Source organism: Cetobacterium sp. 2A, from assembly GCF_014250685.1.
Lineage (GTDB): Bacteria > Fusobacteriota > Fusobacteriia > Fusobacteriales > Fusobacteriaceae > Cetobacterium.
In genome coordinates this window covers 1,161,542-1,276,884 of sequence record NZ_JACFAJ010000006.1, presented here as the reverse complement: position 1 = coordinate 1,276,884, position 115,343 = coordinate 1,161,542, and the positions used below count along the sequence as shown (strand labels likewise).

Genomic DNA, 115,343 nt, shown 5'->3' with positions numbered 1-115,343 from the left:
AACCGTGGTTTAATACGACGTATATACTTAAAATTATGGACTTAAGTTTCAAAATTCCAGTAAGTCGTAATAATATGAAAGATTTAAAAGAATTACTACTAATTAAGTAATAAAATAAATAATACTTTTGTTGAAAAAATGTTGAAAATAGGGTACAATACCACTTGTGTGTTCAAAAAAATAATACAAATACCAGGGGGTATCATGATTTACAAAACATTTTTTAAAGAGTTTCTAATTATTAATTTTGGTTTTTTTATTTGTGCATTTGGAATAGTTAATTTTATGGTTCCTGCTAAACTTGCAGCTGGCGGAATAACTGGTCTTTCTACGATACTTCATTATGTAATTAATTATCCTGTAGGTACAATTATGTTGGTATTTAATATACCAATCTTTATTATTGGTGCATTAACAATAGGAAAAGAATATGCAATAAAATGTTTATATGGAATTTTTTTATTTCCATTCTATACAAGAATGATTGAAAAGTTCTTAGTTTTTCCAAGTATAACTTCATATTCAGAGTCTAATATACTGATAGGAGCAATCTTTTCTGGAGTCCTTATAGGGGCTGGAGTAGGTTTTGCAGTCGCTGCTGGAAGTAATACAGGTGGAAGCGTTATAATCGCTCAGGTAATGAATAAATACACGCTAGTTCCTGTGGGAACTTGTATGTTCATAATAGATTCTCTTGTAGTTGGAAGTTCTGCATTAGTTTTTGGAATTAATGCCGCTTTAACAGCAATTATATGTCCATTTATAATGGGGAAAATGGTAAATGTAATTACTAAAAGAGTAGTAATATCAAGATAAAAAAAGGCAACTAAGAAATTTCTTAGTTGCCTAAATTTTTAATCCAATTATCCAATTTTTCATTAATTTCATCCATCATAAACATTTCGTCAAGTGCTAGTCCAATGAATTTATTATTAATAACAGATTTACTTTTTTCAAAAGAATACCCTTCTAAAGATGTAGAACCTATAACCTCTCCATTATTTTCAATAATAATATCATAAAGATCTCTGATAGCATCTATAAAAGTGGCTGCAAAAAATCCTTGATTACCTCTTCCGATTAATCCAACTTTTTTATTAGAAAAATCGGTATTCTTCAAATCGTCCATTACTCTCATCCAATCTTCCTGTAACTGACCAGCTCCATATGTAGGAGCAAGAAAAATTAAAATATCAAAATCCTTAATTTTTTCAATTCCGTTAGATACATCAAAAATTTCTGGATTGTCTTTTAATTTATTCTTTAAAATAGCAGCTATATACTCTGTTTTTCCTCTTGTACTTCCATAAAAAATACCTATTTTTTTAATCATAAAATTTATCTCTCCTCTCAATGTATACAATTTAACTATACATATAATAAAGGAAAGTTATTTCAAAATCAAGAAATAAATATTATTTATTATCTAAAAGTTTCAAGGTTCCAATAGTAGTAGCCACACAAGTTAATAGAGGAGCGATAAAAATACCTATAATTGGTATTAAAAATAAAAATAAAAAAATAATCCCATTGATTAAAGAAAATGTAAAATGTTTCTTTGAGAAATTTGAAGAATCTTTGTGAGACATTCCCTTTCTTTCTAAAGTATAATCGGCAAAAGACGCTCCTGAGAAATATCCTTGTAAAAGTAAAAGTAGTAGTGGAGCAAATAGATTTACTACCGGAATAAATCCTAATAATAAGATAAAAATAGTTCCAAGTATTTCGATAGCGAAATATCTACTCGAAAGCAAAATTCCTCTAAAGACAAATTTAATATTCTCCTTTAAAGAAAATTTAAAACTAACTCCAGTTAATGTAGATTCAGTTCTTTCAGAGATATAACTTAAAAATGGGGATAATATTATAAGTAAAAGGCTCTTATAAATTAAAAAGTATACCAAGAATCCTATTACAAGTACTAAAAGTTTTAAAACAAGAAGCGCTAAATTTGAATATTGTTTAATATTTACAATTCTTTCAATTTGATTAAAAAGACTGAATGATATATAACTACTAAAATAATAAAGTAAAATAAAAAGTGCAATACTAATTAAGCCTGGTAAAAAATAAAACTTTTTCAAATTGCCTTTTTCAATTATTGAAAAAGCCTCGATATAACTTTGTATAATGTACCGAATACTCTTAATCATAAATCTCTCCTCCAAAAGTTTTTATAGTATATTGTAACTCTATAATCGCCCAATTAATAGTAGTAATAGAACAAAAATTTGACAAAATTTGAAATTTGTTATAGAATTATCTTAGTTAATTTTTATTTTTGTTCTAAAACTAAAAAACTAGAGGTGATTATGAAAAGATTTAAATTTGTATTATTTGCTTTAGCTTTCCTGGGAATATTCAGTAGTTCTTTTTCTGAAGATAAAAAAATAGACAGTTTATACAAGGAAATGAACCTTGAAAATGTTGTGAACTATGATGTGTTTAAATCCGCACTTGAAGGATTTTATAAAATAAAAGATAGAAAAAAAGAAATTGTTACAATTATAGATTTTACTAAACCATCAACTAAAGAAAGATTTTATGTGCTAGATTTAAAAGAAAAACACATGCTGTATAAATCAGTTGTTTCTCACGGTAAAAACAGTGGTGGAAATATGGCTACTTCTTTTTCTAATCAAAATGGATCAAATAAAAGTTCTTTAGGATTTTTCTTGACAGAAAATACATATTTCGGGAAAAATGGATATTCTCTTAGATTAGATGGATTAGAAGAAGGAATAAACGATAAGGCAAAAGAAAGAGCTATTGTTGTACATGGTGCAAATTATGCAAATCCTTCTGCTATTTCAGGTCTTGGAAGATTAGGGAGAAGTCTTGGATGCCCAGCACTTCCAACTAATATAAGCAAAGAAGTTATAAATGTTATAAAAGATGGATCGGTTATGTATATACATGGAAACGATAATCAATATTTGGCTAAAAGTCATTTAATATAGTAAGAGTATTTAGAGGAGGGATTGAATCTCTCCTCTTTTTAATATATACTATACAAGTACACTTCGTAGATTTGGAGGAAAAATTATGAATAAAAAAATAAATAAATTTATAGGAGCGCATGTTTCAGCAACTGGTGGGCCACAAGCGACTCCAGTGAACGCTAAAAAAATAGGCGCAAAAGCATTTGGAATGTTTGTGAAAAATCAAAGAAGATGGGACTCTAAACCACTTACAGAAAAAGAAATTATTGAATTTAAAGCTGCGATGGCTGAAAATGGTTATACACCAGAACAGGTACTTCCACATGATGGTTACCTTATAAACCTAGGAAGTCCTGATCCTGAAAAAAGAGAAAAATCGTTAAATGCATTTATTGATGAGATGGATAGAGTTAATAGACTCGGTTTAATATATTTAAATATGCATCCAGGAAGTCATCTAAAAGAAATTAGTGAAGAAGAATGTCTAGGATATATAGCTGAATCAATTAATGCTGCTCATAAAGCTATTCCAAACGTCATAATAGTTATGGAAAATACAGCAGGTCAAGGCTCAAATATGGGATATACATTTGATCACTTAGGAAAAATAATAGAAATGATAGAGGATAAATCGCGTATAGGAGTTTGTATTGATACTTGCCATACACTAACTGCTGGATACGAGCTAAAAGATGAAGCTGGATATAATAAAACTATGGATGAATTTGAAAAGAAAATTGGATTTAAATATTTAAAAGGAGTCCATTTAAATGATTCGAAATTTGATACTGGAACTAAAAAGGATAGACATGACAGCATTGGTAAAGGAGTAATGGGGATGGACTTCTTTGAAAGAATTATGAATGATTCAAGATTTGATAATATTCCTATTATTTTAGAAACTATAGATGATACAATTTGGAAAGAAGAGATCGAAATGTTGTACGGTCTTATAAAATAAAATACGGGGTGAGAAGTTATGGATTTTTTAAACAGAAGAACAGTCAGAAGATATCAAGATAAAAAGGTGGAAAAAATTAAAATTCATGAAATTTTAAGAACGGCACTAGTTTCACCAAGTGGTAAAAATACTAAGCCATATGAATTTTTGGTTGTTGAAGATGAAGCAACTCTAAAAAAATTATCTCATTCAAAACAAATGGGAGCAACACTTATAGATGGATCTCCGTTATCAATAGTAGTTTTAGGTAATGAAAATTCAACTACTTGGGTTGAAGATTGCTCAATCGCATGTACAATGATACAATTAAAGGCATTTGATTTAGGATTGGGTTCTTGTTGGGTACAGATTAAGGAAAGAAAGACATCTGCTGGAACTGATTCGGAAGAATACATAAGAAATCTTTTAGGAATCCCTGGATATTTAAGAGTTTTAGCTATAATTTCAATAGGATATTCTGATGAAATTAAACCTAGTCATTCAGAATCGGATATGGATTTTTCTAAAGTTCATTATGAGAACTATTAAAAAAAGATTGGGGCAAGAATTTCGCCCCAATCTTTTTTATTTTTTAGAAACTAATCCTTTAACTCCACCAGAAATCAAAAGAGTTGTATCCCTTAAAACTTTCGGAAGAGAAAATGGATTTGAATACGCTATATAGCGTGGTTCCCACTCTGGCTTAAATTTATCTTTAAATGCTCTTAATCCTTTAAAGTTATAAAAATATTCTCCGTGCGTAAATACCATATTCTCGACTTTGTTCCAGAATGAAGCTGAATCACTATCAATTCCAGAAAGAGGCGCCATTCCTAAAGTAAACCTCTTAAATCCCTCCTCTTTCGCATAAAGCATAATACATATGAAACAATATTCCATTATTCCATTAGGAGCTTCTTTTGTATATCTCATTAAATCTATTGTAAATTCTTCTTTATTTTGTGTAGTTAGCAAATTTGAAAATGCTAAAATTTTATTATCTTTTTTAACTACAGCAACCGGAAAATTTAAAAGATAAGGATTTGAAAATTTACCTAAAGAAAATCCTTTTTCTTTAGAATTCTTATCATCTAACCATTCGTCAGATATTTCTTTTAATTCGTTTAAAATTTCTGAAACTTTTTCTTTTGGGATAATTTCTAAAACATATCCATCTTTTGTAAACTTACTATATGTATATCTAAGTTTTCTCATCTCACTACCTTCTAGTGTGAATGTTGATAAGTTTACAACAGCATATTCTCCTATTTTTAAAAAACTTAAACCAATATCTAAATAAAAATCTAGATTTTTATTTCCAATTTCATAAAAAACAATATTTTTATGCTGTTCTTTACAATAATTATAAAATGTCCATATAGTCTCTCCGAATGATTCTTCATCTCCTATGGGTTCGCCCATAGAGATTAAAGAGTCTCCACTTCTTCCAAACATAATAAAAGATTTTTTATCTGGATCAAAAATAATTTGCTTATCTTTTAAAAGAGCAAGATATCCAGTTGTATTACTTGACTTTTCTATACAATTTCTAAGATTAGTTTCAAAATCTTCAGGAGTAAGAATTTCATTATTCGGTTCTTTAAAAATAAATTTTACAAGAAAAAAACAACAAAATACTAAAATAGCTCCTAAAATTCCTCTTGCAAATTTTGGAGTTTCATCATAAATGTTAAATCTCCAAAAGGTATCATATACAAAAAGTGCATTTTTATGAGAAAACAATCCAATATATATTCCTAAAACAATTGTTGAAATTACAAGCATAATCCACTTAATGGAAAATTTCTCTCTTAAAATAGATGATTTCCTATAAAAATAACTTTTGCATGGAAGAATAATAAGGAATATAACTCCTAATCCAATAGCTGAATTAGTATCTAAATCCTTTATTAAGGATACTACAATTCCTAAAGCTAAAAAGATTAAAGTTAAGTAATAAGAGATGTCAATTCTTTTGCTCAATCCATATGATAAAATTAAAAGTCCAGCTCCAACAATACTACCTATAAAATGAGAAAACTGTATTGTCACAATTGGAAAATATTCTTGAACTGAATTTATAGCCTGTATTTTAGCAGGGATAGAGCCTGAAAAAATTAAAAAAGCACCACTTATAAATATAAGTAAAGCAAGCAATTTTGGAAAAAGAGAAAATATATATCTACCTACATTAGAATCAAAATCTTTTAGTTTATTTTTTCCAAAAATTATATTACACAATATAAATCCTAATAAAGCAAGAAGCAGTGGAATGAAGAAATATGCTAATCTATAGATTAAAATAGCTCCTATAATTTTATTAACTGGATAATTAGATCCGATTAAAGCTATAAAAGTTAAATCAAATACTCCTAAACCTCCAGGTACATTACTTACTACACCCAAAATTTGAGCAGTTACAAAAATTGGGAAAAAGAACATAAAACTTATATGTAAACTATCTGGAAGAGCTAAATATAAAATTAAACTTATTGAGATCCAATCTGCTATAGCTAAGGTGAGTCTATATAGATAGATTTCTAAACTCTCACTATACTTTTTTAAAACTACCAAAGTAAATATAATAGCTCCTATAAGAAGAAATATTCCAATAGAAACTGTATTTTTTATTGGGATATGAAAAGGTAGTTTCAACACTGTTAAATTGACAGGAAGAAGAGTTAATAACCCTCCTCCTAACCAAAGTAGACCAAGCCAATATGTTGAATAACAAAATATTATTACATTAATTATGGTTTTGTATGGTATATCCCAAAGAGAATATAGATTTAATCTAACTCCAGAAGCTGTAAACCCAGAAAATCCAATAGAGTTAGAAAGTCCAAAACTTATAAATGAAGTAAACATTATTTTTATTTTGGAAAAGCTATATTTATCTTTTTTAAAAGCTAATATGTCAAATCCACTTAAGACTAAATAATCCAGTAATACAAAACATATTATGAGAAAAATTCTAAAAAAAGAAATTGCTTTAAATGAGTATTGTAACTCACCTAAAGAATATCTACCTATTTCTTTATGGATGAAGAAAATAGCTCCAAGAAATATTATAAATTCAATTATTATCTTTATAAATTCAAAAAATTGCTTTAATCCATTTTTTTCTTCCACTGAATGCACCTATCCTTACTGTATTCTTTAATTTTTTGAGTGTCTATATGCTTTGTCTATTTGGAATGCATAAACTATCAATAAAATTCCTGCAAACAGTATATAGAAAGCTAAAGTATATATTAATACAGATTCAACGAAGAATGGAGTTAATAAAGCTAAAACTCCAAATATTATATCCAGAATACCATTTAAAGTAATCATAGATTTGATACTACTTAAATAAGGAGTTTCAATATCAGATGAACCTCTTGAAAATATAAGCATGAATCCTCTAAATATTAAAAATACACCTAAGTAAATTACTAAGAAGAATAAACTATAAAAAGGATTGATAATAACTAAAACTGCTGATATTATCTCAAGGATTCCTTCAAATATAAGTATTCCCCAGTGTGCATTTGGATTGTTTCTAGAAGAGTAAGCATAGAATATATTCCCTATTCCTACAAACATTAAAAGCCATCCAATAACGTATACTATCGACATAGCGAATATATTTGGATTAAATAATGATAATCCTCCTAATATTACAAATACAATCCCTAAAACTAAATAATATTTCCACAATGTTTTTAAAGAGTTATTCAAGTCTAAAAAGTCAAATCTGTTGTCCATGGTACTACCTCCGTGTGATATTTATTTCATGAACTAATATTACAAGGAAATTTAATCTTTCCTTTTTAAATTGTGAATACTTCCTATATATTTCTTTAAAGCGGAATCATAAAGTGGATTCATTTTTAAAATTGAAGAAAAAAGCATAACAAAAATTGTTCCAATAGCTAGAGGATAAAATAAGTTAGTTGCTCCAGTAATTTCAACGATAAGTACAACACTCGTAATAGGAGCCCTGAAAATAGACGTCATAAGTAAACTCATTCCTAAAACTATAAAACAAATTATATATTCATTTGGAAAATTAAAAAATTTAACGATTACAAGTCCGTATATTTTACCTAAAATTGCTCCTATACTAATAAGAGGAACGAAGCTTCCACCCGGAATGAATGTAGAAGATGAGTAGACAAAGTATATTAATTTTGCAACTAAAATAACTACCAAATAACTTAATGAAAAATCGTTAAATATAATCTTATTAGCTATAATATAACCTTCACCAGTTAGATAGAAAAAATAGTAACTTACAAATATTGCTATTGTTATTGGAACTATTGGCTTTATAATATCTGGTAGTTTTATTCTTTTGTTCATATTTTCAAAAAAAGAAGCTAATTTAAAATAACATTTCCCCATGATTGTAGTAATAAGAGAAAATATAACGATAACATAATAATCTTGAAGTCTTATTACATCCAATAACTGAAAATCAAAGAATGGTCTTAATCCGAAAACTTTATACGTCATCCCACTAACAATTGTTGTGGATATAAAAATTGCCATAATATGTGGAGTTGAAATATTATTCATAATTTGTTCGAGTGCAAAAATCATACCAGTAAGAGGTGCATTAAATGCAGCAGATAATCCAGCTGCAGCTCCAGAAGTGACTAAATATTTTTTTTCTTTTTCTTGAGAGTTGCTAGCATTTCCTATAGCTTGTCCAGTTTCTGCTCCAAGTTCTATTGCTGGACCTTCTATACCAAATGATAACCCAGAGGAGAGAGCAGTAACGGCTCCAATTAATCTATATAAAATATCTCTAAGTACAACTTTATTTGAAGAGCTAAAATCTATATTATCTTCAACATCTGCCTTAACAAATCCTACTCCCCCTCCTCTAGTCATAGGATATTTTTTAGTTATGTATCCAAGAAAACAAGAACTTAAAATTATAAAAATCACTATTCCTAACATATCGTAAAAAGTGATATCTAATTTTAGATTTTGAAAAAAATCTTTTCTCCATAAATTTATTTTGTCCAATAAAACTCTGTATGTTATAACGATTATTCCCGTTAAAATTCCAACAAAAGTACATTTTAAATAAAAAAGTTTTTCATTCATTTATTCTCTCCTAGTTATTTTATATATATCTCATACTTATATATTTTTAATTATCCTTTTTCTATTATATATCAATATAATCATTAAAAAAATATATGATATTTCTCATTAGTATATTATTTTTTATAAAAAAATATAAAAATTTTTATATTGAGAATTATTTTTTATTAATGTAAACTCCAAGTATATAAACTGATTGGGGGAACTGGATAATATGATAAAATTAAATTTTAGAAAAATTGATAAAAGTCCTGTAGAAAATATTTACTACTACAAAGAAGACGAAACTCTATTGGTAGAGTTAAAGAGTTCTTTGATTTATATGTGTCATGATGTCCCTTTTGATAATATAATGGATATTTTAAAGGTAATAGAGTCTGGAGAAGATCCTATTTCTACTATAAAAAAATTTAATCCAATAATTATATAGTTTTTATAAAAATTATAACTAGAAGTAAAAAATATAGAAGGATTTTTTCAAAGTCTTGAGAATAAAGATAGTGAAATAAAATATTTACTTAACTTATATAGACTTTGAGGAGGTAACAAAATGCATTCTAGAAACGACGTTGAAAGAGAAAAAAGAAAATATGTTTTTGCACCAGATTCATCAACTACACCTTTATTCGGAAGTGTTGAAAGTGATGAAGTTTTACCAAGAGAAACTATTAATAATACAGCTATCGATCCAGCCATAGCTTATAGAATGGTAGCAGATGAAATGATGCATGACGGTAATCCAAGATACAATCTAGCGACTTTTGTACAAACCTATATGGAACCTGAAGCTACACAAGTTATGATAGATACTATGGCCACGAATGCGATAGATAAGGCTGAATATCCTCAAACTACTGAAGTTGAAAGAAGATGTGTAAGTATAATTGCTGATTTATGGAATGTTCCTGATGATGAAAATTATATGGGAACGTCTACAGTTGGTTCTTCTGAAGCATGTATGCTTGGTGGAATGGCTATGAAATTTAGATGGAGAAAAAGAGCAGAAGCTTTAGGTATAGATATAACAGCTAAAAAACCAAATCTTGTTGTTAGTTCAGGATTTCAAGTTGTTTGGGAAAAATTCTGTGTGTACTGGGATGTGGAATTAAGACAAGTTCCAATGACAGATATGAATAATTTAAGAATGGATCCAGACGCTGCAATAGCTGCATGCGATGACTATACAATAGGAATAGTTCCAATTATGGGTATAACTTATACTGGTACATTTGATGATATAGTTCTTTTAAATGAAAAATTAAACAAATACAATGAAACTGCAAAACTAAGTGTTCCAATTCACGTAGATGCTGCATCTGGAGGATTATATCTACCATTTGTAAATCCTGAACTTGTATGGGACTTTAGATTAAATAATGTTGTTTCAATCAGTACTTCAGGACATAAATTTGGTTTAGTATATCCAGGTATTGGTTGGGTACTATGGAGAGATGATGAGTATTTACCTAATGAGTTATTATTCAAAGTTTCTTATCTTGGTGCATTTACTCCTACATTCCAAATTAACTTCTCACGTCCAGGAAGTCAAATTTGGGCTCAATATTATAACTTTGTAAGATGGGGTTATGAAGGATACAAGGCAATTCATGAAAGATCAAGAGATTGTGGACTAGCACTTGTTGAAGGATTGAAAGAACTGGGTATATTTGAAATATTAAATGATGGAAAAAATATTCCTATTATATGTTGGAAAATGAAAGAGGGTGTCAACAAAATTTGGGATGAATATGATTTATCTGATAGAATCAGATATAATGGTTGGCAATTACCAGCATATCCATTACCTAAAAACTTTGAAGATGTCATAGTTATGAGAGTTGTTGTAAGAGCAGACCAAAGTATGGAGCAAATATCACTATTGCTTAAAGATTTAAAAGCAGCTATAGAATATTTAGATGCTCATATGGTTAAAGAAGCTAAAGCTTTAGAAAAAGATAATCAACTTCCAAGAGGATACACTCACAATGAGACAAGACTTGTGGATACAAAATAGATAAATTACTTTAAAAAGTTCTGTGATTATTTCATAGAACTTTTTTTATAATATAAGGAGATGAGAAGATATGATGGATAATTTAAAATATTCAGATTGGAAACCTACAGTTGATACATTAGGTATGTATTTACAAATGGCTGGAAAAGTTATGCTTGAAAGAAAACCTCAAGAACCTGAATGGGAGGCTGTTGCACTAAGGGTTACTCCTACAGGACTTACAACCGGACCTATAAATTCAGAAAATGGACTATTTATGATAGATTATAATTTTGTAGATCATAAAGTTATCATCTCTGATGAATCTGGCAAGAAAGTTGAAATTCCATTAGAGGATGGAGTTTCAGTTGCGCAGTTTTATAAAAAATTTATGGCGCAACTTGAGTTCTTAGGTCATAGAACAGATATATATACAATTCCCCAAGAATGGGATTTTAAAACACCATTTGAATTAGATGAAGAACATAAATCTTATGATAAAAAAAGTGTAGAGAAATGGTTTGAGATGGTTAAGTTTGCATACCAAGAACTAGATAAATATGCTGCACCTTTTAGAGGAAAAAGAAGTGGGATAGATTTTTGGTGGGGAACTGCAGATATGGGTACTCTTAGATTTTCTGGAAAACAATACCCGCTAAATCCAGCTTTCCCTGTTGGATTTAGATATGGAGTAGACGCAGAGCTTGTAGAGTGTGGATTTAGTTTGGGAAATAATCCAATAGGAGAGCCATATTTTTATGGATTTTTATTTGAAAACTCTCCCGAATACAAAACTTGGAAAATAAAACCTGATAAAGCATACTATAATGGATATTTTATATATCTACTTAAGGATGTTTTAGAAGAAAAAAATCCTAGTGAAAGTTTACAATTATTTTTTAATAGTGTATATGAGGCAGCAACAGTGATTCAAAAATGGGAGCACGTAGAAGAATTAACCAAACCTTTAGAAATGCCTCCTCAAAAACCTCATAGAGAACATATAGCAAAGTAGAAGATATAAAAAAGGATGATAAGTAAATTTATCATCCTTTTTTGTTATCTAGCTAGTTTTTTTAAAGATTTAATAATTGATTTATTATTTTCTATTTTTATAAACTTATCTAAAAGCCAATTGAATTCTTGATCATTTATTTTAAGTTCAGTTTTTACAAACTTTTCAAGTTTCTCAACTTCTCCAGGTAAAAGCATAGGTTTTAATGAATTATTAATTTCTTGAACAGTTGCAGCACCTTCAAAATAAGTGATTAACTTTTGCCAGTTTACAAATAAGTCTACTTTTCTTAGTAACATAACAGAAGTATAATTAAGTTCTGGAATTATTTTAAATCCTCTTCTACTTAAAAATACCTTTATTTCATCATCTTTTTCACTATAAAATATTACTTCTCCAGCTTTTTTAGTATTCATTATTTTAGGAACTTTAGAAGTTCTATTCTTTGTTTTTAAATATTTTGAAAGAGGTATTGTTTTAGTAGAAAGATAAAACTCAACCGCAAACTGGTTAAACGTCTTATTTTCAGGAAGAGTCCCTTGCTCTATAAAATCTACCATTTCATCAATTTTTTTGAAATCTATCATTTCATCTCCCGTAAAAATTTTTCTATTTACTAAATTATACCACCAATATTATAATTTGAAAAGTCCTGTCGTTTGTGATAGATTATAGTATAAGAGAAAATTGGAGGATAATTAATTTGAGACTTGATAAATTTTTAGTTGAATGTGGTATAGGAAGTAGAAGAGAAGTTAAAGACCTAGTTAGTAGAGGTCAAATAAGTGTAAATAAAAAAATATGTAAAAATGTTCAAGAGAATATAAATCCTGATAAAGATACTGTAACATATAATTCCATAGACTTGATTTATAAGGAATTTAGATACTATGTTCTTTATAAAATTGATGGATATGTTACAGCAACAGAAGATAAAAAAGATTCTACTGTTATGGAGCTTCTTCCTGAATGGGTAGTAAAAAAAGATCTATTTCCTGTTGGAAGATTAGATAAAGATACAGAAGGACTACTTCTTTTCACAAATGATGGAAAATTAGCTCATGAACTCACTTCTCCAAAAAAACATGTAGATAAAGTTTATTATGCAAAATTGGAAGAAACTATTTCTTCGGATGATATTCAAAAGTTAGAGAAGGGAGTAGATATAGGTGGACATATAACTATGCCAGCAAAAGTTGAAGCTCTATCTTCAAATGAAATAAACTTAACTATAAGGGAAGGGAAATTTCATCAAGTTAAGAAAATGTTAATAGCAGTTAATAATAAAGTTACATATTTAAAGAGAATAAAGTTTGGTAAATTATCTTTAGATAATATGAAACCAGGAGATGTTATTGAAATAAATAAAGATGACATTTATTTTCTTTAAATTAAATAACAGGACTAAAATTAGGATGTGAGCTTTATGGATATCATTATAAAGGAAAAAGGTAATATTGTACCAAGTAGAAGGAAAAAGAAAGTTAAAGAAGAGAGAAAAAGTATTTTTGAAATTTATAGATCCTCTAAAACTTTGAAAGATTATTTTTTTTATTTAAAAGATTTTTTAAATTTTGTATATGATGGCAGTAGTCCTATAGAAGGAGAAGAACTTATACAACTTATGACTGGAATTGAAATGGGAGATGTTGAAGATTATCTATCCCATCTTATAAACGAAAGAAATTTAAAAAAGACATCTATAAATAAAATTTTGTCAGCTTTAAAATCTCTATATAGAGAACTAGAAAAAAATGGACATGAAAATCCTTTCAAGTATATTCAACTTTTTAAAACTTCACGTGATTTAGAAAATATCTTAAAACTATCTTTCGAAGATATAAAAGAGATAATAAAAAAATATGATGTAACTGGAGAAAAAGAGTATAGAAACACAATAATACTTTATACACTTTTCTATACAGGGATGAGAAGTCAGGAACTTTTAGATTTACAGTTCAAACATATTTTAAAAAGAGACGGGGAATATTTTTTAAAATTAGAAAAAACAAAAAGTGGAAGAGAACAGTATAAACCTCTTCATGATTTTTTAGTTAAAAAATTAATGGAATATAAAAATTATATTTCAAATATTTACCTTATAAAAGAAAGTGAATTTGAGGAGAGATTTTTATTTCCAAGTTCATTTGAAAAAAATAAACCTCTATCTTATAGAGCTCTTTATAACGTAGTTCAAGATCTGGGAAAAGTTGTTGGAAAAAATATTAGCCCTCATAATGTGAGACATGCAATTGCAACTGAACTTTCTTTAAATGGAGCAGACTTAATTGAAATAAGAGACTTCTTAGGACATGCGGATACAAAAGTTACCGAAGTTTATATAAATGCAAAATCAATTATTGAAAAAAGAGTGCTTGAAAAGATACCTATGCCAAACATAGATGATACTTTTTAAATGCATTAAAACATCAAATTAAACGATAATAAAAGTTATTATTACTCAGAATAATTTTTATACAAACTATCAAACTGCATATAATTAGCCTTATATGCAGTGTTTGTTTTTAAATTTAAAGCATATTTATTATTTGAGCTAATTTATATAAATATGAAAGAAAAAGAGGTCTTTTGATTATAAAAGACCTCTTTTTTATTTTTAACATTATTTATCGTATACTACAACCAATGTTGGATCAGTTACTCTAAAAGTGAAAGTTAAAGTAACAAATAATTTAATATCTGTTTCTGTATGCTCTTGATATCCTATTGAATAATCTTGTCCGATTGTTAATTCTATATCTTCACTATCGAACGGAACTAATATTGCTCTATCTAAAAACTTACTAGAAATAATTTTACCGCCATCTAGTATCTCTTTTATTTTATTTATAAAATCATATCCTTGACCCATAGAATTAAGTTTTGTATATATGTCCTCACTTACAACTAAAGCGAAAGAACGATTTCCACTGTAAGAATCTTTAAGCTTAAACATTCCTCCAGCTATATTTCTTAAAACCTCTTCGGCAGTTTCACCTAAAATTAAATGATCGTGAGTTGATGAATTTATAAGACCAACTATACATGCATCATCCAATCCATTGTAGACTGATTTTTCAGCAAAAGATACAGTTTTATAAAGAGCATCTTCCAAAGATTTAAAATCAATATCTTGAGCACCTCTACTAATATTATCCATTTCCCATCTATTTACAACAAAATTTACTCTCTCCTCTATTAAAGGAAGCATCAAATTAACACCATAATGAACATCACTAGATTTATTAACAGACAGTCTTCCTGTCGGAATCGCTTTATAGTCATATCCTTTAGCACCATTATATCTTGCAAATTTTCTAACAGATAAAATTGAATTTAACACTCTTTTAGCTCTCTCGTCAATAGCATCCCATGCAGATTGTGATAGTGGTGCTAATTCTCTTTTTAAAAAGTTCATAATTAATACCTCCCTATTTTAAAGCTCCAAGATTTAAAGAACCAGAATTACTATCTTCATTTTTAGTTTCTCCTTGTTCAGCCTCAATTTCTACAACTGATTTTTTAGTAAAAAGATAAGTTTTCATAGGTTCATCTAAATGATCCATATTTCTTCTAAGCCATTCAAATAACATAGTTGCATGTTCCATCTCTTCATTTCTATTATGTAAAAGTATTGCTTTCAATGATTCGTTAGTACACACATCTGCTCTTTGATGGTACCACTCTATCGCTTCAATCTCTTCAATTAAACTTTGAAGTGCTCTTGTATCATCCTTTACTTTTTCACTTAGTATTTTTGTTGCTTCAACGTATTCTGCTGGCATACTTAAATCCCTCCTATTTTCTACTAACCAATTTCAATAAATCTAACTGTTAATATTATAGAAAAAAAATTCACAATTCCTTTTTTTATATAAAAAAAGAGGGAGCAGCTCCCTCTTTTTAACTTTTAAATTAATTTTCCTTTTGAAAAAACTTTTTCAACCTGAATATTTTTATTTAAGATAACTATATCAGCTATATGACCTGGTTGTAGTTTCCCATATCTATCTTCTACAGAAATTGCCTTCGCCGGATATAGAGTTGCCATTCTAATTGCTTCCTCTAAAGACACTCCAACTTTTTCTACCAAGTTTTTAACTCCAACATCCATTGTGAGAGCCGAACCTCCAAGAGTTCCATCCTCTCCAAAACATTTTCCATCTTTATAATAAACTTTATTTCCTTCAAAGTAAAAATATTCCATATTTGTTCCTACTGGTGACACAGCGTCTGTTACTAGATAGAGTCTTTCTCTCATAACTTTGTGAGCTAGCCTAATAGCAGCATAATCTACATGGAATCCATCAACAATTATACCGGCAGATATATCCATATCTAGAACTGCACCAGCTGCGCCAGGCTCTCTATGATTAAAAGAAGACATCCCATTAAAAAGATGAGTTGCTAATGTAATCCCGTATATTTTTTTATCTTCAATTTCTTTATAGGTAGCATTCGTATGACCAAGAGAAACTTTTATTCCTGATTTAGATAGAACTGATATATATTCTCCCTTTGTATTTTCTGGAGCAATAGTTATAATTTTAACTATCTCTCCTCCAGCTTTTGAAATTACATCGGTCATGTCAGCATCTAATTCTCTTATAAAATCTGCATTATGTATTCCTTTTTTCTTTACAGATATATATGGTCCCTCTATATGTAATCCTAAAACTCCAACTTCTTCTTTATCATCCATAGACTCTATTAGATTTATAGCTGATATTATATTTTTATCTCCAGTTGTTATAAGAGTTGGAAGGTACGAAGTACATCCATATTTCAAATTAGTTTTATTCATTATCTTTAAAGTTTCTCTAGTTATAGAATCATTAAAAAGAACTCCCCCGCATCCGTTCAATTGTAAATCAATAAATCCAGGAGTTATATATCCATTTTCTGCGTCTATTTTTTTTATATCTGGAAATCTTTCATCCAATTCATCTTCATTTATGATATTTAAAATTTCATTATTTTTTACTACAACACACTTTCCATGTAAAAATATATCTCCATTAAATACTTTCCCGTTTATTATAGCAAACATAACTACTCTCCTTTTATTTCAAAATAAAGATTTTTTATTAGCTTGTCACAATTTAAATTCTCTTTTTCTATATCTTTAAAGTATCTGTAAGTTCCAACTTTCAATTCAGATGTTGCAGCTTCATCAGATACAATTATTCCTTTTGGATGAAGTTGTAGAGCAGAAACTGTCCACATGTGATTCACACCATTTTCCACACAATTATGTAGAGCCCTTGCCTTATTATGACCATTCACCATAATCAAAACTTCTTCTGCATCTAAAATTGTTCCAACGCCTACAGTTAAAGCAAGTTTAGGAACTTTATTTATATCTCCACCAAAAAATCTAGCATTTGCAATTATTGTATCCATCGTAAGTTCTTTATCTCTAGTTCTAGATGAAAGAGATGATCCTGGTTCATTAAATGCTATATGACCATCTGGTCCTATTCCACCAAGAAATAAATTTATTCCACCAACATCTCTTATTTTTTCTTCATATCTTCTACATTCAGCCTTATAATCAGTTGCCATTCCATTTAGAAGATTTATATTTTCTTCTTTTATATTAATATGATTAAAGAAATTTTCATACATAAAATAATGATAACTTTGTTTGTCTGTAGGTTCAAGACCTACATATTCATCCATATTGAAAGTCACAATATTCTCAAAAGAAATAATCCCATCTTTACAGAATTGTATAAGTCTTTTATACATTGAGAGAGGAGTAGATCCAGTTGGCAACCCTAAAACAAATGGTCTTTCTTCTGTAGGATTAAATTCTAATATCTTTCTAGCTACATATACTGCTGCCCAATCTCCAATAGTTTGTTCTGTTATTATTACTCTCATATCAATTCCTCCATAGTCATTTTAATACTCTTTAAATAAAAATAACATTTCAATAGATAAAAGTCAACACATTTAAGAAAATTTAATTCTTTTTTTTTATTTAATTATGAAATTTTATTTCATTTTAATTTCTTTAACCATTTCAATTGCGTCTCCAATATATTTTTCAGCCAATTTTTTATTTTTTTGTATTAACTTTACATATATTATATCTATAACTGTCATCTGAGCAATTCTAGAGGAGAGGGCAGTGCTTCTAAAACTATTTTTCTCTACTACAGTACTAAGTTTGACATCCCCTAAATCTTTAACTGGATTTGGAGAAAATTGCGTTAAGGTTATTATTTTAATCTCTCTTTTTTTTACAGCTTTTAACAAACTGTAAACATCTGATGATTTTCCACTATGAGAAATCACAAAGACTAAATCTCCCTTTGTTAAAGTTGAGATATTTGAAAACTGTATATGCGTATCATTTTCATATATTGCTGCTTTTCCTAGTTCCAAAAGTTTATATTGAAAATCTCTAGCTGTAATTCCAGAATATCCACTAGCAATTATGAATATTCTTTTACTTTCGTCTAATAGTTCAACCGCTTTATCTAACTCATCAAAATCTATAACTTTATAGGTGTCATCTATTGTTTTCTTATTTTTAAAAATTATCTTTTGTCCTATTAGTGCTGTGCTATCATTTATTTTTATCTCTTCATGAATTATATTTATATTGCTGTTTTCAACTTTCCCCATATCACTAGTTAAGGCAATCTTAAAATCTGAGAAACCAGAATATCCAAGCTTCTTTGAAAATCTAACAATTGTAGCTTGGCTAGATCCAGTTATATTAGCAATATCATTAGCATTTAGCCTCATTATCTCATTTGGATTAGAAAGTATATATTTAGCTATCTCAACTTCAGCTTTCGTCAACTGGGTTTCCATCTCTTTTATTTTTATTAAGACACTACTCAATATTTCACTCCTTCTTACCTTGATGAGTATTTCTATTTTTTAATTCTTTTTCTATTCCATTCAGCACATCTCTCTTATTTAAACTCCAAAGTGGTTCTATAACATCTTCAGATTTCCCATCTCCAGTGAGCCTATGAATTACCATATCTTTTGGTAGCACTTCAATTATATCTACAATCATTTCAATATATTCCTCTTTAGTTAAAACTTTAAATTTTTGTTTCTCATAGTATCTTGCAAGAGGTGTTGCCTTTAATATATGTAGAGAATGAAGTTTAATTCCCCAAGATTTTTCTCTGGCTACTAGTAGAGCTGCATTAAACGTTCCCTTTTTTGATTCTTCAGGTAATCCTAGTATCAGATGAGTAACTACCTTTATATTTCTTAGATTTAATTTTTTCATTGCATCAATATACACATCTGTGGAATAAGCTCTATTTATAATTTTTATAACTTTTTCATCAATCGTTTGTAATCCAAGCTCTATCCATAAAAAATATTTTTCATTAATTTCAGAAAGAAGATCTAAAACTTCATCTGGAAGACAATCTGGTCTAGTCCCTATAGCTATCCCTATGACTCTTTCATGAGCCAATGCCTCATAAAATATTTTTCTCAAGTGCTTAATTTCTCCATAAGTATTTGTAAAGTTTTGAAAATAAGCTATTACTTTACCAGTGGGAAATTTATCCTTTATAAGATTTAATTGTTGTTCTATCTGGCTATTTATAGATTCTGTTTTATTCCCTGCAAAATCTCCACTTCCAGATTCAGAGCAAAAAAGACATCCTCCCGTAGCAACTTTTCCATCTCTATTCGGACATGTAAATCCGCCATCTAAAGATACCTTATAAATTTTTTCATTGAATTTATCCTTAAAGTAGTCGTTTAAAGAAAAAAAACGTCTATTATTCATTTGTTTCCTCACTTCTATCTTTATTTGTCCTAATAGAAAATACACATCCACAATAATCTTGTCTATATAGATTATGTTCCTTTGTTAGCTGTACACTTCTTAAATATCTGCTACGTTTTTTAAAATCTCCAAATAAAAATTTAACCTCGTGTCTCTCCTCTAGTTCCTTTCCTATTTCATTTATCCATTGTGAATTTTTCATGGGACTTATACTAAGAGCAGTTGTGAAATAATCAAATCCTAATTCTTTAGCTTTAATAGCGGTCGCTTCCATTCTTAGATGATAGCATTCATAGCATCTTTTTCCACCTTCTGGTTCTTTTTCCAATCCTATAACCTTTTGAAAGAAATCTTTTTTAGGATTGTATTCTCCCCCTATTATAGTCATATCATAGCCTAATTGTTTGTCATAATGTTTTTGTTCCTCAAGTCTTAATTTATACTCCTCTTCAAATGTTATATTAGGATTATAGAAATAAATTGTTATTTCAAAAAATTCTCTTAAGTATTCAAGTATAGCTGCCGAACAAGGAGCACAGCATGATTGAATTAAAAGTTTAGGTTTTTCATTTTTTTCTTTATTTTTTTTTATAGCATCTATTATTTTTTCCATCTCTTTATCATAATTTATCTTCATAGAAATAATTATAACATAAATAGTAGAGTTTTTTTAGATATTCTGTTATAATATTAAAATTGAAAATGTATAAAAAATAAGACAAAAAATAAAAGGTGAATGAATTATATGAATATATCAAAACAAGATGCTTTAGAATGGTTTGAATTTCTTTCTGAGCTTCCAGGAAACAAAAAAGATATTTATAATCAATATAGCGACGTTATAGAGGCTATATTTAGACAAATAGAGTTAAGTGTAAATAAAAAACACAAAGATTTGCAAAATGAAATTCCTACTCTTGAAACTTTAAAGGGAAGAACTCACTTTGTGGGAGATAAAGAAAAGTTTCCAAAAGGATGTATCTCTTGTTTATTTGGAACAGGACTTGGTGGAATTAGAAAAACTCACCAATGTAATCTTACATGTAAATTCTGTTATTACCATGACAATATAGATAACCAAGATAAGATTCCAAATAATATGTGGGAAATTGGAGAAAATCTATATTATGAAGAAGATATTGAACTATTACTAAGTATCCAACAAAAACCTTCAGGTATTGCCTATGTATACCTAGAGCCTTTCTTAGAAATAGAAAAATATTATGGAATGGTTAAAAAATTAGCCGATGCTGGTATATACCAACATATGTATACTAACGGAACTCTTTCTACAGAGGAAAATTTAAAAGCTTTAGCTGATGCTGGATTAAACGAATTAAGATTTAATCTCGGAGCTAGTAATTGTAGTGACAAAGTTATTGAAGCTATGAAAATAGCTAAGAAGTATTTCCCTATGGTTGGAATAGAAACACCTATGACTCCAGAATTTTTAGAAACATTTCTAAAGAAAAAAGATGCTATTTTAGAAACAGGAATAGATTTTATAAATTGTGCTGAGCTACATTTTGGTGAAGATAATATAAACAACTACACTGGAGAAAAAATGTACATGTCTAGAAGAGGGTATATATCTCCTCTTTGGTCTAGAGAAATCACTCTACAACTTATGAAGATGGCTTCAGAGGAGAGATGGAATTTAGTTGTCCACGATTGCTCTAATCATACAAAGTTCTCTAGAGAGCTAAATAAGAACTCTAAGCAAGGTGGAATCTTTGGTTCAAATACTTACTATAGTGAATTTGATAGAATTCTTTACCATTTGTTCTTACCAATTCTTAAAGACAATGAATTTAAGTTTTTAATTGAAGAAGAAATTGAAGATCAGTATAACTTAGAAAATTGTAGAGAAGACATACTTTCTATGGTAGATAGTGATGAAGATGAAGAAATGTATGAAGAATTTTACTTTGACGAAGAAGAAACAGAAGAGTAAGAGTAATAAAAAATAGGTGCGTTAATCCGCACCTATTTTTTATTACCTATTTAGTAAATTCAATTACTGAGTCAAATATATTAGATTTTGTAATCATAATTACATTGTTTCCTTTTAAAGAAACGTCAACTAAATTGAAGTATCCTAAGAATCTTTCAAAAGCTCTTAGATACATTACAAATTCGAAATCTTTTTCTTTTTCTTCTAGGCTGATATTCTCATTTTCAACACTAATAAAATCTTCAAATGCTGCAGGGAATGCAGTTATAAATTTTTTAGTATATAAATTCATCGGAAGTTTCTTTCTTCCAAATTTCTTTAGTAAATAAACAATATATCCAACGTGGCTTTGGAAATCTTGATTTTCTCCACAAAGGTCAAAATAACTCCAATTAAACTCTTTAGTGTATCCCTTTAATATAACCTCTAAAAGATCTCTTTCATTTTTTAAAAGCTCTTTCCCTAAATCAGTTATAATAATTTTCCCCTTTTCTTCCACAGTAATTTTACAAATGAATGAAAGTAATTTCACTAATTCTACAACCATAGAATCTAATTCTTTATTTATCTTTATCTCTCCACTTTCAACATAAGGATCAACAATGAAACCAGTCTCATAAATTTCCTTAACTTGCTTAGGAGGTATATATCCAGCTGCTGTTAATTTTAAACTTCCACCCTCAGATACTATCAAGTTTAAGTAGTATTTCACTAATTGTAATAAAGGTATTGTATCTAAAACTTCTTGAGATATCTCCTTATATATTTTAATAGGACTATTTTCATCAAAAAAATCTTCAACTAAATATGTCATCTGATTTGCTGAAAGTCCCTCAAATTGAGAAATAGGTTCATCTCCATACTTTTCCATATATTCATCTTGAAATTTTTCAATTTCTTCCAAATTATTTTTGTTTTCCATAAGAACTCCTTTATAATAAAAATTTATAATACGTAATATTATACTATAATTTTGATTTTTATCAAAATTAAAAGGAAAAAAACATTTTTTTCAATATAGTACTTTACAAAGTGGCATTTAGTAGCTATATAGTATATTGAGTTAATTTTTAAACGTTGAATTAATATATGAGGAGGAGTAGAATATGACAAAAAAAGAATTTATCGATCTTTATGCTAAGAATGGTGATTGTAGTAAAAAAGATGCAGAAAAAGCTGTTAATACTTTTCTTGAGAGCGTAGAAGAAGCTCTTGTTAACGGAGAAAGCGTTACTTTTGTAGGTTGGGGAAAATGGGAACTTGTAACTAGAGCAGAAAGAGAAGTTAGAAATCCACAAACTGGTAAAAAAATGAAAGTTGCATCTAAAAAAGTTGTTAAATTTAAAGTTGGAAAAACTCTTGAGGAAAAAATTAAATAAAATAAATTATTAAAATAAAGTGGAAGGTGTGATAAACACCTTCTATTTTATTTTTAACTATCTTATTTTTGTGATATAATCTCTTTTGAGGTGATTAATTTTGAAAATTAATATTAATAATATTTCTATTTCTATAGAAAAAAATCAAGATAAAGAGATAAAAAAAGAAGTTTTAAAAAGAGGGATAAAAGAAGACAATATTTGTAGAATAGACTATTTAAAGCGTTCTATTGATAGTAGAAAAAAAACTGAAATCAAATTTGTTTATAATCTAGAAGTCACTCTACATAATGATATCGTTATTGATAATAAAGATGTTATAATTCCCAAGACTCTTACTGAACCAAAAAGAGTCCCTAAAAAGGATTTAGGTAGAATAGCAATAATAGGAACTGGACCTGCAGGTCTTTTTGCGGCTCTTAAACTTTGTGAATATGGTTACTCTCCTGTTATTTTCGAAAGAGGAGAGATGGTAGATGAGAGAGATTTAACAATAGAAAAATTTTATAATACAGATTATTTAAATGTTAATTCAAACATTCAATTTGGTGAAGGTGGAGCAGGTACTTATTCCGATGGAAAATTAAACACTAGAATAAGAAGTGGATATATCGATAAAGTATTTTTAGAACTTGTTGGTTGTGGAGCACAACAAGAAATACTATGGGACTATAAGCCACACGTTGGAACTGATATTTTAAAAATAGTTGTTAAAAATTTAAGAAAAAAAATAATTTCTCTTGGAGGAGTTTTTAACTACAATACATTGGTGGAAAATATAGTAATAAGAAATGGAGAAGTAACTGCTATAGATACAGTTAATAAAGCAGGTAAAAAAGAAAGAATGGAGTTTAATAAAATAATTTTAGCTATCGGACATTCTGCAAGAGATACTTATAGAATGCTACATCAAAATGGTGTTTTCATGGAAAATAAACCATTTGCTATAGGAGCTAGAATCGAACATCCAAGAGTTGATATAGATAAGATGCAATATGGATCTTTAGTTAATCATCCTCTTCTTGAAGCTGCGACATATAACTTAGCTTTTAACAATCGTGAAGAGGAGAGAGGAATATTCTCGTTTTGTATGTGCCCAGGAGGTGTAATTGTAAATGCTGCATCTGAGCTTGGTGGAAGTTTAGTTAATGGTATGAGTTATTCAAAAAGAGATGGCGAATTTTCTAACTCAGCTTTAGTTGTGGGAATTAAGGCAAATGAATTTGGAGATGAGCTATTTTCTGGAATGAAATTCCAAGAAAAACTTGAAAGAAAAACTTTTGATTTAGTTGAGAACTATGGTGCTCTTACTCAAAATAGTTTAGATTTCCTAAATGATAAAGTTACAAATAGAGAAATTAAGAGTAGTTATGGAATGAAAATGAAAAATTATGATTTAAATAATCTTTTCCCAGAAGTGATAAGCAAAAATATGAAAATTGCTATGAAACATTGGGAAAAAACAAATAGAAATTTTATTAGTGCAAATGCAAACTTAATTGCTCCAGAAACTAGAACGTCTGCTCCAGTAAAGATAACAAGAAATGAATTTGGAGAGTCAATAAATGTTAAAGGACTTTTCCCTGTTGGTGAAGGTGCAGGATATGCTGGTGGAATAATAAGTGCAGCTGTTGATGGAATGAAAGTTGTAGATTTAGCATTTACAACTATTGTAGAATAAGTAAAAAATAGCTGATGCGTATGCATCAGCTATTTTTATATTCTTTCCAATCTCCCGATGGAATATATGTAAGGTTTTCAAAATTAAAATCTGGATTGGTAGTATTGTAAACATACACGTTAAGTTTTTCTATCTCTCCAGTTTCTAAATTTTTGATATCCATTAAAACTTTATTGTATTCATTATTTGGATTGTTTTCACCAAAATAATTTTCCATAGAATCCATCGATTCTATATCGCAATCTTTTAAGGTAATTATTTCACCTTTTACAGTCTCCTCACCTTCTAAAAGAGCTGGATATTCCTTATCTTTTATAGCGTAAAGTTTCCCCTTTATTTCTCCCATTTCAATTTTTTTTGCGTTTTCATGTATATATATGTCGAAGTTATAAAATCCCTCTCTTAAACTTCCGTATACGAATATTTTCATATTATACCTCCTAAAAAATTTGGGTTTTTGATATTATACCACAAATTATAAGATTTTCAAAATCTTCAATTTCTTATAAATTTGACAAATGTACACATCATGTAATAAAATAAGTTAATTTGTTTTTTAAAAGGGAGGAAAAATGATTAAATTAATAGGAGTTCTGATTATTATTCTTGGTTTTTATTTAAAATTAGATACTATAGCTATAGTTCTTATAGCTGGATTGGCAACAGGATTTGTATCAGGTTTAGATTTCGTGGAAATATTATCTACTTTAGGAACAGCTTTTGTTCAAACTAGATATATGTCTCTTTTCCTTATTACTCTTGCAGTAGTTGGAATTTTAGAAAGAAACGGTCTTCGTGAAAGAGCAGCTAAGTGTATCAGCAAATTAGAAGGTGCAACTGCTGGAAGAGTTCTAAGTTTTTATATGGTAATAAGAATCATCGCTTCAGCCATGTCTATAAGACTTGGAGGACACGTGCAATTTATAAGACCACTTATCTATCCAATGGCTAAAGGTGCTGCTGAAAAGAAGTATGAGGTCACTGAAGATATTGATGATAAGATAAAAGCAGTTGCAAACTCTGTTGAAAACTATGGAAACTTCTTCGGACAAAATGTTTTCGTTGCATCAGCAGGTGTTTTATTGATAGTTGGAACATTCCAAGAATTAGGAATAGAGGTAATACCATATTCTGTTTCTAAAGCTTCAATTCCAGTAGCAATAATTACTGTCGTATTATCTTTAATTCAAAACATGATGCTAGATAGAAAAATTAATAAAACTGACAAGAAAAGATAGGGGGATATACATATGGTTAAGACGATATTAGAAATAATGTATATAGCAGCTGGATTAGTTTCTATTACAACGGGTGTATATGCATTCTTAGATAAAACTCATAAAAAAAGATATGGTACATCATTATTTTGGACAATTTTTGGAACAATATTTATTTTTGGACCAATGTTAAATCCTGCTTTAGTTGGTGGATTACTATTAGTTATGGGAACTTTAACTGTAACTCGTAATGTAACTTTTGGATCTCAAACAAACTCTGATGAGAAATATAGAGAAGAGCAAAGTGAGAAAATTGGAAATAAAATATTTATACCTGCTTTAAGTATTGGAATTGTTGCTTTTTCTGTAGCTCAGTTTACTCCATTGGGTGGATTAGTTGGATTAGGGCTTGGAGCTTTTGTTGCACTTATTTTAACTATGTATTATACTAAAGAGAGTCCTAAATATATTCCTTATGATAGTTCTAGATTACTTCAGCAAATGGGAGCAGCTGTTATTCTACCACAACTTTTAGGATCGCTTGGAGCCTTATTTACAAAAGCTGGTGTAGGAGCAGTTATTGCGACTATGATGGCTGGAGTTGTTCCTGAAGGAAGTAAAATAGCAGGTATTGTTATTTACTGTATTGGAATGGCAGTATTTACAATGATTATGGGTAACGCATTCGCAGCTTTTGCGGTTATAACTGCAGGTATCGGATTACCTTTCTTAGTAAACATCGGCGCTAATCCAGCAGTTGTTGGAGCTTTGGGACTTACTTCAGGTTATTGCGGAACACTACTTACACCTATGGCAGCTAATTTCAATGTTGTTCCAGTTGCAATATTAGAAATGAAAAATAAAAACGGTGTGATTGCTACACAATTACCAATAGCTATCACATTATTAATTGTTCAGATGTTCTTAATGTATTTCTTAGCATTTTAAAAATTAGGAGGAATTTATGAAAATTTTAATAACAGGTTTTGATCCTTTTGGAGGAGAGAGTATAAATCCAGCATGGGAAGCAGTAAAAGCTATTCCCTCTATGGTTGAAGATGTCGAAATTATAAAAGTTCAAATACCTACTGTTTTTAATAAATCAGTTGATGTAATGGTAAAGGCAGCAAAAGAAACTAATCCAGACGTTATACTTTGTGTTGGACAAGCTGGTGGAAGATTTGATATGACTGTTGAAAGAGTAGCAATAAATATAGATGATGCTAGAATTAAAGATAATGAAGGAAATCAACCAATAGATAATGCAATTTATGAAGATGGTGAAAGTGCTTATTTTACTACATTACCAATTAAAGCTATGGTAGCAGAAATGCATAAAGATGGATGTCCTGCATCTGTTTCAAATACTGCTGGAACCTTTGTATGTAATCATATAATGTATGCTTTACTTTATAATATCGCTAAAAATAAAATTGCTAAAAAGGGTGGATTTATCCATGTCCCTTATATTCCTGAGCAAGTTATAGATAAAAAAAATGTTCCATACATGGAAACATCAAGAATAACAAAATCTTTAATTGCATGTATCAAGGCTATTAAGAACCATGATTCTGATCTAAAATTAGTTGGTGGAGCTGAGTTTTAAAAAATAAATACATAAAAGCAAAAATCCCTTCTTAAAATTAAGAAGGGATTATTTTTATATCTGGCGATAGAGGTGGGACTTGAACCCACGAAGCTATTGCTCTACACGCGTTCCAGGCGTGCTCCTTAGCCACTCGGTCACTCTACCATTATTTTATGTTTATGGTGCCTAAGAAGGGACTCGAACCCTTACTCTACTGAAAGAAACGGATTTTGAGTCCGTCGCGTCTACCATTCCGCCACTCAGGCATGCTTACAATGGCTATATTATACTATTTCAGGGCTTTTGTCAACAATATTTTTTTATGTTGCAATTATTGAATCTTAAAATTATAATTTAGTATCATGATTTATTTCAGGGAGGGTTTTATATGAATAATATAACTGTTTTATCTTGTTTTAAAGAGAAGAATTATTATAAAATTATTGTAGAAGAAAATATTTTTTATCCCGATGGAAAAGGTGGTCAATTAGGTGATAGGGGATTTATTGGAGATGTTAAGATAGAAGAAGTTTTAGATGATAATATTATTTTTGTTGAAAAGGAGATTTCTTTAGGAGTTCATAATTATACTATTGATTTAAAGAGACAATTGGATATTGCCGTTCAGCACACTGCTCAGCATTTATTTTCTGCAATTGCTTTTAATGATTATGAGTTAAATACTGTTGGTTTTAGGATGACAGAGACATATTCTACTGTAGACTTAGATATTACATTGATTTCTTCAGAGGTTATATTTGAATTGGAAAAGAAAGTTAATGATTTTATAACTAATGGATCTCATATTTTGGTTAGTGTTTTACCTATGGATGAAGCAAATGAGCTTACTACTCTTAGAAAAAAAATTAGTTCAAAGATAAAAGAAGATGTTAGAATTATTGAAATTGAGGGGATAGATGTAAGCGCTTGTGCTGGTTATCATGTAGAAAATATAAAAGATATTAAAGTATTTAAAATAGTTGGATGGGAAAAGGTGAAAGGAAGTTATACTAGATTTTATTTTTTATCTGGTGATAGAGCTATTTTAGATTATAATGAAAAAAATAGTACGATTAAAACTTTAAATCATATGTTTAGTTGCCAAGATTATGAAGTTCTTTCTATGGTTAATAAGTCATTGAGTGAGAATAAGAGACTAGAACAAGAGTTAAAAAGTGTTACTTTGGAATTTACTAATGTTTTATTTGAAAAACTTATTTCTAATCCAATTTTTATGAGTGATATTTCTGTTATTGTTTATTATGGGAAATTAGGTGTTATTAATAATTTAGTTTCTAAAATAGATATTTCTAAATATGTTTTTATAGGACTAACTGATGAAACTGCTCTTATTTCATCTAATTTGATTGATTGTAAAAGTTTTGTTAATTATATTTGCTCTTTAAATAATAATATTAAAGGTGGAGGAAATTCTACAAGGGGTAATATTAAAGGAACCATTAAGGAAAGCTATATTCTTGATGTTTTAGAAAACTTTTTAAAGTTGTAATCGATTGTTTTTTCTGGTATAATAAGACTTAATCTTAATAATTCGGAGGAAAAATGTCAAACAAAACTAATTTGTTAAACTTAAATGAAAAAGAGCTACAAGAATATATTGTTAGCCTTGGAATGAAAAAGTTCTACGGAAAACAAATTTTCACTTGGCTTCATCAAAAAATCGTTAGAGACTTAAATGAAATGACTAATATATCATTAAAAGATAGAGAAACTTTAATTGAAAATGCTTACATCCCATTTTTAAATCTTTTAAAACATCAAGTTTCTAAGAGAGATAAAACTGAAAAGTTTTTATTTAAATTAGATGATGGAAATACAATTGAAACTGTTATTTTAAAGCATAAGGAAAGAATTACAATTTGTATGTCTTCTCAAGTTGGATGTGCTGTTAAATGTGATTTCTGTGCAACTGGAATGGGTGGATTTGTTAGAAATCTTACAGTTAGTGAAATTGTAAATCAATTCTATACTATCGAAAGAAGACTTTTAAATCAAGGTCAACAAATCAACAATATTGTTTTCATGGGAATGGGTGAACCACTTCTTAACCTTGATAATGTTTTAAAAGCTATTGATATTTTATCAAGTGAAAATGGTGTGAACGTTTCAAAAAGAAGAATTACAATATCTACTTCTGGAATTGTTCCTGGAATCGAAAGATTACTTGAAGAAAAAATTCCTGTAGAACTTGCAATATCTTTACATACTGCTATAAACGAAAAAAGAGATCAAATTATGCCTATAAATAAAAAGTATCCGTTAGATGATTTATTTACGATACTTCAAGAGTATCAGAAGCAAACTAAGAGAAGAATTTCTTTTGAATATATTTTAATTAATGATTTCAATACTTCTGAAAATGATGCTGCTGCTTTAGCTGATTTCATGCATAGTTTTGATCACATTTTAAATCTGATTCCTTGTAATCCAGTTGAAGGTAAAGGATTTGAAAGACCATCTCAAAAGAAAACAGACAAGTTTTATAACTATTTAAAAGACTTTAGAAAAGTTAACGTTACTATCAGAGGAGAAAAAGGTACTGATATTGATGGAGCTTGTGGACAATTAAGACAAAAAACACAAAAATAAAAGTAGCTATTACGAAAATTGGAGATAGGATATGTTTAAAAAAATATTAAAATTTCTATTTAAATCTCTATTAGTTACAATACTCTTGGGATTTCTTGCTGTTTTAGTAGGTGTTTGGTTTATATTTAATAAATACTCTAATGAACTTCCTGACGTTACTGCTCTTGTAGAAAACTATGCTCCATCACTACCTACTACTATTTATGATAAAAACGGTCAAGTAATAGATGTAATTTATAGAGAAGTTAGAGATCCCGCTAAAATAGAAGAGATTCCTGAGAATATGAAAAATGCTTTTTTAGCAATAGAGGATCGTAGATTTTATTCACATCATGGAATAGATCCAGCTAGACTTATAAGTTCAGCACTTGTCAATCTTAAAGCCGGTAGAGCGGCTCAAGGTGGAAGTACTTTGACTCAACAACTTTCTAGAAATGCTTTTTTAAGTCATGAAAAGAAAATTTCTAGAAAAATTAAAGAAGCAATTATAACTTTAGAAATTGAAAAAAGATATACTAAAAATGAAATTTTGGAAAAATATCTAAATGAAATTTATTTTGGTGGAGGTGCTTACGGTATAAAAACCGCAGCACATACTTTCTTTAGAAAAGATATTTCTAAAATTAATCTTGCTGAAGCTGCTGTACTTGCAGGAATTCCTAATAGACCAGAGCTTTATAATCCAAGAACTAACTTAGATAAATCTTTACAACGTCAAAAACTTATACTTGCTCAAATGAAAAAATATGGATTTATTACTGATGCAGAATATGAAGAGGCAATAAATCAAAAGTTTTTAAATGAAAGTAAACTCCCAAAAAACTTTAAGTTAGATAAAAATACCACAGTTATATACAACAAAGCAAATACAAAAATAGACTTTAATGCTCCAGATTTTACTGATATGGTTGAAGAGTTTTTATTAAAAAACTTTGATCCTAACCTTATATATACTGGTGGACTTAAAGTTCATACAACTTTAGATATGAATATGCAAAAAGTTGCGAAAGAAACTTTCGAAAATTATAATGCTTTGAAAAAAAATTCTAGACTTCAAGGTGCAATGGTAACTATTGATTCTAAAAATGGAAATATAGTTAGTATTGTTGGAGGTAAAAATTTTAAAACTGGAAATTTTAACAGGGCTACTATGGCTAAAAGACAACTTGGTTCATCTTTTAAACCGTTTGTTTATTTCTCTGCTTTAGATTTAGGATACGAAATGAATTTAATCGTAGAAGATTCTAAAACTTTATACGGAAAATGGGCTCCTAGAAACTTTGGTAATATTTTCTATAATAAAATTACTCTAATGGATGGTTTTGATAAATCACAAAATCTTGTTTCTATTAAACTTTTAGAAAAAGTTGGTACTAAAAAACTTAAAGATACTGTTACTAAATCAAATGGAACTTTTACAATTCCAGATAACTTAACTGCAGCTTTAGGATCTTTTGAGGCTTCACCTTTAGAATTGGCTAAAAGTTATGCTATTTTTTCGAATGGTGGATACTCTATTGAACCTACTATAGTTTTAAAAATTGATGATAGATACGGAAATACAATTTATCGTGATGCTCAAAAATCAGAAAAGAGATTTGACTCACTAAATATTTCTCTTATGACTCATATGCTTAAAAACTCTGTAAAAGCTGGTACAAGTAGAAGGTCAGCTGTTAAAGATAAGAATGGAAATCCTATAGAACAAGGTGGAAAAACAGGTACTACCAACGAGTCTAGAACAACTTGGTTTGCCGGTATAACTCCTGAATATGTTACTACAATATATATCGGTTATGATAATAATACTCCTGTCAACAATGTTACTGGTGGTGGGCTTGTTGCTCCACTCTGGGCAGAGTATTATCAGGCCTTAATCGATCAAAATCTATATACACCAGGAAAATTTGCATTTATGGATAACTACATTAAAAGTGGAGAACTTATTCTTGAAACTTTAGATGCTAAAAGTGGTCTTATTTCAAATGATAATGGTAGTAAAGAATTTTTACTTAGAAGAGGTAAAATGGAAATAGAATATAATTCTAAGTACTCTTCTGGAATCAGTGGTCTTATTTATAATTCAAATAATTCTATTGATACAGTTCAAGAAATTGAAGAAGCACCAGCTCCTGAAAGTACTATAAAAAATGATTCTATTTTCAATAGACTTTTCAGAAGAGATTAAAATTTAGTCCCCTTATACGAGGGGACTTTTTTATTAAAAAATATTCTTTAGATACAATTTTAGTATATTTTAAACTTGCTATTTTTTACAATATGTAGTAATATTTTAAAGTGATAACACTATATATTGTTTTAAACGGAGGGACTTATGATTAAAATATATGGAAAAGAAAATTGCTCTAAATGTGAAACACTAAAAAATATACTAACTAATAAAAATATAAATTTTGAATATATTGATGATGTTAAAACTCTTATGATAATTGCTAGTAAAGCTAGAATTATGAGTGCACCAGTTGTTGATTACAATGGTACTATTTATTCGATGGAGAAATTCTTAGAGGAGTTGTCTAAATGAAGTATGTTATAAATAGAGCCGGAGAAAGAGAAGCTATGGATATAGAAAAAATTCGTGAGAAGTTAATAAAGGCTTGTAAAAATCTTGAAGTAAATATGGTTGAGTTAGAAAGTCATATTGATTCTATTTATCAAGAAAATATAACTACAAAAAAAATTCAAGAATCTCTTATTAATATAGCTGTTTCTATGACAAGTTTCGATGAGAGTGATTGGACTTTTGTTGCTGGAAGACTTTTGATGATTGAAGCTGAAAGAGAGGTCTATCATAATAGAGGATTTAGTTATGGAAACTTCTATAGAACTATAACATCTGCTGTAGATAAAAATATCTACGATTCAAGACTTTTAGAATATTCTAAAGAGGAAATTGAGGAATTGGAAAAAGAAATGGATCCTGATAGAGATATGGACTATGACTATGCTGGAGCTAATATGCTTTCTCAAAGATACCTTATAAAATATAGCGGTAAGATGTTTGAGCTTCCCCAAGAAGTTTTTATGGCCATTTCAATGCTTCTAGCTATTAACGAAAAGGATAAAATAAAATTTGCAAAAGAATTTTATCATGCCTTATCTCTAAAAAAAATATCTCTTGCAACTCCAATTCTTGCAAACTTAAGAATTCCTAAAGGAAACCTTTCATCTTGTTTTATAACAGCTATTGATGATAATATAGAATCTATTTTTTATAATATTGATTCTATTGCTAAAATAAGTAAAAATGGTGGAGGAGTCGGAGTAAACATTTCAAGAGTTAGGGCCAAAGGTTCAACAGTAAATGGTTACATGAATGCTAGTGGTGGAGTTATTCCATGGATTAAGATTATAAATGATACAGCTGTAGCAGTCAATCAACAAGGCCGTAGAGCTGGAGCAGTAACTGTTGCACTAGATACTTGGCACATGGATATAGAGCATTTTCTAGAACTACAAACAGAGAATGGAGATCAAAGAGGAAAAGCTTACGATATTTATCCCCAAGTTGTTGCATCGGATTTATTTATGAGAAGAGTAGAAGCCAATGAGATGTGGACTTTATTTGATCCTTACGAGATTAGAAAAAAATATTCTATAGAATTATGTGAGCTTTATGGCGAAAAATTTGAAGTTTTTTATAAAAAATTAGAAATAGATAATTCTATTAAAATAAAAAAAGAAATTAATGCAAGAGAATTATTTAAAAATATAATGAAATCCCAAATTGAAACTGGAATGCCTTATATTTTCTTTAAAGATAGAGCAAACGAAGGAAATCATAACTCTCATAAAGGAATGATAGGAAACGGAAATCTTTGTATGGAGAGTTTTTCAAATTTTTCACCTACCATTAATTTTAGAGAAAAGGTAAATGGAAATATCGGTGAAAATATTTTTGACATGGGAGAAGTACATACATGTAATTTAGTTTCATTAAATTTAGCGGAAATTGAAAATGATGAAATTGAAAAATTTGTAAGCTTAACAGTTAGATTACTTGATAATACGATAGATTTAACTATTACTCCCATTAAAGAGTCTAATAAACATAATATGCTTTATAGAACCATTGGTGTTGGAGCTATGGGACTTGCTGACTATTTAGCAAGAGAATTTATGATTTATGAGGATTCCATTGAAGAGATTGATAATCTTTTTGAAAAAATTTCTCTTTATTCATTGAAAGCTTCTGCCCTCTTATCTAAAGAAAGAGGATCATATCCCGCTTATGAAGGATCTCAGTGGGAAAAAGGAATTTTCTTTGGAAAAGATAAAAATTATTATAGCAAGAGTTCAAAATATTCTAAAGATTGGATGGAAGTATATTCTTTAATAGAAAATTTTGGTTTACGTAATGGTGAATTAACTGCTATTGCTCCAAACACATCAACTTCTTTACTTATGGGAGCTACAGCTTCTGTAAATCCAACATTTGCAAAATTTTATATTGAAAAAAATCAAAAAGGTGCTGTTCCAAGAACAGTGAAATATTTAAAAGATAGAGCGTGGTTTTATCCTGAATTTAAAAATATTGATCCTAAAATCTATGTTGAAATTATGGCAACAATTGGGAAATGGATAACACAAGGAGTTTCTATGGAATTACTCTTTGATTTAAATAAAGATATAAGAGCCAAAGATATATATGAAATACTTTTTACAGCATGGAAAAAAGGTTGTAAATCAATTTATTATATCAGGACAATTCAAAAGAATTCAAATATAGCTAAAGATAAAGAGGAGTGTGAAAGCTGTAGTGGATAGAAAAAAACTTTTTAATCCAGATGGAATTGATTCCTTAGAATCAAGAAAAATTATAAAGGGAAATAGCACAAATATTTTCAATTTAAATAATGTTAAATATCAATGGGCTAACCAATTATACAGGACTATGATGGGAAATTTCTGGATTCCAGAAAAAATAGATTTAACTCAAGATAAAAATGACTACTATAATTTAACTCCAGAAGAAAATTTGGCATATGAAGGTATTTTATCATTTTTAATATTTTTAGATAGTATTCAAACTAACAATATTTCAAATGTTTCTAATTATATCACAGCACCTGAAATTAATTTAGTTTTATCTGTACAAACTTTTCAAGAAGCTGTACACTCTCAATCCTACCAGTATATAATAGAGTCTATTCTTCCAAAAGAAGTTAGAAACTCAGTTTATGATAAATGGAGAGAAGATTCGATTTTATTTGAAAGAAATAGTTACATAGCAGAAATTTATCAGACTTTTATTGAAAATCCCAATGATTCCAATTTTTCTAAGGTTTTAATTGCTGATTATCTTTTAGAAGCTATCTATTTTTACAACGGATTTAATTTCTTTTATCTTTTAGCTAGTAGAAATAAAATGATGGGTACATCTGATATTATAAAACTTATAAATAGAGATGAACTTTCCCACGTTGTTATATTCCAGCAAATTATAAAAGAGATTAGACAAGAAAATCCAGATTTCTTTAACGATTCTGAGATTATAGAAATGTTTAAAATTGCTGTGGAACAGGAAATTTTATGGACTCAACATATAATTGGAAGTAAAATATTAGGAATAACTTTAGAAACAACAGAAGCATACACTAAATGGTTAGCAAATGAAAGATTAAAAAGTATTGGAATATCTCCTATCTATCCTAATTTTAATAGTAATCCCTATAAACATCTTGAGCGTTTTGCAGATACTGAAGGAGAAGGAAGCGTTAAATCGAACTTCTTCGAAGGAACTGTAACTAGCTATAATATGAGCTCTTCTATAGAAGGATGGGACGAAATATAGACCAATAAAAAATGTGAAAAAACTTTCATAATTCCATCACTAAAAAAATTATGAAATATATTACAATGATTATGTAGTTAAAAGTGCTATAGTCCGCTGACAAATTCAATTTTCTCCAGATTTCTCCCAAAGAATAAAGAGAATGTATCTTGAAAGCGGACTTATAAATTTTTTGGGAAATTTTATTTAAAAATAATTTCAAAAACTATATGTTTCTTGTTAGGGCAATAGTACATCTTAGATTTTAATTTTAATAATTCTAAACATCTATAAACTATTCCTAGACCTATTCCTGATCCACCATATTTTCTAGCTTTCTTTATATCTATTTTATCTTTCGAAGATATCCATTTTTTAATTTCATTTTCAGAAACATATTCAAAACTATTCGAAATTTTTAAAATATTATTTTCAAAACATATAGAAATTTCTTTTCTTTTATCGCAGTAATCAAAAGCATTTGTAAGCAAATTAGAAATTAAAACTGACAATATCTTTTTATTTGAGTAAATAACTCCATCATCGACAAAAAATTTCCAGTTCACCTGCTTAATATCTAATGAAAATCTATCAATTGTTTTTTCTAAAAATTCTTTAAAATATAAATTTTCTTTTTCTATTTTTATAGATTCTGACTCTATTTTAAAATAAAACAGTAATTCACTTATCATTCTATCAAGATTTGAAATTTGATTTTCTATAATTTTATAATATTCTATCTCTTCTTCTTTTTCTACTATTCCATCCTTTATGGATTCAACATATCCAGATATTACCGCAACAGGTGTTTTCAAATCATGAGCAATTCCAACCATAAAAGCTTCTTTCAAACTATTTTTCAAACCATTTTTAAATAATATTTTTTTAGAGAATATAAACGCTAAAACAATACATATAGAGACCGTGAATATAATTGAAGTTAAAAATAAATATTTTTTTAAAATAAAGTATCCATGCAACGATGATAGAGTCATCATCGCTACAAGAAAACTATCCTCCGAAAGTCTTATAGAAATATTTAACATATTTGTTCCATCATAAAATCTTATAATTTTATAACTAGGAACTCGTAAAGGTATATTTTCTATTTTTTCTTCTTTAAATGTTTTTTCTAACAGTTTAAGAAAGATGAGTTTTCCTTCTCCTTGAAGATCTGAAACATCAATATTTTTAAATATCATTCCTAAATTATCTATTGTTTTAGGAGAATCATATTCATCTAAAATTTTAATTTTTTTTAAATAAAAAAATTGTTTTTCATTGATATTAAATACATTAGTTCTAAAAAGTGCTCGATTTAAAATATGAAAAGAAGTTAAAGCAAAAATTGAAATAAAAAAAAATATTGCAAACAATTTTCTAAAAATTAAAAACATTAAAATTTCACCTTAAATCTGTAACCAATTCCTCTAACTGTTTCAATACAGTCCTTATTTATTTTTTTTCTTAATGACTTAATATGAGTATCTATTGTTCTAGTGTCACCAAAAAAATCAAACCCCCAAACCTCGTTTAACATCCTTTCCCTAGATATTACTTTTTCTTTATTTTTAGTAAGGAAATTTAAAAACTCATACTCTTTTGGAGTTAAATTGACCATCGATCCACTTATTTCTACAGTGTGAGCTACTTCATCTATTGTCAATTCTCCTACTTTTATTTTTGTGCTTTGTGCAGATGGCTTTAAGAGTTTATTCATTCTTGCTACCAAAACCTTTAAACTAAATGGTTTTCTAACAAAGTCATCGGCTCCAACTTCAAATCCGAATACCTCATCATCCTCTTCTGAATGAGATGTCATTATTATAACTGGAATATTCGTATACTTCTTTATCTCTCGACATATACTCCACCCATCTCTTTTGGGTAACATAACATCCAATAGTACTAAATCAAAATTCTCTTTATAAAATAGCTCTAAAGCCTTTTCTCCATTATCTGCTTCTAAAACTAAAAAATCTTGCTTTATTAAATATTTCTTTATCATATTTCTTAAATCTTTTTCATCTTCTACAAGTAAAATTTTTTTCATACTTCCCCCTACCTTTCATCCAAAGATTACTTTAAAACTTAGAAAATGTCAAATATAAATGTAGTTTACAATGTGAACATTTTTTCATAATTTCATCACATAAAAGAATAGTTTAATATATTAAAATATCTCCATACCTGATTAATCGGGTTTTCTAAAATTCAAGGGGGATTTTTATGAAAAAAACGTTTTTATTACTGTCTTCATTTTTAGCAGTAGCTGCAATGGCACAAGCTAAAGAAATCGTTACAGCACCTATTGAAAATTCTAAAGAAATTATTGTAGAAGCAATAGTTGTAGAAGAAATCGTTCAAAAATTTAAACCTAGTGGAAATGCAGATTTATCATACACTTATTATGGGGAAGATGAACATGATTCTGCTGATTATGGAAGAGCACAATTCCAAGGTAATTTGAAATTTACAGAAAACCAAAAGTTAGAATGGAGAATTAGAGAGTACAGAGCTTTCCAAGCTGCTGAAAATAAATATCATCCTAACGAAAGAAGAATTGCTGATCATGGGGACTTCAGTGACATGAGATTCAGATATTACTATAATACTGGATACTTAGGAGATTCTAAAGTTGACTTAACTCATAGACTTGAGTATAGAACTTATACTGGTTCTAATGGAATGGAGCAATTTATTCTTGACGATGGAAATAATGCTAACATACTTAGAGCAAAAGACTCTCAATATGCTGAATATACAGCAAGATTTGAGTTCAAAGATTATGTGTCAGAATGGACACCTGATTGGTTTGAAAATAATATGTTTATTATAGCTCCAGCATATAGATATGGATGGTCTACTAACGACTCTAACTACTATAATAGAATGGGAGCAAATCTATACAGTACATATGAAATGCCTTTAGGATTCTCATTTGAATTCAATCTTTATGGATACTATCAAGCATATGGACAAGAGAAAAAGCTTTATAACTCAAATGAAACGACTGATAACTTATGGGCTTTAGATGTAGAGGCATACCTATACTGGTCACATACTCTATATACTATGGATCAATGGAAAGTATCTGCTAACTTCGAGGGTGGATATGACCCTTACTCATTCAGAACTGAAAACACTACTGGTGGATCAAGCAAAAATACTTATGAATTATATATGGAACCTAACGTAAAAGTTGACTACAAAGCAACTGACGACGTTACTGTATATGGTATGGTACATGCTAAATATGTTAACTGGACAGAGCAAAATCAATCTGATGCAAAAGATTGGACTTGGCAGCCTAGAGTTACTGTAGGATTCAAAACTCTATTCTAAAAAATTCACAAAGAGAGCTTATTTTATAGGCTCTCTTTTTTTTATTTTGTCTTGACATACTTGAAAATAAGGTATATAAAATAAATAATACTAAAAACTTTGAAAAGATTTTCACTAAGGAGGAATTAAAATGAACTACAGTTTTTTTATGCCCCAAATTAGCCTAATGGGTCCTGGATCACTTTCAGAATTAGGAAAAGAAATCTCAAACAGAAATTTTAAAAAAGCACTTATAGTAACAGACCATATTTTAGTTAATATCGGACTTGTTTCAAAACTTACTGATGTTCTAGATTCTATTGATGTTCAATATTTTATTTATGACAAGACAAAACCAAATCCTACTGTTAAAAATGTTAACGATGGCCTTGAAATTTTAAAAAAAGATAATTGTGATTTTATAATTTCATTTGGTGGTGGATCACCTCACGATGCTGCTAAAGGAATCGCACTCTTAGCTACAAATGGTGGAACTATAAAAGATTATGAGGGGTTAGATAAATCCAAAAATCCTCAACTGCCTCTTTTTTCTGTAAATACTACAGCAGGAACTGCATCAGAAATGACTAGATTTTGTATAATTACTGATGAAGATAGACATATAAAAATGGCAATAGTTGATAAACATGTTACTCCGCTCATTGCTGTCAATGACCCCGAACTTATGGTTGCCATGCCAAAAGGATTAACTGCAGCTACCGGTATGGATGCTTTAACTCATTCTATAGAAGCCTATGTATCAACAATTGCAAATCCACTTACTGATGCTTGTGCTGAAAAATCTATTACATTGATTTCTCAATATTTAAGAAAAGTAGTTGCCGACGGTAATGATCTAGAAGCTAGAGATAAAATGGCATATGCCGAATATCTTGCTGGAATGGCTTTTAATAATGTTTCTCTTGGATATGTTCACGCTATGGCTCATCAATTAGGTGGCTTCTATGACCTTCCACACGGAGTTTGTAACGCTATTTTACTTCCGCATGTTGAAGAGTTCAACTTAAATGTTTCAGCTGGTAGACTTAAAAAAATTGCAGAATTAATGGGTGTTGATGTTTCTAATATGGATGATATTCAAGGTGCAAAAGCTGCAGTTGAAGCAATCAAAACACTTTCTAAAGATGTTGGAATTCCAAGTGGAATAGCTCAGTTAGGAGCTAAAGAATCTGACTTTAACGAATTAGCTACTAATGCTTTAAAAGATGTTTGTGGATTGACAAATCCCAGACAAGCTACACTCGATGAAATAATTGAAATATATAAAAAATCTTTATAAATAAAGTTTAACTATAAAAAGGCCTACGAATTTTCGCAGGCCTTTTATTTATCTAAATTTCATATCTAGTTCTCTTGAACTAAAATCCGATTCTTTTTCATTTGAAAACTCTTTTTTCATTTTCTTTATAAACATTCCCATCTCATCTGCACTTCCAACAATTCTATTGAAAATAGCTAAATATTCTGTAATTACTGGGTTATCAATGTCATAAGGATACCTCATGAGATGATCTATTTCACTCCAGGCCTCCTCAAAAACCGTTCTAACCTGTATCTCTACTAAAACTTGATCAGACTTAGTAACTGGTACACCAATCAAATAATGAATTGATCTATATCCGTGGTCTCTAACTATAATATCACAGTTCAAGTCTGCTATACTATCTCTGAGTTTTTCTAAATTATAATCTCCCCTTCTTATATTAATTTGAGGAACTTCTTTAGTATCCCAAAGCCTTGTTATTTCTTCATGAATATTCTTCCAATCATCCTTAAATAGATGTAGTACTCTTATCCCTATCAAATCTGTTATAATCTCTTTATAGTTATCTACATTAATATTTCTATCAACGTATTTTGTTCCTTTTCTAACTATTTTTTCAATTAGATGTTCTGGCTTTTTTACTCTTCTTCTTATAGAATGAACTCCACCAGCATCAATGAGTTTTGACAATATATGCTCTGCTTCTTTTTCCAAGTATGGTACTAAAGTTAAGTAATCTTGATATATTTTTTCTAACTCATTCCAATCTAATCCTGTAGATTGAAAATACTCCTCTGTTATAGAAAATTCTTCAAAGAATTTTTCTTTGTTCAACTTTTTAATAAGCATTTTCCACCTCGTTATTTATCTTTATTCAAAGGTAATTTTACAAAGCTTTCTATAAGCCTTAATTCTATTCCCTTTAATTTCATTTTCTGTGATTGAATCAAGTAACTGGATTTTTTCTACAAAATTATAAGTAGAATTATCTATATCCACCTTATAACTTCTACGGAAATCCAATACATCTCCTGGATTAATTTCAAATTGATTTTCTAAATCTAAATTCATCCAAGTTTCTATACTTTCATTCTTTTTAAAATATTCAAAAAGTTGAAAAGTATAAAAATTATTTTTCAATTCAGATATTTTTTCTTTAGGATAATCACCTATCAATTTTTCAACTGTTTCTAAAATTGTTTTAAACTTTAAAAGTTCAATCCTATTCTCTGTTTTAACCGAACCTTTTATTTTTTTACTTTTAAATGTTAATTCTATTCCACTAAATATATCTATAAATAAATTTATCACCCAAAGTAATCTTGTATTGTTAAGATTTTCAAAAATTTCATAATATAAACCTGAACCAACTGGAGAAATCCCTCCTCCTGGTGAATGTTCCACTTGAATACCAATTTTAAACTCTCTACTCTTAATCTCTAGAATCTTCATAGAATTACTAGTTAAAACTTTTAAATAGCAACCTTTTATTCTAATATTTTTATATTCTATATCGGTAACCCCTAGTGTAGTTACATCTTCAAAATTTATTCCGCTAAAAATATTTGAATATTTTATTAGAATTTTATCTAATTTTAATGATGAATATTTTACTTCTAAGGCTGTTTCTACTTTCCCGTTGAATTTATTGTCAACGTCAGAAGTTACCGAGAGAGCTTTTTTTTTTAAAACTACTTCGCTTTGTTTAGTCTCATCCTGTTGGTTCTCAAACATTGCTTTCATACCTTTTAGAAACTCTGTTTCATTGTAAGTTAATAATTTAATTTTAAAATTATTCAATGTCTCTATCACTGTAGGACTTACAACAGAAGATGATGTTACCATATATAAATTATTTAAATTTTCTTTATTACACATTACAGAAAGAACCTCTATAAAATCTGGGTCATCTAAATCTACCCCTAAAAATACTGTACTATTTTTTCTCATTTGATTTTCAATAGCTTTCCAATACTCTGCGTAAAATGGCAAGACTTTCAGCTTTCTAAAATCTTGTTTCGATACACATACCTTATCAAGATTATCAAAATCTCCAAATAGTTTATAATAAGCCATTTTTTCATCAGTCTCATTTTTTTCTATTTCAAAATATGGATTAAACTTTGTAATTCTATCCGAATAAAAATCTTCTAGCGATGTATCAAAATTAGTTGTAATTATTGTGTCTACTATATTCGAATCTAAAATAACACTATAAAGATCGTTTTTAGTTTTTTTATACTCAAAAAAACTTTTTAACTTTCCTGATAGTGTAGCTTTACTTCCAACAACTCCATCTAAGTATATCTGTGATACATGAAAAAGAGAATTAGTTTTTTTTACATAACTTTTGACATTATCCTTCATCTCTTTAGTTAAAATTTTAGATAATTCTGTTCTAGTAGGATACCCAGTTATCCCACCTATGAAATCTCCCAAAAAAAGATTAATTTTTTCTTCCTCTTTTATTTTATGAAAAAAACTCATGGTTATCCCTCACTTCCTATAAATACATTTTATCAATTATAAGTATATCTCATAACCTTAAATTTCTCAATTAAAAATTATTAAAATAAATAAAAAAGAGAGCATCTGCTCCCTTCTATAGTTATATTGTTTATTAAAAGAAAAATACTTCCGCCTCTGCTTCATACCAAGGCCCTTCTTCATCTTCACCAAATTCTAAAAAGAAATTTACTTGAACATCTTCTAATGTGAATCCAACAGAATCTTCTTCTTTTATATCGAAAAATTCTATTTTTTTATATTTTATATTCTCTAATTTTTCAGCGATATCTTCTCTGGCTTCAAAAAGCTCATATAAGTCATCTTTTATGAAGTACCCTCTTCTTTCAAACTCTCTAGATATACTATCTATTTTTTTTATTAACGTTTCTGTCATATTTGTCCTCCTTTAAAATCTAAACGTATTTTTTAGACTTTTTACTTTCTTTAAAACACTCAATATGAATTTTATCTTTCTTATTTCAAAAGGTATTTTATTTAGGGATTTTAACATTTGATTTTCTATTTCTTTCTCAGTCATTTTATCCTCTTACAATCTCTCTTTAGATAGTTTCATTTCATTTTAGTATACTCTAAAAAAAAAAAATCGTCTATTAATTTATATTTTATTTTTAAATAACTTTTATGGTATAATATTGAAATGTAGAAATTATATAATCAGAATGTTTGTTTAGCTTAAAGGAGGAAATTAATAAATGAATAATTGTATCTTTATAGGTGTTGCTGGAGGAAGTGGAAGTGGAAAGACTACTATCGCGCATAAGTTAGTGAAAGCTTTTAAATCTGAGGATGCAATACTTGTTGAACAAGATGCTTACTATAAAGAACTCTCTGACCTTTCAATAGAAGAGAGAGCAAAAGTAAATTTTGATCATCCAAACTCAATTGAATTTGAACTTCTAAGAGACCAACTATTAAGTTTAAAAAATGGTAAATCTATAGAAAGACCTATCTATGACTTTAAAACTCACTCAAGAAAATCTGAAACTGTCCATCTTCATCCTTCTAAAATAATTATCGTTGAAGGTATTTTAATATTTGCGGTTCCCGAAATTAGAGAATTATTCGATGTTAAAATATTTGTTGACACTGATGCAGATGAAATGTTATTAAGAAGAGTAGAGAGAGATATAACGGAAAGAGGAAGAACATTTAATTCTGTTAAAGATCAATACTTAAAAACAGTAAAACCTATGTTCCTAGAGTTTTGTGAACCAAGTAAGAGATATGCAGATGTTATTATTCCAAGAGGTGGAGAAAATATAATCGCTATTAATATGATTATAGCTAATCTAAAAAGATTCCTTCAAAAAGGAGTATTACAGTAAAGTTGTGAGGTAGATATGTTTTACAAAAATTATTTTAAAAAAATGAAGATAGGTGAAAAGATAATGAAGAATATTATCTGTATAGATGGTGTTGTAGGGGTTGGTAAAAGTACGATAGGAGAACTACTAGCTTCAGAGTTAGAAATGAAGCTTTTTAAAGAACCGGTTGTAGACAATCCTCTTTTGGATAAATTTTATTACGATAGAAAAAGGTATGCTTTCCCAACTCAGATTTTCTTCTTAAATAAAAGATTTGAAATGATAAAGGAAGCAGCAGCTTTAGACAAATGCATCATGGATAGAAGTATCTATGGAGATGTTATTTTTGCTAAAATGCTAATGGAAGATGGTGATATGACAAAAGAAGAATTTTCTTTATACGAAGACCTTCTTATTCATATGCTTGAGAATATAGATAAACCTCTTCTTATGATTTATTTAGAAACAACTACTAGTAATGCTATAAAAAAAATTCAAGAAAGAGGCAGAGATTATGAGCAAATAGTTGATAGAAATTATTGGGAAAGTTTAAATAAGAACTATACCGATTACTTTAGAAACTATAATCTTTCAGATGTTTTAATTATAAATGTCGATAATCTTGATATTCGAGATAATGAAGAACATCGAGAATATTTCTTTAATCTCGTAAAAACTAAACTCTCAGAAATAGAATCTAAAAAATAACTTTAGATTTCATTTCATTCACATCTTTTACACTGGAGGGATTTGAATTGGACATTATATTTTTTAAAGGGCTTGCTACTGGACTTTTTCTTTCTTTACCTTTTGGTCCGGTTGGGATCTATTGTATGGAAAAAACTCTTATAGAGGGAGAAAAAGAAGGTTATGTCTCTGCAATGGGGATGGTAACTGTAGATATAATTTATGGAGTCTTAGCTTATCTTTTTGTAAATCAAATAGACTTTTTAATTATCAAATATGAACCCTTTCTTAAAATTCTTATAGGAGTAGCTCTTATATGGATTGGGTATAAAAAATTTAGGGGAAATGTTGATATAAAAGACATCAGCAATGAAAATAAAACTCTTTTACAGGACTATTTAGGAACTTTAGTTATTTCTCTTTTTAATGTTTCTAGTATATTAGTTATAGCTGGTCTTTATGCCACTTTAAGAGTAAGAGGATCTACTGGTATAGAAACTCCTCTTAAATTAGCTAGTGGAATACTTTCTGGTGGAGCATCTCTTTGGTTTTTGACAACATTTATTTTATATAATTTTAAGAAAAAAGTTACGAGTGAAGTTTTGGTTAAAATCAGTAAATACTCTGGTTTAGTTATTTTAATTTTTGGTGTTATAGCTATTGTGTTTGCCTTCTACAAATAATAATAGAAAAATTTAAGGATGGTATTTATGAATGTAATTTATAATAAAGAAAATGAAAAAATCACTATTGCAGTAGCAATGAGTGGTGGTGTAGATTCTTCTACAACTGCATATCTATTAAAAAAACAAGGATATAATATTTTTGGTGTTACAATGAAAACTTGTAAAGATGAAGATGCTGACGCCAAAAAAGTTTGTGATGACTTAGGAATTCCATATTATCTTTTAGATGCAACTGATTCTTTTAAAGATAAAGTAATCGATTATTTTGTTGATGAATATAAAAATGGAAAAACTCCTAATCCTTGCATGATATGCAACAGACACATTAAATTTGGAGAATTTTTAAACTTTGCTCTAAGTAAAGGAGCAGATTTTATGGCTACTGGACATTATGCTCAAATTAAAGATGGAACTCTTTCTGTTGGTAATGATCCAAATAAAGATCAAGTTTACTTCCTATCTCAAATAAAAAAAGAAAACTTAAAGTATCTAGTATTTCCAATTGGAGATATGGAAAAACCTAAAGTTAGAGAACTTGCTAAAGAACTTGGAGTTAGAGTTTATGCTAAAAAAGATTCTCAAGAAATTTGTTTTGTAGATGACGGAAAATTAAAAGAGTTTTTATCTGAAAGAAGTAATGGAGCAGTAAATAAACCAGGAAACATTGTTACAACTAGAGGTAAAATTTTAGGAAGACATAGTGGACTTGCATTTTATACTATAGGACAAAGAAAAGGGTTAGGGATTTCATCAAAAGATCCTATCTATGTTTTAAAGCTTGATTCTACAACAAATAGTGTAATTGTCGGTTCAAATGAAGAGCTTTTACAAAAAGAACTTCTTGGAGATAACTTAAATCTTCTTACTTTAGATAATGTAGAAGATTTAAACGGGATAGAATGTTTTGCAAAGACTAGATCTAGAGATAAGATGCATCCTTGTAAACTAGAACTTTTAGATTCAAATACTGTCAAAGTTGTATTTACAGAAGAGGCAGTAAGAGCAATCACTCCAGGTCAAGGAGTAGTTTTTTATGACAAAGATGGAAGAGTTATTGCTAGTGCTCTTATAAAATAATTTAATCTTGACTTCTCTATTAATATATAATATTATCAACTTAGTTAATCTATAACAGTTATAAAATTTTTAAATTAATTACTTAAAAATGGAGGCAAGTTATGGCGAATGAAAAGTTGAAGGGTACAAAAACTGAAAAAAACTTATTAGAAGCTTTTTCAGGAGAGTCTCAAGCAAGAAATAAATACACTTATTTTGCAAGTCAGGCTAAAAAAGATGGTTATGTTCAAATAGCTAATTTTTTTGAGGAAACTGCTAATAATGAAAAAGAGCATGCAAAAATTTGGTTCAAACTTCTTAACGATGGAATTTCTTCTACTATGGAAAATTTATTATACGCTGCTGAAGGTGAAAACTATGAGTGGACTGATATGTATGATAGATTTGCTAAAGAAGCAAGAGAAGAAGGATTTGCAAATATTGCTTTCCTTTTTGAAGCTGTCGGAAAAATTGAAAAAGAACATGAAAATAGATATAGAGTTCTTCTTGAGAACTTAAAAGCTGGAGAAATCTTCAAAAAAGATAAAAAAGAATCTTGGGAATGTATGAACTGTGGATATACTCATGAGGGTGAAAGTGCTCCTGGAGTATGCCCTGTTTGTAATCATGATCAAGCATATTTTATGATAAAACCAACAAATTATTAAAAAAGAAGTGCAGAGCCTATAAGCTCTGCACTTTTTATTCTTGAACCCATTTTTCTATTGTATCATGAGATTTTTTTACAATCTCCTCATATGATAGTTTTTCACTTGAAATCTTAGGGAAAAACTTAATTTCTACTTCTCCACTATTTGGAAATTTAACATTGGCTGGATAAAGTTCATACGCTCCTTTTATTCCAAAAGGAATTACATCTACATTTATCTCTTTAGCTAAAATTGCAAAAGCCTTTTTAAACTCTCTCATCTTCCCGTCTCTACTTCTTACACCTTCAGGGAAGATAACTATGTTCTTGCCATTTTTAAGAGCTGTAGACGCTGCTTGAAGTGTCTCCGAAAGATTTTTATTTATATCTATTAGAATAAGATTAGAATTTTCTCCAATATACTTTAAAGCTCCCTTTTTAAAATGGGCAACTTTAGCAAGAAAATACGTATTATTAAAAATCTTTTTACTTATAGATTGATTAAAAATAAATCCATCTAGAAAACTTTGATGATTTCCAACAAATATAACTGGTGAATTTATATCTAAATTTTCCAATCCTGATTTCTTTATTTTTATATAAATACTAAATGGTATTTTAAATAAAGTGTTTATAACTGTTCCAACAGAATTTGACTTTGGAAGAAATTCAGAGGACTCAACTTTTAAAATCTCTCCCCAATTTGTTTCAGTTATATCCATCCCAGTTGCATTTTCTCTTATATATTCTGATAATTTTTCAACTGTTGGATTATTTACTAAAACATTTTCTGTAATTTTAACTCCAAAACTTCCTTCTAAGAATGCAATAAGTTCAACAATATCTAAAGAGTCCATTCCTAAATCTAGTTCTAAATGAGCTGTTGGTGATATTTCCTTCTTCTTCACATCTTTTAAATAATCTGAAATAGCAATATATTCTTCATAATTTGGAGTCTCTATTACTATGTCTTCTATTTTTTTCTCCTTTAACAATTCTGGAACCATAAATCTTCTTATTTTTCCAATCTTTGTTTTTGGAAGTTCTTCTTGTACTATTTTTATATCTAGAATTTTTCTATAGTTTGGAGCAGTATTATTGTATTTATCTATTACTCCCCATTTTAAAGTTTCTCCAATATTTGTTATGTGATTCTCTTGAATACTTTGGAAATTAGGATAAATAACTGCTGTTAATAAAGATTCATACTCTATCACTGCCATTTCCTGTATAAGATCCGTTTTACCCATAATCCACATCTCTATATCAATCGGATTTATATTCTTTCCATTTGATAGTACAATCATTTCTTTCTTTCTTCCAGTCACATAAAGGTATTCACCTTTTAATTCTCCCAAATCTCCTGTATGGAACCATCCATCAGCATCTATTACCTCGGCCGTTTCCAATGGTTTATTATAATAACCTTTCATTAAGTTTCTACCTTTTGATAGAATTTCTCCATCTTCAGCAATCTTAACTTCAACTCCTGGCATTATCTTACCGGCAGATCCCGGTACCACTTGATTTATTGGAGTAAATGAAATCATCGGCGCAGTTTCAGTTAACCCATAACCTTCACAAACATCGATACCTAGAGTTAAAAAGTCTTTTGAAACTTTTGGATCTAATTTAGAACCTCCAGAAACAAAGAATCTAATCTTCCCTCCAAATCCTTCATGAACTTTTTTAAATATTTTTTTACTTAAATTTTTATTTTCTAATTTTTCACATATTTTAAATAACTTTTTTGCCACTGGATTAGAATTAATTTTTTCCATTATTTTTTTATGAAGCATTTCCCAAAGTCTAGGAACTCCAATCATAATAGATATCTCATAATTTTTCAGTGCATCTGTCATAGCCTGAGAAGAAAGCTCCTTTATGAAAGCTATCGTAGCTCCTCTTGAAAGAGGAATAATCCCAGATCCAAGTAATGGAAAAATATGATGCATTGGAAGAAGTGCTAAAATTCTATCACTTTCTTTATACATTTGGTATTTATCAAGTCCTTCGATATTTACTAAAATGTTATCAAAAGTTAACATTACTCCCTTTGGGCTTCCAGTTGTTCCTGAAGTATATAGCATTAAGGCTACAGCATCTTTTTCTGGAGAGTTTAAAATCATATCCTCTCCTCTATAGTCCATCTCTATATTATCTACATTTAAAATTATTGATTCTTTTCCAGATAATTTCAATCCCTCAACTGCTGCTTTATAATTTTTTTCAGAAGTAAATATATACTTAGGCTCGCAATCCTTTAAATAATATTCAAGTTCTTCACTTCCAAAAGATGAGTCAAGACACACAGTCGTTCCGCCTTTATCCCAAATACCTAAAAAGGCATATATAAATTCTGGTCTATTTTCCATGAAAATCACAACTTTATCTTCTTTTTCTATTTTTAAAAGATTCTTATAACTTTTAGCGCCTATTATAGTTTCTTTATATGAATATTCTTTTCCATCATATATAACAGCAGTTTTGCCATAATCCCTTACAAATTCCAAAATATCCTCCCTTGTTGTATTACAGGTGTTTTATAAAATACAAGTGATTATAGCACAAAATATATTTTTTTACAACATTCTAAACTTAGTTTTGAATCCATTTTTCCAAAATGCTTCTACTTTTTTCCACTATTTCCTCAACTGTTAAATCTTTTGGTTCTATCTTAGGGAATATTTTTATTTCTAGTTCTCCATACTTTGGAAAATTAGATCCATATGGCATTAATTCATAAGCTCCCTTTATCCCAACTGGAACTACAGGAATATTTAATTCTTTTGATAAAATAGCAAAAGCTTTTTTAAACTCTTGAACTTCTCCATCTCTAGTTCTAGCACCCTCTGGATAGATAACTAAGTTTTTACCATCTTTTAAAACTTTTGCGCATATCTGTAAAGTCTCTTTTAGATTCTTATTAATATCTAATAATAATATATTTCCGTGATCTGCCAAATATTTTCTAAGGCTACTTTCAAAATGATCAGAAACTGCCAGATAATAAGTATTATCCATCTTTTCCTTAGAAAAAACTTGATTTAATGCAAATCCATCTAAGAAACTTTGATGATTTCCAATATATATAGCTGGATCTTTTGGAATATTTTCCATACCTTCTTTTTTTAGCTTTGTATAGAATTTAAAAATTGGCGCTGTTATAGTTTTAAGAATTTTTCCTGAAGTTGCTGAATGAGGAATTTTAAAATCTACAGGCTCATTAAAAATTTCTTGCCAATCTATATCTTTATCATTGTAGTTTCCACCATGTTGTCTTATAAATTCACAAAGCTGTTCAACTGTTTTTATTTTTGCAAAATCCATTTCATGAATCTCTACACCAAAATTTGATTCTATAAATGAAATAAGTTCAACAATGTCTAAAGAATCCATTCCTAAATCAATTTCAATGTATGCCTCTGGATAAACTTCAACATCATGTAATTTTTTTATATATTTTGCAATACTTTTAAACTCTTTAGTTTCTAATTCTTTTGAAGTTGATACTGGAGTTACTTTTGCTGTTGCTTGAGTTTTCTTTATCTCTTCATTTCCGTTAGACTCAACATCATCTTTTATAAGATCTTTTAACATAAATCTTCTTAATTTTCCTAGTTTAGTTTTTGGTAACTCTTCTTTAACTATTCTTATATCTAATATTTTTCTATATTTTGGAGCTGTTACATTATACTTATCTATAATTTCCCATTTAAGTGCTTCTTTTATATTTGTAATATTTTTTTCTGCCATTCTTTCAAATGATGGATAAATTATCGCAACTAAATGATTATCATAATCCGTAATTGCAATTTCCTCTATTAAATCTGTTCCCTTCATAATTTCAGCTTCAACATCTGATGGATTTATTTTTTTACCATTTGATAATACTATCATCTCTTTTTTTCTTCCAATAATTGTTAAATGATTACCTTCAAGAGCTCCTAAATCTCCAGTATGGAACCATCCATCTTTATCAATAGCTTCTTCCGTAGCTTCAGGTTTATTATAGTAACCCTTCATTACATTTCTACCTTTTACAATTATCTCTCCATCTTCAGCTATCTTAATTTGAACTCCTGGGATTGTAGTTCCAACAGTTCCAGGAACATTGTCGTTTGGTCTATTAAAAGCTATAATAGGCGAAGTTTCTGTTAACCCATATCCCTCAAGCATATTAAATCCTAATGTTGAAAAATCTTTAGAAATTTGTGGCTCTAATTTAGCTCCTCCGGAAACTAATATTCTGATATTCCCTCCGAAAGCTTCATGAACTTTTTTAAATATTTTCTTACTTAAAGTTTTATTATTCATCTTCTCACAAAGATTAAATAGTCCTCTAGTAACTTTCCCTGTATTTATTTTTGCCATTATTCCCTTATGAAACATCTCCCAAATTCTTGGAACACCAATCATTACACTTATCTTATGCTCTGCTAAATTCTTTTTAATAGCTTCAGAAGATAATTCTTCTAATATAACATTTTTACATCCAAAATAAAGTGGCATAAGTAGTGTTAGGTTAAAAGGTAAAATATGATGGAATGGTAACATCGCAAGTACGCTATCGTTTTCATTAACTAAATTTATTTCGTTTACAGCATCTATATTAGACATTAAGTTATCAATAGTTAGCATAACCCCTTTTGGATTTCCAGTTGTTCCAGAAGTATATAGCATTACTGCAATATCATCTTTTTCAGGAGCCTCTATTGTACATTTCTCTACTTTAAAATCAGCAGGTTTTATTAAATCTTCAACTTTTAAAATTTCAATATTTGAAGATGCTATTTTTTTAGCCTCTATTGCTATTTCAAAATTTTTCTCAGTAGTAAATAAATACTTTGGAGAACAATCTTTTAAAACATATGCTAGCTGATCAGCATCATATCCACTGTCAATATTAACAGATGTACCTTTTTTATTCCAAATTGCAAATACCGACTCTATAAATTCAGGTCTATTTTCTATAAAAACTCCTACTATGTCATTTCTTTTTATATCAATTTTAGATGAATAAAATTTAGACATTTCGATTATATCTTTAAAAGAATAAGCCACTCCTTTATAATATATTGCTGTTTTATTTCGATCAAATACAAAATCCATTTTTCCTCCCAATAATATGTGTATCTTTTTTTAATCTTTTAATATATAGCCGATTCCTCTTACAGTATAAATAAGCTTCTCTGAATGATTTTTATCTATTTTTTCTCTAAGATGGGTTATATAGACATCTACTATATTAGTATTAGTTAAAAAATCAATACTCCATATTTTTTCTTTTATTATTGTTCTCGTTAGAACTAAATTTTTATTTCTCATTAAATATTCTAAGAGTGCAAATTCTTTGACAGTTAAATCCAATATTTTTTCCGCTCTTTTTACTTCTCTATTCATTAGATTTAGTGTTAAATCTTTAGCTCTTAAAATGCTCTCAAAACTTTTACTTTCTCTTCTAAGTATAGCTCTGATTCTTGCTGATAATTCTCTGAAGTTAAATGGTCTTACTATATAATCGTCACCACCACTATCCAAAGCTTTAATTTTTAAATCTACATCCTCTTCTTCACTCATAAATAAAATTTTAATTTTTCCATATTTTTTCTTTATTATTTTACAAATTTCTATTCCATTTATCTTTTTTCCAATAACATCTAAAATTAAAAGATCATATTCAGTATTAATCGCCATATCCATAATCTCTTCTTCATTATTTGAAATATCAACTGTATACCCCAACTCTTTTAATCCTTTTTTCAGATAGTTACAAACGCTTAAATCTTTCTGAAAAATTAATATATTCATTATTATCTCCTTAATATAGATAGTATACTGACATATAATTTAAGACACTCCCACCAATTACAAAGAGATGCCAAATAACATGGAAATATTTCACATTCTTTAAAGAATAGAATATCACTCCTAAACTATATGTTACTCCACCTGCAATTAGGAAATTTAAAGATAATGCACTCATAGATAACTTTAAATCTTTAAAAACAAAAACTACCATCCATCCCATTAATAAATAAATTACTGTTGATAATTTTTTAAATTTATTAATATAAAATGTCTTAAAAATTATTCCACATACAGCCATTCCCCATTGTGCAAAAAATATAATCCACTTACTAGGACCTTCCAAACAAGTTAGAATATAAGGGGTATAAGATGCTGAAATCAAAAGGTAAATTGCTGAGTGATCTAAAATTTTAAATATATTTTTTAATTTTCCGTGATTTAAAATATGGTATGTTCCAGACATAGTATAGAGTATAATCATAGCTATTCCAAAAATTATACTTCCAACCGTATATCCAACCTTTCCTGTCAACATCGCTTTATTTATTAAAATTACCAATCCTAAAATCGACAATCCAGCTCCAATATAATGTGTTATTGAATTTAAATATTCTTCTAATTTGCTATACGTCATATAATCCACCTCCTGAGTTATTTTATAATAACTCATTAAAATTGTCCATTACTTTAAAATTCTTGGTTAAAATACGACTTCTTACTTACAATTATTTTATCTAAAATATCAATTTTCTTTTCATTTAGTATATTTATTCTTTCAAGTTTTAAAAAATCCATAAAATTAAGATATCCAGCTATAATTTGGCTTAAAGTTCCAACTTTTATTTCACAATCGGCTATGAAATCTTTAGATTTCTTAACTTCCTCTTTTGTTATCTCATAAATTCCATCGTTTTCTTCAAAAATATCATCTAGAATTTTTATAGTAATTTTTTCTTCACTTTTTAATCTAGATTTTAATAACTCCAATGTTTTAAAAACATCTAATATTCTCATTTGCATTTTTGGGATTATTTCCTTTTTTAAAGAATTTTCTCTTTTGAAATATAAATTTAAATTACTGCCTGTAGGTGCATAAATTACAATGTTTGAATAATAATTTGAATAACCATATAAAAAATTAAAAATTGAAACATAACCCTTCTTACATGAAGATAATATCTCTTTTACTGTTACTACATCATCTTTTAGAATATATGATACATATCCAATTATACCTTCTTCAGTATCTCTCACAATATATGACTTCCCATTTTCATGTAAAGTTTCAGAAATTAACTCTTTAAGATGTTGTTCAGTTTTAATTGTTGCTAAGCTAAAGCTTTCTAAATATCTATTACAAAATTCAACAAGATTATAAATATTTTTTTCATCAACTATTTCTAGCTTACATTTTTTTTCAAATTGTGAAAGATTCTTAATACTACAACTATATTTTTCTAAATTACTAATATATTCAAATCCAAATCTAGTATAAATATTAGAATCAATTGGAGATAAAAAGATTGATATAGAACCATTTTCTTTTGCATTTTTTAAAGAAGATTGCAGAAGGGATTTCATAATTCCCTCTCCTCTTCTTTCTGGTACAACTCCAACTGCTAAAATATAGTAACTTTCATCTATATAATTTTCTATTTTAAATTTATAGGAATTATTGTATGCCATTCCTATTATTTTATTTTTCTCAATTGCTAACAATAGATTACTGTCTTTATGTATATTTTCAAAATACCAATCTATATATTCTTTATCGTCGTTAAATGCATCACGCCAAATATAACTAGCAATTTTTTTTTCATCTTCTTTAGAGTTTCTAATTTCCATTTCGCCTCCTTAAAAAAATAAAAATAGAGAGCTCTATAAGCAAAGCTCTCTTTTTATAAGTTCAATTATAAATTTTCTATCATTTTCATTATTTATAAAATCTCTATTATCTACATTTACTTTTATAATTTTACTTTCAGAATAAGTTTTAAAATATTCTGAATAGTGTTTATTCAATTTTTCCCAGTAAGTTACTTCTACTCCTAGTTCGAATTCTCTTCCTCTTTTTTTTATCTTTTTAATTGCATTTTCTATAGTTGTTTCTAAGTATATTACTAAATCTGGTTTTGGTAAATATTGAAACATATTATTTGAAAGTTCTAAGTATAGGTTATATTCATCTTCAATCAAATCTCCATCAGAATTTAAAATATCTGCAAATATTCTGTCACAATATATTGATCTGTCAAATACTCCTCTACCTTTTTTATGTGCATCCTTAACCATTTCTAGCCTTTTATTTAGAAAAAAAACTTGAAGAGGAAAACTATATTTTTTCTTATCATAATAAAATTTCTCTAATATTGGATTGTCATAAACTGGTTCTTTATATAACTCCATCTCCAATTCTTTTGAAATTATTTTAGCCAAAGTACTTTTCCCTACTCCAACTACACCATCAATATATATCATCAATATTTCTCCCTCTTAATTTTTAATTTCAAGAGGTATTATATCATATTTTTTATATATGTGTATATAGTTTTGACTGCAACTCCTGTTGCTCCCTTTTTTATCCATTTTTTATCTTTATCTGAAAACGCAGTTCCTGCTATATCAAGATGCATCCAAGGCAACCCTTCTGTAAACTCTTCTAAAAACTTGGCTGCTGAATTGGCTCCTCCCCATCTTCCACCGCTATTTTTTAAATCAGCTACATCAGATTTCATAAGTTCTCCATATTCATCAAACAGAGGCATTCTCCAGTACTTTTCTCCCCAATATTTTCCCGCAGACTCTAGTGCTAAGTATTTTTCATCTGAATTCGAATATACACCTGTTGCTGCAAAACCAAGTGCAACCATCATAGCTCCTGTTAGAGTTGCAACATCTAAAATTTCTGAAACCTTTTCTATTCTTATAGCATAAGTTATTGCATCTGCTAGAGTCAATCTTCCTTCTGCATCTGTGTTTATAACTTCAACAGTTTTCCCAGACATAGTAGTTAGTATATCTCCAGGTCTGTAAGCATTTGAGCTAATAGAATTTTCACAGGCCGCTACTATAGCTATTACATTTTTTTTAACTCCTAACTTTGCTAAAGAGCACATCGTTCCAATTACTGTTGCTGCCCCTCCCATATCCTCTTTCATGCCTAACATTCCATCTGCTGGCTTAATACATAATCCTCCAGAATCAAAAGTCAATCCTTTTCCTATAAGACCGTATTTCTTATCTCTTTGTGTTTTATCTCCAAAATATCTCATTACTATAAGTTTAGGTTTGTTGATAGATGCTCTTCCTACAGCTAAGAAAGCTTCCATCCCTAATTCCTTTATCTTATCCTCTTCTAAAATTTCAGTAGCAAAACCAAATTCTCTTCCAAGAGCTTCAGCTGTTTCAGCTAAACTTTCAGGATTTATAATATTTGCTGGTTCATCAATTAGAGCTCTAGTTATATTTGTTGAAATAGCTAATATTTCCTCTTCTCCCATACCCTCTGTCTTTTGCTCTTTAAAAATATCTAAATTTATTTTAGCGTTCTTTTTTTCTTTATAAACATCAAATGAATAATTTATATTATAAAATATTTCTGTTAATATTCTGGTATTACAAAGATCCGGTTCTTCGCTCGAAAGAAGTATATTCCCAGTCATTTTAGATAGAGTACTGAAAAGTAATTCTCTTAATCTATCTTCTGTAAATTCTTCTTTTTTTCCAGCTCCAACATAAGTTAAAGTAACTAAATATCCATTTTCTAAAAATGTGAATTTTATAGTTTCTTTAAATTTTCCAGTAAATTTCTCTTTTTCTATTACTTTATTTATTAGTTTTCTACTCTCTTCAGAAAGATATTCACAAGTAGATATTTTATCTTCAAAAAATAGTGTGACATTTTCATCATAACTTTTTTCTATTTTATTAATAACTCTAAACATTTACTCCCTCCTCGAATCTTTTGTAGCTCTTTAAAACCTAACAATAGATTATCATCATTTATTTTAATTTTCAATTTTTTTATTTATTTTTTTAACTTCTCAAAGTATACTCATATTACAAAATTACTTGGAGGTGTGGTCATGAAAAAATTTAATATAGGATCTCTATTTTGTCATTTTTATATTTTGATTTTAATTTTAAGTTATTTTTCTCATGGACTGAATACATTTATAAAATTTATGATTTTAATAACTGGTACTTTTCTTGTTACATATATACTTTTAGAATTAAAAAAATTGTTAAATAAAAAGTGTTCTATAAAAAATTTAAATTTTTTTATATATAGTTTTATTTTTTTAGAATTTTTCTCTGTATTTCAATTTTTACTTCCATTAATAACTACAAAAAATACTCCGAATTTTTCAATTTATATTCTTGTTGTATCTGTGATTCTTCAATTTTTATTCGCATCTCTAATTTTAAAGGCAAACTTTAAAAAAATAAAATTTCTAACTGTATATGGTTATTCTTTATTCGTATCAGGATTTTTTTCTTTATTTTTTCCAGCCTCTTTTATTAACATCTTCCTACCTATTGCAGTAACATTTATTTTAGGAGAAATCTTTTTTGAAGGTGCAAATTTAGTTTAATAAGTTTTTTAAGAGCATTGTTTTGTCATCTGATTTTAGAAGAGTTACAATGCTCTCATTTAAATCTTTTAAAACTATCTTATCTCCATATTCATAAACTGAAGCTTTTATATCGCCTAATGTCAACTCATCTATATTTTTTGATAATCTATAGCATGAATCATTTCCCATATATAATGCCTGTAGAACAATATTTTTACTCTTTAAAACTTCTAATATATCTTTTAAAATTTCACTAGATATTCTAGTCTCATTTTCCAGTTCAATCAGTGATATCGGAGTATCACTTTTTATATAATTTTTAACTAAAGTTATACTTGTTATTAACGACAACTTATACAAAGATTCAAAACTAAGAGTATTTATTTCTTTACCTTGAACTATTCTATTTCTATTCTGAAAAAAGAAAGTTAGATGTCCTCCTAATATAATTAAAAACCATATAAATTTTAACCAAAGTAAAAATATTAGTATAACTGAAAAGCTCCCATATATTTTATTGTAAGCTGTTATTACCATTTGTAAATTTATAAACATCAATTGTAATTGATTAAAAACTACGGCTACAAAAACTCCAGAAATTATAGCTGGACCTTTTTTTACCTTTGTATTAGGCATATAAAAATAAAAAAGTGAAAAGAATATAGATAAACTCAAATACGGACTTAATTCTTTTAGTAAAGAATTATTAAAAAAATTACAAATCCCATTTATTGAAACTAAAACAATTGGAAACAATGTGAAAACAGCTAAATAATTAGAAAATTTTTCTAATATTCCTCTGCCTTTTTTTATATTCCATATTTCATTGAATGATTTTTCTATAAGAGAAAAAATTGAAATTATACTCCATCCTAAAAATATAAATCCCACTCCAGCTAATACTCCACCTCTAGTTTTTTCCACTAAATTATTTGCTGTTTCTAAAAGTTCACTTACTAGTGCTAAACTTAGTGGTGAATTTTTTATGAATTGATTTATCAAGTACTCCTCTATTCCAAGCCATTTTCCAAAACTAAATACAATAGCTATGATTGGAACCAAAGAAAAAATAGAAAAATAGCATAACGAAGTTACCCAAAGACTTGAATTTGCTCTTCTATAATTTTTTAAAGCTACTTTTATATCCTCTAAAAACTCTAAAAAAATATTCATAATTTTCAACTCCCATTATCTTAAATCTAATATTTCATACTTCTTAAGTAATTTTGCTGGTAAATATGAAAGCTTTGCAATTCTAAGCCCTTCATTTCCAAAATCATCTTCTCTATTTATATATTTCATATCTTTAAATTCTTCTTTTGAAAAATAATAATTTATCATTTGATAGCTACCTTTATACTCTATAAGAGCTTTTTCTATATGAATAACAGCCATCTCATCATTTAATCTTTCTCCTAGTGCGTAAGCTATAATCTTTCCGTCAATTCTTATGACTCCACCAACAATCCCTAGCTGTTTATAATTTTTTAATAATAAAGTAATTCCAATGCTTTCAGCTACTATTATTCTATCTTTGTGCTTCTCATTTTTAATAATCCATTCTTTTTGGAATTCTTCAATTTCTTCTATATTATTATCACTTAACTTTTCATAACTATAATTATATAGTTTTTTAAATCCATTTATTTTATTTCTCTTCTCAGAGTAATTTCTACCCTTCAAAAGTGATAAACTCTCCATATTATATATGTAATCAAAAGTATCCCTTAATTCCTGAAATACAAATTTATTTTCTAATGCCTCTTTATACTCCTCTGGAATAAATACTATTTTTTCTTTTCGGTTATATAATTCAATCATAGCCTCTTCTATCTTTTCTTTATCATCTATTCCTTTTTTGGACATTGGAACAAAATAATATTTAAGTCCCTCAAATTCTCCTCTGATTAATAATATAGAATCTTTTTCTAAAAACTCAATCTTTTCAGAACTGCTCCAAATTAAAAAATTAGTAAAATTTAAATCAGATATTGTAAATTTCCCCTTTGTATATTCATCTATTATTTTTTTATCTTTTATTTCTAGTGTTTTCCAGTTCATTATTCCTCCAGTTGTTTAAAAAAAGTTGCATTTTGACAATTATAATTATAACATATTAATAGTTGAAAAAATTATTATTTGGGAGTGATTTACAGTGAGTAAAGTTAAACTTGGAGCAGCTGTCTTAAAAAATTTAAATCTACTTAAACTTTTAAAAGATGGACATTTGTTATTAAATAAAATTGAACACGAAATTGAAAATCAGTTCAAATCGAATATATCTTTCCATAAAAATTTAAAGCTAAATAATGACTATAAATCTTTCAGCAAAAGCTTCAAAACAAACTTTTTTTCATTTATAATGCTTATTTCCATAAAAAATACGGGAATAGACGAGGAAAGAGTTATAGAATATGGAAAAATTATTTTTTCTTTAAGAACAATTATAACTTCCACTGATAATATAATAGATAATGAAAATAAAGGTATTCTTTTTTTGAAAGAACCTAAAAATCATATTGTGAATAATATTTTACTTGTAATGTTAGGACAAAATCTGATTCACTCATCTCTTTATAAGCTAAATGACCCTTTAGGCCAAACTGCTAATACATTATTAGAGAAAATCTATTCTGTCGCTGTAAGTGAGTCTCTAAGAGACTTAAATAACTATAAAACATATCCAACTCCAGATTATATCTCTAAAAATATATTAAAGGGAATAGGTGGAGAACTTTTAGTACTTTCTTTAATATCTCCAATTTCTTTAGAAAAAGATTCTAAAGTTTTAGAAAAATTAGAATCCTTAAAAACAGGAATGTTTAAAATAGGAATTTCTCTACAAAAATTAGATGATTTATGTGATATAAATGAAGATTATGAAAGTAGCAAAGCTAACTTCTCTATTTCAAAGCTAATTCATAATTATGGTTTCTCTTTAAACTCTTTATTTAAAGATATGGAAACTCAGCCAAACAAGTTTAATAAATTTAAAAAAGAATATATTAATGCCGTAATTAAGGAAGCTTTAGATGGTTTCGAACTTTTACCATTCTCTATGAACAGAGAAGATACTCTGATTCTTTTGGAACATTTATTCAAAATTAGGGGTCTTGAAAACTATTGGAATATTTATAAAAAAGAGTAATCTGAATAGATTACTCTTTTCCTTTTAAATTTATCCGTTTACACTCTTGTGAATAACCAAAAACACCCCATTTATCCAATGACCCTTTTAAAGCTAATGTATTTTTATCTATTATTTTAGCCTGTCCATAATATTTTTTACCATTCCAAGAATCATATACCCATCCTCCTGAAATAACATTTGGGTTTTTAGGGTCTTGTCTCATATCTCCAACTACTTGAAGCCCTATAACTTTTCTATTTCTTAATTTAGAATTTGGATTTTTTCTATCTATCTGCTCAAGACCCTCCATTTTATCCCCCTTGGGATATTCCTTTTCTTTTAGCCATACTACATACCCCGAGTATTCTTCACCTTTTTTGACTATTCTAATAACAGTTTTTCCAGAAGGTATCATCCAGTCGCCTTCAAACTCATCTGAAAATACTACCGTAAAACATAGAAATAATAACATCATGATTTTTTTTATCATTCAATCTCCTCCTATTTTTTTCTATTGAATTGTACCTTAAAAATTTATAAAATCAAAATAAAGGAAATAATAAAATAACTCTAATATAATTTACATAACCATATAAAACAATTTAGGAGGATATAAATTATGCAAGTAAAAGATATTAATGAAACAGTTCCTTTTTATGTTGAAAGTGTAGAAATAAATGCTCCAAAAGATTTCGTTTTTAAGTTTCTTTCTGATTATCAAAAAAATGGTACATGGATAAAAGGCTTAAAAGAGGAAACATTTAATAAAGTTGATGGAAATGTAGGAAGTACTTTTGAAGAAAAAATAAAAATGTATGGATCAAAAGAAGAATATACTGGAAAAGTTTTGGCGTACGAAGATGGAAAAATGTACCAAATTGAAATTGGAAGCAAATGGGTAGATTTTAAAATTGAGTATGATTTCGAAGATGTTCCTACTGATAAAACTCATCTGACTGAAACTGCGTGGATTTTAAAAGGTACTTCTCTTTATAAATTATTCAAATCTATTGATAGACATATACTTCATAAGCAGTTATTAAAACTTAAAGAAGTAGTTGAAGCTGATTATAAGGCAAGCAAATAATAAAAGAGGTAGTTCCTATTATAAGGAACTACCTCTTTTCAATTATTTATTCGAATCTAAAATTTCTTGAATTCTACCAGTACATCTTCCACATGCTGTTCCAGCACCAGTAACTTCTTTTATTTGATCTACTGTTTTCGCTCCATCTTCTATTGATTTTACTATTGTTTCATAGTTTACATTTTTACAAAAACATATTATTTTATTTTCTGACATTTAGATATCTCCCTTAATTTTAATGTATTGCACACAGTACATATAGTATACATAATTTGTATTCAATAATCAACATCTTTTTGGCGGTTGACTTCACTAAAGCAAGGTGATAATATCTATACAAATTATAATAAGTATAAGGAGGTAAAATATGAAAAAAATCTTTTATTTTTTATTATTAATGATTTCACATTCTTTTCTATATTCCACTGATGTTGTTGGTCTAGAAGTAGGCAATATCATTAAGCCATTTAAAATTTATGAATATCCATCTGGCAAAGAATTTACAGAAAATAATTTCAAAGGGAAAATGACCATCTTAAATTTTGGAACAACTTGGTGTCCTGCATGTTTGGAGGAAAAAAAGAGCTTGAATAGTTTTATGGATAACAATAAAAATTTAAGTATCAATATCGTCCCTGTTCTGATAGATTCTAAAGAAAATATAAAAAAATATTTAGATAAAGAAAAATTCAACTACACTTTTTATGAGGATAAAAATATGGAAGTAGGCAATAAATTCTTAATAAGAGGGGTTCCTATGACCTTTATTTTAGATGAAAATGGGGGAATCGTCTATAAGCATTTAGGAGCAGTAAATTTTGAGAGTATCAAATCTATCTTTGAAAATTTAAAGGAAGAATAATGGAAACTACATCTTATATAATAGTTTTTTTAGCGGGTATTACATCTGTGTTTTCCCCTTGTACGTTACCCTTACTTCCAATCTATTTTTCAACTTTAACTAAAAAAGAAAGAAATTTATTTTTGTCTGTTATTTTTTTACTTCTTGGATTTACCGGAGCTTTTTTTACATTACAAATACTTATATATAAATTTGCAAATATTTTAAGTGTTATAATTGGAAATCAATATTTTACTAAAATTATAGGTTTTATAATTTTTTTATTTGGTTTACAATTATTAAATATTAAAACGTGGAAAGTTTTCAACTCTGAAAAAAAAATCTATTTGGATAATAATTTTGATAAGGGTGGATATTTATTTCCATTTTTCTTAGGAGTCACATTGGGCCTAGGATGGACTCCGTGTACTGGACCTATACTCTTTACAGTCATCGCATATACAACTACGTCAAAAACCTTTTTAGGAGGTCTAGCAGTAATAGGAATCTACTCTTTAGGATTTTCATTACCGTTTTTAATTCTAACGCTTACAATAAAAAAAATGAGACCATTTATCAATTTTATAAATAATCACATTTCAATCTTAGAAAAAATAAATGGGATTCTTTTAATGATAATTGGTCTACTTATATTTTTTAATAAACTTTCTTTTTTATATACATTAGTCATTTAAAAATTATTTGGGTGGAGTTGTTAGAGTCACATCTAGTATATTAAATGGAACATCTATATTTTCTTTTGTAAATAGTTCTATTATATAAGACATTAACTCTCCACGCACTTTATAATATCCTTCTGTCTTTGTCCAAACCATAAATAAAATATTTATGCTCGAGTCTCCATACTCCATAACATTTATAAAATTTTCCATTGAATAATCTAATCCCTCGTAAGTAGAGGCTAAATTTTTTAATACAGACATTACTTTTTTCATATCTGAACTATATGAAACAGATAACATTAATTTTATACGTCTTACTTCATTCGAATCATAATTTATAATATTTCCACTTATCATAACATTGTTTGGAATTATTATTCTCTTGCTATCCAAACTATTGATATGTGTTGAAAAAACTTCTATTCTAAAAACTTCTCCCATAACTCCATTAACTTTTATAAAATTTCCAACCTTAAAAGGTTTATAAAAAAATATAACTACTCCACCAGCTATATTAGATAGAAAATCTTTCAATGAAATTCCAACGCCTAATCCAATAGCACTTATCATTGTAGCTATTGAAGATTCAGAAAATCCAAAAGCTAACAATCCAATAAGAAAAAAGATAATATATAACCCTAATTTAATTATAGATTTAGTAAATTGTTTAGTACTAAGATCCTGTTCAACATAAGGAATCTTATCCAACGACGATATTATTTTTTTTATTATTCTTGAACCTATAAATAATATTAACCCAAAAATAATTAATCTTATCGTAAATGTAAGCATTCCTTCAAATAAAAGTTGAACAAAAAGTTTTCCTTGACCATCTTTTAAACTCATCATTAAATTTTGGATATAATTCATTTGATTCTACCTAATATTTCTAATGTTTCTTCATCTAAATAGGCATTTTCCAACATTTCATTTGCCCAGTGGTATCTATCCTTTATCTGTTCAAGTACATAAATTGATGTTGCTTTAACTAATGGAACTTCACTCCACATAGAATCTCCTAAAAATCTCAATTCATTCTCTTGAGATTTTTTAATATTATTTAATATTTTTATACAATCATCACATAAAAATAAGCAATTTTCAAATACTGGTTCTTCTTCAACTGGCGGAACTTCATATACCGATAATTTCACATTTTTAGTTCCACATAACTCACAAGTTGATTTAGATCTTCTCGCCAAATCTTTTCCAAAACTTGTTACTATACTTTTTCTCTCCATATGTTTGTCTAGACCTTTAGCCATTCTAACTCTCCTTAGTAATTTTTTTTCCTATATTATTTAATACAATCCTTCTAAAACTTTCTTCAAACCTTATATCATCATCTTTTAATCTCTTCTTAGGTCCTTTTGTTCTTTTACCTGAATTTCTAAGTTTTTGTGACATATGTCTCGAAAATAAAAGACTTTCTATATTATACTTGTTATATACTAGTCCATCTTGATTTATTGCATGTGCATTTTTCGATAAAACGATAGAAGCCAATCCATAGTCTTGCGTTATTACAATATCAGAGTTACTCACTCTAGATATTATTGCAAAATCAACAGCATCCGCACCTTGGCTTATAACAACTGTTTCAACACCCGCTCTTTCAATTTTGTGAGCAGTATCACAAACTATTATTGTCTCTAAATTAAATTCTTTTGCTATTCTTATAGCAATATCAGTTACTGGGCAAGCATCTGCATCTATTAAAACTTTCATTTCTCACCTCTTTTCAATAAAAAAAAAGGCTTAAGATATATTAATATCTTCAGCCTTTAATAACTTTATAATTGTTGTAATTACTTAGTTTTGATGTTTGTAGCTTGAGGTCCTTTAGTTCCTTGACCTAAATCAAAAGTAACTTCCTCTCCTTCTACTAACTTTTTGAATCCATCTTTCTTGATTTCAGAGAAGTGTGCGAATACATCTTTCCCGTCCTCACCAGTTATAAATCCAAATCCTTTTTCATCGTTAAACCATTTTACAATACCGTTCATTAGTATACCTCCATAATTAATTTTAACTATACAAATCTTAAATTTAAATTTAATAAAAAGGCACTTTTGAAAGATATTCCTTAATTACCACTTGAAATTTTTAACTTATATTATTAATATAATTAATTATACATCAGTATTCAGAAAAAGTAAAGACTTTTATTTTGATAAGTCGTAAATAGCTTGAATATATATTTTTAACCAAGTATCAATCTTATCTAAATCTAGCGATTCATCTCTTTGGTGCATGTTATCTTCTTGAGTATTTAATAACGCTCCGAAGGCTACTCCATTCTTTACAGCACGAGCATATGTTCCACCACCAATTGCTATTGGTTGAGTCTTGTAATCCCCTGTTATCTCTTGATAAACATTCATAAGAGTCTTAACTAAGAATGTATCTTTTGGAACATATAAAGGATCTTTTGCTGATAAAATTCTTAGCTCTATTCCATACTTCTCTGTAGCTTTTAAAATCTGATCTATCACAACTTCCTTTGTAAAAGTTACAGGATATCTTATATCAAATCCTAAATAAAATTTATCATTTTGGAAATCTATTTTACCAACATTTAGAGATAATTTTCCTGATGGCTCATCTTCTAAGTTTACACCTAATAATTTTCCTTCACAATCCATAGAAATATATTCTTTAAAAAACTCTACAATTTCTTTCAAATTCTTATTTTCTATCTCTAATGTCCCTAAAAATTTAAATAAAGCAGTTATACTATTGTAACCTTTTGCTGGTCTAGCTCCATGAGATGCTTTTCCAGAAGATTCTAAACCAATTTTATCTCCACGTTCTATAACTTTAATTTTATAATCTTTATCTTTATTAAATTCTTCAATTTTATTTTCTATCTCATCCCTCATACATAATGGTAATATAGCCATTGCTGAATCTGGAACAGAGTTTAATGCAGTTCCACCTACAATACTAAAATCTAAATTTTCATTATATACTTTCTCTAACCCTAAGTGTAAAATTCCTTTTTCTGCAAATGTTACTGGGAATCCTGAATCTGGAGTAAAAGCTAAATCTGGCTGTGGCATATTTAACTTTCCAAAATAGTGTTTCATACACTCCCAACCGCTCTCTTCATTCGCACCTAATATCATTCTTATCTTTTTATTTAATTTTACTCCTGAGTCTTTAAGAGCTTTCATAGCATAAAGACAAACTATACTTGGACCTTTGTCATCCAAAACTCCTCTTCCATAAATCTTTCCATTTGCTATTGTTGCAGAGTATGGTGGAAATGTCCATCCATCCCCTTCAGGGACAACGTCCACATGTCCTAAAACTCCTAGCATCTCTTCACCATTTCCAAAATCTATATGACCAGCATAGTTATCGAAATTCTCAACTTCAAATCCCATTGATTTTCCTAACTCTAAAAAGTATTCTAAAGCTTCTGCTGCTCCATCACCAAAAGGCTTCCCCGGTTTTCCTAATTCTTGCACACTTCTTATTCTAACCGCCTCTTGTATAGATTTTATTACGTCCTCTCTGTAGTTCAAAACAAACTCTTGTAAATTCATTACTTCCCCCCTATTAATCATTGTCTTTTAATATATCTCTATAAGTAGTATAGAAGAATCTTACGTATTCATACTCGAACGGTGTTCCTGTCCCGTAGTATCTAAATGATTTTGTATTTTTTCTTGTATTGATGGCATATAAACTTCCACCTTCTATTCCATCAGCTCTAAAGTCTAGAGGATGATATATATCAGCTTCGTATATAAGAACTCCACCAACAGCTTTTCCAGTTATATCTCTTAAATTCGTAGGTCCATATCCCGGTAAAACTAAGTACGGTCCATTTCCTACTCCGTAATAAGCTAAAGTTAAACCTAAATCTTCATAAGTTTTTGGTAATCCAATATCTGTTGCCACATCAAACAAACCTAATATTCCAACTGTACTATTCACTCCAAATCTTAAAGCAGTAACAGCGGCTTTTCCAAGTTTAAACTGTAAAATTGAATTGGCAAAAGTTGAAACATTTTGGAAGTTATTAAAAAAGTTATTAACACCTTTTTGTAGAGGTGTCGGTGTAACAAATTCATATGTATTGACAACTGGTATTAAAAAATATTTATCTAAATAATAATTGAAGTAATACATTCTTCTGTTAAAAGGTTCTACCGGATCATAAATTGCTAAAAATTTTGTATCTTTCGCATCTTGTTCCGTGATTTCTGTAAACTCGATATTTCTACCTCTATAATCACTCTCTTCAATTTTTTCCACATTGTTACATGAAGATAAGGATAGGACCATAACTATTGAAATTAATATCTTATTTATTTTCATTTAGTGTCCCCTCCTCTAAAAATTTTAACATGACTTTTACATTTTCGGAATAAAACATATTCCCACAATGTCCGCCTTTTGGATACATTAAAAATCTATTTCCAAAAGTATCTTTTAAAAATTTTCTATTATTTTCAGTTAAAATAAAATCATCTACATTTGTTACCACAGCAATTTTTTTACTATTTTTTAAATAAAACTTAAACTGTTCTAGGTCTGATGTAGCTAGTAATTTCTCCATAGTCATCGAAGTTCCAATTATATTTCTATAATATGGAAATGCTAATTTTGTCAAATAATCATTAAAACTTGCAAAATTAACTATTTGAAAATATGGAAACATGTTTGTAAATTTTCCAACCGGTTCTTTAACGTATACCTTTGTATTATTTAATAAATCTGTTACATAATTTATATCTACAGAAATTAATCTAAAAGCTAACCCAATTAAAGCTTGCATATCTTTATTTGAGAGATGTTCTTTTTCAAATAATTTGTATAAAGTCTCTTCATTTAAACTTACAGAACTACCATTTGATTTTTTTAGAGCCTTATAGATTACTCTATCCACTAAAATACCTATATTCTCTTTGTTATCTCCTATATTTTTATTTAACATATCATCTAGTATATTTGCTGATACAGATAAATTTACAGCAGGATTTACCATAAATACTCTTTTGAAATTAAATGTTTTTACACTTTCATCAATATAAGATACAACTGCGGAATGAGAAGCTCCCATACTATATCCCATCAAATAAAAATCTGAAACTTCAATATCATTTTGTACTGTTTTGTACATGTTCTCTAAAGCTCTATACACATCCAACGAATCTTGTAATAGCATTCCAGGCATCTTACTACTTGAAACTGTTGTTATAAAATTCGTACTAAATGCTGATGAAACTGTTATTACATGATAACCTGCCCCATACAATATCCTTTGGAAAAGCTTTGTTCTTGTAGAATCATATTTCGCTCCAGTTCCAGATAAAATAAAAATTAAAGGAGCTTTTTTCTTTTGAGCAGAAACTGCAAACTCGTATCCTTGTTCATACCAAAGATTACTAGGTGGAGTTTCAAATGGTGGAATTTTAATTTTATACTTTTTAGTTGGTACTGTTTCTGGGACTCCATCAGTCATCAACATAGAACTTCCTAAGATTGTTGCCTTGTATGGATTTTTAAATGGATAGTTATACTCTGATCCATATATATTTATCATTACCGTTGTAAAAAATAATAAGAATAATTTTATCATACACTTCTCTCCTTTTGAAATGTTTTTCTCTATCTATTTTACTCTATGGCGGAATAGATTTCAACAGTATATAAAAAAAGAGCCCAAAAGGACTCTTTTTATTTATTTTTTAAAAGTTAGGATTTAGTACAAATTCTGTAAGTTCGTTTACAAAATCTCCTGTTTTATTATTTTTATCGTTAACTGGATTAAATTCTACAATGTCTACTGATGTTATAGAATAATTTTTAAATAAGAATTTAAATGTTTGGAACATCTCTTCTGGTGTAAATCCACTTCTTACTGGTGTACTTACTCCTGGAGCAAATTCAGGATCTACTGAGTCAACGTCAAAACTTATATGAATGTTGTCAATTTTTAAGTAGTCTTTAATTTCATCTAAAACATTTTCTAATCCTTTATGCATTATATCATCATAATGAATTACTTTTACTCCTAATTTTTCAATTACTTCTCTTTCTTTAACATCTAAATCTCTAGCTCCAATTATAACTACATTTTTGCTATCAATTTTAGCTCCTTCATAGAAACAATTTACTAAATCTCTATCTCCTACACCTTGTAGAAGTGCTAATGGCATTCCGTGAATGTTTCCTGAAATTGTTGTCTCATCAGTATTCATATCTCCATGAGCATCTATCCAAACTACTCCAACTTCTTTCTCTAATGAAACTCCCGAAATACTTCCTAAAGCTATTGAGTGGTCTCCTCCTATTGTTATAGGTCTATATCCATCTCTAACTGCTTCATTTACTGAAGCTGCTAATTTCTCACAAGTATTTAAAATAGTATTCTTATACTTTAAATTCCACTCGTTAAAGTTCTCTCTTTGCTTCTCAACATCAATAATTGTCATTTCTCCAAATGTATCTGGATAATGTTCCATTAATATTTCAGGTCCGAATTCTATTCCTGCCTTATTTGCACCAAGATTCATTGGAACTGCAAACATTTTATTTTTCATTTTTTCAGTATATAGGTAAATTGCATCTTCTTCTTCAATTACATTTACATAATTAAGCTCTGGATCTTCCATCCCTTGAACATGAAGTTTAGCTTCTTTTAATTCTTTTACATAATTTATTATTTCTTTAGAGATTCTTTCTCCAGGAGTTATTATAGGGATTCCAGGTGGATATGCCATTATCATCTCAGCACATATTTTCCCTTCACTCTCTGCAAATTTTACTTTATTCTTCTCACTATAAAATGCCTCTCTTGGAATAAGAACAGCTTCTGGAATAGTTGGCATTTTTTTTATGCTTCCTTCAATTGTTTTCCCTTTTCCAAAGAATCTAGCACTTATATCTTTAAGAGCAACTAAAAGTTTCTCAGCACTTTCTTCTGTATCTCCTATTGTTATTAATCCTAAAACATTATAGAAATCAGAAAGTTCTACTTGGATATTATAATCATCCACTAAAAGTGTTTCAAGTTCAAAACCTGTAAGACCTAAATCTTTTGCAGTTATTGAAAGCTTTGTTTGATCAAAAGCAAAAATTCCATCTCTTCCAACAATTTCTTTTCCAAAAGAAAAAATTCCTGGAATTTTATTTATTTCTGCTCTTAAATCTGTCGCTATCTTTATAGTTTTAGATAACAATTCTCTACCTTCAGTAGCAATTTGTCTTCTAGCACAATCTAAAGAAGCCATTAGTGGATAAGATGGAGATGTCGTATGTAACAAACTTAAAATTTGTTGTACCCTATTTACATCTACTCTGTTTGAATTGATATGTAGCATTGACATTTGAGTCATAGCTCCAATTATTTTATGAGTACTCTGACAACATATATCTGCTCCAGCATCTACAGCTGATACAGGAAGATCTTCGTGGAAATGTAAATGTGGACCATGTGCCTCATCTACAATTAGAGGTATATCATAACTATGAACTATGTCAGCAATTCTTTTTATATCAGTAGCTGCACCATAGTAAGTTGGATTAATTATTAAAACTGCTTTTGTATCTGGATTTTGCTTTAACATTTTTTCAACAGTTTCTGGTTTTACTCCATGAGCTATTCCTAATTCATCATCCACTTCTGGATTCATGTATATAGGAAGAGATCCACTAAGTATTATTCCTCCCGAAACTGATTTATGAACATTTCTAGGAACTAAGATTTTTTCTCCAGGTTTTACTACAGACATTATCATTGCTTGTATTGCACCTGATGTTCCATTTACTGCGAAGAAGGTTTTCTTTACTCCATAGGCATCTGCTGCTAACTCTTGAGCTTCCTTTATACAGCTTTTTGGATTATGTAATCCATCTACCATTTTAAAAATTGTTACATCTATAGAAAAAGGGTTAGGTCCCATAAACTCTAAAAATTCGCTGTCAACTCCCTTTCCTCTCTTATGACCCGGAACGTGGAACGGAACTATATCTCTTTTTGCATAAACATCCTTTAAAGTAGAGAAAATTGGTGTTAATTCTTGATTAAGTTTTGTCATCTTACCTCCTTATGAAAACAGTTTTAATTTATTTTAATTTGTTTTTTATACAATTAATTATTATAATACTTATGTGAAATTATTTTTTAAAATACGAGATATTGTATTGCTTTTTAACCTTTTAGTCAATCTTTTTTTTTGGAGGTTTTATGAAGAAAATTTTACTTTTTCTTTCAACCGGTTTTGAGTCTTTAGAAGCAGCTCCTTTTATAGATGTTTTTGGGTGGAATAGTGTTGTGGGAAGCAAGGATATCAGTCTTGTCACCTGTGGATTTCACCATGAAATTTTAGCGACTTGGAATTTGAAAATTATTCCAGAAATAAACCTCTCAGAAGAAGAAATTGATATTAATAATTTCGAGGGAATAATTATTCCTGGTGGATTTGGAAAAGCTAATTTTTTTAAAGATATTAAAAATCCTATCTTCAATACTATTCTTCACTATTTTAATGAAAAAAACAAGTATATTATTGGGATATGCACTGGGGCTTTAGCAATTGGTGAAGCTGGACTACTAAAAAATATCCCTGCTACGACATATCTTTTGGATAACAACAGATATTTCAATCAATTAGAAAAATATTTAGCTATTCCTCTGAGGAAAGAAATAGTCATTTATAATAATATTATTACAAGTTCGGCTCCTAAAACAAGCATAGATGTGGCTTTTTTAATTTTAGAAAAATTAACTTCTGAAAAAAATATGAAAAAAGTTAAAAATGAAATGGGATTTTAAAAAAAATTTTATTTTTTTAATGAAATTTCTAACATTTTATGTTATCCTTTAGTTAGATACCCTGTTTATTAATAAATGGGAACATACGAGGTGATTATTATTATGAAAATTGAAGAAGGAAAAGTAGTTACATTAGAATTTAAAGTTTATGATGCAAAAACTAATGAACTTTTAGAAGATACGACTGAAGTTGGACCATTCTTTTACATCCAAGGATTTGGAAACTTTGTTCCTAAAGTTGAAGAAGCTCTAGAAGGAAAAGAAAAAGGATTCCACACAACATTAGATCTTTCTGTTGAAGAAGGATACGGAGAATATGACGAGGATTTAATAGTAGAAATGGACAGATCTGAGTTTACTGAATTTGACGACATTTATGAAGGATTAGATTTCATCGCTGATATGGATGATGATACTGAGCAATCTTTCGTTATAACTAAAATAGAAGATGACGTTATCACTGCTGATGGTAACCATCCATTCGCTGGTAAAGATTTAAGATTCGAAGTTACTGTTTCTGACGTTAGAGACGCTTCTGAAGAAGAACTTGAGCATGGACACGCTCATTTCCACGGTTTTGACGACTAATTAGAATATTCAAAAATCCTCAGCCACAAACTTAAAATTTGTGGCTGATTTTTTTAAACATTATTTTTATAACTGGGAGGATTAAAATGAAAATAGCTTTAGGTGCAGATCATGGTGGATTCGAACTAAAAGAAATTATCAAATCACATCTTGAAAAAAAGGGATTTGAAATTTTAGATAAGGGAACATATTCTTCTGAATCTGTAGACTATCCAAACTTTGCTAAAGAAGTTTCTAAATCTATTCTTACTAACGAAGCCAAATATGGAATTCTAATTTGTGGAACTGGAATAGGAATATCTATAACTGCAAATAGATTCAGAGGAATCAGAGCTGCTCTTTGTGGAAATACAACTATGGCAAAACTTACAAGAGAACATAACGATGCAAACATTTTAGCTCTTGGAGCAAGAATCACAGGTGACGTACTAGCTCTTGACATAGTTGACACTTTCTTATCAACTGACTTTGAAGGTGGAAGACATCAAAAGAGAATTGATTTAATCGAAGATTAATTTAGGAGGAAAATAATTTATGGCAACTATTTTTACTAAAATTATAAATAGAGAAATTCCAGCAAACATTGTTTTTGAAAATGATAAAGTTATCGCTTTTAAAGATATCAATCCATTAGCACCTGTTCATATTTTAGTAGTTCCTAAAAAAGAAATCCCAACAATAAATGATATTTCTGATGAGGATAAAGAACTAATAGGTGAAATGTATATCGCAATTAAAGAGATTGCTAAAGCTTTTAATATCGATGAATCTGGATATAGAGTTATTACTAATTGTAATGAACACGGTGGACAAGAGGTTTTTCATCTTCATTTCCATATTCTTGGTGGAGAAGCTCTAGGGTTTATAAGAGGATAAAAAATAAGGACATCTAAAAATAGTAAATTACTATTCTTAGAATGTCCTCTTTAATTTTTTGCATATATATTAAATTTATCTGTGATATTTTTAAGTTTATCTAATTTTTCCATTGTTCCTTCTTTATTATCCATACCTAGCTTAAAAAGTAAAGCGTTTAAAATTACAATTCCTGGTACAAAAGTATAAGCTCTTCCACCGTTTTTAGTTGTTATAACTAAATCTGAAATATTTCCTAATCTTGAATCTTTCTTATCTGTCATAGTTATAACTTTGTTTCCTTGTTCTTTAAAAAATTCTGTTACCTGACATGTAAAGTTAGTATATGGATGAAAAGATATTGTTAAAAGTAAATCATCTTTTTCAGAATATAGGAGTCTGTCCGTAAAATCAGATGCTCCTGAAATCATAAGCTCAACGCCCTCTCTAAATTCTTTTAACATAAAATATAGGTAATATGCTAATGAATAAGATCCTCTTGCTCCAAGAACATATAATTTTCTACTACTTTTTATCCATTCTACAGCTTGATCCAATTGTTTTTCAACAGTAATTAGATCTATTTCTTCTAAAAGTTCTATATTTGTTTTTATGATATCGGCCAATATATTTTCCTTTTGTCCATCAGCAATACTCTCTCTAAATTCTTTCATTTGTGAAGTTTCTTTTTCCATCTCTTTTTGAAAAACTTCTTGAAATTCTGGATAACCCTTAAACCCTAAAGATTTAGAAAATCTTGTTATTGTAGCTGGACTTGTTCCTGTTTCATTAGCCAATTCATTTATAGACATGAACGAAACTAAACTCTGATTATGTTTTATAAAGTTCACTATCTTTTTAAAACTCTTACTCAGTTTTTCATAATTATTTTCAAAATAATTTAAAACCTCTTTTTTCATTGCTCCACCCTTGTATTTTCTATTTTAAATATTCATCAAGCGAAATTTTTAACCCTTCAGAATCTAAATACCAAATACCCTTTATTCCTAACTTTTCTGCAGCCTCTACATTAGCCAAAGAATCATCTATAAATATTGTCTCTTCAGATTGCAATTCATATTTGTTAAGTAAAATTTCATATATCTCTTTTTCAGGTTTTACAATTCCAACTTCATATGAAATTATTTTTCCCTCTCCTAATTTTAAAAAATCATATTTCTCATAAACAGTTTTATACGATTCTCTATGGAAATTAGATAAAAAATAGATATTGTATCCACTCTTCTTTAAATTTTTTAATATTTCAACACTCTCTTCTATCGGTGTCAAGATATCTTGCCAGTTCGCCATTGTCAATTCAATTTCATCTTTTATATCCAATGACTTTTTACAATAAATTTCTGTTGCCTCTCTCTCTGTTATTGTTCCTTTATCTAACTCAATCCACTCATCACTTTCAAAGATTTCAGAGTATATCCTCTCTCCCACCTCTTCAGAAAAGCCAAGATCTTCAAGATGTTTTCTTGGTTTAAAATTAAGTAGTACATTCCCAATATCAAAGACTATATTCTTTATCATACCCACTCCTAAATTTTTCTATATTCCTCATTCAATTATCAGTTTATTATTATATCACTTTTTTGTCAAGTTAGTAAAACAAAAAAGGAAGCATTTAAAATGCTTCCCCCTAATTTCCAGGTGTCTTCTATGTGGTAAGGTAGTATCTCATACTCTTGAGCTCTTCATAATGAATACTTGTGCTTTTTAGCATTCTAATATATTTTAGCTCTTTGATTTTTTTACCCTCATCTTTTGCCTCTAAAATCTTTTCATGAATCTTTTTAATTCTTATCAAGCATAATCTAAGCTGGGCTTCAACATGTCTTATTCTTTTAGAGTTAATCTCTCCACTTATCCACATAGTCAATCCCTCCTTGAAAATTCAATTAGTAAATTCTACTTTACAATTTTCAAAAAATCAATAGCTATTTTTTAATTCCAAGAATTTATTCTGTTGTTCAACTTTTCTTTAGCTTCATTTAATCCATTTACTAAGTAATTTATTATTTCTTCACAAGTTTTTCTTTCGTTTACCATTCCAGCAACCTGTCCAGCCATAACACTTCCTAATTCAACATCTCCATCTACAACAGCTAATCTAAGCTTTCCTCTACCTTGCTCTTCTATTGTTTCTTTAGAAGCTCCTTGCTTTTCCATATCCAATATATTTTTTGCAAGTTTATTATGTATTACTCTAACTGGGTGCCCTGTATAATTCCCTGTAGCAACTGTTGATCTATCTTTTGCTTTTAAAATAGATTGCTTGTAGTTTTCGTGTACAACACACTCTTCTGCAACTATAAATATTGTTCCAGCCTGAATTGCCTCTCCTCCAAGAGCAAGAGCTGCTAAGAACTGCTCTCCACTAGCTACTCCACCAGCAACTATAACAGGAATACTAACAGCGCTAGCTATTTGTGGTGCTAAAGACATAGTTGTAATTTCTCCTATGTGTCCTCCAGCTTCCATTCCCTCGGCAACGATAGCATCTGCACCTATTCTTTCCATTCTTTTAGCAAGAGCTACTGACGCTACAACCGGTATAACTTTTATTCCTGCAGCTTTTAATTTAGCCATATAAGCTCCAGGATTTCCAGCTCCAGTCGTAACAACTTTTACTCCTTCTTCAATACATACGTCAATTTGCTCTTCTACATTTTCCATCATAAGCATAAGATTTACACCAAATGGATTTGCTGTTATTTCTTTAGCTTTTTTTATTTCTTTTCTTAAAATTTCAGGTGGCATTCCTCCACCAGCAATAATTCCAAGCCCTCCCGCTTTTGAAACATGGCCTGCTAGATTACCTTCTGATATCCACGCCATCGCACCTTGAATAATAGGATATTTAATCCCTAAAAGTTCACAGATTCTATTGTTTTTCATTTTCCCTCCATAATAATTTAAAAATCATTCTACATTTACTGCTCTTAACTCTTTTCTTCTATTCAAGAATTTTTCCAATACTTCTTTAGAACTATTCAGAACTAACTCCTGTGGATAATCCAATAATTCCACAAGCTTTTCTGCTCTAGAAAAATCTCCTATGTGTCCAGAATAGTGTGAGTCACTTCCTAAAACTATGTAGCATCCTTCTCTTTTCGCTAACTCAATAATGGTCTTACAATTCTCAAGGGATCCAACTCTTGTTGTTGCTCCTAAAGATGTATTATTTATTTCAATTGCTACTTCTGCTAATTTAGCATTTTTTACAAATGCCTCATAGTCTATTGGAAAAAGGGGATTCCCCGGATGTACTATTATATCAACTTTTTGTGAATTTATCAAATTTACTAATGCTTTTGTATTTCTTTCTTTATCCAAATTATCTCCGTATCCCTTTACAATATGAAATCCAGCCATGACTAACTCCATCTTGCTATATACGTCTTGATTTATATCAAGTCTTCCATACTCATCCATTATATTTGCTTCTACACCTTTTAATACTCTAACTCCATCTATTACTTCAGGCAATATAGAAATATTCACAAGATGCCACCAATGAGGAGTATCTGGAAGAGCTGGACCATGATTAGTAATAGCTATAACTTCCATTCCCTTTTTTGAAGCTGCTCTTATATTTTCTTCTAAAGTACTAAATGCATGAGGATTAACACTTGTATGTATATGTAAGTCTATTTTATATTTCATATTTCTCCTTAAATTCTATTATAAAAAGATAGAATATAAAACATTTGCCATAATTCCTGCAAATATTCCACCCAAAGTATGACTAAATATTGCCTTTCCTGTTAGCTTTCTGTAACCTAAGCTATCCATCATAGCTACGTGAGTACTTAAGTATCCACTCCAAGTCATCCCCATAGCTGTAAATACAGCTATTTCTCTTGATGTTATAGCTCCTTCTTTTATAAACTGAGGAACTAGTCCAAGAGCAGCTCCTACAGCTCCTAGAGATGTTATTGGGAACGCTATAGCTTTTGGACTTGTAAATCCAAATAGAGGTCTTAATATGAAGTTTAATTTTTCTCCAACATATTGTAAGAATCCAACTCCTTCATATGCTGCACCTGTATAAACTCCATTTGTTGGTCCATTTGTTAACATTAAAACTGTAGTACAAATAATTAAAACACCTGGTATTATTTCTAATCCCATTTGAACTCCAGTTTTTCCTCCTTCTAAAATAGCTTCTAGAAGTCTTTCTACTGCATTACCTTCTCTAACTTCTCTATGATTAAGAATTTCGTCGCTATATTCTCCCTCATCTTTAATTTTATCTTCTTTGAATTTTTTCTTAGTAAAATTAATCATAAGATTTACGCTCACAATACTTCCTAAAAATGCTGCTATATTACCAATTATAACCGGTACTATTAAATCCTCATTTATTAATGTACTTTGAGCTACCATGAATGCTGATACAATAAATCCCATTCCAAAAGAAGTTCCTAGATTTGTTAATGCTGGAAGCTGATAGTTTTTAAAGTATTTTCTAAATCCTTTATCTGCTGCTAGACTTAAAACTGCAGGATTATCTGAAATATAAGTTGTTAAAATTCCTATAGCTGCTGCACCTGGTAATCTATAAAGTGGACCCATTAGAGGTGATAACACTTTATTTAATATAGCTATAACTCCAAATTCAGATAAGACTGCTGAGAATGCTCCTGCTAGAACAGCTACTCCCATTATAAAAAATACTGTATTTAAAAGTAAATCATGCGAAGTTTTAATAAGGGTATTTATCATATTTATTCCACCCATAATACTTGAAAGTGTATAAAACATTCCAACTATAATTCCTATACATATAAACCCCTCTAAACTAACTGCTTTCCTTTGTAATTTATCCTTGTTTTCCAATGTTCCTCCCTGTGCTCTACTTAATTCTGTAAATTTCACTTCCTATTGTAGTAGCTATTTTTATGTTTTTGGTCAAATTCTTTAGATTTATAATTTTCCACTCTTCTTGTTTTTCTAATTTTTCATCAAATTGTTCATTAAAAATGATTACTCCACCTGTTATTCCTAACTCCCACTTGATAGTAAGAAAAGAAACTATTTCTGATGGTGTTTCTATTTTATAGTTTACTTTTGCAATTTTTTCACTATTATATATTGGAATATTTTCTATTTGATATCCAATTATAGGTACATCGTTAGTTTCAAAATTCTTTACAATTAAATTCATTTCAGCTTCACTTCTAATTCCCGACGAAATTACAGCAATATTATTAAAACTATACTCACATAAATCTTTGTAGATATATTTATTAATATCTATTGGATTCTTATCGCAAGTTAAATATCCTGTTAAAAATACTTTTAAGCCAGAAAGAATTCCTACCGCCAAAGCTGAATCAAAAGAAAGAACCCCACTTTCTCTTTTCAGTATTAAATATGGTATATCTTTCTTGGAAGCTACGGTTAAAAATTCCATTTTTGCTAAAATTTCTAACTCGTCTTTGGATACCCCAACCTTAAGTCTTCCATTCAAAATAACCATGATGCCGGGGACACCACCATTACTTCTTATCTTGTCTTCTATTTCATAAATTCTTTTCAAATTTTCTGGATATGAAAAGTTACTTAATATTGTAGAATCAATTCCAATTACTGGACTATTCTCTTTAAAACCTTTGAGAACCTCTTGAGATATATCAATATATTTTTCATAAAAAAGCATTTCAGAACCTCCCCCTAAAAAAAATTATTTACTTCTATGGTAACTTAAATTTATTTTTTTTTCAACCTTTATTATGCTATAATGTTCTGACAATAAAATATGTAGGGAGGAAATCAATCTATGTTAAAAATATTTAACGATAAAGTATATGGTTTAGATGAAAGTTTAATTGCAAGTGGATATCCAATGGTTGGATCACAAATAGAGAGCTGGGAAGATGAAATAACTCTAAATGAGAAAGATTATAAAAGAGCTTCAAAACTTGGAAATGTTCCGACTGGAACTGGACATGATAACTTCTTAAAAGGAATTATTGTTCAGTTTGATATAACTTATCCAAACTACTGGACTCCTCAATTCCAAAGATACCATTTTGCTGATATAGTTTCTAGTACTTCTAAAATGCACCGTCTTATAAAAATGGACTTAAAAGCCTCTTGTAATGAATATGTTGACGATGCTGTAATTGAAATTTTACAAAAATGGATTGATATTTTCAACTCTTTCATTCCTGGACAAGAAACTATTGAAATCGAAAATAAAATATATAGTAAATATGAAATATACATGAAGGTTATCTCAAACTGTCCTATGGGTCTTGAGCAAACTATGAGAGTTACTACTTCTTATTTACAATTAAAAACTATTTATCAACAAAGAAGACATCATAAACTTAAAGAAGATTGGGGAAATTTCTGTGACTGGTGTTTAACACTTCCTCATTTTGAAGAATTTTGTTTAAATAATATTAAATAAAAATAAGCAGCTAAAGTATTTATAAGATAGAACTTTAGCTGCTTAATATTTTTATTATTTGGATAAAAGTTGTTTAGCTTCCAAGAATCTTTGGGCAGCTGTAAACAGTATCATTCCAGTAAAAACAAGAACGATTATTTTTAAATAAGTTCCAAAAATAATCATCAATGAAAACATTAAAAACCCTTCCGTTCTTTCAGCTAAGCCAGCCTGATAATAAAATGATTTCTCACTTTTCTTGCTAGTCATCAATCCTGTTGTTAAAAAAATTGTCATTGTTATAATAATTGAACATGCTAAAAATAAAAAATATGCTGTAAGTTCTGGATGTCTTAATGATAGTCCAATTATTATAGATATCTCAACTATTCTATCAAAAGTTATATCCATAACAGTTCCAAAATCTGTAGACCCCTGTCTTCTAGCTATAGTTCCATCAACTGCATCCAAGTATCCTGAAATCCAAAGTACTCCTAGAGCTATAAATGGCATGTTCATATATGAAAATATCCCGCTACTTACACCCAGAATGAGCGCCAGCACTGTAACTTGATTAGCCGAGAGTTTACACTTTATAAAAAATTCAGCTCCATATCCAATAATTGGCTGTATATATTTTCTGCAATGAGTATCTAACATTTTTATTTTTCTCCTCTTATGTGAATAATATCTTTTTCTCTAAATTTTATATACACTTCTTTTTCTTCGTAGATACCAAAATCTATCCTATTTTGTTTTATCTCTATATTTAATCCATCCACTTCTACTCTTATAGTATAAAATCCTGTTTTAAATATTATTTCCTTAATAATTCCTTCGATACCAGTTATCTCTTCTGTTATTCTCAAATCTTCACTTCTTAGAGCAAGTATTTTACTCTCTTGAAATTTTAGATTAGAAAGTCTTTTAAACTGCTCTCCAGTAAAAATATTTTCTATCCCCAAAAATTTTGCAATATATGTATTTTTAGGATTTGAATACATATGTATGGGATTGTCATATTGTACTAATTTACCTCTATTTATTATTCCTATTTTATCTGACAGGTAAAATGCTTCATCCCTGTCATGAGTAACAAATATAATAGTAATTGATAAATTTTTATGAATATCTTTCATCAGCTTTTGAAGCTTCTCCCTTAACTTTGGATCTAGAGCTGAAAATGGTTCATCCATCAAAAGAAGTGTCGGCTTCATAACCAAAGCTCTAGCTATCGACACTCTTTGCTTTTGCCCACCACTTATCTCATTAGGAAGTCTGTCTAATAATTCTTTAAGTTCCATTTTTTCTGAAATTTCTAATACTCTTTGCTTTATTTCTTCCTTAGGGATTTTTCTTATTTTTAATCCAAAAGCTATATTTTCATATACAGATAAATGTGGCAAAAGCAAAGTATCTTGAAATACCATGGAAATTTTTCCATCTTTTATAGACTGCTGTATAGATTTTTCATCTATTGTAATAAAACCTGTAAAAGACTTATCCGAACCTGAAATTATATTTAAAATAGTTGATTTTCCAGAGCCTGATTGCCCTAAAATAGATACAAATTCTCCTCTTTTTATATTTAGATTCAAGTTTTCAATTTTAAAATTTTCATACTCTTTATTAACATTCTTAATATTTATCATTTTTTTCTCCAAAATTCTTCTTGTCATATATTTTCTTTATAGATTTTTCTAGTAATAAAATCAAAATTAAATTTATGGTTATGTATATAATGCTATAAACGGCTCCAATTTTTATATCTCCGCCTGATATATACGGAAACATTAAAATTGGAATAGTTATTATTTCTCCGCCACCAATTATTAAAGTGGTTAAATACTGAGCAAATGAAACTATTAAAACTAATGAACTTGATGCAATAAAAGCCGGCATAATTATTGGAAGTGTAATTTTATAAAATATTTCTATCGAATTAGCTCCCATCATTCGTCCCATTTTTTCATAATCTCTGTTGAAAATTGAATATCCGGCTTTTAGTCCTCTTATATAATAAGGCAACGTCGCTGTTCCATGTACAATTGCAACCCCTAAAATCGTTTCTATCAACCCTAACTTTATAAATGCAAACTGAATACCCATAGTAGTTACAAATAATGGAATAACCAACGGAAGAATAACCAACAACTCTATAATTTTCTTTCCTTTAAAGTTATACTTTACTAAATTCAATGCCACAGGTGTTCCTATCAGAATATTAATGATCAGTGTTAAAACTGCAACTAAAAGTGTATTAAATATAGCTATATATGTCCTTTGACTTTGTAATATATACTGCCATGTTTTTATTTTAATTCCCTCTATTAAAACTCCTAAAAATGGAGCTATAAAAATTATAGCAATTAATATAAGTAACAACGACAAAGCTTTTTTTTTCATCTATTGTCAACCTCTTTCATCAACTTTTGTAAATAATTTTGTGAGATAATAAACCACTCCTCCCACTGATAAACTTATAACTGTTATGCATATATTTATGCACATAATTATTCCTCTATCTTCTAATTTTCCAGTAGAATATAACTCAAAGACATACACTGCAATTGACTTTGGATACGTTACTCCCAAAATATAAGGTGTTTCAAACGCAGTAAAAAAATAAGCCAGAATTATAAAAAAACTCACTAATAATGTAGGAAATATTAATGGCAATATTATCCTTATAAAAAAATCTATATCTCTTAAATTGTAGACCCTAGCTAAAGGTTCCCATCTATTTTTTATTTTTACTATAATTGGTGTTGTCATCATAACTATAAATGGAATTGTTTTCCATACATAGGTAAATATTATCCCTATTCCTGTTTTATCATTTGTTAGAATTGGAAATTCCTTATAACTTTCTATAACCCCTAAATTTATTAAAAATTTACTTAAAATACCACTTTGCATAAAAAGTATCAAAATTGCATATGCTGCTATTATATACGGAATTAGAAGAGGTGATTCCACAATTTTTTGAAATAATTTAAAATTAAAATATTTATTTTTCATGTTTATATATATTAAAAATAATAGTCCAACTGATAAAATCAAAGATATAGAAGCTGATACAACAGATATTTTTGTTGTAAATAAAAGGGACCTTACAAAACTTTCATCTTCAAACACTCTAGAATAATACTCTAGAGTGAATCCCGATTCTCCTATAATTCTATTAAATCCAAAAGAATTCATTATTCCATAATAAATTCCATATAAAAAAAATATACTCATATATACTATAAAAGGAAATAAGTATATTAGTTTCCTACTTTTTCCCAACATTTTCAATCCAACCTTCATTTATAATAGTAAGTTTATCAGGAGATAGCTCTCTTACTCTACTTTCTTTCAATTCTACCATTGTAGGTATTTTATCTGACTCAACTAGAGCCCTAAACTTTTGTTGCATTTCAAAAGATAACTTATCTATATCTAATATTGTTAAATCTCCCCAATTTTTAGGCTCTTGCTTCGCAAGTTGAGCTTCTGGAGAAATTAAATAATTTACAACTTCAAGAGCTTTAGTTTTATTTTGCGAATTATTTGGAATAGCTAGATAATGATTATTAAAAAGTGTTCCATTTTTTAGTAAAAAACTTTTAGATGTTGATGGATATTGTCCCGCTTCTATTTTAGAAGTTACCTTATTGATTGTATAGCCCATAGTTACATCAATTTCTCCATTGCTATATAGTGTATCCAATTTCCCCTCTGATTCAGGATACGTTTCTCCTTTTCTCCATAAAAAAGGTTCTATTTCATTTAAATAACTCCATACAATCTTCAGCTCATCTTTTAATTGATGATTTGTCATATTTTCTATATTTTCGCTTCCTATTATATCAACTGCTATATTTCTAACAAAAGCACTTCCTGTGAAATTAGTAACTGCTGGATATGTAAACTTCTCTGGATTATTTTTTATATATATAAAAAGTGATTGATAATCATCGAATGGTATTTCTCCATTTTTAGTATTATATATAAAATTAAATTGAGCCTCTCCCCAAGGAACTTCCATTCCGTTTATAGGTTCTCCAAAATCTTTCACAAGAGTTGATTTGTTAACCATTCCTATATTTGAAAGATTCTCTGTTATATTTTCAGATAAAACTTGTGCTTCTTTTAATTGTTTGAAGTTTTCTCCATTTACCCAAAGTATATCAGCTGTTCCATTCTTTTTCCCAGCCTTCTTTTCAACTATAAGCTTATTTACAGTATCTTTTATGTCAGTAACAGGGATTCTATTCAGATCAATATTATTTTGTTTTTTTAATTCTGGAGCTATAATTTCATCCATAAACTTATTAATTTCTTGAGATCCGCCCCACATATGCATATTAACTTTAGTATTCTCAGTTTCTTTCTCCCCACAACTCATCAGTAATAAAGCTAAGGATCCAGTAAGTAGTAGTATTTTTTTCATTTCTATCCTCCCATATGAAATTAGGGGAGATTAAAATCTCCCCCTTTCTAAATTATACAATGTCTTTGTTAATTTTTACTAGACATTTTTTTTTGATTTTTTTGCAATAAACTTAGTAACTAATGTCAACGCAAAGAAAATTAATGATGCTGTTATTGACATTTTAATAGCTGTGGCTGTATCTCCAGATGCAACTGCTCCTGCTAGTAAAACAAATACAGAAGTTCCTGGTAAAATAAATACTGTCGATAAAACAGCGTATTGAATAAAGCTTATTGAAGTAAGTCCATATACGTAGTTTTGAATTCCAAAAGGAAATACTGGTAACAATCTTGTTGTTGCTAGTATAAACCATCCTTCATTTTTTACACCTGCATTTATTTTTTTGAAAGCTTCACTATTTCCAAATTTTGATTCTATCGGTTTTCTTGCTATATATCTAGCTATTAAGAAAGCCAATGAAAGTCCTGCTGATGCACCTAAAGCTGTATATACAACTCCCATAATTGGACCAAATACAATTCCACCCACTAAAGTTATTGGTAAAACAGATAAACATGTAATTGTCACTAAAGAATACAAAACTATATAGGCTAGTGGAGCCCAAACTCCTAAACTTTGTATTAAAGTTTCAAGTTTTTGTCTATCTTTTAAATATTCAATAGCACCTGATTTTACCAACACCACTCCTAAGGCTCCAACAACTAGTAATGCTATAAGTATTTTAAAGATATTTCCATTTTTATTCATTTTTTATATCTCCTTCTCGGTTATTTCGCGTCTCCAGCTTCTACTGGAACTCTGTTATTTGAAGCTTCGTAAGACCATTCAATCCAAGAACCATCATAATTTTTAACTACAGGATATCCTAAAAGTTCTTTTAGTACAAATGTTGTATGAGCTGATCTAACTCCAGATTGACAATAAGCTATTATTTCCTTATTTGATATTTCTCCATACAATGCTTTTAAATCATCAAAACTCTTTAACTTTTTATCTGCATCTAGAGCATTTGTCCATTCAACATGAACACAACTTGGAATTCTTCCTTTTGCAAAAGCGCCTTTTTTCTGCTCTTTTCCTAAGTATTCACCATCTGTTCTAGTATCTATTATTACAACATTTGGATTATTAATTCCTGATTTTACATTCTCTAAAGTTGCAAGAGTATCTTTGTCTGGATTATTTGGGAATTTATAATTTCCCTGTTTTGGACTAGGTTCTGTTCCTAATCTAGTTTTTGCCCCTGCTGATTTTAAAGCTGAGTATCCACCGTCTACTACCTTAACTTTATCATATCCGTACATATCTAATATCCACCAAAGTCTAAATTCATCAAGACCTTCTCCAATAAGAACTAAAGTTGTATCTGGAGTTACTCCCATTTGATTAAGCTCTTTTTCTAGCTCTTCTCTTGAAGCTCTCATTCCAGTAACTTCACCATATCTTTTATCTTTTGGCTCCATATCTGGTCTCCACATATTGTAAGAGTTCTCAACATTTCCAATAAGGAATTTTGCTTCTGGTCTAACATCAATTACTACTGCATTCTTATCATTCATTATAAACTCTTTTGCTGCCTCTGGACTAATAAGTGTTTGAGTTGCATACTTTGAATAATCTTTTCCAAATGCTAAAACCGATAAGATAAATGTTCCTACTACAAGTAATTTTTTCATAAAAAACCCTCCCCTTTTATGTTACCCTCTTTTATTTAATTCTATTTTTGACTTATATCTATTCATCCATTGCTTAACAGGACCCGAATTTCTTTTCATTGATTTAGATTTTGTATATTTTTCTCCAAATACTAAATCTAATATATGTTGTGCGTCTGTTCCACCTTTTTCCATAGATTCTCTACATGCAGCACAATATGTTATCATATGGCCTGTTGTTGTCTCAGCAGCTCTTCTTTGCATAACCTTTGATGCTACTTCTGGAACAGCAGGGACAATCATTCCACCGAATCCACAACATCTTGTTTTTTCTCTAGAATTTTCAAGCTCTTCTACCTCATAACCAAGCTCATTCACAATCCATCTTATTCCATCATGTATAGAAGTCATTTTTCTTATAGAACAAGAATCATGAATATTAAATTTTACATCCGAACCTTTTCCTACTCCAATTTGAGATTCTGGAAGTCCTATCTCTGGAAGTAATTCCCATAGTGATACTACCTTTTGTTTAGAATATGCATTAAATATTCCATGACAAGATTGACAAGCTACTATTACTACTTCTGCTTCCACTTTATCTAGCTCATCTTGAACTGATTTAAATCTCTCTTTAAATAAATCATCTTGTCCTAAGGCTTTTGGAGGCTTTCCACAACATTTAAGAAGCGATCCAACTTCTCCATTTAATTTGTTTTGTAAATGCTCTAAAACGTTCCCTACAGCTTCTGGATTATATGAAGGTAATGAACATCCAGGGAAAAATACATATTTTGTTTTTTTATTTTTTGGAGCTTTATTAGTGGTATTAAATAATTTTGAATATCCTAGGTACTGGTGAACCTCTATCGCTTTATGACCTGCCATAGGAGATTTTCCATGGTTATCCTTTATATATTCGCTTCTCATTCCAGCAAAATTTCCCTTTATATTAAATTCTTTTGGACATTTTAGAGTACACTGATCACACATGTTACAAGAATATGCTATTTTTGCATCTATATGATCATAGCCTTTTTCTAAATAATCTTTGAATAAAGTTTTAGGACAATCTGTATAATCATTTAGCATTATACATTCTTTCATACAAAGTTTACATTCACATTGTAAACATCTATTTGCTTCTTTTTCAGCCTCTACTTTTGTAAATACTTTCTCAACTTCTGCAAAAGATTTTATTCTAGTTTCACCTGGTAAACTAGCTGGAATAACTCTTTTAACTTTTTCTGCTGCATCCCAACCTTCTGGAAGATATTCTACTGGAAGGTGTAATTTTGTAGCATACCCACCCTCGTTTTCAATACTTCTTCCTTCTAATAAATCTTTCCCATTTAAGAATCTATCTATTGAAGTTGCAGCTCTTCTTCCTTCTGCCATCGCTTCTACAACTATAAACGATGATGCACAATCTCCAGCCACAAATATTTTTTCATCTGAAACCGATTGCATTGATAAATTATCTGCTTCAAAAGTTCCATTTCTTCTTGTTAATAATTTTTTTTCTGAATCAAAAGAATTATCTACTCCTTGACCTATTGCAAAAACAATTGTATCCGCTTCCACAACTTCTTTTTGATCCATATCAAACTTAGGACTAAAGTTTCCAGCTTCATCAAAAATAGATATACATTTTTTTATTTCAAGTCCTGTTACTCTATTATTTTCATCAACTAAAATTCTTTCAATTCCGTATCCTAATTTAAAATCTACCTTCTCTTCTACCGCACCATATATTTCATGATTTGACGATGGCATAGATTCAAATGATGGCTCTAAAGGAATTGATACAACAGATTCAACACCAGAAACTCTCTTCGAAGATCTTGCACAATCCATTGCAACGTCTCCACCACCAATAACTACAACCCTTTTTCCAGATTTCTCAAAATTCTGAGTTAATGAAATTTCCTTTAAATATTCAGCTGCATTAAAAATCCCCTCTGCTCCTGAATTTTCTAAAGATTTATCAACTCTTCCTGCTTGTCTACCAACAGCAACTAAAATAGCATCAAAATCATTTTTTAAAGTTTCAAAACTGATATCTTTTCCAATTTCAATTCCTAATTTTAATTCAATTCCCAACTTTTCTAAAATAGAATATTCTTTCTCTATTACTTCTCTTGGTAATCTGTATTCTGGAATTCCAACTCTCATCATTCCACCAACAACTGGCAATTTTTCAAATATAGTTACAGAGTAACCTTTCTTTGCTAAATCTATAGCTCCTTGAGCTCCTGCTGGTCCAGCACCTATGATAGCTATTTTCTTATTCTTATCTTCCTCTTTCAATAAATCCCAATCTTCCGGATTATCAAAATTATCAGCTACATATCTTTTTAAATAAGCTATAGATATCGGATTATCCTCTTCGCCTCTTCTACATGCCTTCTCACATGGATGAGCACATATTCTTCCTAAGATACCTGGGATAAATAATTTATCTCTTACAACTTTAATTGACTCTTCGCCTTTTCCTTCTCCAATCAATTTAACATACTCTTTTACATCTGTATTCATTGGACATGTTGAACTACATGCAGCATTTGAATCACCCATACAATTTTCAACTAAATCCTGCATCTTTTCAATAACTTCAGTCTTTAAAACTCCCAATTTTTCCTCCTTTTGTTCTCTATGTAAACATTAAGATTTGATTAAAACCACTATATGTATATTTGTCATTTTACACATATATCCAAGTAAAGTCAATGCTAATTTTCAAAATAATACAAAAAATAAAAAAAGATTGGCAACTACTTATCCTCCCAGGGGGCTGCCCCCCAAGTACTTTCAGCGTTTATGAGCTTAACTTCCAGGTTCGAAATGTTACTGGGTGTACCCTCATAGCTATCGTTGCCAATCAATATTCAAATGTATTTGAACACTTGAAACTATATAGTAGTTGAGATTTATTAGGTTAAAACTTCGACATATTAGTATTGGTCAGCTAAAAGTATCGCTACTCTTACACCCCCAACCTATCAACCTCCTAGTCTCGAAGGTGTCTTAAAGAATACTTATCTTGAAGTCAGTTTCCCGCTTAGATGCTTTCAGCGGTTATCTGTTCCAAACGTGACTACCCAGCTGTGCCACTGGCGTGACAACTGGTACATCAGAGGTTTGTCCATCCCGGTCCTCTCGTACTAAGGACAGATCTTCTCAATATTCTAACGCCTACAGTGGATAGGGACCGAACTGTCTCACGACGTTCTGAACCCAGCTCACGTACCGCTTTAATGGGCGAACAGCCCAACCCTTGGGACCTTCTCCAGCCCCAGGATGCGATGAGCCGACATCGAGGTGCCAAACTCTACCGTCGATATGGACTCTCGGGTAGAATCAGCCTGTTATCCCCAGGGTAGCTTTTATCCGTTGAGCGACGACCCTTCCATTCGGAATCGCCGGATCACTATGTCCTGCTTTCGCACCTGCTCGACCCGTCAGTCTCGCAGTTAAGCTCCCTTCTGCCATTGCACTCTCCGGTTGATTTCCATCCAACCTGAGGGAACCTTTGAACGCCTCCGTTACTCTTTCGGAGGCGACCGCCCCAGTCAAACTGCCCACCTAGCACTGTCTCCGAGGGTACAAACCTCAGATTAGAATTTCGATGTAGTATGGTTGGTATTCCACCGTTGACTCCGCGTAATCTAGCGACCACGCATCATAGTCTCCCAACTATCCTATACATACGACACCAAAACCCAATACCAAGCTACAGTAAAGCTCCATGGGGTCTTTCCGTCCTACTGCAGGTAATCGGTATCTTCACCGATAATACAATTTCACCAGGCCTCCCGTCAAGACAGCTCTCAGATCGTTACACCATTCGTGCAGGTCGGAACTTACCCGACAAGGAATTTCGCTACCTTAGGACCGTTATAGTTACGGCCGCCGTTCACCGGGGCTTCAATTCGGAGCTCTCACTCCTCCTCTTAACCTTCCGGCACTGGGCAGGTGTCAGCCCATATACATCGCCTTACAGCTTAGCATAGACCTGTGTTTTTGTTAAACAGTCGCCTGAGACTCTTCACTGCGGCCTCTCACAGCTTTGCGACGCGTGTTCGCTGACCATGAAAGGCACCCCTTCTCCCGAAGTTACGGGGCAATTTTGCAGAGTTCCTTAACGAGAGTTAGCCTGTCCGCCTTAGATTTCTCATCCTGACCACCTGTGTCGGTTTGGGGTACGGGCACTAATATCTTTAAACGCTTAGAAGCTTTTCTCGGCAGTGTGGTATTTGCACCTTCATCTTACGACTCCGTATCACGCCTCAGATCTAGTCTCGCGGATTTTCCTACGAGACCACCCTACACGCTTACACTGGCACTTCCGTTCGCCAGCATGCATAACCTCCTGCGTCCCTCCATCACTCAATATCAGTGGCACAGAAATATTAATCTGTTTTCCATTCGCCTACGCATTATAGCCTCGGCTTAGGACCCGGCTTACCCAGGGAAGACAAACTTTACCCTGGAACCCTTGGTCTTCCGGCGTGGGAGATTCTCGCTCCCATTCTCGCTACTTATTCCTGCATTCTCACTTCTGATACCTCCAGAGTCGCTTACGCTTCTCCTTCAACGGCCTACAGAACGCTCTCCTACCAATTGCTTACGCAATTCCACAGCTTCGGTTTATAACTTAGCCCCGTTACATTGTCGGCGCAGAGACTCTCGACCAGTGAGCTATTACGCACTCTTTAAAGGTATGGCTGCTTCTAAGCCAACCTCCTGGTTGTTTGTGAATCTCCACCTCCTTTCCCACTTAGTTATAATTAGGGACCTTAGCTGGTGGTCTGGGTTGTTTCCCTTTTGACCATGGAAGTTAATTCCCATAGTCTCACTCCTGAGCTCTTAAATTATGGTATTCGGAGTTTGATTGATTTCGGTAAGCAATATGCCCCCTAGATCATTCAGTGCTCTACCCCCATAATTGAACACTCAAGGCTGCACCTAAATGCATTTCGGAGAGAACGAGCTATCTCCTGGTTCGATTGGCTTTTCACCCCTAAACCTACCTCATCTCCCAACTTTTCAACGGCGGTGAGTTCGGGCCTCCACTGTGTCTTACCACAGCTTCACCCTGGACAGGCTTAGATCACCAGGTTTCGCGTCTACGCCCAGCGACTATATCGCCCTATTCAGACTCGGTTTCCCTTCGGCTCCGTTAAACTTAACCTTGCCACTGAACGTAACTCGCAGGATCATTCTCCAAAAGGCACGCCATCACCCCGAAGGGCTCTGACCGCTTGTAAGCACATGATTTCAGGTTCTATTTCACTCCCCTCCCGGGGTTCTTTTCACCTTTCCCTCACGGTACTATGCGCTATCGGTTAGTAAGAGTATTTAGCCTTACGAGATATGGTCCTCGCTGATTCACACAGAATTCCTCGTGTTCCGTGCTACTTGGGATTAGTTACGCATTTGAAACAGGTTACCTGTACGGGGCTATCACCCTCTACGGCGAACTTTTCCAAGTTCTTCCAGTTCGGTGTTTCAAAATGCTGAAAGCTTTACAGACTTTCTAGAGACTATCCCGCTACCCCATATACACAACGGCTGTAACCTTGGCATGTATATGGTTTAGGCTCACCCCCGTTCGCTCGCCGCTACTTAGGGGATCGTTTTTACTTTCTTTTCCTCGCGTTACTTAGATGTTTCAGTTCACGCGGTTCCCTCTTTCGTGCTAAGACTCCATCTTAGCAGATTTCTCCATTCGGAAATCCTAGAATCAATGTTCGATTGCAACTCCTCTAGGCTTATCGCAGCTTACCACGTCCTTCATCGGCTCTTACTACCAAGGCATCCTTCATGTGCCCTTAATATCTTAACCTATTTTTATTTGACAGACTAACTACTCAAAGATTATTTGAATTGTTAGTTATTTGTTAATTATTCTCTCAATATCTACTATATAGTTTCCAATGTCCAAAATGATAATGTATGGTGGAGATAAGCGGAGTCGAACCGCTGACCTACGCAGTGCAAGTGCGTTGCTCTCCCAACTGAGCTATATCCCCGTATGGTGCGTTTGAGTGGACTCGAACCACCGACCTCACGCTTATCAGGCGTGTGCTCTAACCACCTGAGCTACAAACGCATCGAAGAACACTATCAATCGAATAGAGAAGATGTTGTCTCCTTAGAAAGGAGGTGATCCATCCGCACGTTCCCGTACGGATACCTTGTTACGACTTCACCCCAATCGCTAATCACACCTTAGGAACATCCCTCCCTTACGGGTTAGGCCTGCCACTTCAGGTGCAACCAACTCTCGTGGTGTGACGGGCGGTGTGTACAAGACCCGAGAACGTATTCACCGCAACATAGCTGATTTGCGATTACTAGCGATTCCAACTTCATGTACTCGAGTTGCAGAGTACAATCCGAACTAAGAACAGCTTTAAGAGATTAGCTCACCCTCGCGGGTTGGCGACTCTCTGTACTGCCCATTGTAGCACGTGTGTAGCCCAGCGTATAAGGGGCATGATGACTTGACGTCATCCCCACCTTCCTCCTGCTCGTCGCAGGCAGTATCGCATGAGTGCTCAACTTAATGGTAGCAACATACAAAAGGGGTTGCGCTCGTTGCGGGACTTAACCCAACATCTCACGACACGAGCTGACGACAGCCATGCACCACCTGTCACCAAGTTCCGGCAAGCCGGCACATCTCCATCTCTGGAAACTTCTTGGGATGTCAAACGCTGGTAAGGTTCCTCGCGTTGCGTCGAATTAAACCACATGCTCCACCGCTTGTGCGGGTCCCCGTCAATTCCTTTGAGTTTCATACTTGCGTACGTACTCCCCAGGCGGATCACTTATCGCGTTAGCTTGGGCGCTGAGGTTCGACCCCCAACACCTAGTGATCATCGTTTACGGCGTGGACTACCAGGGTATCTAATCCTGTTTGCTCCCCACGCTTTCGCGCTTCAGCGTCAGTATCTGTCCAGTGAGCTGACTTCTCTATCGGCATTCCTACAAATATCTACGAATTTCACCTCTACACTTGTAGTTCCGCCCACCTCTCCAGTACTCTAGACTAGCAGTTTCCAACGCAATACGGAGTTGAGCCCCGCATTTTAACATCAGACTTACTAATCCGCCTAGACGCGCTTTACGCCCAATAAATCCGGATAACGCTTGCGACATACGTATTACCGCGGCTGCTGGCACGTATTTAGCCGTCGCTTCTTCTGTTGGTACCGTCATTTTTTTCTTCCCAACTGAAAGCACTTTACGATCCTAAAACCTTCATCGTGCACACAGAATTGCTGGATCAGGCTTGTGGCCCATTGTCCAATATTCCCCACTGCTGCCTCCCGTAGGAGTAAGGGCCGTGTCTCAGTCCCCTTGTGGCCGTTCACCCTCTCAGGCCGGCTATCCATCGTCGCCTTGGTGGGCCATTACCCCACCAACTAGCTAATGGAACGCAAAGTTCTCTTCTAGCGCATATAGCTTTCATAAGAATCCCATGCGAGAAACTCATAATATCCGGTATTAGCTGTCGTTTCCAACAGTTGTCCCAGACTAAAAGGCAAATTCTTTACGCGTTACTCACCCGTCCGCCACTTTCCATTCCGAAGAACTTCAAGTCGACTTGCATGTGTTAAGCATTCTGTCAGCGTTCATCCTGAGCCAGGATCAAACTCTTCATTCAAATATATTTTTAAAGTCTTACGACTTAACGTACACCATTTAATGGTTGTTATTGCATAACTTTTGACTATCTTCTCTATTCGGTTGCTAATGTCCTTTGACCAAAATTATGGTATCATATTTATTTTATTTCGTCAATTATTTTTTTTCATAAAATAAAAATATATGCTATAATTATTTAAAATCTTAGTTCATAAGGAAGTGATTACATTGTTCAAAAATATATGCATTGCACCCTCTATATTGTCTGCTGATTTTAGTAAACTTGGAGATGAAGTAATTGCAATTGATAAAGCTGGAGCAGATTATATACATATAGATGTTATGGATGGAATGTTCGTTCCTAATATAACATTTGGACCACCTGTTATAAAATCTATAAGAAACAAAACAAATTTAACTTTTGATGTTCATCTTATGATTAATTCTCCAGAAAGATATATTGATGAATTTGTAAAAGCTGGAGCAGACCTTATAACTGTTCATGTTGAATCAACAACTCATTTACACAGAACTATTCAATTAATAAAATCTCACGGAATTAAAGCAGCAGTTTCTTTAAATCCTGCAACTCCGGTAGATACTATAAAATACGTTATTGATGATATAGATATGGTTCTTGTTATGAGTGTCAATCCAGGGTTTGGTGGGCAAAAGTTTATTAAAAGTTCAATAAAAAAAATAAAAGAAATTAGAAACTTAAGTTCTACTATTGATATTCAGGTTGACGGTGGAATTACAAATGAAACTATAGATGAATGCATTGAAGCTGGAGCAAATATTTTTGTTGCGGGTTCGTATGTTTTTTCTGGTGATTATAAAGAGAGAATTGATTCTCTTAAAAGGAGGTAATACATTTTGGATATAAATAAAGTAAATGAAGTTTTAGAAAATTTCTACAAACTTTTTTACGAAACTGAAGATTTAGCATTAAAAAGAGGTATAAAGTGTCTTACTCATACTGAATTACATATAATCGAGGCAATAGATAAAGACTCTCTTAATATGAACGAACTAGCTGACAGACTTGGAATAACTATGGGTACTGCAACTGTTGCTATAACAAAATTAAGAGAAAAAGGCTTTATAGATAGAGTTCGTTCAGATTCTGATAGAAGAAAAGTTTATGTTTCTCTTTCTAAAAAAGGTTTAGAAGCGCTTAACTATCATAATACATATCATAAAAATATCATGTCAACAATTACAGAGAATATAACAGAACAAGATTTAGAAAAGTTTATAAGTATTTTTGAAATAATTCTTAAAAATTTAAGAGAAAAAACTGAATTTTTCAAACCAGCTTCTGTTACAGAATTCCCAGTAAATACAAAAGTCTCTATCGTTGAGATTAAAGGAACTCCAATTATACAGGACTTTTTTTCTAACAATGGAATATCAACTTATTTTGTAGTTGAGGTTGTTCCTTCTAAACACAAAGATAAAGTTGCTCTAAAAAAAGCAGACGGCTCTATACTTGAAGTAAATATTTTAGATGGAAAAAATATTATAGCTATAAAGGTTGACGAGTAATGTTTTATGTAGATGGTATCTCTCTTAATAAAATAACTGAAGAGTTTAAAGAGCAACTCACAGGAAAAAAAGTTAGTAAAATTATTCAAACAAGTTCACTAGCAATTTCTATAAACTTTGGAAAATTAAATTTAGTTCTTTCTTGTTCTCCTAATCTTTCAATAGGTTATCTTTCTGATAAAAAAGAAGACAATTTTATGGAAGAAACAACCAATTTTTCTTTAACTCTGAAAAAATGTTTAGTTGGTTCACTTTTAATGCATGTTGAACAAACAGGTTATGATCGTATTATTGTTTTTACATTCTCAAAATTAAATGAATTAGGGGAATTAAAAGTTAATAAACTTTACGTTGAATTTATGGGGAAACATTCAAATCTAATTTTAACTGATTCACAAAATAAGATAGTTGAACTTTTAAAAAGATTTTCAATAGAAGAAAATGCATTGAGATTTTTATTCCCCGGAGCTGAGTATATACACCCGGTACTGGAAAAGAAAAAAAATCCAAACGAGCTTACTAAAACTGAATTTGAAACTTATAAATCTGAAAATTCTCTTCTTCAAAATGTTGAGGGAATAGGTAAAACACTTTCTAGCAATTTATCATCTTATGAAAAATTTAAAGAGATTTTAAATTCAAAAATTACACCTAAAATTTTTACAAAGAATAACGAACCAATTTTAGCAACTGTATTAGATATTCAACCAAATTCTTTTGATAGTGAAATGACATTTCCTACTTATAGTGAAATGGTTAACTATTATCTAGAAATTAAAAATCTATCAAATAGTTTTAAACTATTAAATGATAAATTAAATAATACTATCAATAGAGAAATTAAAAAAATAGAAAAAACTATTAAAAATCTTACTATCGAAATTGAAGATAGAAAAGATTTTGACAGATACAGAGAAATAGGAGATATTTTAGCAGCTTCTCTTTATCTAATAAAAAAAGGTATGAATTCAATAGAATTATATGACTTTTATAAAGATGAGATGTGTAAAATAGATTTAGACCCTCTTTTAACTCCCGAGAGAAACCTGGAGAAAATCTATAAAAAATACAACAAATTGAAAAAAGGATTAGAATTTAGCAAAAAAAGACTTGAAGAGTTCAATGAAGCTTTGAAATATTTTAACGGTGTAAAATTATTTATAACTAAAAGTTCAAATGTAAATAACTTAAAGTTAATAGAAGAAGAACTACAATCTCAAGGATACTTCAAGGAATCAAAAAAAATAAGCAAAAAGAAAAAAGTTGTAAAAGAATTATCTTATGAAACCACTAATATAGATGGATATACGGTTCTCTATGGTAGAAATAATCTAGAAAATGATAACTTAACTATGAAAATAGCAGAAAGGGAAGATTATTGGTTCCATGCGAAAGATATTCCTGGTTCTCATCTTATTTTAAAATCATCCGTTCTCCCAGATGAATCTACAATTTTAAAAATAGCGGAGTTAGCAGCTAAAATGTCCAAAGCAACACCTGGAGATAAAGTTACAATCGACTACACTAAAAAGAAATATTTAAATAAACCAAAAGGTGCAAAACCAGGTTTTGTAACATATAGTAATTCAAACTCAATAATTGCCTTAGTAAAATAAAAAGAGCGACTTATAAAAGTCGCTCTTTTTTATACTTGAATATATCTCCATTTTCCATTTTTAAATCTGACATAGCTACAATAACTTCTAAATACCAAGTCAATTGTCATTACCACCCAAGCCCCTATCAAACCAAAATTAAATACATATAAAAATATATATGTTAGAGGAGTTCTTATCAAATACATTCCTGCAGAAGTTATCCACAACACAGCCTTCGTATCTCCAGCTCCTCTTAAAACACCACTTAATACCATAGAAACCGCTAAGAACGGTTGTGCTATTGATACTATCCTAAGAGCTCCAGTAGCCAATGGGAATATTTGCGGATCTTTTGTAAACATTGAAATAATAAGATGAGGAATAATAAAGAATAATAGCCCAAACACACTCATAACAGCTACTGCTAAGAACGTATTCACATCAGCCATCTTCTTTGCCATTCTAAACTCTTTATTTCCAATCTTTTGTCCAACCAGAGCTGTTCCTGCAACTGCAAAACCAAAACCTATGTTAAAAGAAAACGATTCTGCAGTTAAAGCAATTTTATGTGCTGCATACTCCAAAGTCCCTAATTTTATAACCATAGTTTCAAATATCAACATTCCTACTCTAAATAAAGATTGTTCTAGTGCTGATGGAAGTCCAATTTTTAAAATTCTATCCGCCATAATTTTTTCATATTTTAAAGTTTTAAACTTTATTGAAATCCAATATTTATCAGTAAAGAAAGTTAAATAAATATATATACATGTAACTATTCCTCTAGCTAAAGTTGTTGCTATTCCAGCTCCAAGTATCCCCATATCCAAAACAAATATAAATATATAATTTAATACAATATTACTTGTAACACTTATAACATTGGCCATCATAGGTATTCTAGCCTGGCTGATTGCTCTATATCCATAAGCAAATATTATATTGAAACATAGCATTGGAAGTCCAATAGAAACTGCTGTATAGTACCCAATAGATGTCCTCATATCCTGAGCCGTTCCTATAACTGTCAATATCTCTTTTCCAAAGACTAAAAATAAAATAGTAACTATAGCCGAGATAGGAATTCCTAGATAAAGACTCTGACTCATTGCAGCTTTACCTTCTTCTTGATTTTTAGATCCATATGCCCTACTAACTATAGCCGTCGTACCTGTTCCTATGGCAAAAAACACTGTCATTATTGTCATTATAGGCGCATTACCTATTCCAACCGAACTAATTGCAACAGGTCCAAGTCGTCCAACCATTACCATATCGAAAAATCCAAGTAATGTTTGGACAAACATATCCGCTATCGTTGGAAGTGCTATTGTCAATATAGACATTATAATACCACGATAACCTAACCAATACCTTTTTAAATTCAAAATTTCCCCTCCAAATATCACATCATACTAAAGTTTTATTTCCATAAACTTTCCAACAATCTCATAATTCTGAATCTCATTTAATTCTACTAGCTGATTTTTTATAAGTTGAACATACTCAGCTATTTGCTCTTCGTCTTTCCCTCCCGTTTTATAATCTACAATCAAAATTTTACCTTTTTCATTTCCTGAATTTTTCTTTATCATTATTCTATCTATTCTTTTTAAACCTAAGTTCCCCGATATATTGGAATATATTTCGTATTCAGGATAAATATAGTCCCAATCTTGTGAAAAAATTTCTTGATTCTTTTCAATAAACATCTTCAATTCTTTACTATTCAGAATTTTAAATAGTTTTTCTTCCCCTATCAGAGCTCCATACTGAGACATAGTTTTTAACTTTGCTCTTTCTCTCTCCTCTGAAGTATTATAAATAATATTTTCTAAATAATAATGAACTGCTGTTCCAACTAATCTTTTATTTTCAGTTTCTAAACTGAACTCTTTATGAGTCTCACGCATTTTCTCTAAATTTTTTAAGACCTCTCCCTCTTTTAAAAGAGCTTTTTCAAAATCTAGTTCTAACAACTCTTCTTTTATATCTATTTCTTCGTCTTCTATAAGTTCTATTGAAAATTTCCCAAAACTTTTTTCAGAACTATCTTCAATAGCCATTTTTAAATAATTGTCTATTTTTTCTCCTAAAACCAATATTAAATTTGTTTTGGCTCTTGTTAAAACTACATATAACGCATTTAATTCTTCTTGTTCATTCTTATCTTCTTTAGTTTGAATATAATTGTATTTTTCTCCTAAATACCCCATTACTTTTTCATACTTTTTATCAATAAATATATATTCCATTACTGTTTCATAATCTAAACTCAAATCAACGTGAAATCTAAGCCCTGAATGTGAAGAATTCCCAGTAGGCTTATGATAATAATAGACAGTTTCATATTCTAATCCTTTTGATTTATGGATGGTCATTAGTGTAACCGCATTCTTATCCTCTAATGAAACTTGCTTAAATTTCCCAGAATTATTTTTATCGTCTAAACTACTGACAAAATCATATAAATTTTCATATTCTCTTAAAAGTTCTAAGAAAAAATATAGATTTTTTAAATCAGATTTTGTTTTATATAATCCTACAATTCCAAAATCTTTAATTAACTTTATAAGAATTTCATCAACTTTTCCATTGGTTGTCAGCACAATTCTATTCAACTCTTTAATTTTGTTTAATATATCTGAAATTATTCCAATATCTTCAGCAGTTTCAGAATTCAAATATTTTTCAACAACTTCTCTATTAACAAGTATCTCTTTTAATACTTCATTGCTTATATTTACTGTATCACTTCTTAAAAATTCTAATAGATAAAAGAAATCTTTATTAACCAAATATTTTATCAATTTATATATGGATTCTATAGCCCTATGTTTAATTATAGATTCATTAGATTCCAACACATAAGGAATTTTTCTTTCGGAAAGAGAAAATGATATTTCATTTAATTCACTATTTGTTCTTGCTATTATAGCAATATTTGTATAGTTTCCTTTAAATTTATTTTGTATATCATCAGCTAAAGTCTCACTTTGTGAAAGTTCAGAATCTTTTTCGACATTTATTATTTCAACATACCCATTTTCTTGACTCTTACCAGTTACTTTTTCGAAATTCCATTTCATACTTTTCTCTTTATTTTCTTCATTATAATTTTCTGAAATATTTGAAAATATCTGATTTGTAAAATCTACTATATTCTTTTTACTTCTATACGAAGTGTCTAAACTTTCAATTTTTGATTGAAGTATTTTTTCTAAATTTTCAAAAAGAGATTTCTCTCCTCCACGCCATCCATAAATACTTTGCTTTTCATCTCCAACACAGATAACTCTTGAGGTTTTATTTATAATCCCTTTTAATATTTTCCACTGAAGAATACTAGTATCTTGAAACTCATCAATAAAAAGTGTTTTTAATTCTCCATCAAATATTTCTAAAAAGTAATCTGTAACTCCGTCTTCATCCATTAAATTTATATCTGGATTTGTAATGTTTTTAAATGTATAGCTACTTATATCAGTGTGAGTAAATCTTTTTTCACTAAATTTTATAGAATCATATATTGAATATAGATTCTTTATAAATCCAAGTATATTTTTTTCATATTCTAAAATATCTTTATTAAAAATTTTCTTTGATATAACTTTTTTTAATTCTAAAAATTGTTCCTCTAACTCTTTAATTTGTAAAGTTATATCAGCTGTTTTACTAGGCTTTGTTTTAGTTCCGTTCCAGCATTTATCATCTTTTAAAATGGCATTCCAATTTTCTAAAAAATAATTTTCTTTTTGTTCTTCATCATCTAAATTAAAATAATTTTTATATGCGGTTTTCAAGTATGATTCAATTGGATCTTTACCTTTTTTAACTGTTCTTATTTCTAGTAATATTTTAATTATATTTTCCATACAATAAAATATCTTTTCTTTATCTTCTATTTCAAATTTTTGTTCAGAATTTTCTTTCGAATCTATTATCAACATCTTCCATCTATCTGAGATTAAATTTTTTATACTACTCAAATAATTTTCTATATTTCTTTCCGTATTTTTTTCAAAAAATTCTTTAAATACTGAAAACTCTTTTTTATTTTCTATTATTTTTTCCAGACATTTATTCAAAATTTCATCATTTTCAGTATCATCTATAATATCATAATTTAAAACATTTAAATATGGAGCTACAACATTTTTAAACAGACTATTTATAAATCCATCTATCGTATAAATTTTCACCCTATCTCTATTACTTGATATCTCTTTATAGATTTTCTCTATTTTTTTCTTATCAATAATTAATCCCTCATGAAGTTTTAATATATTCTCAATTATATCTTCCCCTTCACCTTTAACTATCTTTTCAAGAAAATCTATAATTCTTTCTTTTATTTCCGCAGTTGCTTTTTTTGTAAAAGTCATCACCAATATATCTCTATAACTCTCTCCTCTTAGTAAAGAAGCTATATACTCCAAAGATAATCTATATGTTTTTCCAGTTCCAGCACTAGCTTTTAAAACCATACATTCCTTCATTAAAACTCCCTCCTGCATATTTCTATAAAATCACAATATCTGCAAGTACTTTTACTAGAACTTAACGAATAATTATCACTATTTAAAAACTCAGTCAAAGTTTCTTTTAGTATTTCTTTTGTTAATTCTATTTTTGTAGCTTTTTCAAGATCACCTGTAAAAGCATTATATATTGATTTTTCAGCTGCAGTTTCATCACCATAAAGAAGAATTGTATAAAAATCTAATTGTTTATCTTGTTTTTTTCCAGTTTTAAAGTCTAGAACTAAATTTCCACTATCAGTTTCTATTATGAAGTCCACTCTTCCATTTATATAAAATTTTATATCTTTATCTACAATGGGTTCTCTTGATCCTGGTTTTATTTTCTCACTTTCAAATCTTAATATTTTTTTACCTGAATAAGCTTTTTCTAATTCTTTATAAAACTTCAAAATATTTTTACTAAATCTAGGAACCAAAATCTCTTTAAAATAGTTGTCCATATATACTGGTATCTTTTCTCTATTAAAAGATAAATGTTTAAATTGAATTTCATCTACAAAATCTTGAGCTAAATAAAAATCATTCTTATATACAATATTTTTCCACATTTTATCAGTTACCTCTTCTAATACAGCATGGATAAATATTCCTAAAAATTTTAACGATATACTTTTAGTCCAATCTTTAACTTGAGGTTCAACTCCACATATCTTTGATAAATAAAATCTATATTTGCATCCTTCTAACATCTCATAATCATAAGCTCCAACAGTACATTTTCCATCTTTAAAGTCTTCTATCTTTTTTGGTAAAAGATCATCTTTTTCATGATTATTTTTTATGGGGTCTGATATTAAACTTTTTTCAAATATCGAAAGTATTTCTTCTGTATTTATTGGATTATTTGAAATCCCTATCTTATAAGTTTCTAATATCTCTGTTATAAACGGAGATATATCATCTCCACTATTTTGATTTTTTATATAAAATATTTTTGATGTTTGGCTATTCAAAACCGATTGGTAAAATCTATACTTTTGAAGTATTCTATTTTTTTCTTTGGTCATTAAATTATTTTCTCTTCTTTGATGCTCTGTAAATATAGAATTGTCTCTAATATTTTCCGGCAGTGTTCTACTACTACAATCTAAAAAATACGAGCACTTATTTACAGGCCCTTTAGAAAGTTTAAAATCTCTAACAACATCTTTTACATTTTCTTCAATATCAACTCTGTCTATTTCAATATTATTCATATATTGAATTATTAATTTATAAATTTCGCTTCCATTACTAAAACACCCATTAAATCCATCTTCTCCAAGCATATACTCACTTGTTTTAGCTAAAGAAATTCCTTCATAGAATTTTTCAAATAAATTAGTATATTCTCCTTCATAAAATTTCTCTAAATCCAAATTCTGCTTAAAGTAATCTACAAAATCTTCTATTTTTTTAAATTTTGAAATAGATATTAAATCTTGATGAATTTTTTTTAATTTATCAGAACTATCATTAGGAAGATATTTATAATCTTGATCCAATAAATTATACAACTCCGTCATCGTTTCATTATCAACATCATAAGCCACTTTATATTCAACAGTTTCCAAAACATTTTTTAAACTAAAAAGAGGCAAAGCTTTTCCTAACCTCTCTTCTAAAGAAGAAACTAACTCATACTGAGTTTTTATAAATCTATATATCATAGTATCATTTAACACCGAGCTCACAGGTGGTAAAAAGTGTCTTGGCACTATTTTATGAAATCTATTATTTTTATAATCTACAGAAAATATGTCCCCAGGGTATCTTTGTGTAAGTGTTTTTAAATTTATTAACTCCTCCATGGACTCAGATACCTCAAATACCTCTATATTATTCTTCATAATTGGAAGAGTTACTGATTTTATGCTCAGCTCATTTTCATCAAAATCCTCGGGTTTAATTTGAAGAATTAATTTAACTTCTAACTTTTCTTCTAGCTTAGATATAAGCTCCTTCTCTAGGGGAGTAAAATCTACTATATCAACAAACACTATTCTTTTATAACTCTCTACAAAGTCCAAGTTTATATTGTCTTTTGTTTCTATCCAATCTAAAAGAATATGATTTCTATTTTTTAAATATCTATCATAATTTTCTTTTAATATCTCATAATGTTTTATATATCTTTCCTGCCATTTTTGAACTCCAGAAACTTTTAGCTTCATAGAGTGATTTAACTCTTTATAGTATTTAAAAAAACTATCTGTAAAATCTATTGAATCATAGTATGAATTCATTCCCAAAAGTTTTTTTAAATCAGATTTATTTCCGTTATAAAAAGATATAAATCTTTTTGCCTCTCTTAAAATAACTTTATCTGTCACAAATATATTCTGTTTAAATTCATCAAAAGTCAATATCGTTGGGACTCCTCTAAACACATTTTTTACTAGTCCCTTTTTATAACTATTTTTTAAAAAATAATCAGAAAATATATAAATAGTTTCAAAATCTTCTTTTAAATCTTTTAATATATCTTGATTATATTCTACATATTTAAATTTCATCAATAATCCCTCCTTATTTTAAAGGGGTTGCACATTCTCCCGCTTCTCCTTTTAAAATTTCTATACTATGAACTAAGGCGTCTATTACAAAACTTAAATTTTCTAATGCTCCTTTTGGACTTCCAGGTAAATTTAATATAACACTATTTTTTCTTATTCCACATCTCGCTCTACTTCCCATAGCTTTAGGTGTAATCTCAAATGATTTATATCTCATATATTCAGCGACACCCTGAGCTTCTCTTTCGATTACTGCCAAAGTAGCTTCCGGTGTTACATCTCTTTTCGAAAATCCAGTTCCCCCATTAGTGATTATTAAATCAGCAATAGAATTATCAGATAACTCTATTAACTTTGATTTTATTTGCTCAAAATCATCAGGCAACATTTCATAATGTACCACTTCGTAATTATTATTCTTTTTTATAAAATCTATTAAAATTTCTCCAGTCTTATCTTCTCTTAATCCTCTAGATCCTTTATCACTCAAAGTTATTACCGCTGTCTTAATCATTTTTTCCCTCCCTTAATTTCAGTAGTTATTATACACCTTTTTTTGATTTTAAAGTTAAAAAAATAAAATATTTTACATCCCCTAATCTTGACATTTATTCTTTTTGAGGGTAGATTCTATTATAAATAAAAATTATGTCTTTTTATCTTATAATTTAATTTATTTATTCAAGGAGGTACCCATATGTGCTTTTTTTCTAGAGATATCTTATTAAAAGAAGAGGAACTATTAAAAACTGAAACTGAACCTACCAAAGAAAATGAAGAAGTTGAAGAGGATAATCAATCAAATAAGTAATAAAAGTTTGACTTTTTTGCTTTTATAGTGTAATATTCATGTAATTATTTTTTTGAATATCTTATATTTGGAGGAAGTCAGTGAAGTTATTAAAAGAGTGCATTAAAGAAAATGGTCACGTTACTAGTAATTCTATACTAAAAGTTGATAGTTTTATAAATCATCAAATCGATCCAAACCTTATGATGGAAATTGGTAAGGAGTTCAAAAATAGATTTAAAGATAAAGAGATTAATAAAATAATCACAATCGAAGCTTCTGGAATTGCAATTGGACTTGCTGTTGCTTATGCTTTTAATGTTCCTTTGGTATTCGCTAAGAAAAAGAAACCTTCAACTATGGGTGATATGTACAACTCCGAGGTTTTTTCTTTCACTAAAAAAGAAAGTTACAACATTTGTATCTCTAAAGAATTTTTAGATAGCAATGATAAAGTTCTTGTTGTTGATGATTTCCTTGCAATGGGAAATGCTGTTATAGGTCTTCAAGATATTATTACAGAAGCTAACGCTGAACTTGTTGGTGTTGGAATTGTTATAGAAAAAGGATTCCAAGATGGAGCTAAAATTTTAAGAGATAGAGGAATCACTCTTGAATCTTTAGCTATAATTGAATCTTTAAATGATAATACAGTAACTTTTAAAAATTAAACAATAAAAAAATGGAAGAGATTAATCTTCCATTTTTTTATTATTCTCAATTTCAAAATCGTTCAATTTAGTAACCAATAGTTGATCTACCTTAAAATTATCTACATCTACAACTTCAAAAGTATATCCTTCATATTCTAACTTAGCTGCCTTTTTAGGAATTGCTTTTAACATATACATCATAAATCCTGCAATAGTCTCATAACTATCCTCTTCAGGAAAACTCTCTATATCTACAAGAACTTTTTTTACATCTTCTACTGCTGTTATTCCATCTATAAGCCAAGAGTTCTCTCCTCTTTTAATTATATACTCCTCTTGTAAAGGATAAACTACATCTCCCATAAGAGTTGAAATAACGTCATTTAAAGTTATTAATCCTACAACATGGGCATATTCATTTAATATTATTGCAAAATCTTCTCTTGCTTCATTAAATGTATCCAACACTTCAGATAATGTCAATGTATTTGGAATTATTAAAATTTTCTTCTCAGATATATCTTTTATGTTTTGTAATCCACTTTTTTCACCTTTAAGAATTCTAGGCAAAATATCTTTTGAATCTACATATCCATATATTGAATCTATATCACTTTCACAAACCAAAAATTTAGAATGTGGATAATTAGCTATCTTATCTTTAATGCTTTCTTCTGTTTCTGACAGAGTAAAATATATTATTTCATCTCTAGTTGTCATTGCTGAAGAAACCCATCTTTGCTCAAGTTCAAAAACATTCTCTATTAAATGGTGTTCTTTTTTGTGGACCAATCCAGCTTCCGCTCCTGCATCTACTACTGCAAATATATCTTCGTGAGTTATATTCTCGTTTCTACTAACAGGAACTCCAAAAATTTTAAATATTAAATTTGCCAATCCATTAAAAAAATAAACTATCGGTTTAAATAATAGCAACAAAAATGACATTGGATTTACTAGAGCCAATGCTATTTTCTCTGGATAAACCATCGCTAATCTTTTAGGTATTAAATCTGCAAACTCTATGAAAGCAGCCGTTACAAAAATAAAAGAAACTAAAAAAGCAACTGTTTGGTTTGCCCTTGAATATTCAGGTAAAATTTGACTTAGAAATTTTACAACGTAAGGATTTAAAATTCCATCTCCCATGATACCCGCTAATATTGCTACTGTATTAAGACCTATTTGAACCACTGTAAAATAATTTCCAGGTGTTTCTTGAAGTCTTAAAACTTTTTCTGCATTTTTATTCCCAGAGTCTGCCAATAGTTGTAACTTTATTTTTCTAGAAGCTGCCAAAGAAATCTCTGACATCGAAAAAAATGCACTTACTGCTATTAGAATCATTATAGAAATAATTTTTACTGTAAAACTCATTATATTTCTCCTTTAAAAACTGTTGTAGCTGTCCCCTCCATATAGATTTCTCCATCTTCCTTTACAGTCACGTTTATTTGCCCACCTTCTGTTATAACCTCTACTCTATTTCCTAAAATCCCTAGAGTATGACCAACTATAACTGTGGCACAAGAACCTGTTCCACAAGCAAGGGTACGCCCAGCACCTCTTTCCCAAGTTTTTATTCTTACTTTATTCTCATTTATAACTTCTACAAAATTAACATTGGTTTTATTCGGAAAGATTTCTTTAACTTCAATCTGTCTTCCCAAATCATTTACATCCAAAACATCTAACTTCTCTGTAAAAATAACCGTATGAGGAACACCGACTATAACTGTTGAAAATTCGAATTTTTCACTATTTACTGTTAAATCTCCTTCTATTACTTCAATAGCTTTTCCCATTCCAACTTTTATATTCTTTATCTCTCCATTTTCAAGATGTAAAAATACTCTTTTTATTCCCGCGGCTGTTTTCACATCTATCGTATCTTTTGTTACAATACCTGTATCATATATAAATTTTGAAAAACATCTGATTCCATTCCCACACATTTCACCTTTTGACCCATCAGAATTATAGTATACCATTTTTATATCTGCTTTGTCAGTTTTTTCACAGCTCATAAGTCCGTCTGCTCCAATTCCGAAATGTCTATCACAAAGTTTTTTAGATAAACTAGAGTAATCTTGTATCTCATTTTCAATACCATTTATAAGTACAAAATCATTTCCTGCTGCTTGCATTTTAAAAAACTTCATAACTCCTCCTTAATCAAATATTTTTTAGATAAGATCTAAATCAAACGAATACTCCCAGTTTAATTGCTCTCTTGCTTCATCATCTAACATCTCATCATCTAAATATACACTGTATATATTTGGCTCTTCTATTTTCAGAAGCTTTATAGACTCAGAATCACAAATTTCATGAATCGTCTCTTTTTTAACTTCTTTTCCAGAATATTTCTTTTTCATTTCATTAAATTTCTCTAACAGCATATCCGAAAGAAAAAAATAATCCTCATCATTTTCTTCAAAATCTTTTTTAAACATCATAAAATTATTTTTATATTCACTTTTTTCGTCTGAATCCAGTCCGTTCCAAGCTGTTTTTACTAGTTCGTCATATTCTGCATTAGTTAAATTTAGAAAATCGTCTCCTCTACTTATCCACATTGCTTACCCCTCCTCTAAGATTACGTATTAATAAATTTTACAACATTCCCTCAATTAAAGCAATTAAAAAGGAGCCCAAATTCGGCCCCTTTTTAAAATTAATTTGCATTTAATACAGAATTAATAAAATTTGAGAACACTAAATGGTAACGCCATGCATAAAAATACATTATTAATGAAGTTACAGAATAAATTACTATCCAATAATCATACTTGTACTGTAGTGTTGCTCCCTCCAGAGTTCTTGGTCTAACTAATATAATCCATATAAAGAAGATAAAGTTAACAATTGGGATAAGAGATAAAATAGCAAATATAAATGGTCCTAAAAAAGGATGACTCCATCTATTACCTACAAACTCCATCCCCCTTAAAATTGTCATAAAATATGATATCACTATCACCACAGAAAGTAATCCAATAAAAAATTCTAACATTTTGTCCCTCCTTCGAAATTTTAATACATATTTGTTAATTTTTATACTACGTGAATATATTCTATAAAGATAATAAATTTCCTCTCAAAATAACTACCGTAATTTAATGATTGACTTTTTCTTCTAAAATACTTATAATTCTATATAATTAATTTTTCAAGGAGGAAAATTTATCTATGAATAGAATCGAAGGAAAAATCGCCCTAGTGACTGGTGGAGCTAGAGGAATTGGAAGAACTATAGTTGAAAAATTAGCATCTGAAGGAGCATTACTTGTTATCTCTTGTGATATGGGTGAAGCAACTTTTGAAGCAACTAATATAAGACATGAAATTTTAAATGTAACTGATAGAGAAGCAATAAAAGAACTTATCAAAAAAATAAAAGATGAATTTGGAAGAATTGATATTCTTGTAAATAATGCAGGAATAACTAAAGATGCTCCATTCGTAAGAATGTCTGAAGATGCTTGGAATGCTGTTTTAAATGTAAACCTAACTGGTGTATTTAATATGACTCAAGCGGTTGCACCTCTTATGACTAAAAACAAAAAAGGTTCAATTGTAACTATTTCATCAGTAGTAGGACTTTATGGAAATATTGGTCAAACTAACTATGCTGCAACTAAAGGTGGAGTTATTGCAATGACTAAAACTTGGTCTAAAGAATTAGCTAGAAAGGGAGCTCAAGTTAGAGCAAACTGTATTGCCCCAGGTTTCATAGCTACCCCTATGACTGATGTGCTTCCTGAAGATGTAATCCAAGGAATGCTTGATAGAACTTCTCTTGGGAAACTAGGTCTTCCTGAAGATATAGCAAACGCTGTTCTTTTCTTAGCAAGTGACGAATCTTCATACATTACAGGACAAACTTTAGAAGTTAGTGGTGGATTAGCTCTTTAATCAAAATGAAAATGCTAGAGAAAACTTTAAGTCTTCTCTAGCATTTATTTTTATTATTATTTAGTTAACCAAGCTCCATACATCCAGATATGTTTTTGATAAATTGCTCCAATATTTGCCATTAATCCTAAAGTTTCTTGGTCATTTAAATCTTCAGCTAACTTCATTATTATATTAAATTCTGATAGTAAAAGTCTAAAATCTGCTAACATTGAAGTCACAGCTTCTTCAGCTGTATAAGCTTTTGTTTCTGCTTCAGCTAAAACAGTATGTTTTAAATAAACTTCTAAAGATCCAAATGGTCTTCCACCAATCATTAATATTCTTTCAGCTACTTCGTCTATCTGCTCGTCTATTTCACACATAACACAATCCAACATTGGATGTACTACAAAGAAATGCTCACCAACTAAATTCCAATGATAGTTATGTACCTTAGTTTTAAACACATGTAAATCTCCAACTACCTTGTTCATTTGAAATATTAAACTTTTATTTTCATCCATTTTTAAACCTCCCTAGCTATTTTATATCTTGAAACATTTTACAAAATTTTTTGGGAAATTCCTTTTTCTTTTACTGGTAAAAATCTATTTTCATTTGACATATATTTTTATCTGACAAATTCCCAACAGATACTCCTAAAAGTCTTATTGGTTTTTTTAGCTCTATAATCCCTTCTAATTCGTCTAATAAACCCCTTAACTCAACTTTTGAATCTGTTAATATATTCATTGTTTTTGATCTAGTTATAGTTTCCATGTCATTAAACCTTATTTTTAAAACTATAGTTTTACATAAAAGTTTATTCTCTAAAAGCCTTTCATAGGTTCTAGAAAAAAGTAAATCTATCTCCCTTTCTACATCCACTTCTGATGTCAAAGGAATTCTGTATGTGTTTTCATGTCCTATTGAATGAGTTTGTTTTTCATACTCTACATTTCTATAATCAATTCCTCTACTATAGCTATACAAGACTTCTCCACGTGAATTTCCGTACTCTTTAGATAGCTCAGAATATGAATATGGAAATATTGATTTTACGTATGTAATTCCTTTTCTTTCTAAAATTTCTTGAAGCTTTTTTCCAACTCCAGGTAATATTTTAATTGGTTTTTCCTTTATATACTCCACAAACTCTTCTGAATTTTTAAAAATATACTGACCACCAGGTTTATTTATATCACTCGCTATTTTAGCAGATAATTTATTATAACCTATCCCAACAGAACATGTTAATCCCGTATTTCTTTTTATTCCTTCACGAAATTTTTTGGCAAAATATTCTTTTGACGGATAATTTTTTATAATCTCAGTTATATCAACATATCCTTCATCTAAAGCTATAAATTCTACCTTATTCGTTATTTTTAATACCAACTTTTGAATTTTTTCAGATTCATCTAAATATTTATCTTTATTTACAGGAACTATTATCAAACCGTGACAAAGTTTCTTAGCTTCTAAAACTGGCATAGCTGACTTTATTCCATATTTTCGAGCTTCGTAACTAGCTGTTGTTATTATCCCACCAGCTACAACCATAGGTTTTCCTTTCAATCTTTGATTATCTCTCACTTCTATGGAAGCATAAAAGCAGTCCATGTCATAATGTAAAATAACTCTTTTATTCTTTTCCATATTTTAGCTCCTTACTTTATTTTTACTCATAAATACAAAACCACGAATATCTTAAGATATTCGTGGCCTGAAATATTATTTCTTTTCTCGATTTAACTCCCAACTCATAATTGTTCTTATAATTACAACTATTAAAACAGTTGAAATTGTTTGTAAATCTGGAGCTATAATTGTTTCTATTATATCTGCCACAATTAAAATTTGAAGACCTATTAAAACAAATGTATCAAAATTCTTTTTAATATTCTCTTCAAAGCTTTCTTCTGTTGAATTGGTTAACATATTCTTAGCCGTTTTAAAAAATCCATATACCATCACTACTATAGACATACATGTAAAAAACAAAGAAATCCCTTCTAATATCATGTGAAAATATTCTATGAATTTTTGATGAATCAATAGTTTTTACACTCCAGCTCAAATTCTGCCTGTGGCTCTAAACATGATGGACAAACTTTTGGAGCTTCTAATCCTTCATGAACATAACCACATGCTCTACATTTCCAAGGAGATTCTACATCTTTTTTAAATACCTGGTTTGTTTGAATATTTTCTAATAATTTTAGATATCTCTCTTCGTGTTTCATCTCTACTTTCAATATTGTATTAAAGGCTGCTGCAACCTTTGGGAATCCCTCTTCCAAAGCTATTTCTGCAGATTTAGGATATAATATATACCACTCTTCTCTTTCTCCTGCTGCTGCCTCTCTTAAGTTTTCCTCTGTTGTTCCTACAACACCGGCAGGATAAGATGCTATTATTTCAACCTCTCCTCCCTCTAAGAAAGAAAAGAATCTTTTTGCATGATAATACTCATTTTGTGCAGTCTCTAAAAATAAAGCTGATATTTGATCATATCCTTCTTCTTTTGCAACTTTAGAAAACATTGTATAACGATTTCTAGCTTGCGATTCCCCAGCGAATGCTGCCAATAAATTTTTTTCAGTTTTTGTCCCTTTTATTGATTTCATATTTCCTCCTAAAAAACATTTTAAGATAAGTCATCAACAATAGTTTTACTTAAAAACTTCAATTTATCCTTTATTTTATTAGATATTTATAGCCACTTTGCCTTTTCCATTCTTTTTAACTGTGTATAAAGCCTCATCTGCTCTGACATAAATACTCTTCAAGTCTTCATCGTGGCTTTTTCTCTCAGCTATACCAATACTAAGGCTCGCTTCTTTAGATATGTTTAAAATATTTTGAGCTACCTTAAATGCAGTATCTTTATTTCCATCTATGAACAAAGCAAACTCATCTCCACCAATTCTAACACTATGGCCTTTCTTATCCATACATTCCTTTATAATTTCAGAAATATCTCTCAAAGTTTCGTCACCAGCTCTATGTCCAAAATTATCATTTAAACCTTTAAAGTTGTCAATATCAATAAGTATCATGGAAAGACTCTTTTTAAAATTTTCACCAGTAAAATATAACTCTTCTATCTTCTCTTCGTAAAAATTTCTATTATATAAACCCGTAAGAGAATCTATAAAAACTTGTCCTTTAAATTTTTTGGCCTGTTTTTTTAAAATCTCATAATGAATTATTCTTTCTTTAACCTCTTCATTTTTTATCTGAAAAAGCTCCAATAATATTTCATTTTCTTTTAACGGTTTCATATTTATTCCAAATATTCTTTGACAATTTTCTTTCGGAACATAAAACTTCTTTTCAAAAACAATCAGTTGAGATTCTTCGCTTACATTCTTTAAAGAATTTCTTAGAGGACATGAAGCACAAAATTCTGTTTCTCCACATTTCTTATCTCGATCTTCTGTATAAATACATGTAAACATATTTCCAAAAAGATCTCCTAAAGTTTTATTTTCTAAATGTTCAGGTTTAACAAGAGAATCCATATATTTATTTTTGAACTTAACTTCTGCTAAATCATTTATAATAGCAATACCGGTAGAAATATTATCAAAAACTTCTGCCATTCTATTCATATTTCTTTCCTTTCTTAAACTACTTCATAACCAGCATCTTCTAAAGTTTTTCTTAATTCATCTCTATGATTTACATCGAAACATTCAACTACGAAATTAGCTTGTTGTTGAGTTATTCCTAATCCTTTTTTATACATAGTCTGATTTATATTTAAAATATTTGCATTACTATCACTTATTATTTTTACTATCTTATGCAGTTCTCCAGCTTTATCTGTAAGGTTTATTTTAAATTCAAATCTTCTACCTTCTAATATAAGTGCTCTATTTAGAATTCTTTCCATTAGATTTATATCCATATTTCCACCAGAAATAACACTACAAATCTTTTTATCTTTAACATTGATTTTCCCAGCTAAAAGAGCAGCTATTGGAGTAGCTCCAGCACCTTCTGCAACTACTTTACTCTTCTCCATTAAGAAAAGAATTGCTTTAGCTATTTCATCTTCTGAAACAGTCACAATTTCATCTACATTTTCTCTAATCATTTCAAATGTTGTTGCTCCAGCTTTTCTAACAGCTATTCCATCAGCAATTGTAGGTTTACTATCAATTTCACACACACAATTATTTTTGATTGCTTCTAGCATTGATGCAGCATTTGAAGCTTCTACTCCAATTATTTTAACCTCTGGTTTTATTGATTTTATGGCCTTTGCAATTCCTGCTAAGATTCCACCTCCACCAATTGGCACTATTACAACATCTATATCAGGAATATCTTCTAAAATTTCAAGACCTATTGTTCCTTGTCCTGCTATTACAAATCTATCGTCAAATGGATGTAAGAATGTAGCTCCTGTTTCTTTTTGAACTTCACAAGCTTTAGAGAAAGCGTCATCGTAGACATTTCCATGTAAAATTACTTCCGCCCCATATCCTCTTGTAGCTGAAATCTTTGCAAGAGGCGCTGTTGCTGGCATAACTATTGTAGCTTTTATATCTTGCGCTGCAGCTCCTAAAGCAACTCCTTGAGCATGATTTCCAGCTGATGAAGCTATTACACCCATACTTTTTTCTTGTTCTGTTAAGTTAGCTATTTTGTTTAGTGCTCCTCTAACTTTAAAAGAACCTGTTTTTTGAAGATTTTCAAGTTTTAAATAAATTTTATTTCCTGTTATAGCTTCAAGTGTTGGACATTCAACAATTGGAGTTCTTTTTATTAAATTTTTAATTGTTTCTTGTGCCTTTATAATATCTTCTAGAGTAACCGTATTTTTCATAAATAATCCCCCCGATTTTAATTTTCTTCTTTTGTTATTTTATATATTGAGAATAGTAATACTACTACTGCAAAACTTTGTGTAATTGATAACAAATGTCCATTAAATATATAATCAAAAACTATTGATGAAACTGGAAAACATAGTTCACACATAGTTGCAACATTTGCCTTTATATATGCAAGTCCTTTGTAATAAAGTAAAACTGCTCCACTTCCTGTTGTTAAACTTATTATGGTAAAAATCATCCATTGGAATTCAGTTGTTTTTTCAATCCAAACAAACTTTCCTCCTATTCCAACTATACCAAACATTATTATACTTGTAAATAGGTATCTTGTATAAAGAGCTGTTCTAAAAGAAGAATTAGTAAGTATTTTTTTTCCAAATACCGTAGAACTTCCAAATGAAAAAGCTGCTAAAATTGCATAAAGAGACGCTAAACCAATATTCTTATTATCACCTAATACCGGTAACGAAAATTGGAAAGTTAATAAATATCCACTTATTAATGCAATGATTGCCCAAAGAATAAAATTACTTCTAATTTTCTCTTTTAAAATAATCCTAGCTAAAACTATTGCAAAAACTGGCTGTAACTTCTGAAGAAGAGTCACAACTGTTAAATGATCAAAATTAACAAGAAATAAAGCTTTCACAATAGCTAGTGTTCCTATACTTCCACCAAATAGCGCAATTAAAAAATAAAAAAATAAATCTTGCTCTGATAATTTTATAATATTTTTAACTTCAGTCTTACCAAATAGAAAACTCATTCCTACAAGAGGAATAAGATGCAATATGAATACAACATATGCAACATCCAACTTATGTAATCTTGGCGTCAAAACAATTCCATCAAATCCCCACAGAGTAGCTGCTATACAAACTAACGTAGCTCCTATATACTCTTTTTTTAAACTTGCCATACTACTTCTCCTTTA

The 115,343-nt window shown here is 29.6% G+C and carries 115 protein-coding genes, 4 tRNA genes and 3 rRNA genes (2 of these 122 running past the window's edge); 44 read left to right on the top strand and 78 right to left on the bottom strand.

Annotated features, from left to right (window positions below; translation table 11 throughout):
• Together H3N56_RS10055 and H3N56_RS10050 are read left to right on the top strand one after the other, a co-directional pair.
• A protein-coding gene (locus tag H3N56_RS10055) for a LytTR family DNA-binding domain-containing protein (protein WP_185881049.1) crosses the window boundary here: on the top strand, window positions 1-110 show its end. 613 nt of this gene lie to the left of the window's left edge; 110 of the gene's 723 nt are visible here — the last part of the coding sequence; its start codon lies off the left edge, out of view; its stop codon occupies window positions 108-110.
• A gap of 94 nt (window positions 111-204) precedes the next feature.
• The gene (locus H3N56_RS10050) at window positions 205-816 is read left to right on the top strand and encodes a YitT family protein (RefSeq protein ID WP_185881048.1); all 612 of its coding nucleotides are present in this window, start codon (window positions 205-207) and stop codon (window positions 814-816) included.
• 22 nt (window positions 817-838) lie between these two features.
• Here the strand turns inward: H3N56_RS10050 and H3N56_RS10045 are convergent, their stop codons facing one another.
• Both H3N56_RS10045 and H3N56_RS10040 read right to left on the bottom strand, forming a co-directional pair.
• On the bottom strand, window positions 839-1,333 hold the full coding sequence (locus H3N56_RS10045; RefSeq protein ID WP_185881047.1) for a flavodoxin: 495 nt from the start codon (window positions 1,331-1,333) through the stop codon (window positions 839-841).
• Window positions 1,334-1,415: 82 nt separating this feature from the next.
• Entirely contained in the window at window positions 1,416-2,153 is a 738-nt protein-coding gene (locus H3N56_RS10040; protein WP_185881046.1) for an EI24 domain-containing protein, read from the bottom strand.
• A gap of 159 nt (window positions 2,154-2,312) precedes the next feature.
• Here H3N56_RS10040 and H3N56_RS10035 point away from each other — a divergent pair, with 159 nt between their 5' ends.
• From H3N56_RS10035 to H3N56_RS10025, 3 genes are all read left to right on the top strand, one after another.
• Entirely contained in the window at window positions 2,313-2,960 is a 648-nt protein-coding gene (locus H3N56_RS10035) for a murein L,D-transpeptidase catalytic domain family protein (protein WP_185881045.1), read from the top strand.
• A gap of 85 nt (window positions 2,961-3,045) precedes the next feature.
• Window positions 3,046-3,903: a deoxyribonuclease IV gene (nfo, locus tag H3N56_RS10030; RefSeq protein ID WP_185881044.1), complete on the top strand. Its 858-nt coding sequence runs from the start codon at window positions 3,046-3,048 to the stop codon at window positions 3,901-3,903.
• An 18-nt stretch (window positions 3,904-3,921) separates the two neighbouring features.
• A complete protein-coding gene (locus tag H3N56_RS10025; RefSeq protein WP_185881043.1) occupies window positions 3,922-4,431 on the top strand; it encodes a nitroreductase family protein in 510 nt (169 codons plus the stop codon).
• 36 nt (window positions 4,432-4,467) lie between these two features.
• Here the strand turns inward: H3N56_RS10025 and mprF are convergent, their stop codons facing one another.
• From mprF to H3N56_RS10010, 3 genes are read right to left on the bottom strand one after another with little or no spacing between them, the layout of a single operon-like run.
• On the bottom strand, window positions 4,468-7,014 hold the full coding sequence (gene mprF, locus H3N56_RS10020) for a bifunctional lysylphosphatidylglycerol flippase/synthetase MprF (protein WP_185881042.1): 2,547 nt from the start codon (window positions 7,012-7,014) through the stop codon (window positions 4,468-4,470).
• Between the two features lie 27 nt (window positions 7,015-7,041).
• Window positions 7,042-7,632, bottom strand: coding sequence for an HdeD family acid-resistance protein (locus tag H3N56_RS10015; RefSeq protein WP_185881041.1), 591 nt, complete (start codon window positions 7,630-7,632; stop codon window positions 7,042-7,044).
• Between the two features lie 51 nt (window positions 7,633-7,683).
• Window positions 7,684-8,982 (bottom strand): chloride channel protein, encoded by a 1,299-nt coding sequence (locus H3N56_RS10010; RefSeq protein WP_185881040.1) that lies wholly within the window; start codon window positions 8,980-8,982, stop codon window positions 7,684-7,686.
• A gap of 214 nt (window positions 8,983-9,196) precedes the next feature.
• Here H3N56_RS10010 and H3N56_RS10005 point away from each other — a divergent pair, with 214 nt between their 5' ends.
• The 3 genes from H3N56_RS10005 to H3N56_RS09995 all read left to right on the top strand — a co-directional run bounded on the left by H3N56_RS10005 (window position 9,197) and on the right by H3N56_RS09995 (window position 11,990).
• Window positions 9,197-9,412 (top strand): hypothetical protein, encoded by a 216-nt coding sequence (locus H3N56_RS10005; protein ID WP_185881039.1) that lies wholly within the window; start codon window positions 9,197-9,199, stop codon window positions 9,410-9,412.
• Window positions 9,413-9,532: 120 nt separating this feature from the next.
• Window positions 9,533-10,996: a glutamate decarboxylase gene (locus tag H3N56_RS10000; RefSeq protein WP_185881038.1), complete on the top strand. Its 1,464-nt coding sequence runs from the start codon at window positions 9,533-9,535 to the stop codon at window positions 10,994-10,996.
• Between the two features lie 70 nt (window positions 10,997-11,066).
• Window positions 11,067-11,990: a DUF5996 family protein gene (locus H3N56_RS09995; RefSeq protein ID WP_185881037.1), complete on the top strand. Its 924-nt coding sequence runs from the start codon at window positions 11,067-11,069 to the stop codon at window positions 11,988-11,990.
• A gap of 44 nt (window positions 11,991-12,034) precedes the next feature.
• On the opposite strand, the gene H3N56_RS09990 is transcribed toward H3N56_RS09995, so the two are convergent.
• Window positions 12,035-12,577: a hypothetical protein gene (locus H3N56_RS09990; RefSeq protein ID WP_185881036.1), complete on the bottom strand. Its 543-nt coding sequence runs from the start codon at window positions 12,575-12,577 to the stop codon at window positions 12,035-12,037.
• Between the two features lie 116 nt (window positions 12,578-12,693).
• Between H3N56_RS09990 and H3N56_RS09985 the strand changes: the two genes are divergently transcribed.
• Both H3N56_RS09985 and H3N56_RS09980 read left to right on the top strand, forming a co-directional pair.
• The gene (locus H3N56_RS09985; RefSeq protein WP_185881035.1) at window positions 12,694-13,380 is read left to right on the top strand and encodes a pseudouridine synthase; all 687 of its coding nucleotides are present in this window, start codon (window positions 12,694-12,696) and stop codon (window positions 13,378-13,380) included.
• 36 nt (window positions 13,381-13,416) lie between these two features.
• Complete coding sequence (locus H3N56_RS09980; protein ID WP_185881034.1) at window positions 13,417-14,406, top strand: tyrosine-type recombinase/integrase; 990 nt, start codon at window positions 13,417-13,419, stop codon at window positions 14,404-14,406.
• 207 nt (window positions 14,407-14,613) lie between these two features.
• Here H3N56_RS09980 and H3N56_RS09975 read toward each other — a convergent pair whose 3' ends face one another.
• The 7 genes from H3N56_RS09975 to H3N56_RS09945 form a co-directional block, all read right to left on the bottom strand.
• Window positions 14,614-15,408, bottom strand: a complete 795-nt coding sequence (locus H3N56_RS09975) for a family 1 encapsulin nanocompartment shell protein (protein ID WP_185881033.1) — start codon at window positions 15,406-15,408, stop codon at window positions 14,614-14,616.
• A 13-nt stretch (window positions 15,409-15,421) separates the two neighbouring features.
• Entirely contained in the window at window positions 15,422-15,775 is a 354-nt protein-coding gene (locus H3N56_RS09970) for an encapsulin-associated ferritin-like protein (RefSeq protein ID WP_185881032.1), read from the bottom strand.
• 125 nt (window positions 15,776-15,900) lie between these two features.
• Entirely contained in the window at window positions 15,901-17,040 is a 1,140-nt protein-coding gene (gene nagA / locus H3N56_RS09965) for an N-acetylglucosamine-6-phosphate deacetylase (RefSeq protein ID WP_185881031.1), read from the bottom strand.
• A 2-nt stretch (window positions 17,041-17,042) separates the two neighbouring features.
• The gene (gene nagB, locus H3N56_RS09960; protein WP_185881030.1) at window positions 17,043-17,876 is read right to left on the bottom strand and encodes a glucosamine-6-phosphate deaminase; all 834 of its coding nucleotides are present in this window, start codon (window positions 17,874-17,876) and stop codon (window positions 17,043-17,045) included.
• Between the two features lie 114 nt (window positions 17,877-17,990).
• Entirely contained in the window at window positions 17,991-18,848 is an 858-nt protein-coding gene (locus H3N56_RS09955) for a MurR/RpiR family transcriptional regulator (protein ID WP_255492173.1), read from the bottom strand.
• A gap of 4 nt (window positions 18,849-18,852) precedes the next feature.
• The gene (locus tag H3N56_RS09950; RefSeq protein WP_185881029.1) at window positions 18,853-19,764 is read right to left on the bottom strand and encodes a TIGR01212 family radical SAM protein; all 912 of its coding nucleotides are present in this window, start codon (window positions 19,762-19,764) and stop codon (window positions 18,853-18,855) included.
• Window positions 19,757-20,401 (bottom strand): epoxyqueuosine reductase QueH, encoded by a 645-nt coding sequence (locus tag H3N56_RS09945; protein WP_185881028.1) that lies wholly within the window; start codon window positions 20,399-20,401, stop codon window positions 19,757-19,759. The genes H3N56_RS09950 and H3N56_RS09945 overlap by 8 nt, the downstream gene beginning before the upstream one ends.
• 108 nt (window positions 20,402-20,509) lie before the next feature.
• Between H3N56_RS09945 and H3N56_RS09940 the strand changes: the two genes are divergently transcribed.
• Window positions 20,510-21,718: a radical SAM protein gene (locus H3N56_RS09940; protein WP_185881027.1), complete on the top strand. Its 1,209-nt coding sequence runs from the start codon at window positions 20,510-20,512 to the stop codon at window positions 21,716-21,718.
• Between the two features lie 46 nt (window positions 21,719-21,764).
• Here H3N56_RS09940 and H3N56_RS09935 read toward each other — a convergent pair whose 3' ends face one another.
• Window positions 21,765-22,640 carry a hypothetical protein gene (locus tag H3N56_RS09935; protein WP_185881026.1) on the bottom strand — a complete coding sequence of 292 codons (876 nt, stop codon included), beginning with the start codon at window positions 22,638-22,640 and terminating at the stop codon, window positions 21,765-21,767.
• A 184-nt stretch (window positions 22,641-22,824) separates the two neighbouring features.
• On the opposite strand from H3N56_RS09935, the gene H3N56_RS09930 reads away from it, so the two are divergent.
• Together H3N56_RS09930 and H3N56_RS09925 are read left to right on the top strand one after the other, a co-directional pair.
• Window positions 22,825-23,097, top strand: a complete 273-nt coding sequence (locus H3N56_RS09930) for an HU family DNA-binding protein (protein WP_185881025.1) — start codon at window positions 22,825-22,827, stop codon at window positions 23,095-23,097.
• A gap of 100 nt (window positions 23,098-23,197) precedes the next feature.
• Window positions 23,198-24,778, top strand: a complete 1,581-nt coding sequence (locus H3N56_RS09925; protein WP_185881024.1) for an NAD(P)/FAD-dependent oxidoreductase — start codon at window positions 23,198-23,200, stop codon at window positions 24,776-24,778.
• Between the two features lie 25 nt (window positions 24,779-24,803).
• Here the strand turns inward: H3N56_RS09925 and H3N56_RS09920 are convergent, their stop codons facing one another.
• Complete coding sequence (locus H3N56_RS09920) at window positions 24,804-25,208, bottom strand: gamma-glutamylcyclotransferase (RefSeq protein ID WP_185881023.1); 405 nt, start codon at window positions 25,206-25,208, stop codon at window positions 24,804-24,806.
• Between the two features lie 142 nt (window positions 25,209-25,350).
• On the opposite strand from H3N56_RS09920, the gene H3N56_RS09915 reads away from it, so the two are divergent.
• From H3N56_RS09915 to pcp, 3 genes are read left to right on the top strand one after another with little or no spacing between them, the layout of a single operon-like run.
• Window positions 25,351-26,016 carry a DUF969 domain-containing protein gene (locus H3N56_RS09915; RefSeq protein ID WP_185881022.1) on the top strand — a complete coding sequence of 222 codons (666 nt, stop codon included), beginning with the start codon at window positions 25,351-25,353 and terminating at the stop codon, window positions 26,014-26,016.
• 12 nt (window positions 26,017-26,028) lie between these two features.
• On the top strand, window positions 26,029-26,943 hold the full coding sequence (locus tag H3N56_RS09910) for a DUF979 domain-containing protein (protein ID WP_185881021.1): 915 nt from the start codon (window positions 26,029-26,031) through the stop codon (window positions 26,941-26,943).
• 16 nt (window positions 26,944-26,959) lie between these two features.
• Window positions 26,960-27,601 carry a pyroglutamyl-peptidase I gene (gene pcp, locus H3N56_RS09905; RefSeq protein WP_185881020.1) on the top strand — a complete coding sequence of 214 codons (642 nt, stop codon included), beginning with the start codon at window positions 26,960-26,962 and terminating at the stop codon, window positions 27,599-27,601.
• Between the two features lie 61 nt (window positions 27,602-27,662).
• On the opposite strand, the gene H3N56_RS09900 is transcribed toward pcp, so the two are convergent.
• Window positions 27,663-27,748 (bottom strand) — tRNA-Ser (locus H3N56_RS09900).
• Window positions 27,749-27,763: 15 nt separating this feature from the next.
• Window positions 27,764-27,849 (bottom strand) — tRNA-Leu (locus tag H3N56_RS09895).
• 122 nt (window positions 27,850-27,971) lie between these two features.
• Here H3N56_RS09895 and H3N56_RS09890 point away from each other — a divergent pair.
• The 6 genes from H3N56_RS09890 (at window position 27,972) to H3N56_RS09865 (ending at window position 36,008) form a co-directional block, all read left to right on the top strand.
• The gene (locus H3N56_RS09890; RefSeq protein WP_185881019.1) at window positions 27,972-29,093 is read left to right on the top strand and encodes an alanyl-tRNA editing protein; all 1,122 of its coding nucleotides are present in this window, start codon (window positions 27,972-27,974) and stop codon (window positions 29,091-29,093) included.
• Between the two features lie 53 nt (window positions 29,094-29,146).
• Window positions 29,147-30,193, top strand: coding sequence for a 23S rRNA (adenine(2503)-C(2))-methyltransferase RlmN (rlmN, locus tag H3N56_RS09885; protein ID WP_185881018.1), 1,047 nt, complete (start codon window positions 29,147-29,149; stop codon window positions 30,191-30,193).
• A gap of 31 nt (window positions 30,194-30,224) precedes the next feature.
• Window positions 30,225-32,381: a transglycosylase domain-containing protein gene (locus H3N56_RS09880; RefSeq protein ID WP_185881017.1), complete on the top strand. Its 2,157-nt coding sequence runs from the start codon at window positions 30,225-30,227 to the stop codon at window positions 32,379-32,381.
• 147 nt (window positions 32,382-32,528) lie between these two features.
• Window positions 32,529-32,738: a glutaredoxin domain-containing protein gene (locus H3N56_RS09875; protein ID WP_185881016.1), complete on the top strand. Its 210-nt coding sequence runs from the start codon at window positions 32,529-32,531 to the stop codon at window positions 32,736-32,738.
• The gene (locus H3N56_RS09870; protein WP_185881015.1) at window positions 32,735-34,981 is read left to right on the top strand and encodes a ribonucleoside-diphosphate reductase subunit alpha; all 2,247 of its coding nucleotides are present in this window, start codon (window positions 32,735-32,737) and stop codon (window positions 34,979-34,981) included. The genes H3N56_RS09875 and H3N56_RS09870 overlap by 4 nt, the downstream gene beginning before the upstream one ends.
• Window positions 34,974-36,008: a ribonucleotide-diphosphate reductase subunit beta gene (locus H3N56_RS09865; RefSeq protein WP_185881014.1), complete on the top strand. Its 1,035-nt coding sequence runs from the start codon at window positions 34,974-34,976 to the stop codon at window positions 36,006-36,008. Before H3N56_RS09870 ends, H3N56_RS09865 begins: the two co-directional genes overlap by 8 nt.
• A gap of 182 nt (window positions 36,009-36,190) precedes the next feature.
• On the opposite strand, the gene H3N56_RS09860 is transcribed toward H3N56_RS09865, so the two are convergent.
• Complete coding sequence (locus tag H3N56_RS09860; RefSeq protein ID WP_185881013.1) at window positions 36,191-37,384, bottom strand: HAMP domain-containing sensor histidine kinase; 1,194 nt, start codon at window positions 37,382-37,384, stop codon at window positions 36,191-36,193.
• Entirely contained in the window at window positions 37,384-38,040 is a 657-nt protein-coding gene (locus tag H3N56_RS09855) for a response regulator transcription factor (protein ID WP_185881012.1), read from the bottom strand. The genes H3N56_RS09860 and H3N56_RS09855 overlap by 1 nt, the downstream gene beginning before the upstream one ends.
• Window positions 38,041-38,216: 176 nt before the next feature.
• On the opposite strand from H3N56_RS09855, the gene H3N56_RS09850 reads away from it, so the two are divergent.
• Complete coding sequence (locus H3N56_RS09850; RefSeq protein ID WP_185881011.1) at window positions 38,217-39,332, top strand: hypothetical protein; 1,116 nt, start codon at window positions 38,217-38,219, stop codon at window positions 39,330-39,332.
• Between the two features lie 130 nt (window positions 39,333-39,462).
• Entirely contained in the window at window positions 39,463-40,611 is a 1,149-nt protein-coding gene (locus H3N56_RS09845) for an iron-containing alcohol dehydrogenase (protein ID WP_185881010.1), read from the top strand.
• Window positions 40,612-40,659: 48 nt separating this feature from the next.
• Here the strand turns inward: H3N56_RS09845 and H3N56_RS09840 are convergent, their stop codons facing one another.
• The 4 genes from H3N56_RS09840 to H3N56_RS13380 all read right to left on the bottom strand — a co-directional run bounded on the left by H3N56_RS09840 (window position 40,660) and on the right by H3N56_RS13380 (window position 43,642).
• The gene (locus H3N56_RS09840) at window positions 40,660-41,439 is read right to left on the bottom strand and encodes a GTP pyrophosphokinase (RefSeq protein WP_185881118.1); all 780 of its coding nucleotides are present in this window, start codon (window positions 41,437-41,439) and stop codon (window positions 40,660-40,662) included.
• Between the two features lie 27 nt (window positions 41,440-41,466).
• Window positions 41,467-43,083 (bottom strand): SIR2 family protein, encoded by a 1,617-nt coding sequence (locus tag H3N56_RS09835; protein ID WP_185881009.1) that lies wholly within the window; start codon window positions 43,081-43,083, stop codon window positions 41,467-41,469.
• Window positions 43,084-43,216: 133 nt separating this feature from the next.
• Window positions 43,217-43,498 (bottom strand): hypothetical protein, encoded by a 282-nt coding sequence (locus H3N56_RS09830; RefSeq protein WP_185881008.1) that lies wholly within the window; start codon window positions 43,496-43,498, stop codon window positions 43,217-43,219.
• A gap of 12 nt (window positions 43,499-43,510) precedes the next feature.
• Window positions 43,511-43,642: a hypothetical protein gene (locus H3N56_RS13380; protein WP_255492172.1), complete on the bottom strand. Its 132-nt coding sequence runs from the start codon at window positions 43,640-43,642 to the stop codon at window positions 43,511-43,513.
• 175 nt (window positions 43,643-43,817) lie between these two features.
• Here H3N56_RS13380 and udk point away from each other — a divergent pair, with 175 nt between their 5' ends.
• The 5 genes from udk (at window position 43,818) to rbr (H3N56_RS09805) (ending at window position 47,526) form a co-directional block, all read left to right on the top strand.
• Window positions 43,818-44,450: a uridine kinase gene (gene udk, locus H3N56_RS09825; protein ID WP_185881007.1), complete on the top strand. Its 633-nt coding sequence runs from the start codon at window positions 43,818-43,820 to the stop codon at window positions 44,448-44,450.
• Window positions 44,451-44,465: 15 nt separating this feature from the next.
• Complete coding sequence (locus H3N56_RS09820; protein ID WP_185881006.1) at window positions 44,466-45,137, top strand: deoxynucleoside kinase; 672 nt, start codon at window positions 44,466-44,468, stop codon at window positions 45,135-45,137.
• Between the two features lie 47 nt (window positions 45,138-45,184).
• Window positions 45,185-45,799: a LysE family translocator gene (locus tag H3N56_RS09815; protein WP_185881005.1), complete on the top strand. Its 615-nt coding sequence runs from the start codon at window positions 45,185-45,187 to the stop codon at window positions 45,797-45,799.
• 27 nt (window positions 45,800-45,826) lie between these two features.
• On the top strand, window positions 45,827-46,879 hold the full coding sequence (gene mnmA, locus H3N56_RS09810) for a tRNA 2-thiouridine(34) synthase MnmA (protein WP_370521066.1): 1,053 nt from the start codon (window positions 45,827-45,829) through the stop codon (window positions 46,877-46,879).
• 101 nt (window positions 46,880-46,980) lie between these two features.
• Window positions 46,981-47,526 carry a rubrerythrin gene (rbr, locus tag H3N56_RS09805; RefSeq protein WP_185881003.1) on the top strand — a complete coding sequence of 182 codons (546 nt, stop codon included), beginning with the start codon at window positions 46,981-46,983 and terminating at the stop codon, window positions 47,524-47,526.
• A gap of 34 nt (window positions 47,527-47,560) precedes the next feature.
• On the opposite strand, the gene H3N56_RS09800 is transcribed toward rbr (H3N56_RS09805), so the two are convergent.
• From H3N56_RS09800 to H3N56_RS09770, 7 genes are all read right to left on the bottom strand, one after another.
• Entirely contained in the window at window positions 47,561-50,020 is a 2,460-nt protein-coding gene (locus H3N56_RS09800) for an AMP-binding protein (RefSeq protein ID WP_185881002.1), read from the bottom strand.
• Between the two features lie 85 nt (window positions 50,021-50,105).
• Window positions 50,106-52,619 (bottom strand): AMP-binding protein, encoded by a 2,514-nt coding sequence (locus tag H3N56_RS09795; RefSeq protein ID WP_185881001.1) that lies wholly within the window; start codon window positions 52,617-52,619, stop codon window positions 50,106-50,108.
• Window positions 52,620-52,649: 30 nt separating this feature from the next.
• Window positions 52,650-53,318 (bottom strand): response regulator transcription factor, encoded by a 669-nt coding sequence (locus H3N56_RS09790; protein ID WP_185881000.1) that lies wholly within the window; start codon window positions 53,316-53,318, stop codon window positions 52,650-52,652.
• 10 nt (window positions 53,319-53,328) lie between these two features.
• The gene (locus tag H3N56_RS09785) at window positions 53,329-53,952 is read right to left on the bottom strand and encodes a hemolysin III family protein (RefSeq protein WP_185880999.1); all 624 of its coding nucleotides are present in this window, start codon (window positions 53,950-53,952) and stop codon (window positions 53,329-53,331) included.
• 53 nt (window positions 53,953-54,005) lie between these two features.
• Window positions 54,006-55,163 (bottom strand): enhanced intracellular survival protein Eis, encoded by a 1,158-nt coding sequence (gene eis, locus H3N56_RS09780; RefSeq protein ID WP_185880998.1) that lies wholly within the window; start codon window positions 55,161-55,163, stop codon window positions 54,006-54,008.
• 33 nt (window positions 55,164-55,196) lie between these two features.
• On the bottom strand, window positions 55,197-55,796 hold the full coding sequence (locus tag H3N56_RS09775; protein WP_185880997.1) for a deoxynucleoside kinase: 600 nt from the start codon (window positions 55,794-55,796) through the stop codon (window positions 55,197-55,199).
• Between the two features lie 38 nt (window positions 55,797-55,834).
• Window positions 55,835-57,262, bottom strand: a complete 1,428-nt coding sequence (locus H3N56_RS09770) for a leucyl aminopeptidase (RefSeq protein WP_185880996.1) — start codon at window positions 57,260-57,262, stop codon at window positions 55,835-55,837.
• A 141-nt stretch (window positions 57,263-57,403) separates the two neighbouring features.
• Between H3N56_RS09770 and H3N56_RS09765 the strand changes: the two genes are divergently transcribed.
• Window positions 57,404-57,913, top strand: a complete 510-nt coding sequence (locus H3N56_RS09765; RefSeq protein WP_185880995.1) for a hypothetical protein — start codon at window positions 57,404-57,406, stop codon at window positions 57,911-57,913.
• Here H3N56_RS09765 and H3N56_RS09760 read toward each other — a convergent pair.
• Window positions 57,905-59,068 (bottom strand): YihY/virulence factor BrkB family protein, encoded by a 1,164-nt coding sequence (locus H3N56_RS09760; protein WP_185880994.1) that lies wholly within the window; start codon window positions 59,066-59,068, stop codon window positions 57,905-57,907. The genes H3N56_RS09765 and H3N56_RS09760 overlap by 9 nt on opposite strands.
• A 15-nt stretch (window positions 59,069-59,083) precedes the next feature.
• Window positions 59,084-59,956, bottom strand: coding sequence for a DUF2156 domain-containing protein (locus H3N56_RS09755; RefSeq protein ID WP_185880993.1), 873 nt, complete (start codon window positions 59,954-59,956; stop codon window positions 59,084-59,086).
• A 94-nt stretch (window positions 59,957-60,050) separates the two neighbouring features.
• Between H3N56_RS09755 and H3N56_RS09750 the strand changes: the two genes are divergently transcribed.
• Window positions 60,051-61,043 carry a hypothetical protein gene (locus H3N56_RS09750; RefSeq protein ID WP_185880992.1) on the top strand — a complete coding sequence of 331 codons (993 nt, stop codon included), beginning with the start codon at window positions 60,051-60,053 and terminating at the stop codon, window positions 61,041-61,043.
• Window positions 61,044-61,053: 10 nt separating this feature from the next.
• Here H3N56_RS09750 and H3N56_RS09745 read toward each other — a convergent pair whose 3' ends face one another.
• Entirely contained in the window at window positions 61,054-61,515 is a 462-nt protein-coding gene (locus H3N56_RS09745) for a DUF2147 domain-containing protein (RefSeq protein ID WP_185880991.1), read from the bottom strand.
• Window positions 61,516-61,644: 129 nt separating this feature from the next.
• On the opposite strand from H3N56_RS09745, the gene H3N56_RS09740 reads away from it, so the two are divergent.
• Window positions 61,645-62,112 (top strand): SRPBCC family protein, encoded by a 468-nt coding sequence (locus H3N56_RS09740; protein ID WP_185880990.1) that lies wholly within the window; start codon window positions 61,645-61,647, stop codon window positions 62,110-62,112.
• A 42-nt stretch (window positions 62,113-62,154) separates the two neighbouring features.
• Here the strand turns inward: H3N56_RS09740 and H3N56_RS09735 are convergent, their stop codons facing one another.
• Complete coding sequence (locus H3N56_RS09735) at window positions 62,155-62,328, bottom strand: (2Fe-2S)-binding protein (RefSeq protein ID WP_185880989.1); 174 nt, start codon at window positions 62,326-62,328, stop codon at window positions 62,155-62,157.
• Window positions 62,329-62,479: 151 nt separating this feature from the next.
• Between H3N56_RS09735 and H3N56_RS09730 the strand changes: the two genes are divergently transcribed.
• Together H3N56_RS09730 and H3N56_RS09725 are read left to right on the top strand one after the other, a co-directional pair.
• Window positions 62,480-62,974: a TlpA disulfide reductase family protein gene (locus H3N56_RS09730; RefSeq protein ID WP_185880988.1), complete on the top strand. Its 495-nt coding sequence runs from the start codon at window positions 62,480-62,482 to the stop codon at window positions 62,972-62,974.
• Window positions 62,974-63,648 (top strand): cytochrome c biogenesis CcdA family protein, encoded by a 675-nt coding sequence (locus H3N56_RS09725; protein WP_185880987.1) that lies wholly within the window; start codon window positions 62,974-62,976, stop codon window positions 63,646-63,648. Before H3N56_RS09730 ends, H3N56_RS09725 begins: the two co-directional genes overlap by 1 nt.
• A 3-nt stretch (window positions 63,649-63,651) precedes the next feature.
• On the opposite strand, the gene H3N56_RS09720 is transcribed toward H3N56_RS09725, so the two are convergent.
• From H3N56_RS09720 to H3N56_RS09685, 8 genes are all read right to left on the bottom strand, one after another.
• A complete protein-coding gene (locus tag H3N56_RS09720) occupies window positions 63,652-64,506 on the bottom strand; it encodes a mechanosensitive ion channel family protein (protein WP_185880986.1) in 855 nt (284 codons plus the stop codon).
• Window positions 64,503-64,901, bottom strand: coding sequence for a PhnA protein (locus H3N56_RS09715; RefSeq protein ID WP_185880985.1), 399 nt, complete (start codon window positions 64,899-64,901; stop codon window positions 64,503-64,505). The genes H3N56_RS09720 and H3N56_RS09715 overlap by 4 nt, the downstream gene beginning before the upstream one ends.
• 1 nt (window position 64,902) lies before the next feature.
• Window positions 64,903-65,364 (bottom strand): YaiI/YqxD family protein, encoded by a 462-nt coding sequence (locus H3N56_RS09710; RefSeq protein ID WP_185880984.1) that lies wholly within the window; start codon window positions 65,362-65,364, stop codon window positions 64,903-64,905.
• Between the two features lie 80 nt (window positions 65,365-65,444).
• Complete coding sequence (locus H3N56_RS09705; protein WP_185880983.1) at window positions 65,445-65,642, bottom strand: cold-shock protein; 198 nt, start codon at window positions 65,640-65,642, stop codon at window positions 65,445-65,447.
• Window positions 65,643-65,801: 159 nt separating this feature from the next.
• Window positions 65,802-67,187, bottom strand: a complete 1,386-nt coding sequence (pepV, locus tag H3N56_RS09700) for a dipeptidase PepV (protein WP_185880982.1) — start codon at window positions 67,185-67,187, stop codon at window positions 65,802-65,804.
• A 13-nt stretch (window positions 67,188-67,200) separates the two neighbouring features.
• Complete coding sequence (locus H3N56_RS09695) at window positions 67,201-67,965, bottom strand: VacJ family lipoprotein (protein ID WP_185880981.1); 765 nt, start codon at window positions 67,963-67,965, stop codon at window positions 67,201-67,203.
• Window positions 67,952-69,229: a serine/threonine protein kinase gene (locus H3N56_RS09690; protein ID WP_185880980.1), complete on the bottom strand. Its 1,278-nt coding sequence runs from the start codon at window positions 69,227-69,229 to the stop codon at window positions 67,952-67,954. Before H3N56_RS09690 ends, H3N56_RS09695 begins: the two co-directional genes overlap by 14 nt.
• Window positions 69,230-69,338: 109 nt before the next feature.
• The gene (locus tag H3N56_RS09685; RefSeq protein WP_185880979.1) at window positions 69,339-71,690 is read right to left on the bottom strand and encodes an aminotransferase class I/II-fold pyridoxal phosphate-dependent enzyme; all 2,352 of its coding nucleotides are present in this window, start codon (window positions 71,688-71,690) and stop codon (window positions 69,339-69,341) included.
• A gap of 149 nt (window positions 71,691-71,839) precedes the next feature.
• Between H3N56_RS09685 and H3N56_RS09680 the strand changes: the two genes are divergently transcribed.
• The 4 genes from H3N56_RS09680 (at window position 71,840) to H3N56_RS09665 (ending at window position 73,891) form a co-directional block, all read left to right on the top strand.
• Complete coding sequence (locus tag H3N56_RS09680) at window positions 71,840-72,427, top strand: DJ-1/PfpI family protein (RefSeq protein WP_185880978.1); 588 nt, start codon at window positions 71,840-71,842, stop codon at window positions 72,425-72,427.
• 102 nt (window positions 72,428-72,529) lie between these two features.
• Window positions 72,530-73,015 (top strand): peptidylprolyl isomerase, encoded by a 486-nt coding sequence (locus H3N56_RS09675; RefSeq protein ID WP_185880977.1) that lies wholly within the window; start codon window positions 72,530-72,532, stop codon window positions 73,013-73,015.
• 86 nt (window positions 73,016-73,101) lie between these two features.
• Window positions 73,102-73,530, top strand: coding sequence for a ribose 5-phosphate isomerase B (gene rpiB / locus H3N56_RS09670; RefSeq protein ID WP_185880976.1), 429 nt, complete (start codon window positions 73,102-73,104; stop codon window positions 73,528-73,530).
• Window positions 73,531-73,549: 19 nt separating this feature from the next.
• Window positions 73,550-73,891 (top strand): histidine triad nucleotide-binding protein, encoded by a 342-nt coding sequence (locus tag H3N56_RS09665; protein ID WP_185880975.1) that lies wholly within the window; start codon window positions 73,550-73,552, stop codon window positions 73,889-73,891.
• Between the two features lie 50 nt (window positions 73,892-73,941).
• On the opposite strand, the gene H3N56_RS09660 is transcribed toward H3N56_RS09665, so the two are convergent.
• The 7 genes from H3N56_RS09660 to H3N56_RS09630 form a co-directional block, all read right to left on the bottom strand.
• A complete protein-coding gene (locus H3N56_RS09660) occupies window positions 73,942-74,790 on the bottom strand; it encodes a MurR/RpiR family transcriptional regulator (RefSeq protein ID WP_185880974.1) in 849 nt (282 codons plus the stop codon).
• Between the two features lie 19 nt (window positions 74,791-74,809).
• Window positions 74,810-75,409, bottom strand: coding sequence for an HAD family phosphatase (locus tag H3N56_RS09655; protein ID WP_185880973.1), 600 nt, complete (start codon window positions 75,407-75,409; stop codon window positions 74,810-74,812).
• 127 nt (window positions 75,410-75,536) lie between these two features.
• Window positions 75,537-75,752 (bottom strand): hypothetical protein, encoded by a 216-nt coding sequence (locus H3N56_RS09650; RefSeq protein ID WP_185880972.1) that lies wholly within the window; start codon window positions 75,750-75,752, stop codon window positions 75,537-75,539.
• A gap of 71 nt (window positions 75,753-75,823) precedes the next feature.
• The gene (locus tag H3N56_RS09645; protein ID WP_185880971.1) at window positions 75,824-76,777 is read right to left on the bottom strand and encodes a nitronate monooxygenase; all 954 of its coding nucleotides are present in this window, start codon (window positions 76,775-76,777) and stop codon (window positions 75,824-75,826) included.
• A 24-nt stretch (window positions 76,778-76,801) separates the two neighbouring features.
• Window positions 76,802-77,545: a phosphatase gene (locus tag H3N56_RS09640; protein WP_185880970.1), complete on the bottom strand. Its 744-nt coding sequence runs from the start codon at window positions 77,543-77,545 to the stop codon at window positions 76,802-76,804.
• A gap of 18 nt (window positions 77,546-77,563) precedes the next feature.
• On the bottom strand, window positions 77,564-78,721 hold the full coding sequence (locus H3N56_RS09635) for a hypothetical protein (protein WP_185880969.1): 1,158 nt from the start codon (window positions 78,719-78,721) through the stop codon (window positions 77,564-77,566).
• Window positions 78,722-78,737: 16 nt separating this feature from the next.
• Window positions 78,738-79,544 carry a pseudouridine-5'-phosphate glycosidase gene (locus H3N56_RS09630; protein WP_185880968.1) on the bottom strand — a complete coding sequence of 269 codons (807 nt, stop codon included), beginning with the start codon at window positions 79,542-79,544 and terminating at the stop codon, window positions 78,738-78,740.
• A 120-nt stretch (window positions 79,545-79,664) separates the two neighbouring features.
• On the opposite strand from H3N56_RS09630, the gene H3N56_RS09625 reads away from it, so the two are divergent.
• Complete coding sequence (locus H3N56_RS09625; protein WP_185880967.1) at window positions 79,665-80,300, top strand: hypothetical protein; 636 nt, start codon at window positions 79,665-79,667, stop codon at window positions 80,298-80,300.
• Window positions 80,301-80,354: 54 nt separating this feature from the next.
• Here the strand turns inward: H3N56_RS09625 and H3N56_RS09620 are convergent, their stop codons facing one another.
• The 13 genes from H3N56_RS09620 to H3N56_RS09560 all read right to left on the bottom strand — a co-directional run bounded on the left by H3N56_RS09620 (window position 80,355) and on the right by H3N56_RS09560 (window position 94,050).
• On the bottom strand, window positions 80,355-80,939 hold the full coding sequence (locus H3N56_RS09620) for a CDP-alcohol phosphatidyltransferase family protein (protein WP_185880966.1): 585 nt from the start codon (window positions 80,937-80,939) through the stop codon (window positions 80,355-80,357).
• Between the two features lie 2 nt (window positions 80,940-80,941).
• On the bottom strand, window positions 80,942-81,931 hold the full coding sequence (locus H3N56_RS09615; RefSeq protein WP_185880965.1) for an ABC transporter ATP-binding protein: 990 nt from the start codon (window positions 81,929-81,931) through the stop codon (window positions 80,942-80,944).
• Complete coding sequence (locus tag H3N56_RS09610) at window positions 81,918-82,685, bottom strand: ABC transporter permease (RefSeq protein WP_185880964.1); 768 nt, start codon at window positions 82,683-82,685, stop codon at window positions 81,918-81,920. Before H3N56_RS09610 ends, H3N56_RS09615 begins: the two co-directional genes overlap by 14 nt.
• A gap of 6 nt (window positions 82,686-82,691) precedes the next feature.
• Entirely contained in the window at window positions 82,692-83,573 is an 882-nt protein-coding gene (locus H3N56_RS09605) for an ABC transporter permease (protein WP_255492171.1), read from the bottom strand.
• Window positions 83,557-84,717, bottom strand: coding sequence for an ABC transporter substrate-binding protein (locus tag H3N56_RS09600; RefSeq protein ID WP_185880963.1), 1,161 nt, complete (start codon window positions 84,715-84,717; stop codon window positions 83,557-83,559). The genes H3N56_RS09605 and H3N56_RS09600 overlap by 17 nt, the downstream gene beginning before the upstream one ends.
• A gap of 78 nt (window positions 84,718-84,795) precedes the next feature.
• The gene (locus H3N56_RS09595) at window positions 84,796-85,467 is read right to left on the bottom strand and encodes a TVP38/TMEM64 family protein (RefSeq protein WP_185880962.1); all 672 of its coding nucleotides are present in this window, start codon (window positions 85,465-85,467) and stop codon (window positions 84,796-84,798) included.
• 20 nt (window positions 85,468-85,487) lie between these two features.
• Window positions 85,488-86,396 (bottom strand): sulfurtransferase, encoded by a 909-nt coding sequence (locus H3N56_RS09590; RefSeq protein ID WP_185880961.1) that lies wholly within the window; start codon window positions 86,394-86,396, stop codon window positions 85,488-85,490.
• A 21-nt stretch (window positions 86,397-86,417) separates the two neighbouring features.
• Window positions 86,418-89,009, bottom strand: a complete 2,592-nt coding sequence (locus H3N56_RS09585; protein ID WP_221893454.1) for an FAD-dependent oxidoreductase — start codon at window positions 89,007-89,009, stop codon at window positions 86,418-86,420.
• 131 nt (window positions 89,010-89,140) lie between these two features.
• A 5S ribosomal RNA gene (rrf, locus tag H3N56_RS09580) occupies window positions 89,141-89,257 on the bottom strand.
• Between the two features lie 52 nt (window positions 89,258-89,309).
• Window positions 89,310-92,223, bottom strand: a 23S ribosomal RNA gene (locus tag H3N56_RS09575).
• Between the two features lie 111 nt (window positions 92,224-92,334).
• Window positions 92,335-92,410 (bottom strand) — tRNA-Ala (locus tag H3N56_RS09570).
• 3 nt (window positions 92,411-92,413) lie between these two features.
• Window positions 92,414-92,490, bottom strand: a tRNA-Ile gene (locus tag H3N56_RS09565).
• Window positions 92,491-92,536: 46 nt separating this feature from the next.
• A 16S ribosomal RNA gene (locus tag H3N56_RS09560) occupies window positions 92,537-94,050 on the bottom strand.
• Together the 16S, 23S and 5S rRNA genes with 2 tRNA genes alongside form the textbook arrangement of a ribosomal RNA operon.
• Window positions 94,051-94,259: 209 nt before the next feature.
• On the opposite strand from H3N56_RS09560, the gene rpe reads away from it, so the two are divergent.
• The 3 genes from rpe to H3N56_RS09545 are packed head-to-tail and all read left to right on the top strand — an operon-like array spanning window position 94,260 to window position 97,195.
• Complete coding sequence (rpe, locus tag H3N56_RS09555; RefSeq protein ID WP_185880960.1) at window positions 94,260-94,901, top strand: ribulose-phosphate 3-epimerase; 642 nt, start codon at window positions 94,260-94,262, stop codon at window positions 94,899-94,901.
• Window positions 94,902-94,907: 6 nt separating this feature from the next.
• Window positions 94,908-95,579 carry a MarR family winged helix-turn-helix transcriptional regulator gene (locus H3N56_RS09550; RefSeq protein WP_185880959.1) on the top strand — a complete coding sequence of 224 codons (672 nt, stop codon included), beginning with the start codon at window positions 94,908-94,910 and terminating at the stop codon, window positions 95,577-95,579.
• A complete protein-coding gene (locus H3N56_RS09545; RefSeq protein WP_185880958.1) occupies window positions 95,579-97,195 on the top strand; it encodes an NFACT family protein in 1,617 nt (538 codons plus the stop codon). Before H3N56_RS09550 ends, H3N56_RS09545 begins: the two co-directional genes overlap by 1 nt.
• A 29-nt stretch (window positions 97,196-97,224) precedes the next feature.
• Here the strand turns inward: H3N56_RS09545 and H3N56_RS09540 are convergent, their stop codons facing one another.
• The 4 genes from H3N56_RS09540 to H3N56_RS09525 are packed head-to-tail and all read right to left on the bottom strand — an operon-like array spanning window position 97,225 to window position 104,730.
• Window positions 97,225-98,565 (bottom strand): MATE family efflux transporter, encoded by a 1,341-nt coding sequence (locus tag H3N56_RS09540; RefSeq protein WP_255492170.1) that lies wholly within the window; start codon window positions 98,563-98,565, stop codon window positions 97,225-97,227.
• 27 nt (window positions 98,566-98,592) lie between these two features.
• Window positions 98,593-101,676, bottom strand: a complete 3,084-nt coding sequence (locus tag H3N56_RS09535) for an exodeoxyribonuclease V subunit beta (protein ID WP_185880957.1) — start codon at window positions 101,674-101,676, stop codon at window positions 98,593-98,595.
• Window positions 101,676-104,216 carry a PD-(D/E)XK nuclease family protein gene (locus tag H3N56_RS09530; protein WP_185880956.1) on the bottom strand — a complete coding sequence of 847 codons (2,541 nt, stop codon included), beginning with the start codon at window positions 104,214-104,216 and terminating at the stop codon, window positions 101,676-101,678. The genes H3N56_RS09535 and H3N56_RS09530 overlap by 1 nt, the downstream gene beginning before the upstream one ends.
• A 13-nt stretch (window positions 104,217-104,229) precedes the next feature.
• Window positions 104,230-104,730 (bottom strand): molybdenum cofactor biosynthesis protein B, encoded by a 501-nt coding sequence (locus H3N56_RS09525; RefSeq protein WP_185880955.1) that lies wholly within the window; start codon window positions 104,728-104,730, stop codon window positions 104,230-104,232.
• Window positions 104,731-105,107: 377 nt separating this feature from the next.
• On the opposite strand from H3N56_RS09525, the gene H3N56_RS09520 reads away from it, so the two are divergent.
• Complete coding sequence (locus tag H3N56_RS09520) at window positions 105,108-105,677, top strand: xanthine phosphoribosyltransferase (RefSeq protein ID WP_185880954.1); 570 nt, start codon at window positions 105,108-105,110, stop codon at window positions 105,675-105,677.
• Window positions 105,678-105,698: 21 nt separating this feature from the next.
• Here the strand turns inward: H3N56_RS09520 and H3N56_RS09515 are convergent, their stop codons facing one another.
• From H3N56_RS09515 to H3N56_RS09500, 4 genes are all read right to left on the bottom strand, one after another.
• Entirely contained in the window at window positions 105,699-107,036 is a 1,338-nt protein-coding gene (locus H3N56_RS09515; protein ID WP_185880953.1) for a hemolysin family protein, read from the bottom strand.
• Window positions 107,036-107,821 (bottom strand): diaminopimelate epimerase, encoded by a 786-nt coding sequence (gene dapF, locus H3N56_RS09510; protein ID WP_185880952.1) that lies wholly within the window; start codon window positions 107,819-107,821, stop codon window positions 107,036-107,038. The genes H3N56_RS09515 and dapF overlap by 1 nt, the downstream gene beginning before the upstream one ends.
• A 24-nt stretch (window positions 107,822-107,845) precedes the next feature.
• Complete coding sequence (locus H3N56_RS09505; RefSeq protein ID WP_185880951.1) at window positions 107,846-108,238, bottom strand: hypothetical protein; 393 nt, start codon at window positions 108,236-108,238, stop codon at window positions 107,846-107,848.
• Window positions 108,239-108,336: 98 nt separating this feature from the next.
• Window positions 108,337-108,675, bottom strand: a complete 339-nt coding sequence (locus tag H3N56_RS09500) for a hypothetical protein (protein ID WP_185880950.1) — start codon at window positions 108,673-108,675, stop codon at window positions 108,337-108,339.
• Window positions 108,676-108,851: 176 nt separating this feature from the next.
• Here H3N56_RS09500 and fabG point away from each other — a divergent pair, with 176 nt between their 5' ends.
• Complete coding sequence (fabG, locus tag H3N56_RS09495; RefSeq protein WP_185880949.1) at window positions 108,852-109,577, top strand: 3-oxoacyl-[acyl-carrier-protein] reductase; 726 nt, start codon at window positions 108,852-108,854, stop codon at window positions 109,575-109,577.
• Between the two features lie 56 nt (window positions 109,578-109,633).
• On the opposite strand, the gene H3N56_RS09490 is transcribed toward fabG, so the two are convergent.
• From H3N56_RS09490 to H3N56_RS09455, 8 genes are all read right to left on the bottom strand, one after another.
• On the bottom strand, window positions 109,634-110,083 hold the full coding sequence (locus tag H3N56_RS09490; protein WP_185880948.1) for a DNA starvation/stationary phase protection protein: 450 nt from the start codon (window positions 110,081-110,083) through the stop codon (window positions 109,634-109,636).
• A 70-nt stretch (window positions 110,084-110,153) separates the two neighbouring features.
• Entirely contained in the window at window positions 110,154-111,218 is a 1,065-nt protein-coding gene (dinB, locus tag H3N56_RS09485; RefSeq protein ID WP_185880947.1) for a DNA polymerase IV, read from the bottom strand.
• A gap of 75 nt (window positions 111,219-111,293) precedes the next feature.
• Complete coding sequence (locus H3N56_RS09480) at window positions 111,294-111,563, bottom strand: DUF1622 domain-containing protein (RefSeq protein ID WP_185880946.1); 270 nt, start codon at window positions 111,561-111,563, stop codon at window positions 111,294-111,296.
• 50 nt (window positions 111,564-111,613) lie between these two features.
• Window positions 111,614-112,189: a rubrerythrin gene (gene rbr, locus H3N56_RS09475; protein ID WP_185880945.1), complete on the bottom strand. Its 576-nt coding sequence runs from the start codon at window positions 112,187-112,189 to the stop codon at window positions 111,614-111,616.
• A 78-nt stretch (window positions 112,190-112,267) separates the two neighbouring features.
• Entirely contained in the window at window positions 112,268-113,176 is a 909-nt protein-coding gene (locus H3N56_RS09470) for a GGDEF domain-containing protein (protein WP_185880944.1), read from the bottom strand.
• 14 nt (window positions 113,177-113,190) lie between these two features.
• A complete protein-coding gene (ilvA, locus tag H3N56_RS09465; RefSeq protein WP_185880943.1) occupies window positions 113,191-114,399 on the bottom strand; it encodes a threonine ammonia-lyase in 1,209 nt (402 codons plus the stop codon).
• A 17-nt stretch (window positions 114,400-114,416) separates the two neighbouring features.
• Window positions 114,417-115,328: a DMT family transporter gene (locus tag H3N56_RS09460; RefSeq protein WP_185880942.1), complete on the bottom strand. Its 912-nt coding sequence runs from the start codon at window positions 115,326-115,328 to the stop codon at window positions 114,417-114,419.
• A 12-nt stretch (window positions 115,329-115,340) separates the two neighbouring features.
• Window positions 115,341-115,343, bottom strand: the 3' portion of a protein-coding gene (locus tag H3N56_RS09455) for a PolC-type DNA polymerase III (RefSeq protein ID WP_185880941.1). The gene runs 4,332 nt beyond the window's last position; the window shows 3 of its 4,335 coding nt (coding positions 4,333-4,335); its start codon lies beyond the right edge, outside the window — the gene reads right to left on this strand; it ends in the stop codon at window positions 115,341-115,343.

Bases quoted from the DNA above. Each gene is read 5' to 3' on its own strand.
- H3N56_RS09545 (WP_185880958.1), top strand. From the start codon at position 95,579: ATGTTTTATGTAGATGGTATCTCTCTTAATAAAATAACTGAAGAGTTT.
- dapF (WP_185880952.1), bottom strand. From the start codon at position 107,821: ATGAAGTTTTTTAAAATGCAAGCAGCAGGAAATGATTTTGTACTTATA.
- H3N56_RS09785 (WP_185880999.1), bottom strand. From the start codon at position 53,952: ATGACGTATAGCAAATTAGAAGAATATTTAAATTCAATAACACATTAT.
- H3N56_RS09500 (WP_185880950.1), bottom strand. From the start codon at position 108,675: ATGTTAGAATTTTTTATTGGATTACTTTCTGTGGTGATAGTGATATCA.
- H3N56_RS09760 (WP_185880994.1), bottom strand. From the start codon at position 59,068: ATGAATATTTTTTTAGAGTTTTTAGAGGATATAAAAGTAGCTTTAAAA.
- H3N56_RS09755 (WP_185880993.1), bottom strand. From the start codon at position 59,956: ATGAACTGGAAAACACTAGAAATAAAAGATAAAAAAATAATAGATGAA.
- H3N56_RS09650 (WP_185880972.1), bottom strand. From the start codon at position 75,752: ATGTGGATAAGTGGAGAGATTAACTCTAAAAGAATAAGACATGTTGAA.
- H3N56_RS09460 (WP_185880942.1), bottom strand. From the start codon at position 115,328: ATGGCAAGTTTAAAAAAAGAGTATATAGGAGCTACGTTAGTTTGTATA.
- H3N56_RS09685 (WP_185880979.1), bottom strand. From the start codon at position 71,690: ATGACAAAACTTAATCAAGAATTAACACCAATTTTCTCTACTTTAAAG.
- H3N56_RS10050 (WP_185881048.1), top strand. From the start codon at position 205: ATGATTTACAAAACATTTTTTAAAGAGTTTCTAATTATTAATTTTGGT.
- H3N56_RS09645 (WP_185880971.1), bottom strand. From the start codon at position 76,777: ATGAAAAACAATAGAATCTGTGAACTTTTAGGGATTAAATATCCTATT.
- H3N56_RS09695 (WP_185880981.1), bottom strand. From the start codon at position 67,965: ATGAAAATAAATAAGATATTAATTTCAATAGTTATGGTCCTATCCTTA.
- udk (WP_185881007.1), top strand. From the start codon at position 43,818: ATGAATAATTGTATCTTTATAGGTGTTGCTGGAGGAAGTGGAAGTGGA.
- H3N56_RS09835 (WP_185881009.1), bottom strand. From the start codon at position 43,083: ATGAGTTTTTTTCATAAAATAAAAGAGGAAGAAAAAATTAATCTTTTT.
- H3N56_RS09770 (WP_185880996.1), bottom strand. From the start codon at position 57,262: ATGTTTAGAGTTATTAATAAAATAGAAAAAAGTTATGATGAAAATGTC.
- H3N56_RS09610 (WP_185880964.1), bottom strand. From the start codon at position 82,685: ATGAAAAAAAAAGCTTTGTCGTTGTTACTTATATTAATTGCTATAATT.
- H3N56_RS09620 (WP_185880966.1), bottom strand. From the start codon at position 80,939: ATGTTAGATACTCATTGCAGAAAATATATACAGCCAATTATTGGATAT.
- H3N56_RS09875 (WP_185881016.1), top strand. From the start codon at position 32,529: ATGATTAAAATATATGGAAAAGAAAATTGCTCTAAATGTGAAACACTA.
- H3N56_RS09910 (WP_185881021.1), top strand. From the start codon at position 26,029: ATGGTTAAGACGATATTAGAAATAATGTATATAGCAGCTGGATTAGTT.
- H3N56_RS09920 (WP_185881023.1), bottom strand. From the start codon at position 25,208: ATGAAAATATTCGTATACGGAAGTTTAAGAGAGGGATTTTATAACTTC.
- H3N56_RS09615 (WP_185880965.1), bottom strand. From the start codon at position 81,931: ATGATAAATATTAAGAATGTTAATAAAGAGTATGAAAATTTTAAAATT.
- H3N56_RS09845 (WP_185881010.1), top strand. From the start codon at position 39,463: ATGAACTACAGTTTTTTTATGCCCCAAATTAGCCTAATGGGTCCTGGA.
- H3N56_RS09890 (WP_185881019.1), top strand. From the start codon at position 27,972: ATGAATAATATAACTGTTTTATCTTGTTTTAAAGAGAAGAATTATTAT.
- H3N56_RS09720 (WP_185880986.1), bottom strand. From the start codon at position 64,506: ATGAATTATATCCAAAATTTAATGATGAGTTTAAAAGATGGTCAAGGA.
- pcp (WP_185881020.1), top strand. From the start codon at position 26,960: ATGAAAATTTTAATAACAGGTTTTGATCCTTTTGGAGGAGAGAGTATA.
- H3N56_RS09730 (WP_185880988.1), top strand. From the start codon at position 62,480: ATGAAAAAAATCTTTTATTTTTTATTATTAATGATTTCACATTCTTTT.
- mnmA (WP_370521066.1), top strand. From the start codon at position 45,827: ATGAATGTAATTTATAATAAAGAAAATGAAAAAATCACTATTGCAGTA.
- H3N56_RS09940 (WP_185881027.1), top strand. From the start codon at position 20,510: ATGAATATATCAAAACAAGATGCTTTAGAATGGTTTGAATTTCTTTCT.
- H3N56_RS13380 (WP_255492172.1), bottom strand. From the start codon at position 43,642: ATGACTGAGAAAGAAATAGAAAATCAAATGTTAAAATCCCTAAATAAA.
- H3N56_RS09595 (WP_185880962.1), bottom strand. From the start codon at position 85,467: ATGAATAAAAATGGAAATATCTTTAAAATACTTATAGCATTACTAGTT.
- H3N56_RS09830 (WP_185881008.1), bottom strand. From the start codon at position 43,498: ATGACAGAAACGTTAATAAAAAAAATAGATAGTATATCTAGAGAGTTT.
- pepV (WP_185880982.1), bottom strand. From the start codon at position 67,187: ATGAATTTACAAGAGTTTGTTTTGAACTACAGAGAGGACGTAATAAAA.
- H3N56_RS09880 (WP_185881017.1), top strand. From the start codon at position 30,225: ATGTTTAAAAAAATATTAAAATTTCTATTTAAATCTCTATTAGTTACA.
- H3N56_RS10005 (WP_185881039.1), top strand. From the start codon at position 9,197: ATGATAAAATTAAATTTTAGAAAAATTGATAAAAGTCCTGTAGAAAAT.
- H3N56_RS09745 (WP_185880991.1), bottom strand. From the start codon at position 61,515: ATGATAAAAAAAATCATGATGTTATTATTTCTATGTTTTACGGTAGTA.
- eis (WP_185880998.1), bottom strand. From the start codon at position 55,163: ATGGAAATTAGAAACTCTAAAGAAGATGAAAAAAAAATTGCTAGTTAT.
- rpiB (WP_185880976.1), top strand. From the start codon at position 73,102: ATGAAAATAGCTTTAGGTGCAGATCATGGTGGATTCGAACTAAAAGAA.
- H3N56_RS09950 (WP_185881029.1), bottom strand. From the start codon at position 19,764: ATGAATAATAGACGTTTTTTTTCTTTAAACGACTACTTTAAGGATAAA.
- H3N56_RS09855 (WP_185881012.1), bottom strand. From the start codon at position 38,040: ATGAAAAAAATTTTACTTGTAGAAGATGAAAAAGATTTAAGAAATATG.
- H3N56_RS09930 (WP_185881025.1), top strand. From the start codon at position 22,825: ATGACAAAAAAAGAATTTATCGATCTTTATGCTAAGAATGGTGATTGT.
- rbr (WP_185881003.1), top strand. From the start codon at position 46,981: ATGGCGAATGAAAAGTTGAAGGGTACAAAAACTGAAAAAAACTTATTA.
- H3N56_RS09535 (WP_185880957.1), bottom strand. From the start codon at position 101,676: ATGAAGGAATGTATGGTTTTAAAAGCTAGTGCTGGAACTGGAAAAACA.
- H3N56_RS09665 (WP_185880975.1), top strand. From the start codon at position 73,550: ATGGCAACTATTTTTACTAAAATTATAAATAGAGAAATTCCAGCAAAC.
- rbr (WP_185880945.1), bottom strand. From the start codon at position 112,189: ATGAAATCAATAAAAGGGACAAAAACTGAAAAAAATTTATTGGCAGCA.
- ilvA (WP_185880943.1), bottom strand. From the start codon at position 114,399: ATGAAAAATACGGTTACTCTAGAAGATATTATAAAGGCACAAGAAACA.
- H3N56_RS09995 (WP_185881037.1), top strand. From the start codon at position 11,067: ATGATGGATAATTTAAAATATTCAGATTGGAAACCTACAGTTGATACA.
- H3N56_RS09970 (WP_185881032.1), bottom strand. From the start codon at position 15,775: ATGCCAGCAGAATACGTTGAAGCAACAAAAATACTAAGTGAAAAAGTA.
- H3N56_RS09590 (WP_185880961.1), bottom strand. From the start codon at position 86,396: ATGAAAAAATTACTTGTAGTAGGAACATTTATCTTATCGGTTTTAGCA.
- H3N56_RS09600 (WP_185880963.1), bottom strand. From the start codon at position 84,717: ATGAAAAAAATACTACTACTTACTGGATCCTTAGCTTTATTACTGATG.
- H3N56_RS09710 (WP_185880984.1), bottom strand. From the start codon at position 65,364: ATGAAAGTTTTAATAGATGCAGATGCTTGCCCAGTAACTGATATTGCT.
- H3N56_RS09530 (WP_185880956.1), bottom strand. From the start codon at position 104,216: ATGAAATTTAAATATGTAGAATATAATCAAGATATATTAAAAGATTTA.
- H3N56_RS10045 (WP_185881047.1), bottom strand. From the start codon at position 1,333: ATGATTAAAAAAATAGGTATTTTTTATGGAAGTACAAGAGGAAAAACA.
- H3N56_RS09630 (WP_185880968.1), bottom strand. From the start codon at position 79,544: ATGCTTTTTTATGAAAAATATATTGATATATCTCAAGAGGTTCTCAAA.
- H3N56_RS10040 (WP_185881046.1), bottom strand. From the start codon at position 2,153: ATGATTAAGAGTATTCGGTACATTATACAAAGTTATATCGAGGCTTTT.
- H3N56_RS09740 (WP_185880990.1), top strand. From the start codon at position 61,645: ATGCAAGTAAAAGATATTAATGAAACAGTTCCTTTTTATGTTGAAAGT.
- H3N56_RS09735 (WP_185880989.1), bottom strand. From the start codon at position 62,328: ATGTCAGAAAATAAAATAATATGTTTTTGTAAAAATGTAAACTATGAA.
- H3N56_RS09915 (WP_185881022.1), top strand. From the start codon at position 25,351: ATGATTAAATTAATAGGAGTTCTGATTATTATTCTTGGTTTTTATTTA.
- nagA (WP_185881031.1), bottom strand. From the start codon at position 17,040: ATGTTTGCTATAATAAACGGGAAAGTATTTAATGGAGATATATTTTTA.
- H3N56_RS09860 (WP_185881013.1), bottom strand. From the start codon at position 37,384: ATGTTTTTAATTTTTAGAAAATTGTTTGCAATATTTTTTTTTATTTCA.
- H3N56_RS09820 (WP_185881006.1), top strand. From the start codon at position 44,466: ATGTTTTACAAAAATTATTTTAAAAAAATGAAGATAGGTGAAAAGATA.
- H3N56_RS09675 (WP_185880977.1), top strand. From the start codon at position 72,530: ATGAAAATTGAAGAAGGAAAAGTAGTTACATTAGAATTTAAAGTTTAT.
- H3N56_RS09640 (WP_185880970.1), bottom strand. From the start codon at position 77,545: ATGAAATATAAAATAGACTTACATATACATACAAGTGTTAATCCTCAT.
- H3N56_RS09680 (WP_185880978.1), top strand. From the start codon at position 71,840: ATGAAGAAAATTTTACTTTTTCTTTCAACCGGTTTTGAGTCTTTAGAA.
- H3N56_RS09505 (WP_185880951.1), bottom strand. From the start codon at position 108,238: ATGTGGATAAGTAGAGGAGACGATTTTCTAAATTTAACTAATGCAGAA.
- H3N56_RS09935 (WP_185881026.1), bottom strand. From the start codon at position 22,640: ATGGAAAACAAAAATAATTTGGAAGAAATTGAAAAATTTCAAGATGAA.
- H3N56_RS09990 (WP_185881036.1), bottom strand. From the start codon at position 12,577: ATGATAGATTTCAAAAAAATTGATGAAATGGTAGATTTTATAGAGCAA.
- H3N56_RS10015 (WP_185881041.1), bottom strand. From the start codon at position 7,632: ATGGACAACAGATTTGACTTTTTAGACTTGAATAACTCTTTAAAAACA.
- H3N56_RS09975 (WP_185881033.1), bottom strand. From the start codon at position 15,408: ATGAACTTTTTAAAAAGAGAATTAGCACCACTATCACAATCTGCATGG.
- H3N56_RS09870 (WP_185881015.1), top strand. From the start codon at position 32,735: ATGAAGTATGTTATAAATAGAGCCGGAGAAAGAGAAGCTATGGATATA.
- H3N56_RS09625 (WP_185880967.1), top strand. From the start codon at position 79,665: ATGTTAAAAATATTTAACGATAAAGTATATGGTTTAGATGAAAGTTTA.
- H3N56_RS09715 (WP_185880985.1), bottom strand. From the start codon at position 64,901: ATGGCTAAAGGTCTAGACAAACATATGGAGAGAAAAAGTATAGTAACA.
- fabG (WP_185880949.1), top strand. From the start codon at position 108,852: ATGAATAGAATCGAAGGAAAAATCGCCCTAGTGACTGGTGGAGCTAGA.
- H3N56_RS10000 (WP_185881038.1), top strand. From the start codon at position 9,533: ATGCATTCTAGAAACGACGTTGAAAGAGAAAAAAGAAAATATGTTTTT.
- H3N56_RS09655 (WP_185880973.1), bottom strand. From the start codon at position 75,409: ATGATAAAGAATATAGTCTTTGATATTGGGAATGTACTACTTAATTTT.
- H3N56_RS09795 (WP_185881001.1), bottom strand. From the start codon at position 52,619: ATGGATTTTGTATTTGATCGAAATAAAACAGCAATATATTATAAAGGA.
- H3N56_RS09765 (WP_185880995.1), top strand. From the start codon at position 57,404: ATGAAAAAATTTAATATAGGATCTCTATTTTGTCATTTTTATATTTTG.
- rlmN (WP_185881018.1), top strand. From the start codon at position 29,147: ATGTCAAACAAAACTAATTTGTTAAACTTAAATGAAAAAGAGCTACAA.
- nagB (WP_185881030.1), bottom strand. From the start codon at position 17,876: ATGAGAGTAATAATAACAGAACAAACTATTGGAGATTGGGCAGCAGTA.
- H3N56_RS09790 (WP_185881000.1), bottom strand. From the start codon at position 53,318: ATGAATATATTAATTTTTCAGAAAGATTTAAGCGTTTGTAACTATCTG.
- H3N56_RS10025 (WP_185881043.1), top strand. From the start codon at position 3,922: ATGGATTTTTTAAACAGAAGAACAGTCAGAAGATATCAAGATAAAAAG.
- H3N56_RS09705 (WP_185880983.1), bottom strand. From the start codon at position 65,642: ATGAACGGTATTGTAAAATGGTTTAACGATGAAAAAGGATTTGGATTT.
- H3N56_RS09690 (WP_185880980.1), bottom strand. From the start codon at position 69,229: ATGATAAAATTATTCTTATTATTTTTTACAACGGTAATGATAAATATA.
- H3N56_RS09980 (WP_185881034.1), top strand. From the start codon at position 13,417: ATGGATATCATTATAAAGGAAAAAGGTAATATTGTACCAAGTAGAAGG.
- H3N56_RS09725 (WP_185880987.1), top strand. From the start codon at position 62,974: ATGGAAACTACATCTTATATAATAGTTTTTTTAGCGGGTATTACATCT.
- H3N56_RS09605 (WP_255492171.1), bottom strand. From the start codon at position 83,573: ATGTTGGGAAAAAGTAGGAAACTAATATACTTATTTCCTTTTATAGTA.
- H3N56_RS09515 (WP_185880953.1), bottom strand. From the start codon at position 107,036: ATGAGTTTTACAGTAAAAATTATTTCTATAATGATTCTAATAGCAGTA.
- H3N56_RS09660 (WP_185880974.1), bottom strand. From the start codon at position 74,790: ATGAAAAAAGAGGTTTTAAATTATTTTGAAAATAATTATGAAAAACTG.
- H3N56_RS09525 (WP_185880955.1), bottom strand. From the start codon at position 104,730: ATGATTAAGACAGCGGTAATAACTTTGAGTGATAAAGGATCTAGAGGA.
- dinB (WP_185880947.1), bottom strand. From the start codon at position 111,218: ATGGAAAAGAATAAAAGAGTTATTTTACATTATGACATGGACTGCTTT.
- H3N56_RS10035 (WP_185881045.1), top strand. From the start codon at position 2,313: ATGAAAAGATTTAAATTTGTATTATTTGCTTTAGCTTTCCTGGGAATA.
- H3N56_RS09490 (WP_185880948.1), bottom strand. From the start codon at position 110,083: ATGGATGAAAATAAAAGTTTAATATTTCAAATGAACAAGGTAGTTGGA.
- H3N56_RS09470 (WP_185880944.1), bottom strand. From the start codon at position 113,176: ATGAATAGAATGGCAGAAGTTTTTGATAATATTTCTACCGGTATTGCT.
- H3N56_RS09945 (WP_185881028.1), bottom strand. From the start codon at position 20,401: ATGAAGATAAATTATGATAAAGAGATGGAAAAAATAATAGATGCTATA.
- H3N56_RS09850 (WP_185881011.1), top strand. From the start codon at position 38,217: ATGAAAAAAACGTTTTTATTACTGTCTTCATTTTTAGCAGTAGCTGCA.
- nfo (WP_185881044.1), top strand. From the start codon at position 3,046: ATGAATAAAAAAATAAATAAATTTATAGGAGCGCATGTTTCAGCAACT.
- H3N56_RS10010 (WP_185881040.1), bottom strand. From the start codon at position 8,982: ATGAATGAAAAACTTTTTTATTTAAAATGTACTTTTGTTGGAATTTTA.
- H3N56_RS09775 (WP_185880997.1), bottom strand. From the start codon at position 55,796: ATGATATATATTGATGGTGTAGTTGGAGTAGGGAAAAGTACTTTGGCT.